The sequence below is a fragment of the Neobacillus vireti genome, from assembly GCF_001026695.1.
GTDB classification, from domain to species: domain Bacteria; phylum Bacillota; class Bacilli; order Bacillales; family Cytobacillaceae; genus Neobacillus; species Neobacillus vireti.
Window position 1 is genome coordinate 230,687 of sequence record NZ_LDNB01000014.1, and the last position, 115,343, is coordinate 346,029.

At 41.0% G+C, this 115,343-nt stretch carries 101 protein-coding genes, 1 pseudogene, 1 riboswitch and 4 other annotated features (1 of these 107 cut by a window edge); of the genes and pseudogenes, 66 read left to right on the top strand and 36 right to left on the bottom strand.

Annotation, left to right across the window (positions count from 1 at the left end; translation table 11 throughout):
• Positions 1-47: 47 nt before the first annotated feature.
• The 7 genes from AA980_RS18510 to AA980_RS18540 all read left to right on the top strand — a co-directional run bounded on the left by AA980_RS18510 (position 48) and on the right by AA980_RS18540 (position 6,994).
• Complete coding sequence (locus AA980_RS18510) at positions 48-1,073, top strand: LacI family DNA-binding transcriptional regulator (RefSeq protein ID WP_024026961.1); 1,026 nt, start codon at positions 48-50, stop codon at positions 1,071-1,073.
• Between the two features lie 26 nt (positions 1,074-1,099).
• Positions 1,100-2,038, top strand: coding sequence for a dihydrodipicolinate synthase family protein (locus tag AA980_RS18515; protein WP_024026960.1), 939 nt, complete (start codon positions 1,100-1,102; stop codon positions 2,036-2,038).
• Positions 2,039-2,182: 144 nt separating this feature from the next.
• Positions 2,183-3,241 carry a sialidase family protein gene (locus AA980_RS18520; protein WP_024026959.1) on the top strand — a complete coding sequence of 353 codons (1,059 nt, stop codon included), beginning with the start codon at positions 2,183-2,185 and terminating at the stop codon, positions 3,239-3,241.
• A 196-nt stretch (positions 3,242-3,437) separates the two neighbouring features.
• Positions 3,438-4,769, top strand: a complete 1,332-nt coding sequence (locus tag AA980_RS18525; protein WP_024026958.1) for an ABC transporter substrate-binding protein — start codon at positions 3,438-3,440, stop codon at positions 4,767-4,769.
• 54 nt (positions 4,770-4,823) lie between these two features.
• Positions 4,824-5,738, top strand: coding sequence for a carbohydrate ABC transporter permease (locus AA980_RS18530; protein ID WP_024026957.1), 915 nt, complete (start codon positions 4,824-4,826; stop codon positions 5,736-5,738).
• A gap of 7 nt (positions 5,739-5,745) precedes the next feature.
• Positions 5,746-6,588, top strand: coding sequence for a carbohydrate ABC transporter permease (locus tag AA980_RS18535; RefSeq protein WP_024026956.1), 843 nt, complete (start codon positions 5,746-5,748; stop codon positions 6,586-6,588).
• Between the two features lie 37 nt (positions 6,589-6,625).
• Positions 6,626-6,994: a RidA family protein gene (locus AA980_RS18540; RefSeq protein WP_024026955.1), complete on the top strand. Its 369-nt coding sequence runs from the start codon at positions 6,626-6,628 to the stop codon at positions 6,992-6,994.
• 36 nt (positions 6,995-7,030) lie between these two features.
• Here AA980_RS18540 and AA980_RS18545 read toward each other — a convergent pair whose 3' ends face one another.
• Complete coding sequence (locus AA980_RS18545) at positions 7,031-7,363, bottom strand: hypothetical protein (protein ID WP_024026954.1); 333 nt, start codon at positions 7,361-7,363, stop codon at positions 7,031-7,033.
• Positions 7,364-7,570: 207 nt separating this feature from the next.
• Between AA980_RS18545 and AA980_RS18550 the strand changes: the two genes are divergently transcribed.
• The 8 genes from AA980_RS18550 (at position 7,571) to AA980_RS18585 (ending at position 17,446) form a co-directional block, all read left to right on the top strand.
• Positions 7,571-9,355, top strand: a complete 1,785-nt coding sequence (locus tag AA980_RS18550) for a cache domain-containing sensor histidine kinase (protein ID WP_024026953.1) — start codon at positions 7,571-7,573, stop codon at positions 9,353-9,355.
• A 5-nt stretch (positions 9,356-9,360) separates the two neighbouring features.
• The gene (locus AA980_RS18555; RefSeq protein ID WP_235815110.1) at positions 9,361-10,485 is read left to right on the top strand and encodes a response regulator; all 1,125 of its coding nucleotides are present in this window, start codon (positions 9,361-9,363) and stop codon (positions 10,483-10,485) included.
• 138 nt (positions 10,486-10,623) lie between these two features.
• Positions 10,624-11,664 carry an ABC transporter substrate-binding protein gene (locus AA980_RS18560; protein ID WP_024026951.1) on the top strand — a complete coding sequence of 347 codons (1,041 nt, stop codon included), beginning with the start codon at positions 10,624-10,626 and terminating at the stop codon, positions 11,662-11,664.
• A 60-nt stretch (positions 11,665-11,724) separates the two neighbouring features.
• The gene (locus AA980_RS18565) at positions 11,725-12,846 is read left to right on the top strand and encodes an ABC transporter ATP-binding protein (RefSeq protein WP_152681178.1); all 1,122 of its coding nucleotides are present in this window, start codon (positions 11,725-11,727) and stop codon (positions 12,844-12,846) included.
• Positions 12,815-14,482 (top strand): ABC transporter permease, encoded by a 1,668-nt coding sequence (locus tag AA980_RS18570; RefSeq protein WP_024026949.1) that lies wholly within the window; start codon positions 12,815-12,817, stop codon positions 14,480-14,482. The genes AA980_RS18565 and AA980_RS18570 overlap by 32 nt, the downstream gene beginning before the upstream one ends.
• Positions 14,483-14,541: 59 nt before the next feature.
• Positions 14,542-15,684: an ABC transporter substrate-binding protein gene (locus tag AA980_RS18575; RefSeq protein ID WP_024026948.1), complete on the top strand. Its 1,143-nt coding sequence runs from the start codon at positions 14,542-14,544 to the stop codon at positions 15,682-15,684.
• An 8-nt stretch (positions 15,685-15,692) separates the two neighbouring features.
• On the top strand, positions 15,693-16,559 hold the full coding sequence (locus AA980_RS18580) for a hypothetical protein (RefSeq protein WP_024026947.1): 867 nt from the start codon (positions 15,693-15,695) through the stop codon (positions 16,557-16,559).
• An 83-nt stretch (positions 16,560-16,642) separates the two neighbouring features.
• Positions 16,643-17,446, top strand: a complete 804-nt coding sequence (locus AA980_RS18585) for a prohibitin family protein (RefSeq protein WP_024026946.1) — start codon at positions 16,643-16,645, stop codon at positions 17,444-17,446.
• A gap of 47 nt (positions 17,447-17,493) precedes the next feature.
• Here AA980_RS18585 and AA980_RS27300 read toward each other — a convergent pair whose 3' ends face one another.
• Both AA980_RS27300 and AA980_RS18595 read right to left on the bottom strand, forming a co-directional pair.
• Positions 17,494-17,634, bottom strand: a complete 141-nt coding sequence (locus AA980_RS27300) for a hypothetical protein (RefSeq protein WP_156351160.1) — start codon at positions 17,632-17,634, stop codon at positions 17,494-17,496.
• Between the two features lie 23 nt (positions 17,635-17,657).
• Positions 17,658-17,743: riboswitch (cyclic di-GMP riboswitch) on the bottom strand.
• A gap of 80 nt (positions 17,744-17,823) precedes the next feature.
• Positions 17,824-18,327: a sigma-70 family RNA polymerase sigma factor gene (locus tag AA980_RS18595; protein WP_024026944.1), complete on the bottom strand. Its 504-nt coding sequence runs from the start codon at positions 18,325-18,327 to the stop codon at positions 17,824-17,826.
• Between the two features lie 302 nt (positions 18,328-18,629).
• Between AA980_RS18595 and AA980_RS18600 the strand changes: the two genes are divergently transcribed.
• Positions 18,630-19,163 (top strand): VanZ family protein, encoded by a 534-nt coding sequence (locus tag AA980_RS18600; RefSeq protein ID WP_024026943.1) that lies wholly within the window; start codon positions 18,630-18,632, stop codon positions 19,161-19,163.
• Positions 19,164-19,275: 112 nt separating this feature from the next.
• The gene (locus AA980_RS18605) at positions 19,276-20,085 is read left to right on the top strand and encodes a protein phosphatase 2C domain-containing protein (RefSeq protein ID WP_024026942.1); all 810 of its coding nucleotides are present in this window, start codon (positions 19,276-19,278) and stop codon (positions 20,083-20,085) included.
• A 219-nt stretch (positions 20,086-20,304) separates the two neighbouring features.
• Here AA980_RS18605 and AA980_RS18610 read toward each other — a convergent pair whose 3' ends face one another.
• From AA980_RS18610 to AA980_RS18630, 5 genes are all read right to left on the bottom strand, one after another.
• Positions 20,305-20,781: a hypothetical protein gene (locus tag AA980_RS18610; RefSeq protein WP_024026941.1), complete on the bottom strand. Its 477-nt coding sequence runs from the start codon at positions 20,779-20,781 to the stop codon at positions 20,305-20,307.
• 446 nt (positions 20,782-21,227) lie between these two features.
• A complete protein-coding gene (gene tatC, locus AA980_RS18615) occupies positions 21,228-21,968 on the bottom strand; it encodes a twin-arginine translocase subunit TatC (RefSeq protein WP_024026940.1) in 741 nt (246 codons plus the stop codon).
• A gap of 158 nt (positions 21,969-22,126) precedes the next feature.
• Positions 22,127-23,134 carry an NAD-dependent epimerase gene (locus AA980_RS18620; RefSeq protein WP_024026939.1) on the bottom strand — a complete coding sequence of 336 codons (1,008 nt, stop codon included), beginning with the start codon at positions 23,132-23,134 and terminating at the stop codon, positions 22,127-22,129.
• Positions 23,135-23,139: 5 nt separating this feature from the next.
• Positions 23,140-23,733 carry a protein kinase family protein gene (locus AA980_RS18625; RefSeq protein WP_024026938.1) on the bottom strand — a complete coding sequence of 198 codons (594 nt, stop codon included), beginning with the start codon at positions 23,731-23,733 and terminating at the stop codon, positions 23,140-23,142.
• Between the two features lie 127 nt (positions 23,734-23,860).
• Positions 23,861-24,091: a hypothetical protein gene (locus AA980_RS18630; RefSeq protein WP_024026937.1), complete on the bottom strand. Its 231-nt coding sequence runs from the start codon at positions 24,089-24,091 to the stop codon at positions 23,861-23,863.
• Between the two features lie 375 nt (positions 24,092-24,466).
• On the opposite strand from AA980_RS18630, the gene AA980_RS18635 reads away from it, so the two are divergent.
• From AA980_RS18635 to AA980_RS26545, 4 genes and pseudogenes are all read left to right on the top strand, one after another.
• Positions 24,467-25,015 (top strand): signal peptidase I, encoded by a 549-nt coding sequence (locus AA980_RS18635; RefSeq protein ID WP_024026936.1) that lies wholly within the window; start codon positions 24,467-24,469, stop codon positions 25,013-25,015.
• 127 nt (positions 25,016-25,142) lie between these two features.
• Complete coding sequence (locus AA980_RS18640) at positions 25,143-26,216, top strand: hypothetical protein (protein WP_024026935.1); 1,074 nt, start codon at positions 25,143-25,145, stop codon at positions 26,214-26,216.
• Between the two features lie 693 nt (positions 26,217-26,909).
• Positions 26,910-27,446, top strand: a pseudogene (locus AA980_RS18645) (FMN-dependent NADH-azoreductase).
• A gap of 157 nt (positions 27,447-27,603) precedes the next feature.
• Positions 27,604-27,903, top strand: a complete 300-nt coding sequence (locus tag AA980_RS26545; protein ID WP_407937471.1) for a S8 family serine peptidase — start codon at positions 27,604-27,606, stop codon at positions 27,901-27,903.
• Between the two features lie 43 nt (positions 27,904-27,946).
• Here the strand turns inward: AA980_RS26545 and AA980_RS18650 are convergent, their stop codons facing one another.
• Positions 27,947-28,786, bottom strand: a complete 840-nt coding sequence (locus tag AA980_RS18650; RefSeq protein ID WP_024026931.1) for a S8 family serine peptidase — start codon at positions 28,784-28,786, stop codon at positions 27,947-27,949.
• A 626-nt stretch (positions 28,787-29,412) separates the two neighbouring features.
• Positions 29,413-30,882 (bottom strand): sensor domain-containing diguanylate cyclase, encoded by a 1,470-nt coding sequence (locus AA980_RS25880; protein WP_051427095.1) that lies wholly within the window; start codon positions 30,880-30,882, stop codon positions 29,413-29,415.
• Between the two features lie 92 nt (positions 30,883-30,974).
• On the opposite strand from AA980_RS25880, the gene AA980_RS27305 reads away from it, so the two are divergent.
• The 3 genes from AA980_RS27305 to AA980_RS18665 all read left to right on the top strand — a co-directional run bounded on the left by AA980_RS27305 (position 30,975) and on the right by AA980_RS18665 (position 34,076).
• Positions 30,975-31,202, top strand: coding sequence for a hypothetical protein (locus AA980_RS27305; protein WP_156351159.1), 228 nt, complete (start codon positions 30,975-30,977; stop codon positions 31,200-31,202).
• A 111-nt stretch (positions 31,203-31,313) separates the two neighbouring features.
• Positions 31,314-32,402, top strand: coding sequence for a CotS family spore coat protein (locus AA980_RS18660; RefSeq protein ID WP_024026929.1), 1,089 nt, complete (start codon positions 31,314-31,316; stop codon positions 32,400-32,402).
• Between the two features lie 6 nt (positions 32,403-32,408).
• Positions 32,409-34,076, top strand: coding sequence for a glycosyltransferase family 4 protein (locus AA980_RS18665; protein ID WP_024026928.1), 1,668 nt, complete (start codon positions 32,409-32,411; stop codon positions 34,074-34,076).
• 83 nt (positions 34,077-34,159) lie between these two features.
• Here the strand turns inward: AA980_RS18665 and AA980_RS18670 are convergent, their stop codons facing one another.
• The 8 genes from AA980_RS18670 to AA980_RS18705 all read right to left on the bottom strand — a co-directional run bounded on the left by AA980_RS18670 (position 34,160) and on the right by AA980_RS18705 (position 41,310).
• Positions 34,160-36,106, bottom strand: a complete 1,947-nt coding sequence (locus AA980_RS18670) for an FtsX-like permease family protein (protein ID WP_024026927.1) — start codon at positions 36,104-36,106, stop codon at positions 34,160-34,162.
• The gene (locus tag AA980_RS18675) at positions 36,096-36,863 is read right to left on the bottom strand and encodes an ABC transporter ATP-binding protein (protein WP_024026926.1); all 768 of its coding nucleotides are present in this window, start codon (positions 36,861-36,863) and stop codon (positions 36,096-36,098) included. Before AA980_RS18675 ends, AA980_RS18670 begins: the two co-directional genes overlap by 11 nt.
• Before the next feature lie 70 nt (positions 36,864-36,933).
• Positions 36,934-37,944 carry a sensor histidine kinase gene (locus AA980_RS18680; RefSeq protein ID WP_024026925.1) on the bottom strand — a complete coding sequence of 337 codons (1,011 nt, stop codon included), beginning with the start codon at positions 37,942-37,944 and terminating at the stop codon, positions 36,934-36,936.
• Entirely contained in the window at positions 37,937-38,647 is a 711-nt protein-coding gene (locus AA980_RS18685) for a response regulator transcription factor (RefSeq protein WP_024026924.1), read from the bottom strand. The genes AA980_RS18680 and AA980_RS18685 overlap by 8 nt, the downstream gene beginning before the upstream one ends.
• 275 nt (positions 38,648-38,922) lie before the next feature.
• Positions 38,923-39,465, bottom strand: a complete 543-nt coding sequence (gene lepB / locus AA980_RS18690) for a signal peptidase I (protein ID WP_024026923.1) — start codon at positions 39,463-39,465, stop codon at positions 38,923-38,925.
• 41 nt (positions 39,466-39,506) lie between these two features.
• Positions 39,507-39,962, bottom strand: coding sequence for a hypothetical protein (locus AA980_RS18695; RefSeq protein ID WP_024026922.1), 456 nt, complete (start codon positions 39,960-39,962; stop codon positions 39,507-39,509).
• Positions 39,963-40,027: 65 nt separating this feature from the next.
• A complete protein-coding gene (locus AA980_RS25885; protein WP_024026921.1) occupies positions 40,028-40,801 on the bottom strand; it encodes a hypothetical protein in 774 nt (257 codons plus the stop codon).
• A 65-nt stretch (positions 40,802-40,866) separates the two neighbouring features.
• Positions 40,867-41,310, bottom strand: coding sequence for a hypothetical protein (locus tag AA980_RS18705; protein ID WP_024026920.1), 444 nt, complete (start codon positions 41,308-41,310; stop codon positions 40,867-40,869).
• A gap of 358 nt (positions 41,311-41,668) precedes the next feature.
• Positions 41,669-41,945 (top strand) — a binding site (T-box leader).
• Between the two features lie 92 nt (positions 41,946-42,037).
• On the opposite strand from AA980_RS18705, the gene AA980_RS18710 reads away from it, so the two are divergent.
• The 6 genes from AA980_RS18710 to AA980_RS18735 all read left to right on the top strand — a co-directional run bounded on the left by AA980_RS18710 (position 42,038) and on the right by AA980_RS18735 (position 49,372).
• The gene (locus AA980_RS18710; protein ID WP_024026919.1) at positions 42,038-42,895 is read left to right on the top strand and encodes an SAM hydrolase/SAM-dependent halogenase family protein; all 858 of its coding nucleotides are present in this window, start codon (positions 42,038-42,040) and stop codon (positions 42,893-42,895) included.
• 30 nt (positions 42,896-42,925) lie between these two features.
• Positions 42,926-43,483 carry an ECF-type riboflavin transporter substrate-binding protein gene (locus AA980_RS18715; protein ID WP_024026918.1) on the top strand — a complete coding sequence of 186 codons (558 nt, stop codon included), beginning with the start codon at positions 42,926-42,928 and terminating at the stop codon, positions 43,481-43,483.
• A 26-nt stretch (positions 43,484-43,509) separates the two neighbouring features.
• On the top strand, positions 43,510-45,222 hold the full coding sequence (locus tag AA980_RS18720) for an ABC transporter ATP-binding protein (protein WP_024026917.1): 1,713 nt from the start codon (positions 43,510-43,512) through the stop codon (positions 45,220-45,222).
• Positions 45,213-46,046 carry an energy-coupling factor transporter transmembrane component T family protein gene (locus tag AA980_RS18725; RefSeq protein ID WP_024026916.1) on the top strand — a complete coding sequence of 278 codons (834 nt, stop codon included), beginning with the start codon at positions 45,213-45,215 and terminating at the stop codon, positions 46,044-46,046. Before AA980_RS18720 ends, AA980_RS18725 begins: the two co-directional genes overlap by 10 nt.
• Before the next feature lie 155 nt (positions 46,047-46,201).
• Positions 46,202-46,428, top strand: a binding site (T-box leader).
• Positions 46,429-46,475: 47 nt separating this feature from the next.
• Positions 46,476-46,707 (top strand) — a binding site (T-box leader).
• A 240-nt stretch (positions 46,708-46,947) separates the two neighbouring features.
• Positions 46,948-47,180: a binding site (T-box leader), on the top strand.
• Between the two features lie 120 nt (positions 47,181-47,300).
• Positions 47,301-49,061: an aromatic amino acid hydroxylase gene (locus AA980_RS18730; RefSeq protein WP_024030778.1), complete on the top strand. Its 1,761-nt coding sequence runs from the start codon at positions 47,301-47,303 to the stop codon at positions 49,059-49,061.
• Complete coding sequence (locus tag AA980_RS18735) at positions 49,055-49,372, top strand: 4a-hydroxytetrahydrobiopterin dehydratase (RefSeq protein WP_024030779.1); 318 nt, start codon at positions 49,055-49,057, stop codon at positions 49,370-49,372. Before AA980_RS18730 ends, AA980_RS18735 begins: the two co-directional genes overlap by 7 nt.
• Before the next feature lie 155 nt (positions 49,373-49,527).
• Here AA980_RS18735 and AA980_RS18740 read toward each other — a convergent pair whose 3' ends face one another.
• The 3 genes from AA980_RS18740 to AA980_RS18750 are packed head-to-tail and all read right to left on the bottom strand — an operon-like array spanning position 49,528 to position 53,298.
• Positions 49,528-50,694, bottom strand: coding sequence for a Ger(x)C family spore germination protein (locus AA980_RS18740; RefSeq protein ID WP_024030780.1), 1,167 nt, complete (start codon positions 50,692-50,694; stop codon positions 49,528-49,530).
• Complete coding sequence (locus AA980_RS18745) at positions 50,694-52,208, bottom strand: spore germination protein (RefSeq protein ID WP_024030781.1); 1,515 nt, start codon at positions 52,206-52,208, stop codon at positions 50,694-50,696. The genes AA980_RS18740 and AA980_RS18745 overlap by 1 nt, the downstream gene beginning before the upstream one ends.
• Positions 52,198-53,298: a GerAB/ArcD/ProY family transporter gene (locus AA980_RS18750; protein WP_156351213.1), complete on the bottom strand. Its 1,101-nt coding sequence runs from the start codon at positions 53,296-53,298 to the stop codon at positions 52,198-52,200. Before AA980_RS18750 ends, AA980_RS18745 begins: the two co-directional genes overlap by 11 nt.
• A gap of 341 nt (positions 53,299-53,639) precedes the next feature.
• Between AA980_RS18750 and AA980_RS18755 the strand changes: the two genes are divergently transcribed.
• On the top strand, positions 53,640-54,353 hold the full coding sequence (locus AA980_RS18755; RefSeq protein ID WP_024030783.1) for a YwaF family protein: 714 nt from the start codon (positions 53,640-53,642) through the stop codon (positions 54,351-54,353).
• Between the two features lie 91 nt (positions 54,354-54,444).
• On the opposite strand, the gene AA980_RS18760 is transcribed toward AA980_RS18755, so the two are convergent.
• Positions 54,445-55,098, bottom strand: a complete 654-nt coding sequence (locus AA980_RS18760) for a carboxymuconolactone decarboxylase family protein (RefSeq protein WP_024030784.1) — start codon at positions 55,096-55,098, stop codon at positions 54,445-54,447.
• A gap of 194 nt (positions 55,099-55,292) precedes the next feature.
• Complete coding sequence (locus AA980_RS18765) at positions 55,293-57,509, bottom strand: glycerophosphodiester phosphodiesterase family protein (RefSeq protein ID WP_024030785.1); 2,217 nt, start codon at positions 57,507-57,509, stop codon at positions 55,293-55,295.
• A 434-nt stretch (positions 57,510-57,943) separates the two neighbouring features.
• Here AA980_RS18765 and AA980_RS18770 point away from each other — a divergent pair, with 434 nt between their 5' ends.
• The 16 genes from AA980_RS18770 to AA980_RS18845 all read left to right on the top strand — a co-directional run bounded on the left by AA980_RS18770 (position 57,944) and on the right by AA980_RS18845 (position 72,594).
• Entirely contained in the window at positions 57,944-59,077 is a 1,134-nt protein-coding gene (locus tag AA980_RS18770) for an MGDG synthase family glycosyltransferase (RefSeq protein ID WP_024030786.1), read from the top strand.
• 80 nt (positions 59,078-59,157) lie between these two features.
• The gene (locus AA980_RS18775; RefSeq protein ID WP_024030787.1) at positions 59,158-60,561 is read left to right on the top strand and encodes an MFS transporter; all 1,404 of its coding nucleotides are present in this window, start codon (positions 59,158-59,160) and stop codon (positions 60,559-60,561) included.
• Between the two features lie 74 nt (positions 60,562-60,635).
• The gene (locus tag AA980_RS18780; protein ID WP_024030788.1) at positions 60,636-62,567 is read left to right on the top strand and encodes an LTA synthase family protein; all 1,932 of its coding nucleotides are present in this window, start codon (positions 60,636-60,638) and stop codon (positions 62,565-62,567) included.
• 321 nt (positions 62,568-62,888) lie between these two features.
• Positions 62,889-63,773, top strand: a complete 885-nt coding sequence (locus tag AA980_RS18785) for a metal ABC transporter solute-binding protein, Zn/Mn family (RefSeq protein ID WP_235815192.1) — start codon at positions 62,889-62,891, stop codon at positions 63,771-63,773.
• A gap of 16 nt (positions 63,774-63,789) precedes the next feature.
• Positions 63,790-64,548 (top strand): metal ABC transporter ATP-binding protein, encoded by a 759-nt coding sequence (locus AA980_RS18790; protein ID WP_024030790.1) that lies wholly within the window; start codon positions 63,790-63,792, stop codon positions 64,546-64,548.
• A 5-nt stretch (positions 64,549-64,553) separates the two neighbouring features.
• Positions 64,554-65,477 (top strand): metal ABC transporter permease, encoded by a 924-nt coding sequence (locus AA980_RS18795; protein ID WP_024030791.1) that lies wholly within the window; start codon positions 64,554-64,556, stop codon positions 65,475-65,477.
• The gene (locus AA980_RS18800; protein ID WP_024030792.1) at positions 65,474-66,352 is read left to right on the top strand and encodes a metal ABC transporter permease; all 879 of its coding nucleotides are present in this window, start codon (positions 65,474-65,476) and stop codon (positions 66,350-66,352) included. The genes AA980_RS18795 and AA980_RS18800 overlap by 4 nt, the downstream gene beginning before the upstream one ends.
• Before the next feature lie 202 nt (positions 66,353-66,554).
• A complete protein-coding gene (locus tag AA980_RS18805) occupies positions 66,555-66,869 on the top strand; it encodes an HMA2 domain-containing protein (RefSeq protein WP_024030793.1) in 315 nt (104 codons plus the stop codon).
• Positions 66,866-67,405 (top strand): HMA2 domain-containing protein, encoded by a 540-nt coding sequence (locus AA980_RS18810; RefSeq protein WP_024030794.1) that lies wholly within the window; start codon positions 66,866-66,868, stop codon positions 67,403-67,405. Before AA980_RS18805 ends, AA980_RS18810 begins: the two co-directional genes overlap by 4 nt.
• Entirely contained in the window at positions 67,395-69,509 is a 2,115-nt protein-coding gene (locus tag AA980_RS18815) for a heavy metal translocating P-type ATPase (protein ID WP_024030795.1), read from the top strand. Before AA980_RS18810 ends, AA980_RS18815 begins: the two co-directional genes overlap by 11 nt.
• Positions 69,499-70,077 carry an HMA2 domain-containing protein gene (locus AA980_RS18820; protein WP_024030796.1) on the top strand — a complete coding sequence of 193 codons (579 nt, stop codon included), beginning with the start codon at positions 69,499-69,501 and terminating at the stop codon, positions 70,075-70,077. Before AA980_RS18815 ends, AA980_RS18820 begins: the two co-directional genes overlap by 11 nt.
• A gap of 24 nt (positions 70,078-70,101) precedes the next feature.
• A complete protein-coding gene (locus tag AA980_RS18825; RefSeq protein WP_024030797.1) occupies positions 70,102-70,335 on the top strand; it encodes a hypothetical protein in 234 nt (77 codons plus the stop codon).
• A 272-nt stretch (positions 70,336-70,607) separates the two neighbouring features.
• Positions 70,608-70,892 (top strand): AbrB/MazE/SpoVT family DNA-binding domain-containing protein, encoded by a 285-nt coding sequence (locus tag AA980_RS18830; RefSeq protein ID WP_024030798.1) that lies wholly within the window; start codon positions 70,608-70,610, stop codon positions 70,890-70,892.
• Positions 70,893-70,994: 102 nt separating this feature from the next.
• On the top strand, positions 70,995-71,441 hold the full coding sequence (locus tag AA980_RS18835; protein ID WP_024030799.1) for a VanZ family protein: 447 nt from the start codon (positions 70,995-70,997) through the stop codon (positions 71,439-71,441).
• Between the two features lie 182 nt (positions 71,442-71,623).
• On the top strand, positions 71,624-71,896 hold the full coding sequence (locus AA980_RS18840) for a hypothetical protein (RefSeq protein ID WP_024030800.1): 273 nt from the start codon (positions 71,624-71,626) through the stop codon (positions 71,894-71,896).
• A 14-nt stretch (positions 71,897-71,910) separates the two neighbouring features.
• Positions 71,911-72,594 carry a restriction endonuclease gene (locus tag AA980_RS18845; RefSeq protein WP_024030801.1) on the top strand — a complete coding sequence of 228 codons (684 nt, stop codon included), beginning with the start codon at positions 71,911-71,913 and terminating at the stop codon, positions 72,592-72,594.
• Between the two features lie 81 nt (positions 72,595-72,675).
• Here AA980_RS18845 and AA980_RS18850 read toward each other — a convergent pair whose 3' ends face one another.
• Positions 72,676-73,167, bottom strand: a complete 492-nt coding sequence (locus AA980_RS18850) for a glutathione peroxidase (protein ID WP_024030802.1) — start codon at positions 73,165-73,167, stop codon at positions 72,676-72,678.
• A gap of 523 nt (positions 73,168-73,690) precedes the next feature.
• On the opposite strand from AA980_RS18850, the gene AA980_RS18855 reads away from it, so the two are divergent.
• Positions 73,691-78,001: a S8 family serine peptidase gene (locus AA980_RS18855; RefSeq protein ID WP_024030803.1), complete on the top strand. Its 4,311-nt coding sequence runs from the start codon at positions 73,691-73,693 to the stop codon at positions 77,999-78,001.
• A 269-nt stretch (positions 78,002-78,270) separates the two neighbouring features.
• Here the strand turns inward: AA980_RS18855 and AA980_RS18860 are convergent, their stop codons facing one another.
• Positions 78,271-79,251 (bottom strand): LCP family protein, encoded by a 981-nt coding sequence (locus AA980_RS18860; RefSeq protein WP_024031000.1) that lies wholly within the window; start codon positions 79,249-79,251, stop codon positions 78,271-78,273.
• A gap of 304 nt (positions 79,252-79,555) precedes the next feature.
• Here AA980_RS18860 and AA980_RS18865 point away from each other — a divergent pair, with 304 nt between their 5' ends.
• Positions 79,556-80,272 (top strand): polysaccharide deacetylase family protein, encoded by a 717-nt coding sequence (locus tag AA980_RS18865; RefSeq protein WP_235815195.1) that lies wholly within the window; start codon positions 79,556-79,558, stop codon positions 80,270-80,272.
• Between the two features lie 267 nt (positions 80,273-80,539).
• Here the strand turns inward: AA980_RS18865 and AA980_RS18870 are convergent, their stop codons facing one another.
• Together AA980_RS18870 and glcD are read right to left on the bottom strand one after the other, a co-directional pair.
• Positions 80,540-81,868, bottom strand: a complete 1,329-nt coding sequence (locus AA980_RS18870) for a (Fe-S)-binding protein (RefSeq protein ID WP_047771825.1) — start codon at positions 81,866-81,868, stop codon at positions 80,540-80,542.
• Positions 81,865-83,277, bottom strand: a complete 1,413-nt coding sequence (glcD, locus tag AA980_RS18875) for a glycolate oxidase subunit GlcD (protein WP_024031003.1) — start codon at positions 83,275-83,277, stop codon at positions 81,865-81,867. Before glcD ends, AA980_RS18870 begins: the two co-directional genes overlap by 4 nt.
• Before the next feature lie 292 nt (positions 83,278-83,569).
• Here glcD and AA980_RS18880 point away from each other — a divergent pair, with 292 nt between their 5' ends.
• From AA980_RS18880 to AA980_RS18900, 5 genes are all read left to right on the top strand, one after another.
• Positions 83,570-84,433 (top strand): Cof-type HAD-IIB family hydrolase, encoded by an 864-nt coding sequence (locus tag AA980_RS18880; protein ID WP_024031004.1) that lies wholly within the window; start codon positions 83,570-83,572, stop codon positions 84,431-84,433.
• Positions 84,434-84,609: 176 nt separating this feature from the next.
• Positions 84,610-85,518 carry an N-acetylmuramic acid 6-phosphate etherase gene (gene murQ, locus AA980_RS18885; protein WP_024031005.1) on the top strand — a complete coding sequence of 303 codons (909 nt, stop codon included), beginning with the start codon at positions 84,610-84,612 and terminating at the stop codon, positions 85,516-85,518.
• A gap of 24 nt (positions 85,519-85,542) precedes the next feature.
• The gene (locus tag AA980_RS18890) at positions 85,543-86,397 is read left to right on the top strand and encodes a MurR/RpiR family transcriptional regulator (protein ID WP_024031006.1); all 855 of its coding nucleotides are present in this window, start codon (positions 85,543-85,545) and stop codon (positions 86,395-86,397) included.
• Between the two features lie 76 nt (positions 86,398-86,473).
• Positions 86,474-87,835 (top strand): PTS transporter subunit EIIC, encoded by a 1,362-nt coding sequence (locus AA980_RS18895; protein ID WP_024031007.1) that lies wholly within the window; start codon positions 86,474-86,476, stop codon positions 87,833-87,835.
• Positions 87,832-88,833 carry a MupG family TIM beta-alpha barrel fold protein gene (locus tag AA980_RS18900; protein ID WP_024031008.1) on the top strand — a complete coding sequence of 334 codons (1,002 nt, stop codon included), beginning with the start codon at positions 87,832-87,834 and terminating at the stop codon, positions 88,831-88,833. Before AA980_RS18895 ends, AA980_RS18900 begins: the two co-directional genes overlap by 4 nt.
• Positions 88,834-89,121: 288 nt before the next feature.
• On the opposite strand, the gene AA980_RS18910 is transcribed toward AA980_RS18900, so the two are convergent.
• Positions 89,122-90,714 (bottom strand): M2 family metallopeptidase, encoded by a 1,593-nt coding sequence (locus AA980_RS18910; protein WP_024030576.1) that lies wholly within the window; start codon positions 90,712-90,714, stop codon positions 89,122-89,124.
• 107 nt (positions 90,715-90,821) lie between these two features.
• Complete coding sequence (locus AA980_RS18915) at positions 90,822-91,538, bottom strand: DUF421 domain-containing protein (RefSeq protein ID WP_024030577.1); 717 nt, start codon at positions 91,536-91,538, stop codon at positions 90,822-90,824.
• A gap of 314 nt (positions 91,539-91,852) precedes the next feature.
• Here AA980_RS18915 and AA980_RS18920 point away from each other — a divergent pair, with 314 nt between their 5' ends.
• The 5 genes from AA980_RS18920 to AA980_RS18940 all read left to right on the top strand — a co-directional run bounded on the left by AA980_RS18920 (position 91,853) and on the right by AA980_RS18940 (position 96,375).
• Complete coding sequence (locus AA980_RS18920) at positions 91,853-92,884, top strand: ATP-binding cassette domain-containing protein (protein ID WP_024030578.1); 1,032 nt, start codon at positions 91,853-91,855, stop codon at positions 92,882-92,884.
• A complete protein-coding gene (locus tag AA980_RS18925; RefSeq protein WP_024030579.1) occupies positions 92,881-93,696 on the top strand; it encodes an ABC transporter permease in 816 nt (271 codons plus the stop codon). The genes AA980_RS18920 and AA980_RS18925 overlap by 4 nt, the downstream gene beginning before the upstream one ends.
• A gap of 80 nt (positions 93,697-93,776) precedes the next feature.
• Positions 93,777-94,457 (top strand): response regulator transcription factor, encoded by a 681-nt coding sequence (locus AA980_RS18930; protein WP_024030580.1) that lies wholly within the window; start codon positions 93,777-93,779, stop codon positions 94,455-94,457.
• Positions 94,454-95,539 carry a sensor histidine kinase gene (locus AA980_RS18935; RefSeq protein ID WP_024030581.1) on the top strand — a complete coding sequence of 362 codons (1,086 nt, stop codon included), beginning with the start codon at positions 94,454-94,456 and terminating at the stop codon, positions 95,537-95,539. Before AA980_RS18930 ends, AA980_RS18935 begins: the two co-directional genes overlap by 4 nt.
• Before the next feature lie 170 nt (positions 95,540-95,709).
• Entirely contained in the window at positions 95,710-96,375 is a 666-nt protein-coding gene (locus tag AA980_RS18940) for a YdeI/OmpD-associated family protein (RefSeq protein ID WP_024030582.1), read from the top strand.
• A gap of 66 nt (positions 96,376-96,441) precedes the next feature.
• On the opposite strand, the gene AA980_RS18945 is transcribed toward AA980_RS18940, so the two are convergent.
• Positions 96,442-97,716, bottom strand: coding sequence for a globin-coupled sensor protein (locus tag AA980_RS18945; protein ID WP_024030583.1), 1,275 nt, complete (start codon positions 97,714-97,716; stop codon positions 96,442-96,444).
• 307 nt (positions 97,717-98,023) lie between these two features.
• Between AA980_RS18945 and AA980_RS18950 the strand changes: the two genes are divergently transcribed.
• On the top strand, positions 98,024-100,018 hold the full coding sequence (locus tag AA980_RS18950; RefSeq protein ID WP_024030584.1) for a S9 family peptidase: 1,995 nt from the start codon (positions 98,024-98,026) through the stop codon (positions 100,016-100,018).
• Positions 100,019-100,072: 54 nt separating this feature from the next.
• Here AA980_RS18950 and AA980_RS18955 read toward each other — a convergent pair whose 3' ends face one another.
• From AA980_RS18955 to AA980_RS18970, 4 genes are all read right to left on the bottom strand, one after another.
• Positions 100,073-101,485 (bottom strand): LysM peptidoglycan-binding domain-containing protein, encoded by a 1,413-nt coding sequence (locus AA980_RS18955; protein WP_024030585.1) that lies wholly within the window; start codon positions 101,483-101,485, stop codon positions 100,073-100,075.
• A 398-nt stretch (positions 101,486-101,883) separates the two neighbouring features.
• Positions 101,884-103,425, bottom strand: a complete 1,542-nt coding sequence (locus AA980_RS27905; RefSeq protein ID WP_024028556.1) for an N-acetylmuramoyl-L-alanine amidase — start codon at positions 103,423-103,425, stop codon at positions 101,884-101,886.
• Between the two features lie 146 nt (positions 103,426-103,571).
• A complete protein-coding gene (locus AA980_RS18965; protein WP_024028555.1) occupies positions 103,572-104,783 on the bottom strand; it encodes an aminotransferase in 1,212 nt (403 codons plus the stop codon).
• Complete coding sequence (locus AA980_RS18970; RefSeq protein ID WP_024028554.1) at positions 104,780-105,286, bottom strand: Lrp/AsnC family transcriptional regulator; 507 nt, start codon at positions 105,284-105,286, stop codon at positions 104,780-104,782. Before AA980_RS18970 ends, AA980_RS18965 begins: the two co-directional genes overlap by 4 nt.
• Positions 105,287-105,456: 170 nt before the next feature.
• Between AA980_RS18970 and AA980_RS18975 the strand changes: the two genes are divergently transcribed.
• From AA980_RS18975 to AA980_RS18990, 4 genes are all read left to right on the top strand, one after another.
• Positions 105,457-105,918: a hypothetical protein gene (locus tag AA980_RS18975; protein ID WP_024028553.1), complete on the top strand. Its 462-nt coding sequence runs from the start codon at positions 105,457-105,459 to the stop codon at positions 105,916-105,918.
• 589 nt (positions 105,919-106,507) lie between these two features.
• Positions 106,508-107,479, top strand: coding sequence for a UDP-glucose 4-epimerase GalE (gene galE, locus AA980_RS18980; RefSeq protein WP_024028551.1), 972 nt, complete (start codon positions 106,508-106,510; stop codon positions 107,477-107,479).
• Positions 107,480-107,713: 234 nt separating this feature from the next.
• On the top strand, positions 107,714-108,982 hold the full coding sequence (locus tag AA980_RS18985) for a dicarboxylate/amino acid:cation symporter (RefSeq protein ID WP_024028550.1): 1,269 nt from the start codon (positions 107,714-107,716) through the stop codon (positions 108,980-108,982).
• A gap of 237 nt (positions 108,983-109,219) precedes the next feature.
• Entirely contained in the window at positions 109,220-110,524 is a 1,305-nt protein-coding gene (locus tag AA980_RS18990) for a putative bifunctional diguanylate cyclase/phosphodiesterase (RefSeq protein WP_024028549.1), read from the top strand.
• Positions 110,525-110,656: 132 nt separating this feature from the next.
• Here the strand turns inward: AA980_RS18990 and AA980_RS18995 are convergent, their stop codons facing one another.
• Both AA980_RS18995 and AA980_RS19000 read right to left on the bottom strand, forming a co-directional pair.
• Positions 110,657-112,585, bottom strand: coding sequence for an N-acetylmuramoyl-L-alanine amidase (locus AA980_RS18995; protein ID WP_024028548.1), 1,929 nt, complete (start codon positions 112,583-112,585; stop codon positions 110,657-110,659).
• A gap of 353 nt (positions 112,586-112,938) precedes the next feature.
• Positions 112,939-113,211, bottom strand: coding sequence for a hypothetical protein (locus AA980_RS19000; protein ID WP_024028547.1), 273 nt, complete (start codon positions 113,209-113,211; stop codon positions 112,939-112,941).
• 312 nt (positions 113,212-113,523) lie between these two features.
• Here AA980_RS19000 and AA980_RS19005 point away from each other — a divergent pair, with 312 nt between their 5' ends.
• Both AA980_RS19005 and AA980_RS19010 read left to right on the top strand, forming a co-directional pair.
• A complete protein-coding gene (locus AA980_RS19005; protein ID WP_024028546.1) occupies positions 113,524-114,138 on the top strand; it encodes a transposase in 615 nt (204 codons plus the stop codon).
• A 20-nt stretch (positions 114,139-114,158) separates the two neighbouring features.
• Positions 114,159-115,343 carry the 5' portion of a YifB family Mg chelatase-like AAA ATPase gene (locus AA980_RS19010; RefSeq protein ID WP_047771872.1) on the top strand. It continues 234 nt past the right edge of the window, so only the first 1,185 of its 1,419 coding nucleotides appear in the window; it begins with the start codon at positions 114,159-114,161; its stop codon lies off the right edge, out of view.

Consider the following 115,343-nt stretch of genomic DNA (forward strand, 5'->3'; position numbering starts at 1 on the left):
TTAATGTTAGCTATAACGTTATAGCAAATTATTGAGGGAGTAGTAAAATGGCCAGTATAAAGGAAATTGCAAAGCTAGCAGGCATATCGATGGGGACAGCTTCCTTTGTGCTTAATGGCAAAGGTGATCAAATGAGAATTTCTAAGGCTACACAAGAGAAAGTGTTGGCTGCAGCGAAAGAATTAGGTTATCGGCCCAATATTTCTGCCAGACGACTTCGAAGTGAAGGGGAAAAGGTAGTTCCAGTCATTGCGATTCTTTGGACTTTGGATACCCGTGTATCACTAATCAGTCGGTTTTTAGAAGGAATTCAAGGGACGTTTGCAGGGCAAGGTGATGGGTTTGAGCTTATGGTTCAGCCTTATGAAAACTCGAAATTAGATAAATTGAATAGCCTAATCACTGGAACACGTTTTAACGGTGCCATTGTTGCGAACGCTTCAGATGAAGATATTGCCTATCTGGAAAATAACGAAATAAATGTACCAATTGTTTTGTATCAGCGGAAATCTGATAAATACAGTACAGTATCTGTTGATAGCTATCAATCGGGTGTAATGGTTGCTGATTTATTCGCAAATAGAGGACATAAAACGTCAGGGATTATTTTACCTAATGTATCTTCTCAAGCTGTTCGTCTTCGAAAAGAAGGGTTTATGGACAGGGCTCATTCTTACGGCTTACAGGTTCCATCCAATCACATAGTTTCAGGAAGCTTCTCTGAAGAGGGGGGGTATCAATGTGTGAAAGAGTTGATTTCAAAAGGAGAATTGCCTTCCTCTTTGTTTACTTTGAGTGATCAAATGGCGGTAGGTGCATTAACTGCGCTTTATGAGGAAGGGATTCGTGTTCCTCAAGATGTTGAAATAATGGGTCATGATAATAATGAAAATACAAAGTTCACCATACCGTCCCTTTCGACTATTCATTTACCTGTTGAGGAGATGGCAGCTGCATGCGTAAATATGCTGATGGATCTTATTGAACAAAAAGTAAAAGCACCTGTTTCTAAACTATTTAATAGCAGCTTTGTTATTCGCCAAAGCTGCGGAGGAGTTTGTGAAGATAATTAGTACATATGGTATGAGGAGAGGTTTTTATGAACTTTGCGTTAAAAGATGGCAATTGGCCAGTGATGATTACGTTCTATACTGAGGATAATCAGATTGATTATTATGCGATGGAACGCCTGATTAATTGGTATAAATCAAATGGGATGGATGGATTATTTGCAGTTTCTCAATCTAGTGAAATGTTCCATCTTTCTCTTCCGGAAAGAGTCGAATTAGCCCGCTTTGTAAAGGCCAAAGCAGGAACGAATGTACAGGTAATCGCTTCAGGACATATATCAGATACAATAGAAAATCAAATTGAAGAAATAAAGCAAATTTCAGCGACTGGAATTGATGCTTTTGTGCTGGTCAGCAATCGATTAGCAACTGCTGAAGAATCAGACGAGGTATTTAAGCAAAATATAAAGATGATTTTACATAAAATCCCAGGTGTTAACTTTGGTATTTATGAATGTCCTTATCCGTATAAGCGATTGGTTTCACCCAATTTACTAAAATGGCTGGCAGACACAGAGAGATTTTTCTTTTTGAAAGACACTTGTTGTGACCTTAAGCAAATAAATGAAAGAGTTGGCGCAGTTAAGGGAACGAATTTAAAAATATTTAATGCGAATACTGCGACGCTTCTTGAATCTTATCGCCTTGGTGTAAGCGGTTTCAGTGGAGTGATGGCCAATTTTCATCCCGAATTGTATGATTGGCTCTCCAAGGTTTGGAAGGCAAATCCAGAGCAGGCCCAGGAAATTCAAGCATTTTTAGGAATGGCATCTATCTATGAATTACAACAATATCCAGTGAATGCAAAATATAATCTTCTGTTAGAAGGAATTGGTCATGGTCTTCAATGTCGTTCAAAAAACGCTGCTGAATTCGATATGTTACAAAAAATAGCGATTGAACAGTTGCGAACTGTAACAAAACTGTTCAAGGACACGATTCTTAGCAAAGGGTCCAATCCTTTCTGATAAAACTCCTTAATTACCAATCTAGCTTTTATAAAGAGGAGGTAGAATTAATGAAATATAAGCTTATTTACTTAAAGAAAACGGAATCGATAAAGATTGAGAACTCCCAGTGATCACAAAAATATATAGGAGTAGCGATTTCAAATGCTGAAAATGAAAAATTGGAAAAAAGAAATCCTTCTAGAAGAGGGGCACCGGTATTTTAAAAATTGTCATGCTTCGACGATTGTAAAGCTCCCAAATGGTGATCTATTAGTGGCTTATTTTGCTGGTATGAAAGAAGGTTCCGGTGATACGGCAATCTGGGTTTCGCGAAAAACAGCTGGTAAATGGCAAACACCAGTAAGAACTATTTCTAAGGAAGGAACGGCTCATTGGAATCCTGTCCTACATCAAGAAGAAAATAAGCTTTGGTTATTTTACAAAGTTGGTGCTACCGTACATACGTGGAAAACAAGGGTTGCCGTTTCGGAAGATGATGGGCAAACATGGATAAAGGACAAGGAGCTGGTGGATGGGGACCCATTACCGAGAGGGCCAGTTAAAAATAAACTACTCTCGTTATCAAACGGCCATTGGTTGGCGCCAGGCTCCACTGAGGATGAGATTTTTTGGGATGCATTTGTTGATGATTCCGCAAACAAGGGGCTGACTTGGGAAAAGTATGATGTTCCATTTGAACATAAAGCAATAAATAATTTGAACGATGCGGTAATATGGGAAGGCTTACAGAACGAAGCGCTTTGGGAAAATGATCTAAACAAAGTTTTTAAATGGGATGGCATCATACAGCCTACTTTATGGGAATCAAAAGCTGGGTATGTTCACATGCTTTTACGAAGCACAAGGGGAACGGTCTATAGAAGTGATTCTTCTGATTATGGAAAATCATGGTGCCCTGCTTACCCTACAATGCTGCCAAATAATAATAGCGGTCTTGATGTCGTGAAATTGGCAAATGGATATTTAGTCCTGATCTACAATCCTATTTCAGGAAACTGGTCAGAACGATCGCCAATCTCCATTAGCTTTTCGAAAGATAACGGAAACTTGTGGACAGATCCCTATCACTTTGAAATCGAAAAGGGAGAATTCTCATACCCAGCTATTATCAGCTGTCAAGATGAAATCCATGTTACTTATACATGGAACAGAAAAAATATCGTTTATCAGTTTATCAACATTCCAGCATCGATTTTTTAATCAAAAATTATGCAGATTTCTCCAATATATTACTATGACCAAAAGTATCTGAATCTTCCGAATAAAATTAGGGAGGTGATCTTTTTATAGATTAAAAGACTTTGAAATTAGTGGGGGTTCTTCATAAGTAAGGCTTCGTGTTGCTTTGTTTTCAAAAAAAACATACTTATATTTTGTTAATAAGGGGGGCATTTAAGTGAAGAAAAAATTGGTTGGTTTTGTATTTATGTTAGTGCTGGCTTTAGGAACAGTTTTGGCAGGTTGTTCTCAACCAAAGGAATCGAGTTCAGACAATCCAAAGCAAGAAGGAAAAAATGGCGAAAAAACTGTAACAAATATTAACTTTTGGGGTGGCTGGACAGGTCCCGATGGAGATGTCATGAGGACACTTGTTGAGCAATTCAATCAAGAAAATGCTGATATTAAAGTGAATTTAGAAACATTGCAATGGACTCCGCTCTTTGAAAAATTAATTACGCAAACTAAAGTCGGTAATCCGCCAGCACTAATGGCCATGCACCCCCAAGATATTGCGCAATTTGCTTCGCTGGGAGTTCTTGACCCAGATGCTGCTAAAGGAGCTGGTGTAGAAAAAGACCAGTTTAATGCCAATGCCTGGGACGGAACCTTTTATGACGGAAAGCAATATGCCATTCCATTAGATATGCATATGCATGCCTTATACCTTAACAACGAAATGTATGAAAAAGCAGGATTGGATCCAGCGAATCCGCCAAAAACTGGTGAAGAATTAATAGATTATGCAACAAAGCTGACAATTGATGCGAATGGGAAACATCCAAATGAAACCGGGTTTGATATCAATAATGTTAAACAATGGGGCTTAGGAATGCCGAATAACCATCACGGTTTCTACCTTTGGTTTGCTTTGCTAAATCAACAAAATGAAAAACTGCTTGATGATTCTGGAAAGAAAACCGCGTTTAAAGATGACGCAGGAGAGAAGGCGTGGAAGTGGTTAGGTGAGCTTGTCTATAAACATCATGTCGTTCCGGCCGGACAAAAGGCACCGATGGATGATTTTAAATCGGGACTTACGGCAATGGTTATTGATGGACCATGGCAACTGCCAGGTTTAGAGGGCCAAGATGCACTTAAATGGTCAACGGCTGCATTTCCACGTATTTTTGCAACGGATGCTGTATGGGGCAGTGCACACGTATTAACTTTTCCTAAGGTAAAGGATGCAAAGGAAAGGGAAGCCGCAGTAAAGCTGGCCAAATGGATTGCAGAACATTCCGAGGCATGGGCAAAATCCGGGAATATCCCTTCCAATTTAACTGCACAGAAGGGGCTAGATGATCTTCCGGGAAGAAAAGCATTTATTGAAATGATGCCATACACCAAGGTTTTACCGAACATTCCAAAAACAGCACAGGCCTTTTCTGCCAGTTCGCCGAGTCCAATCATGAATGCCTCCCAAGGAATCTTGTTAGAAAATAAAGATCCGTCTGCTATAACCAAGGAGATGAGGGACGGACTAGAGGCAATAATAAGTCAACCCTAACGCATAAAGGGGTCGTTATTTTGGCCCCTTTTCTTAACAAAGGAGTGCATTTTAATGGCGGTACCTGATGTGTCCGTAAGTCCTGAGATTAAGCAAAAATATGATCGAATTTATCAAAAGCAGTGGCAGACAGCCTTATTATTTCTCCTTCCTTATCTCATCGTTTTTATATTGTTCCGATTGGGGCCAGGAATTGCCGGATTATTGACTTCATTTACATCCTGGCAAATTATCGGGACGCCAGAGTGGGTAGGGACAGCGAATTTTGAAGCCTTAATGAATGATAAGATGTTTTGGATTGCCTTTAAAAATACTTTGTTTTTTCTAAGTATTTCTGCGCCCGTTATGGTTATCGGTGCATTAGCGTTAGCGATCTTAATTAATCAACCGCTAGCCGGAAAGGTTTTTGCACGAACCGTAATATTCGCACCATACGTTGTTATGGCGACAGTGGTGGGTATTATTTGGAACTGGATTTATGATAAGAATTTAGGGTTATTAAATTACTATTTAAAGTTTCTTGGGGTAGGCAATGTCGAATGGCTTACTAGTTCAGATGTGGCAATGTTCGCCATTGCGATTACCACTGTCTGGTGGTTAATGGGATATAACATGATCCTTTTTCTTGCAGGGCTTCAAGGGATACCAGAAGATTTGTATGAAGCGGCGGTAATTGATGGTGCCACAGCATGGAAGAAGTTCATATATGTTACTCTCCCATTATTAAAACCAACCTTTTTTCTGGTTGTAATGCTTACAGTGATTAACTGCTTCCAAGTTTTTGACCAAGTTTATGTTATGACAGGCGGGGGACCGGGTACTTCCACCCTTACCATCGTTCAGTACCTATACTTTCAAGCATTTCAAAACTTTAATCTAGGTTATGGCTCTGCCATCGGATTTGTCATATTTATTGTGCTAGTTATCTTTGCACTCATTCAAAAACGTATCATGAGAGAGGAGGCATAAAGGGATAATGAAGAAAAAAAGAATGTCCCAAGGTGTCCTGTATGTTCTCCTGATGCTTGTTACTGCTGCTTTTGCGATGCCATTGGTGTGGACACTAACATCTTCCTTAAAATCAGAAAAGGATATCCTCCACTATCCACCAAAGTGGATTCCTGAATCGTTAACATTTGAAAACTATGCAGTTGTTTTGGAAAAGTTTAGTTTCTTACACTGGATGGTGAACAGTTTAATCATTGCGATTATTTCTACCTTCTTTGTCTTGATTTTCAATTCTTTGGCGGCTTACGCACTGGCACGGCTGGATTTTAAAGGAAGGGGTTTGCTGTTTGCGCTAATCGTCTCGATGCTGTTCATACCTATCCAAATTGATATCATTCCTTTGTTTTTATTCTTTTCCTATATTCATTTGACTGACACTTATTGGGCGTTAATTTTACCAACTATGGCCAATGTAACAGGTGTTTACTTATTAAGGCAATTCTTTGCATCGATTCCAAAGGAAATAGAGGAATCAGCTCGAATTGATGGATGTAATGATTTTCGAATTTGGCTGCAAATCATTCTCCCATTATCTAAGCCTGTTCTTTCTGCTGTTGCGATTATTACCTTTGTTTCAAGTTGGAACAATTTTCTATGGCCTCTGATAGCTACCAATACTGATAACTCCAAAACCCTGCCGGTCGGAATGGCCCAATTTATGAGCGCCCATGCGGGAGCAAGTGGATCGGCACCGGAGTACGGAATGACACTAGCTGCCTCGGTTATGGCTATTTTACCGACATTAATCGTCTTTTTTATCCTACAAAAACATTTTGTACGAGCGATTACTTCTTCGGGGGTAAAAGGATAGGACTAAAGCAAAAATAATAGAAAAGGGGTTTTTGAGAATGAAAGAAGAAATCAGAACTAGTTTAGCACCACTTCCAGTTGCCTGTTATTCACAGGGGATTTTGGTAAAGGGTACTTTGTATGTCGCTGGGCAAGGTCCGGTAAATGCGGTCACAGGTGAGATACCTGAAGGGATAGAAGCACAGACAAAACAAGTACTTGAAAATATTGGCCATATTTTAAAAGCGGCAGGTGCGGATTTCTCAGATGTAGTAAAAGTATCGGCATATTTGCAGAATTTGTCTGACTTCGAATCATACAACAAAGTCTATCAAGAATTCTTCCCAGCCCCATACCCCGTACGAACAACAGTTCAAAGCGGACTAGCAAACATCCTAGTCGAAATCGACGTAATAGCCGAATTATAAAAACAATGGGACGAGGGGACAGGCACCTCGTCCCATTTATAGACACAAAAAAGTAAACAAGAATACCAAAACAGATCCCAGGCTTATCGGATGCTTGAGATAGGATAGAAAAAACCGGGGAAGTGTTTGAACTTCCCCGTTATCTTTCTCTTTAAACACACCTCCAGTCACCGCGGAAAAAAGTGCGGAACAAAATAGCAAAATAATTTTGTACGACATATAATCCGTACTAACAGCGACACGAAACGTATAAACAAATCCTCTCTGAATTAAAAACCAATAGATGATGTAAGCAATCAATGCTTCCACTGTAATAGTAAGAAAAACCCTTAGTAAAAAAACAACTCCTCGATTACTAATCATATTCATGAGGAACACCTCCAATATCATGGGACATGGAGCCTGTCCCTATTATGCTTATATATGATAAAATATAAAATTATGAGAATTGTATAAGATTACATAGGGATTTTTGAGATGCTATGATTATCTCAAACTATCAGAATATTGTAAAATGTTTAGGGCATGGGGACCTCTAGGACAAGGAGCCTGTCCCCACGTCCCAGAGGTGAAACGATGAGTAAGCATTTTATGAATTTATCTCTTCAGAAGAAGTTGATGATTTTTTTTACGATTATTGTCATGATTCCGATGATTTTATTAGGAAATTTTATGTATCAGAAGACTTCGGAAATTGTTACGGTTCAGGTGAGTGAGCGGGTGCTTGAACGGTTAATTCAAATTAATAAGAATTTGACGTTTTTCACGAAGGACATTGAGCAGGTAAGCAATTATATCTATCGTAATGATGCGGTTCAAGGGGTTTTAATGAAACCCTCAGTTCGCAGTGATTTTGAGAAATATGAGGATTTTAATGAGGTAACATCACTTTTTGAAATGGTAAGAGGTTCAAAAAATTGGCGTCTGAACCTTTATATCATTGGATTGAATGGGGACCGTTATTTCACTGGCGAGTATCTTCCTCCTCAATACGACCAATATCTCGAAAATTGGGGTATTTTTCGGAAAGCCAGTGCAGCGAAGGGTGCCTTAGTTTGGGATACCCACTACACTATTCGGAAGGTTGATAATCAGGATATCGTATTAAGTGCCAGTAGACTATTAAAAAATACGAAGACAGGGGAACCAATTGGTTATTTGCTTATCGATGTACCGGAATCTACGATTGCAGATATTTATCAACAAAAAAAGGCAGACACGTCGCAATTATTTTTGCTCGATAAGGATGGGTATGTAATTTCGGGAAGTCCAAGTAAGACAACAATTGGGATGAAATTAGAGCATCCGGTCCTTGACAATATCTTGAATAGTCAGCGCGGTTATTTAAGGAAATCTTGGAATGGCCAGCCTGCGATTGTCACCTATGATACAAGTGAGGATGCGCATTATAAAATTGCCACCTTTATCCCAGAAAAAGAAGTAACAAAACGAAATATTCTCATCGGCTATATTACATTAATATTAGTTATCATTAGTTTTATCGTGGCCATTTGGCTTTCCTACTTTTTTTCAAAAACGTTAACAAATCCAATCCAGCGGCTGAACAGACTGATCAAAAAGGTTGAAAAGGGCAATTTAGAGGTAAGTTACCAGCCACGATATAAAGATGAAATCGGTTCACTTGGCCAGAGCTTTAACAACATGATCCTTCAGCTTAAAAAGCTGATTAATGAGAGTATCGAAAAACAAACGCTGCTGCAAGAGGCGGAAATAAAAACGCTTCGAGCGCAAATTAACCCGCATTTTTTATATAATACACTGGAGACGATTAGTGCAATCGCAAAGCTCAAGGATGTGAAAGTAGTAAGTGAGATGTCGATTGCACTGGGTGAAATGATGCGGTATTCCATCCATAAAGAGAAACAATTTGTCAAATTGGAGGAGGACCTCCGTTTACTGAATCATTATTTATTTATCCAGATGGTCAGATTTCAGGATAAATTTACGGTTGCCATCCATGTGGAAGAGCCTGCTAAAGAGCTCTATCTTCCACCGCTTTTAATCCAGCCCATTATCGAAAACGCGATTAATCATGGTCTTGAGATGAAACTTGGGGAAGGGGAACTGATTATTGATATTTTCATAGAACAGGATTTTCTTGTGATCAAGGTCAAGGATGATGGGCTCGGAATGGATGAGGCAACCTTAGCAAACATTTGTAACTTGACTCACGACACCAAGGATGCCAACCATACCGGGATTGGCATGGAAAATGTAATTAGGAGAATAGAGCTCTTTTTTGGCAGCAAGTATGGCGTCTTGATTGAAAGTAAGATCGATTGTGGCACAACGGTTACGATAAGGCTTCCAGTTATTCGCGAGAGGGGGGAGCATTTTTGATAAAGATGGTTATTGCAGATGATGAATGGCTTATTCGTGAAAGTCTTGTAAAAAGTATCGACTGGGATGCGCTTGGAATCAATATTACGGGAACTGCCTCCAATGGAATAGAGGCTTTGGAATTAGTGAAAACAGAGGCGCCACAATTGTTGCTTACGGATATACGGATGCCGGGAATTAGCGGCTTAGAGCTAATCGAAGCCTTAAAAAATGAACATAGTCATATGAAGATTATCATTTTAACCGGCTTTAGCGAATTTTCTTATGCACAGAAGGCAATTAAATTAGGTGTAAATGACTTTATCTTAAAACCGATTAACGAAAATGAACTGATAACGATCGTTAATCGGCTTGTTGAAGAGATTCAAACAGAAGAAAAGGAAATAGATGAACGGAAAAAATGGTATGTAATAAATTATCTAAAAGGTCTTCGGGAGTATCAGCCAGCCTTTTTCGAACAATCTGCACCGCTTTGGAAGCAGTTTGCGGTTTTATCATTTGAGGAAGCTACAAACGGTCAAGCCATCGCTGCAAAAATTAACCATAGATTTCCAAATAGCTGGAATATTCACGATGATCACTCGGAGGGGATACTGATTATTTATGAGATTGCCGATAAAAAGGAAACTTTTGAGGAGCTGACAAAGATTTTTTCAGACTTTGACGGCTATGTTGGCTGCAGTGAAATAGCGGCCGATCCTGAACAGTTACCAGCCCTTTATAAGCAGTCGTTGATTGCAAGGGGGCAAATCAAAATTGCAGGCAAAACCGGTTGTTTATTCTTCGAGCAGCTAGATTCCTATTTTAAAATTCAAGAGCTCCTGGAATATATTAACAGTCACTATCACGAACAAATTTCTTTGCAGAACTTTTCGGCCGCTTTTTATATTTCCGATAGTTACCTCAGCAGGATCTTCAAACAGTATACGGGCCAAAACTTTATTGACTATGTTACCAAACTGCGGATTGAAAAGGCGAAAGAGTTATTACTCTATTCATCTTTAAAAACCAATGAAATTAGCCATTCCATTGGTTATGCCGATTCAAGGTATTTTAGTCAAATCTTTAAAAAACTAACCGGTTATACACCTTCTGAATTTAAACAAACTGCTAAAAGGAAGACACCGTAAACATTCACGGTGTTTTTTTATCGTCTAGGAAAAGATATGAAATAATTTAAACATTTTCGAAAATGCGCCACGTTGTAATCGTTTTCAGCAAAAAATATACTTAGAGTATTCAAAATATCAAACTAAGGGGGAAAATTTGTGAAGAAACTATTATTATCCGTTTTTATGCTAATTTTGATTATTTCAACAGCAGCGTGCAGCAGTACTGACAGCAGTGGAGGAGAGAAAAAGAAGGAAGCCGATGTTAAGAAATCAACGAAAGTGACCGTCTATTCTCCGCACCAAGCTGAGATCATTAATCCAATCATTAAAGAATTCCAGGATAAAACGGGAATAACAGTAGACTTAGTTTCAAGTGGAACGGGTGAATTATTAAACCGTTTGAAGGCGGAATCAGCTAATCCGCTTGGTGATGTATTCTGGGGCGGCGGGGCTGAATCATTAGAAGCCTTTAAAGCCGATTTCGAAAAGTATGTGGTAGCAGATGACGCAAAAATTCCAGCAGAATATAAGAGTACGGATGGCCTTTGGGTTGGATTCTCCGCATTACCAATGGTGATTATGTATAACAAAGATATGGTAGCGGGTGCTGATGCACCTAAATCTTGGAAGGATCTTTTGAATTCCAAATGGAAAGGGAAAATCGCTTTTGCTGATCCGGCTAAATCTGGTTCTTCCTATACACAACTGGTAACAATGCTGGAAGCAAATAAAGATGATGGTAAAGATGGCTGGGATTTCGTTCGTAAATTTGTGAAAAACCTGGATGGAAAAGTCCTAAGCGGTTCAAGTATGGTTTACAAGGGTGTAGCTGATGGCGAATTCCCAATCGGTATTACGTTAGAAGAGGCGGCGTACAGATATATTGCCGGCGGGGCCAATATCGACGTTGTCTACCCAAGTGAAGGAACTTCAGCAGTTCCAGATGGAATGGCCTTAATTAAAGGGGCAAAAAATAAAGAAAACGCAAAGAAGTTCCTCGACTTTTTAGCTAGTAAAGAAGTTCAAGAATTAATCGTAAAAGAATTTAATCGCCGTTCTGTCAGAGATGATGTTGAGGCGCCAAAAGGGTTAACGGCTACAAAGGATATTCCATTAGTAGATTACGATTTTAATTGGGCGTCAACAAACCAAGCGGATGTCATGAAGAAATTCCAAGACATCGTTATCGGAAAATAATTGGCTAGAGAGAATAGTTTACTTTAACTATTCTCTCTTTAATAGGAAGGATGTATGACCGTGACACAAGTCAAGATTAATCAAGTATCAAAATATTTTGGGGATGTTTTGGGAGTCGACAATGCAACAATCCATATTCAAGAAGGCGAATTCTTTACACTTTTAGGTCCAAGCGGCTGTGGAAAAACGACGTTATTACGGACATTAGCGGGCTTTTATCGTCAAGAAGAAGGGGATATTTTCTTCAATGATGTATGTATCAATGATTTGCCAACACATAACCGGAATATCGGTATGGTGTTTCAAAGCTATGCGATTTTTCCACATATGACCGTTTTTGAAAATGTTGCTTATGGATTAAAAGCACGAAAGGTGAAAAAACAGGATATTCAAACGCGGGTAATGGAAGCGTTGGAAATGGTGGAATTGGCCCATTTAAAAGACCGCCAGCCTTCTAATATGAGTGGCGGACAGCAGCAGCGGATTGCGCTTGCACGAGCGATTGTGATTCATCCGGGGTTATTGTTAATGGATGAGCCGCTTTCTAACCTGGATGCAAAACTGCGTTTGAAGATGCGATCAGATATTCGTGAGCTCCAAAAGAGATTGAATATCACTACGATTTATGTCACCCATGATCAGGAAGAGGCATTAGCTGTTTCGGACCGAATAGCGGTGTTAAAGAACGGAAAAATTCAACAAATCGGCAAGCCGCATGAAATTTATTTAACTCCTAAAAATCAATTTGTTTCAAACTTTATTGGTTCAACCAACTTTTTGAGTGGGAAAACGAGTTCTTCAAGTGCTGGCAGCATGACGGATGTTGAAGTCCAGGGGATCCGATTCGCAACAAAGCTCGTCAAGCAATATGAAGGAAACATTATCTACTCCGTTCGGCCGGAACAAATTAAGGTCAAACGGGAGCATAACCGATATCCAGGACCGTTTATCAAGGGAAGAATAAGAGAAGCTGTATTTTTAGGTGAAAAGGTCGAATATAAGGTGGAGCTAGCCCATTCTGGAGATCTGATTCAAGTTCATGAACACGCTGTACCATATCATTTGCTTATGTCTGAGGGGGAACAGGTTGAACTCTATTTAAATCCTGAAGAATCCGTTATTTACTCAGAGGGTGGAGAGGAGGCGCTTAATGATTATGGAAACAGCAGCAAAACGAACTAAACGTATCAAATGGGATTTTTGGACAATCGTTACGGTTGCTGCGTTTGCCTTAATCCTGCTGTTTCTCGTCTATCCGTTGTTTAATATTTTTGCCGCAAGTTTTTATTACGATGGAAAGTTCAGTTTGGAAACGTATAAGGACTTTTTCACGCTTAAATATTATTATGGGTCACTGATTAACAGCTTGATTGTCTGTGTCTCCGCCACTTTTTTTGCGATCTGTATCGGGGTTCCGGTTGCCTATATTATGACAAGATTTGATATACCGTTTAAAGGTGTTTTTCATATCTTAATTATTCTTACGTTATTATCGCCGCCGTTTATTGGTGCCTACTCATGGATTTTAATGCTTGGTAATAATGGATATATAACCAACCTGTTGCATGATTTAGGGATAAACGTAAAGTCGATTTATGGACTGCATGGCATGATTTGGGTGTTTACAATCCAATTTTATCCGCACATCTATTTATATGTCTCCGGCGCCCTTAAAACGATTAATAGTTCACTTGAAGAAGCAGCTGAAAGTTTAGGAAGTACAAGGTGGAGAAAGTTTCGGACAGTGACCATGCCGCTGATTTTTCCAACATTGTCAACAGGGGCATTGATGGTTTTTATGGCGTCGTTCGCAGACTTTGGGACCCCTATGCTTCTAGGGCAGGGAATCAAGGTGTTACCTATTTTGGCGTACGAGCAATTCATTAACGAAATGGGTTCGAACCCGGCCATGGCAAGCACGCTTAGTATGATTTTATTAGTGGTAAGTACAAGTATTTTGTTTCTGCAAAGATATCTCGTGACGAAAAAGTCCTTTTCGATGAGTTCGATGCGGCCGCCAAAGGTCATCAAACTAAAGCCGCTTCAAAAGTTTTTTGCTATTGCTTTTATGCTCGTTGTGATAGGGGTCTCGATGATTCCTCAAGCAACGGTGATTACGACCTCCTTCTTAAAAACCAATGGACCGGTTTTTACAAATCAGTTCAGTTTAGATAGTTATCGGGAAATTCTATTTAAGGTACCGCAGGCCATTATTCATACCTTTACCTATTCATCGATAGCGATTGTGTTTATGGTTATTTCCGGTTTGCTTTTATCCTATGTAATTGTCCGAAGAAGCTCGAAATTAAGCTCTTTATTAGATGCCCTTATTATGATTCCGTATGTTATTCCTGGTACGGTATTAGGGATCTCGTTAATCATCGCTTTCAACAAGCCGCCGTTGTTCTTAACAGGAACATGGATTATCTTAGTCATTGCCTACTGTGTTCGAAAGCTGCCTTATACGATGCGGTCAAGTACAGCCATCCTTTATCAAATTGATAAAAGTGTGGAAGAGGCCTCGATTAGTTTAGGTGTTCCGCCAATGAAAACCTTTTTTAAAACTACGGCTGTATTGATGCTGCCAGGTGTATTATCCGGGGCAATCCTAAGCTGGGTGACAACGATTAACGAATTAAGTTCAACAATCGTTCTTTACGCTGGAAGTACAGCGACAATTACCGTTACCATTTACCGTGAAGTATTCACAGCAAACTTTGGTACAGCCGCTGCATTAGCGTCGATTCTATCACTTTGTACGATCCTATCTTTAATTATTGTGAATCTGATATCAGGGAAAAAGGGGATTCCTGTGTAATCATGAAGTTGCTCTCTGCTGTATAATAGTCATAGCACTCTTTGATAGGGGACTTTGATATGAAAAAATTACTGCTATTATCCAGCATACTTGTCGTGATTCTATTAAGCGTCCTTCTTTATTCACTCAAACCGGTGGATGAACTGAATCATCAAGCAGGTGTTAATCAAAAGCTGGTTATCTGGGCCTACTCACCTGCTTTTATCGAGCTTGCAAAAGAATACCAAAAAGAGCATGACAATATTGAAATTGTCACAAGGCTTGTAGAAAACCCGCAAACATTATTAGAGGAATTAAATGTTGCAGCATCAGCGGGAAATCCGCCGCAGCTAGCGGAAATCCCTTCGTATTACGGAATCTATCCTTTCATTCAGTCCGATTCAATCAAGAATGTAGACGAATATTTCTCAGCCGAAATGAAAGAGGATAGTGTGGGTTCCATTATCAAACGGTTTATGTATCATGATCAGCTGTGGGCGATTCCATTAGGGTATCAAATTCCGTTACTTTATATGAATGATACAATTCTTTCTCCCTATCATGAACAATCCACAAGCATAAGTTTTGACGAATTATTAAACGTAAGTAGGAAAATGAAAAATAAAGGGGTGTGGGGGCTTCGTGCAGATCCATTATATCCATGGTATATTTCTAACTTTTTAAAAGATGAATCCTTAGATTTACCTCAATTAAGAGAATCTGTTTGGGGAAAAGCAAGAATAGAAGACGGCTTGTTTCCCCCATATACCTCTCATTTGGCCATCACAGAGTTTGTGAACGGCAAAGGGGGCATGTTGCTGAGCACATCAAAAAATCTATTTTTAATAGAAAAACAGATAGGCAGTAAATTCAAATGGAGTACATCACAGCTGCCGATTGATAACAAGAATTTGATTCCAAATGGAAGTGGAATCGCCGTATTTAAACAGACGCCAGCACTTGATGGCATCGAGAAACCATTTTTGGCATATTTACTGGCTGATGAGAATCTGAAATCCCTGGCCATTAAGGAAACCTTTATTCCTGCATATCAACATTTAATTCATAACAACGATTATGTTAAATATTACCGGCAATTCCCAGGTTACCAACAGGCCATTATGAATAGTTTACAGGCAGCGGGTCAGGAAATATCTCCAGATGATGAACAAGTTTGGAAGACTCTTGAGGAAACGGATAAAAAACTAACTGAAAATAGGTGATGGCAAAGATGGGTATGTCAATAATTGAATCACTATCAATCGGGAAATTGGGGAATCCGGAATTATCTGAAGACTTATTTGTCTTCACGGCAGACTTTGTTGCCGTTGTTGATGGGGCAACAAACATTACCGGTAAAAAATTGAACAATAAAACGCCGGGAAGATTAATAGCTGAAATTGTAAAAAGTACGATTGAAACGTTGCCAAGCGATACAACACTACAAAATATGGTTGCGATAATTAATAGACATTTACAGGAAACCTACAAGGAACTAGGAATTTTGGAGGAAATAGAGGAACACGCCTGGATGGCCCCAACGGCCAGCCTCATTGTCTATAGCAGGTTTTATCATGAGGTTTGGCAAATAGGTGATTGCCAGTGCATCGTTGATGGCAGGCTTTATATGAATGAAAAGAAAATTGACGAGATTACGGCAAACGCCCGGTCCTTATTTCTAGAAGCGGAAATTAAAAAAGGAAAAACGATAGATGAACTATTATTGGATGATCCGGGTTGGGAATTTATCCAAGAATTGATCCAGCAGCAATATTACTTACAGAACGACAGAGAGAATCAATATGGATTCGAAATTATTAACGGCTTCCCTGTTGATTTTTCAAAGGTACGTGTGATAAAGGTACCGGACGATGCTGGATACATTGTGCTAGCTTCTGACGGTTATCCATTTTTAAAAAATAGTCTGGAAGAATCAGAGGCAATATTACAGTCCGTTTTAAAACAAGACCCACTATGCTTCAGAACATTTAAATCAGCCAAAGGTCTAAAAAAAGGGCAACAATCTTTCGACGACCGAACCTACCTCAAATTTACTGGGACATGGGGTAGGCATCTCGACCTGATTACTGAAAGATGAATATTCCCAATGCGGGGTAAGAAGCCTATCCCCGGCATAAAGGCCGATCCATTTTCATAATGTTTAAGGGGAGGGGATTCTGAATGAAATATATGAAATCGATTATAAGCGTACTCATTGCCATTGTTATATTAGTTGTACTCTTTGCTTCTGTTACAACTGTAGCTTCTGGAAATAGAGGAGTGCTTTTGCAATTAGGGGCCGTAAAGCCGACCATTTTAACGGAAGGGTTTCATTTTAAGATTCCGTTTATCCAAACCGTTCAACTTATTGAAGTTCGGGTACAAAAGGAAGAAAGTTCCCAGACGGCAGCTTCAAAGGATCTCCAAACAGTTACAACAAATGTGGCAGTAAATTTTTCTGTCGATCCGGGAGTGGTGAATAAGCTCTATCAAGAAATTGGATTGGACTATCGTTCCCGAATTGTTGAACCCGCGATTGCCGAATCACTAAAAGCGATAACAGCACAGTACACGGCAGAAGAATTAATTTCCAAGCGTCCGGAAGTATCTGCGAAAGTGAAAGAAATGCTCGGAAAAAAATTAACAAAATATTATATGATTCTAGAAGATATTAATATTAAAGAATTTGCTTTTAGTGAAGAATTCAATAAAGCGATTGAATCCAAACAAACTGCGGAACAAAATGCGTTACGAGCGCAAAGAGACCTAGAAAGAATTAAAATCGAGGCTGAGCAGAAAATCGCTCAAGCAGGTGCAGAAGCAGAAGCATTAAGATTGAAAAAGCAAGAAGTAACACCGGAATTAATCCAATTAAAACAAATTGAGGTCCAAGAAAAAGCATTGGAAAAATGGGATGGCCGCTTGCCAAGCGTCACAGGCGGAGCTACACCATTTATTGATTTGAATGGGCTTACGACAAAGTAAAGGGACTAGGGCCCTCTCCCGGTAAGGGAATAGGGGCCAGTCCCTCTTTAAGATATTTTGTTAGCTAGAAATGTCACAAGGGTGCTAAGGATGATGGTGGCAATCATGATCGATCCATATAGAATGCCTTTTTTCCTCTTTTTTTGATAAATTACTTCTTCTGGTGTTAGCCACATTTTTTTTGACATCAATGATTCTCCTTTTTCAAATTGATGGTAGCTGGCTGGCTTTGTCAAAATAACAGAAGCCCCTATAGCTTTGCGTCATCACTTTTCAGTGACTTTGCCCTTTAATTAGTGCCACGAAATATTATACTCTAAGATCAAGTGCCTGTCATCGTCTAATGGACAAGTTTACAGCCTCCTCGTCCCATATCCTTATAAATGAATATCCTCAAGCGGGACAAGGAGCCTCTCCCCAATTTTCCTTTTGGCGCTGCTTCGCCATTGTTTTACAGCGGAGACGGAGACGTGTTCTTTTTCGGCAATTTCTTTGATCGTTAAGGTGTGCAGGCATGAGGCGAGTACCCATTTTGTTTCTTTTTCCGTTAGGTCTGTGCAATAGGAGAGGAGCAGCTCGGCCTCTAGGTGCCGGGGCAAATCTTGATCCTCGATGGTACCCCAATACTCTTCCTGTGGATGAAATGTTCTCTCCTTCTGCTTAGCGGCAGCTGCCAAGTCTGTTAACAGCCGGCCTTTAATATACGAATAGGCATAGTTGCTGAATTTCCCCTTTCCTACATCAAAGCCCTTACTAGCTTCCCAAAGTGCTATTAAACCAGTTTGGTAGAACTCCTCCTGGTCATGAAAAATATTTAGTGAGAGAATGATCCGGTGAATCATTGGTTTATACTGCTCGGCTAATTGTTCAAAGCTTTCCACTTGCGAATCCTTTTGGGACAGCGCGCTTCCGGTTATTCCTAGGTAGCTCTACCATACTGCGAAAAGTGAGTTTCATCGAATTCGTTAAATTCACTTTTGAACCGAAAAAAGCGGGATACATTCATGTTTTAGGCACTTAAAAATTGCTTTTAAATGTAATTTTGGCTGTTTTGTGAGATTATTATAGGAATTTTGTAAAAAAAGTTATGACGTAATGCCTTGGCGCATTTAACCATTTGGTCCTGTTCATCGGTATGATAGAATAAAGTAAAATTAGTCCCAATTCAGGAAGGATTTTAACGATGTCTTACTATAGAAAAATTAAGTTCTGCTTACCATGGATTATCGTATTACTTTGGATGCTGCTAATCTTCAAGTTATCGGCGCAGCCGGCCTCCCATTCCGATCAGCTTAGCAGGGGAGTTACAGCAGTAGTGGTGGAAACCGTTAAGCAGATTACCCCTGTAACCGATGTAACCGTCGATAGATTAGATCATATTGTAAGAAAAAATGCGCATTTCTTTATTTACCTAATGCTGGCAATTTGGGTGTTTAATGCGCTGTTAAGAAGTAGAATAACTGGAATAAAGGGCTTTTTCCTAACAATGGCTATCTGCGTCCTTTACGCCATGTCCGATGAATTTCATCAGGTATTTGTTCCAGGAAGAGGTCCTGCGGTTAAAGATGTGCTCATTGATAGCGCTGGAGCCCTTGTCGGGATTGGGATCTATAAATTAACTGCGCTAGCGATAAAAATCCGAAAGCGTGAAAGAACGAGCTGGTGTCGTAATGCCAGAAAAAAAGGCACGCGCCCGATTACAAAGAGCGGGTCTTAGTAACCTTGGGTGCCTGACACCATTAAGGTCAAATATGTTTCGAGGCGCATATAAATAAAACAGCTGCATTTAAACATTTGCGATTTTCTTTTAAAAAGGAAGCTTGATAACGATGAGGGTTGAGTCATTTTTAAGGAGAGCCCCTTCAAAAAGTGTTAGCGAAGATGCCATTGTATTAAATGAAAAAATAAATGTTTATGGGGTTTTTGATGGAGCGACACCGTTAACCTCCTTCCAAGATGAGCAGGGGATGAATGGTGCCTATTTAGCAGCCAATATTTTTAAAGATTATTTCACAACACGCTACCCGGAAAACCTTCCCTTGATTGAGGGGGTTGCGGTGGCTAATCGGTTGTTGAAGGCTCACATGGAGAAATACAAGATTAATCAAGAAAAGTATGTACACCTTTGGTCAACATGTGCGGCCATCATCAAGTTTGAAAAGGATGGCATGGTATCTTTTGCCCAGCTTGGAGATTGTATGATCGTTGCCGAGTATCAAAACGGAATGATAAAAGTCCTGACAAGGGATACCGTAAAGGATATCGGTTACCGAGCGAGGGTTTGGCGTGAAGAGCTGCGTAAGCAGGGAGTTCATATTCCTGATGAGGAGTATTTTCAAGATCGTAAAAGGCAACTTTGCTTTAATCGTACACTCGCGAATAAACCGTTTGGCTACAGTGTGGCGAATGGATCAGAAGAGGTTGCCCATTTTATTCAGCATGGTCAAGTGCGGGGCAGCGAACTGAAAGCGATTTTGCTGCTTTCCGATGGCCTGTTTCACCCCAATTTTTCATTGGTTGAAACTTTTAAAAAGATACGGAATGCCAATGTTTCTGATTATGTGCTTGATTTAGAAGGACATGAGATAAAGAATCAGCTTCGTTCAGATGATAAGGCTGGTATCATGATTAGAATTTGAGGCTGAAGAAACCTAAAATAATACCCCCGTAATGAAAAAAACGGAATACTAGGATTGTTTTAAATTGCCATTTCGGCAAAAAAACCGGCTAAGCCTAGATTGGCTTGCCGGTTTTTTAGGTTGAGCAATTATTGAAGAGCTTGGATTAACTAGTCTCTTACTATTTCTGTTTGTTCGAGGCGGATTGCCGCCAATCCATTAGGCGTGTCACGACGAATGTTAATTCCTCGATTCATACTGGATTGGGTCTGGGATCCATCCACTTTCATCCAGTTCGGAGTTTGTTGGCATCGATTCCATTTCCTTGCCGAGGCGTTTCATCTCATCTACATCCCGTGCCATCGAACCATTTTGTGGTTTATGGGCAGGGGGAGGAGCGACCTTTCTTTCGAAAATATTTCGCAAATAATCGGCAATTTCATAAAGCTTGCTTTCCGCAGCCTCCATGACAGGCAGTGGAATTCTCTTCTCACCATATAGAGAAGGTACTCCAAGTTTAGCATCATTCGGTCCGCTGGCATTTTGATCAATAGGAATTTCTAACCAATAGATTGATTCAGTGGAGGAGTCTCGCAATGGGGCTCTATACTTTACTGATTCGTCAATGCCGGTCATTGTAAATCCCTGACTGGTCAACATGGAGTGTACCTTAGCAAGTGGCTTCTTTTCAAAAACGAGCGCTTTCGTTTGCATCATGCATTTCATCTCCTTGAATCGATTTTTTTTGGGCGGCAACATTTCCGCTTATCGCTGTTTACCCCGAAAATCTGGGGGGTAAACATTTTTTTTGGAAGTTATGTGGGACGAGGGGACAGGCACCATCCGGTTACCGTAAATTTAATTAGTGTCATAAGTCTATGATTTCCAGTAATTATCCAGCAAATGTCGTAAGTTTCGTAAAATAGGTAGTAAGTGGCTGGGAAAATGTCATAATTCGCTAAAAATATGTCGTAAGTTTCACAGGATTACGTGAATTTCCAATTAATAACCAGCAAATGTCGTAAGTTTCGTAAAATAGGTAGTAAGTGGCTAAAAATATGTAATAAGTCGCTAAAGATATGTCGTAAGTGCTCAAATATATGTCGTAAGCCTCGTAAAAGAAAAAAAGGCTGGATTCATCATCTGAATCCAGCCTCCGCAAATTAACCTATTTCCACCGAATCTAGTAGATCCTGGCGCTTTTGCTTCTTTTTATAGACAATTTTCGCTAAGAAGATACTAATTTCAAATAAGAGTATCAGCGGTACTGCTACTGATAGATGCGACATGATTTCTGGGGGTGAAATCATCGATGCGATAATGACGAGTATGAAATAGGCATACTTTCGCAGTTTCACCACTTTATAGGGATTTACGATGCCCAGGGTGGTTAAAAACATTAATACCAGAGGCATTTCAAAGGCGATGCCGAACGGCAGTGTCATGTTAATTAAGAAACCAATGTATTTTTCTGCAGTAAACGAAGGGACCATTAGTCCGTCGCCCATTTTCAGCAGAAACGTCATAATGTTTGGAAAGATAAAAAAGTATCCGAATGCAAGCCCCGCCAGAAAAAGAAAAAACATCGCCGGTATATAGGATAATGCCGCCTTTCTTTCAAACGATTTCAAGGCTGGCTTTACAAAAAGCCAAATTTGCCAGGCTAACACAGGGATGGTTCCGGCAACGGCGATGATGGTGGCCAAGTGGAAGAAAATCCAGATGATATCACTGGGTCCCAATACCATGAGCTTATAGCCAAGATTCCCCATAAAAAAGTTATAAATATCTTTTGCAAAGAAAAGTCCAAGAGCAAGAAAAAGAATAAAAGCAACAGCGGTAATGATCAATCTTTTTCGTAATTCATCCAAATGATCCATTATTTGAAGCTCGGTATTTTTCATAGAGGTGCTCCTCAATTCTAGGATAATATGTATTATACCATCCGAATGTTGCATCCTTCCACGCAAAATTTGTCGAATAAAGAAACCTTCGCAATTCACCAAATGCAGTGGGACGAGGGGGACAGGCTCCTCGTCCCATAGGTTCAAGGAGCTTGTCCCTATGTCCCATAGTATTTTTTGTACCAGTCGACAAATTGTTTTAAGCCTGTATCTATTGTAGTTGTGGGGACAAAGCCGATGTCTGCCTGCAGGTCGGAGATGTCGGCGTAGGTTTGCTTGACGTCGCCGGGCTGCATGGGTAGAAATTCAATTTTAGCTTGTTTCCCGATTATCTTCTCCAACGTATGAATGAAATCAATGATATTTACGGGGTTATTGTTGCCGATATTATAAATTTTGTATGGGGCCATGCTAGAGCTCGGGTCAGGGCTGACGCTGTCCCAGTTAAGGTTGGCCAGCGGTGGCCGATCAATTAATTGAATGATGGCCGCGACAATATCATCAATATAAGTAAAGTCCCGTCCCATGTTCCCATGATTAAAAACCTTAATGGGCTTGTCAGCGATAATATTTTTTGTGAAAGAATAATAAGCCATATCTGGTCGCCCCCAAGGACCGTAGACCGTAAAGAACCGAAGGCCTGTCGTTGGAATCTGAAATAAATGGCTATACGTATGGGCCATTAATTCATTCGCCTTTTTCGTGGCGGCATATAGACTGACGGGGTGATCAACGGTATCTTTAGTGGAAAAGGGAATGTTCGTATTTGCCCCGTAAACAGAACTCGATGAGGCATATATCAGGTGCTCTACATTAAAGTGCCGGCACGCCTCTAAAATATTGATAAAGCCAACTACGTTTGAGTGCACATAGGTATGTGGGTGGTCAATACTATAACGGACCCCTGCTTGAGCGGCTAAATTTATCACGACCCCAATCGATTTCTCTTTAAAAAGTTGTGTTAACTTGTCCTTATCGGCTAAATCTATTTGATAAAAATCAAAGTGCGTGTGCCCTTCTAATATCTTAAGACGGTCTTTTTTTAAACGAACATCATAATAGTCATTGAGATTATCTACCCCGATAACATGATGATTTTGCGCTAACAAATGATGTGCTAAGTGGAAACCAATAAAACCTGCCGCACCTGTCACTAAAATGTTCATGATCCTCATTTCCATCCTTTATCAGGCAGCGGAATCGGTTTTTTTGTCCAAGCAGCATAGGTTTTGCGATCAATCGCTTTCACTTGTTTGAGAAAGGAATCTAAAAATCCTCTTTCCCGAAGGTCTTTAAATAATTCGAGAGGCCTGTCCTGTTCACGAGAAAACGAGTACACGTGATCGACTAGTTTAAATCCCTTGCTCGTGATATTAATATGCCGCAGCGGAGCATCAATTAGCGTGAAACCTGATTTTTTCATAGTGGTTAACATAAATAATAGTCTACTTGTAATCTCTTCGGTAAGCTTAGTTTGTTTTTTTAAATACGTATTTATATCGGGTCCTGATAAATATTCCATGACAACATAATTGGGGCCAGTTTCATAAACTTTTAGGATAAAAGGCAGCCCCTGGGATGATAACAGCACCTTTTGCTCTCGTTTTGCATGTTTGAGATTCCCATAAAGTTTGACGCATTGCTCTTCTGAGATGCGGTAAACAGCGCCTTGAGCACCAATTCCAATCAGCGAGTAGTTGGTCGGATTATCAATCACGACCGTTCTTTTTCCCTTGGTTACAATAATCGATTTAAAATCCTTCATCCGTATCCCCCCTCTCCTCTCTTTCCTATCCTTATCAAATATCGTATGCAGCATGGCAGCGATTAGTGTGGGACACTGGGACAGGCATATTGTCCCGATTTCTCTAAAATGGGACATTGTGCTGTCCCTAGCGATTGGTCACTTTTCTAAAGAGATTATACTCCTCTTGTAATCTAGGTAGGAAAGGTTCCGGAAAGGGTACTCCAAAGATGGTGCCGCTGACAGTAAGGGTAAATTCGCTAGAACCGATAAATATCCCCTCTGCGACAATCAATCCTTTTATAAGTAAAATAGCAATAATAATATCATTGACATCAATTAATAGAGTTGCGTTTTTGTTCCCATGCATGCCTTCCAATCTTTGGGTACCCCCCTGTGCATATAGCATTTCCTCTTGGCAGTGGTTGACATTCACCTGATTACAGAAAAACCGTCATTTAAAACATTAAGGTTGTTCCCTTTGATGAGTTGTACCAGTAAAAATACCTTCCAAAACCAGGGTGTTTTTTTTATAACAATAAAATGTTCTTTATAATGAATTTGTTCTTGATATATTACATAAAACCAACTATAATCAAATTAAGCGTTCTTGAATAAGAACGAAACAAATGAAAACTGCTTAAAAACGAAGTGAATATATCTCCAATGAAATAACACTAGAATGATTGGAATAAACCTACTATTAGTAAAGTTTTGGACAGGCATCTTGATTAGCTAAGGAGGAGTAGTGAAAATGGTAAAAAGAACGTTCAAGTGGATAGGAAATATTATCTTTGCTTTATTAATAATCATGAGCATTTCCGCGCTTTTTTCTATATTACAGTCAAAAAAAGAACCAGGACAGATGCCTTCAATATTAGGGTATAAGGTCATGACAGTGCTATCGGGCAGCATGGAACCACTCCTCAAACCAGGTGACATTGTCGTAGCCAGGCCAATTGATTTGGAAAAAGTTAAGGTAAATGATGTTATTACATTTAGAAATAACCAGCACACATTGGTGACTCATAGAATCATAGATTTAGTTACTAACGATGGAGAAGTATTTTTTCAAACGAAAGGTGATGCAAATAATGTGGAGGATGAGGGCTTAATTTCATCGGAGCAGTTAGAAGGATCGCTATTTTTTTACATCCCAAAGGCTGGGTATATAGCGAATTTTTTACAAAGTTCGATGGGTATCATTCTTTTGGTTACAGTTCCATTACTTATTTTAACAATTGGGTTAGTGAAGAAGATCTTTACGGTCAACAGGCAAGAAAAACGAGACCTTAAAGTATAAACACGAATCCCAATGTTAATATAAAAAAGTTTGTAAGGAGGGTGCAGATAAAAATTATCCAATAAAAAGAAGTAAAGAACAATATGAATACAGAAAAAGAAGAATGTAACTATGGAGGGAATATTCTATGAAAAAGAAGTCTATTATTAGTTTGTTTTCGGTAATGGTTCTAGTAATTGCTATGTTAGGTACTGTGGCGTACTTTTCTAAAAGCTTCACCAGTGATAAGAACATAGCAACTGCTGCAAAGTTTAATGTTATCGCCGTGGATTCAAAAGGAAATGCAATTGGGGATGGTCAATTTAACCTAGGTGATGAATTAACTCCAGGAATGGATGCACTTGAAGCTTATAGTTTCAAAATAGACAAAAATGGAACGAAAGTACCGGTTGAATATAAGGTAAATTTCACTATGACAGGCGATTTATTCCCAGGAGATAACAGTTCACCTGTAGAGCTAACGTTACAAAGTAAGGATGGGGATAATTGGGTCGATGTTGATTATTCTAAACCAATTACACCACAAAATGAAGTTGAAAACTTTAGAGTAATGGCAGCTTGGCCACATGGCGATAATGATGCTGATTTCGCAGGTAAAACTGGGAATATTAAATTAGAGGTTATTGCTACCCAAGTAGATGGGAATACCGTAAAAGAAGCTAAAAAAATGTATGACGAAGCGAATAATGCGTTAAATGCATTGGACGCAGTTGGTTCTGGGTTTAATGTGGGCAACTTCTCAAAAGCTCAATCAAATGCAGTTCAAGCACAAATCGATGCTTTAATAGCATATGTTAATGGATTACCAAGTAGTAAAGGAAAAACTGATTTACTAGCAGATGTTGCTAGCTTGCAAAGTGCGCTTACTAAAAAAGTAGAATCTCGGTATGTTTCTTATGAAATAGATACAAAATACACGAATTTAACTCAACTAGGATTGAAATTGTCAGCTGATCATTCGGGTCAAGTTATTCGAAATGAAGAAGCTAGGGCAATGATGGTTTCTGCCCAATATCAAGATTATGGAAAAATGTTTAGCATGGAATACCATCCTGCTACTAAAAAAGATGCAGCAATTGGAGATCAGTTTAAATATGGATTACGATTTAATGGTGGCGTTAAAACAATTGACGTAACCTTCACAAATTTAGGCGCAGGAAAATGGAAGATTGATAGTGATTGGTTAGTAGAAAAAAAATAAGATACTACATAGATGGGATTTGACCCCATTTATCAGGGAGGGTCATTAACACTGTGAATACGGTAAAGAATGACCCTTTTTGCTGTGAAAGCTAGATGACTCTACTCAATTAAAATCAAACAATTAATGGAGCAGCTGAAGTTCCTGGCCAATCTAAAATTGTCAACTTTGAATTTGCGGAAGGTCTCCCAGGTGGTGGTAATGCAAGTTGGCTTTTTAATTTTGATGATGGAGAAGGGGCTAAATTTACTTTATTACAAACTGTATTTGACTACTCTCCACCAGAAGCTAATAGATTTGATGGTAAACGCCTCGCTCAAAACTTAGTAAGCGACCTAAATACTTTAAACACTGATCCAGTTAAAAGGTTTAGAGATAGCTGGCAAGTGACAAACAAAGGAACACAAGTTATCTTCACTTCAAAAGAGCAAAAGGATTTTAAGAATATAACAATTACGGCAACAAAACAAAGAGAGCTTAGTGTTGAAGTTAAAGCTACAAATACATATTCATCGTATTTTCTGAGCCATAATAAGGTCCCTTGGTAACTCGAGGGATTTTCTTTATTCTAGGTAGAATAAAGTACCTTAATTTCCCGCTATAGGAAAGGTATTTCGCTTGACGTATATTTGCGTTTGGATATTACTAATTCAAGATATTCACAACAATGATAACTAAAGGAGAATTCATATTATGAACGTATTAGTAGTAAAAGCAAACAATCGTCCAGCTTCACAAGCTGTTTCAAGTAAAATGTATGAAACTTTCATCCAGAACTTAGAAGGTGTAAATGTAACAACTTACGATGTTTTCGATGAGGATATGCCTTACTTCGGTCAAGAGTTATTCAACGCATTTGGAAAAATGCAAGCAAAGGAAGAGTTGACTGATGTAGAACAACGTATTGTAGAGGCAAAACAAAAAGCAATGGATGCCTTACAGTCAGCAGATGTCGTTGGATTTGCTTTCCCACTATGGAACCTAACAATCCCAGCTAAATTACAAACGTTCATCGACTACGTATATGCAGCTGGTTTCACATTCAAATATAATGAAAATGGCTTCAAGCTATATTAAAAAGGTAGTGGCGGCGTATTCGGTATGGAAATCGTTGACGAAGTGATTATCGAGGGTCATAAAGCAGCACCAGAACAAGCTGAAATGATTATTGCGGAAGGCTTAGCAAAAGTGGCCGAGGCTGCAAAACGTTTATCACCAATATTGGTTTAGGAATTTCAGAATGTTGGTAAAGAGTAGGTAACCAAAAATATCTACTCTTCACCGTTACCCTGTAGTATTGCTTATTGGTCAATAATTTATCTATCTTCCCTGATTCCCTTTCGGTACAGTAACAGTTCCATATGGCATTAAAGGCCTGGCTCCAAAAATAGACTTATATGCTTACCGGGTTCTTGGTGCCTATGGAAGTGGAGCGAATTCCGGAATCATTGCCGCAATTGATAAAGCGGTCCAAGAGAAAATGGATGTGATTAACCTATCACTTGGCAGCACTAGCAATAGCCAAACTTCATCTGATGCGATTGCGATCAACAATGCAGTCCTTAACGGAGTAACTGCCGTTGTCGCAACAGGTAACAGCGGTCCAAATAGAGGTACTATTGGCTCACCTTCAACAGCGCCTTTGCGATTTCAGTCGGGAACTCCACGATTCCGGAAAAGACGATGAAAGGCGATGTCAATGTTCAAGTAGAAGGTCCCTCCCCTGCAAGTTATAACCTAAATGTAATGGGCTGGATATTACCCTGTGCCGCAATGATCCCGGCAACGTGGGTGCCATGTTCGGTGTAAAAAGAACTGCCGTTAGAGTCGAATTCCGCTTTATTTGCCGGTCGATCTAATGGTGTCGTTTCATATGGGTCATCGCTAGCTCGATCTCGAGTGTAATTAGTTCGGCTGGATTGATCAATGAAATTATAGCCGCCTTTGTAAATACCTTGGAATTCAGGGTGGTAGTAGTCAATTCCTGTATCAAGAACTGCAACCTTTACGTTTTGTCCTTGATAGCCTAAATCCCAGACGTTTGGAACATTAAGAAATTGTCCAGCGGTATTTGGATCAGGTGAAATAGCGTCGTTAGCGACCGGATTGCCTAATGCCTTCATTTCAACGTCAGGCTCAACTAATTTTACGCCATCCATTTTTAATAGATTTTTCACTTGGCTGGCCTTTAATTTGAGAGACACGCCGTTGAAAGTATAATTATAGGCAAAATGAATTTTCCCTTTAATCCCTTTTGAATTTAGTTGGTTCTCAAATTTTTTCTGTTGTGCTTTTACTTTTTCTTGGACATTTTGTTCGTCCGTTTTTGTGAATTTTTTCCCGGAGATTTTATTAATTCCTTTTTTCAAGGCAACAGGCATTTCTGATAATTCCACAATGACTGCAACCTCTTCATCTCCGGAAAGATTTTGTAAATCTGAATGTAGAACCGGGCCCTTATTTAAAGCCGTCTTTTGTTCAGAAATAATTGCTCTCATTTGAGATAGTGTTTCCCGGCTCAATTGCTCATTTGCTGCTTGCATCTCTTCCGTTTCAGCAGACCCGACCATTGGGAAAATTATACTAAAAATTTGGAAATAAATGATACAAGTAGTATTTTGGGGAATCGTGTCTAATTTTGCTGTCGATAAATGCGGAAAAGGAGAATAATTCTCCATCACAGAGGGATGAAGGACAAATCGGTTGAGTAATCGGAGAGATAAGTCCCTCATGAGGGCGATGAAGGACAAATCGGTTGGTAAAACAGAGAGATAAGTCCTTCATGAGGACGATGAAGAAAAAAATAGTGTTGTTCTCCTCCATAAAAAAACTACTTAGACAAAGTATCTAAGGAGTGGATGTTCCTTCTTCTATTGTTGTGTTGGAATCGGCTTTCGCTGCTGACTCAAAAAGAAAATGACGCCTTGTCCCTGTTTATTAAAAAAAATAAAAATTCTCCTATTTTAAAAGAGAGTTTAAGGTTTTTTCTAATGATAAGGGAACGAACAACCAAAAGAAGTTATGATTTTATCAAAAATGTTTGTTGGCTGAAGGTAAGGAGCTGTTGCTTTGGCACAATAAGCCACTATTTGTGACCATTTTTCGAACGAACGGTAACAATCCGCTTCAAAGTCGAAGTAGAAGAGGTTCTATTCAGGAAACTCCATCAATTCTGTAGATAAGGAAATGATATTTTCTAAGTGGGACAAGTGCGTGTCCCCATGGTTTTTCCCTGCTTATTTTTATACATTTCCTGGTCAGCCAATTCCAGAATTTCTTCTAGTGAAATTACTGTTCCAGGTTTGTGATGGTAATATCCGTGGCTGGCAGAGATTTGGTAGGGCTTTTGACCTGTTTCGTTCATGAACTGGAAGTCCATACTGATGTTGCTCCACACCTGATGCACGGCCGCCATTTGCTTTTGGAAAAATAGAATGATAAATTCATCTCCGCCGAGGCGGAAGAGGACATCTTTTTCATCAATATGCTTGTTTATTGTTTTACAACACGTTTTAATCAGGTCGTCACCGGTGGAATGACCATAATTATCGTTTGCTTTTTTTAAATCGTTAATGTCGATATAGCAGAGAATAAATTCCTCCGCAGCGGGTGCGTCGCTTAATCGCTTCTGTAGCAGCTCGATGCCGCTTCTTCGATTCCTAACCCCTGTAAGCATATCAATCGAAGCGTATTTTGAAAGCTCTTCTTCCTTTTCTTTCATGGCTGTAATATCCGTCGTCCCAATTAAAATGCAGTTCTCATCTAAGTAATCGACCATTTCAAATTGAAGCATCGACCATTTTCTTGTGTCAGCGGTGATTTGTTGTTCGGTCACATAGCTTTTGATAACTTTTTGCTCCTCCAGCCTTGTTAATATGTCTATTTTTTCCTGAAGATTTTGGAAAAGGAAATTAGCATCTGTCTGGCTAGGATCCAGATGGTAGTATGTGATGGCCTGATGGTTCATAAGTAATATTTCACCATTCGACCGTTTTGCCAGGATTAACGGGCTCGGATTCATATGAAATAATCGGCGGAAGCTTTCCTCATTCTTTCGCAATTTCAGTCTGTTTAGAAAATCATTTTTTCGAAAGGCATAGAAGGTTAGGACAATCATGTACGAAACGACAACGGCGCCAGTTGAGTTAATAAGTTTCATTAATAACGAATAATTATTTGGTGCAATCAGGATTAAACCGATTACAAACAATCCATGTATCGCAGAATATGAGAGTACTAGATGTTTCGGCGGAACAGGAAAAATGACTGCTACCCCAAAAATGATAATGAGATAGGCGTAAATATTACCAGTTAATAATTGACTATTAATCGAAGAAATTGCCCCGATCAATAAATAGAGCAAGATATAGCTATTCACCGTCCGTGTTTTGAAGACCTTTTTGCCGCTGCAGTAAATCATCAGGAAAATAACGGAGATAACAAGACCTGATAGGTGCACACCTGCAAGGACAACTTTGTAAGTAGGATTTGCAAGGTTGGTTAATAGAAAAAAGTCGACAATGAAAAAAATAGGGTAGGTGAAAATAAGCATATACGAAACGAGTTTCAGTCGCTCATAGAGAATATCATAGTTATAAATAGTAAACTCTTTCGTGGTGGTATTGGTGGTGGAGTTCTTTAGTTTGCCAGTTAGAAGATTTATCATGAAGGACCTCAAAATGTATCATCCTTTTATCCGTTTATTTACAGTAGTTTAGCATAGAATTGAGTGGCTGTCATGGTGGGGAAATAAGGAAGATGCTTTGGTCTTGGAAGAAGAAGACACCGAGCATTAATTCACTGGATGTCCTTCCTCCATTGTGTGTGGATTCGGTTTTCGCTGCTGACGAGAATGGCCCTTTTCGTTTAAGAAGAGCCAATTCCTATTCGAAGCAATCCAGTCCATATACGGTGCCAAGGAAGCATGCTTTTCTAAAGAATCCGCACCTAACCTCTCACCATGCTTGGACAATCACATATGATTAAGTATGACCATTTGATTATTACTAAGCAGAATAGGACGATTTCTAGAGGATTTCATTCCTAGTTAGAAATGTTTTGCACTTTTTGAGTGCTCAAAAGGGTAGGAGGGATATATTGGATAATATTGTTATCATTCCATGGGAAGTGGATGAGCTTACGCATGAATTCTTTGTTCCGGATTATATTAATACACTGGCAGCTGAGGTTTTGAAACATTATAGTTTTCAAGTTAAGAGCGTGCAGGTTGTGACAACGAAGCCCGACAAAGGTGGGGCCATATGGAAACTTGAAACGAATGCAGGGCCAAAAAGTTTAAAATTGTTACATCGTAGACCGACAAGAAGTATGTTTAGCCTTGGAGCTCAAAAATACTTAGTCGAAGTTCAGAAAGCAAGAGTTCCAGGAATCGTCCAAACAAATAATGGACAAGAGTACATTGAGGCAGGCGGGAAATTATGGTTTGTTGCCGAGTGGATTGAACCATTGGCACCGGTAACAAAAGATTTGGAAGGAGCAAAACAGCTTTGTTATGCGCTTGGTGAATTCCACCAGTTAAGCAAGGGGTATATTCCACCAAGTCAAGCGGAAATTGCTTCAAGATTGGCCAAATGGCCAAAAAGCTATGGAAAAGTCATCACGAAAATGGATTGGTTCCGAAACATTGCTAGGGCTTATAAGGAGATGCCGGCAAGTCAATCGATATTGAATGTTGTAGATACATTTCAAGAACAAGCGCGAAAAAGTCTAGCAGACCTTAATCAATCGAGTTATTTGTCGTTAGTAGAACAAGGGAATAAGAGTTGGGGACTCGTACATCAGGACTATGGTTGGTCAAACGGCCAAATGGGACCGAATGGTATGTGGATTATTGATCTGGATGGTGTCGCCTACGACCTGCCAATTCGTGATTTAAGGAAACTAATTTCGGGTACGATGGCCGATTTATATAATTGGGATGTAACATGGATACGAGAAATGATAAGGGCTTATCATGAGGCAAGTCCACTAACACCTGAACTTTATGAACTATTAATGATCGATTTCTCCCTTCCTAATGAATTTTACAAAAATATTAAAGAAGTCGTATATGAACCGGAACTTTTTTTAAATGAAACAACAACTCAATTAATTCAAACGATCGTCGACACGGATCAATCAAAATGGCCTGCTTTAAATGAAATTCAACATGATTGGAGGAAGTAGGGAAATATGAAGATATTAATGGTTTGTACAGAAAAACTTCCGGTGCCTCCCGTTTTAGGAGGAGCCATACAAACGTATATATCCGGAACTCTCCCAATCTTAAGCAAATTTCATGATGTTACAGTGATCGGGATTAGTCATCCGTCTCTCCCTGATAAAGAAATAATGAACGGCATTCAATTTGTCCGTGTTCCGGGCAACGTATTGGAAATATATCGTGAAGAGGTCGTACAATTTATCCAGAACAATTCATTTGATCTTATCCACATTTTTAATCGGCCCCGACTGGTCATGCCCATCCGGGGTGCAGCACCCAATGCAAAAATTACCTTAAGCATGCACAATGATATGTTCAATATCGAAAAAATTGACCCAACTGAAGCAACATCAGTTTTGAAAGAGGTTTCCAATATTGTAACGGTAAGTGATTATGTAGGAAATGTCATCCGTACTCTTTATCCTGAATCTGCTCCAAATATTCGCACCATTTATTCAGGTGTAGATACCGAGCGTTTCCTGCCTGGAAACCATCCAAAAATGCGCGAAATTCGAAATTCCATTCGAAAACAACACGGTTTAGAGAATAAAACCGTTTTATTATTTGCCGGAAGGCTTTCGGTAAATAAAGGGGTAGATAGGTTAATCCAAGCATTACCGCAGCTTTCAACAAAATTCAAAGATTTAGCGTTGGTCGTTATGGGGAGTAAGTGGTTTAGCCAAGATGAAGTAACGGATTATGTAGCGTATATTAAAGCATTGGCAAAAAGACAATCAATCCCGGTTGTAGCAACAGGTTTCGTTTCTCCGAGTGAGATTCAAAAATGGTTTGCAGCAGCTGATTTATTTGTCTGTACTTCCCTTTGGCAAGAACCGCTGGCACGCGTTCATTATGAAGCAATGGCAGCAGGCCTTCCGATTGTTACAACTGCAAGGGGAGGAAACGCGGAAGTAATTATCCAAAATGAGAACGGGCTGGTCGTAGAAAATCCGGAAGATCCAAGCTGCTTTGCTGAAAAAATTACAACCATCTTATCGGATAAATCTCTGATGAAAAGAATGGGGATTAGAGGAAGAGAACTGGCAGTTGCGAATTATGAATGGAATCGGGTAGCAAACGAGATTTTAGAAGTTTGGCACCAAGCGATAGAAGCACCGTCTACGAATATTCATAATGAGTTAGAGTCTATACAAACTCAACTCACGAATGAAACGCATAGTGAGACACTCGAAGTCTATCAGAAAGTGGAGCTCGACAACGAATTTTCAAAGCAAGATATGTTGGACAAGGAAGACATGGTGGACAAGAAAAACAAGAAAGATAAGAAGGACAAGAATGACAAGGTGGATAAGAAAGATAAGAAGGACAAGAATGACAAGGTGGATAAGGAAGATAAGAAGGACAAGAATGACAAGGTGGATAAGGAAGATAAGAAGGACAAGAAAGACAAGAAAGACAAGGTGGATAAGGAAGATAAGAAGGACAAGAAAGACAGGGTGGATATGAAAGATAAGAAGGACGAGAAAGACAGGGTGGATAAAAAAGATAAGAAGGACAAGAAAGACAAGAAAGACAAGGTGGATATGAAAGATAAGAAGAGCAAGAAAGACAGTGTGGATAAGAAAGACAAGAAAGACAAAAAGGAAAAGAAAGAAAAGAACAATAAGCAAAAGTAAAACGAATATAGGGACGGGGGGACAGCACCACGTCCCTATTACTATAGATGGTAGATTCCCTTAGGGGGACGAGGAACTGTCCTCTAGTCCCCGATAATTTGATTGGCATATTTTCGTTTTACGATAAAATAATAAATCAATTGGAAAAGTAAATAAACACTGCTTATTGAGAGGCTGCTGCGATATATTTCAAGGTCCATTCCTGATTCTTTAAAAAAAGTACTTGTGTATACGAGTGAGATCACGATTCCCAAAATAGGAGCGGCGAAAAAGAGAATTTTTAATTCCCCAGCGATAATTTTGCGAATTTCTTTTTCGGTAATCCCAATTTTAAATAGTTTTTTGTAATTTTTCCTTTCGTCCTCCAATTCGGAAAAGAGGCGTAATAGCAAGATTATTACGGTCGCAATAAAGAATAGGACACTGATAAAGGTTACCAGGTAGAGGATGAGACCGCCGCCTTGCTTATTATAATCATAGAGACCTATTTTTGATCCGGGTTGGAAAAATTCCTGTTCCGTCATTAATCTGCGTTGAATCAGCTGCTCAAATTCAGGTGTTACTTTATTAGCAGCACTTAATTTCTCCTCCAGCTTAATGACAGCATCCTTCGAATTTTTCCAGTCCTTCATATTTAAAAACTGAATTTCCGCTGTTTGTACTTCAGAAGTATTACTTTTTAACTGTTGATAATCTGCTGAATTAAGGACAATTAAGCTATTATCAATGTATTTTAGGTCATTAATCAGCCTTTCAAACATCGCTGACTGCAGCTTATCAATACCGATATTGGGAAGATCTTGTTGGATATCTGCAATCATTCTATTTTGCTCTGCTTTTCCCTGCAAGTTTAATTGAACAAGAATCAGATAGCTGCCTTTTTCAACCTGAATCGGTTTGTTCGCAACTGCTGAAAGTTGATCATCGGCGACAATAACGGTTCGGAAATTGTAGTTTGCCGAATCAAAGTAATTGCTCACTTCGAGCGTTTTATGCTCGGTAATCGGATTTTCCTTTGTAGCCACCACGGCAGACAGCTTATCAAAGGAAACTCCCGTCTGAACAAACGCAATATCGTACGGGTGGAGATCAGTCGCTGCTTTTTCAGCACCTAAAAAAATATAAAGAACAAAGCCAATGTAAAAAATCGTCACAATGACCATAACGGTGATGAGGTAGATAATTTTTTTAACTTGTTTAAACTTATAATCTAGATTCGTTAGCAATAGCAGATGACGGTAATAGCTTGAAGGCCGTCTTTTTATGATGTTCAGACAGAAGCTCCCTAACTGTGAGATCGTTATATATAAGGTAATCATGATGGATATCGTACAAAACAGCAGCAGTTGTCCATCATTTTCAGGGACTGTCCCGAAATAAGCATAGAGAATATATAAGGATGCAAGCAGTGCAATAAACGCAATCGCTGCCAATACTGGATTCGCACGTTTATTTTTCTTAGAGGTGCGCTCCTCCTTTAACAGTTTAACAATCTCAAACTTACTTGTGACGACCATCGTGACCGCGACAGCGATGGCAAAAATAACACTGAAGAGGCCAATGGAGTACAAATAACTGTTTACATTTAATTCAAACGAAACGCTCTTTACGCCAATCAGGCTCATAATGATTAGGAAAAAAAATCGTGAAAATAGCGTTCCTGCTATTATTCCCAAACAAATCGAGGCGCTGGCAATGATGCTATTTTCTACTAGAATGATTTTACGAATGTCCCGGGTTGACATCCCCAAGGTCATAAACAGTCCAAACTCTTTCTTTCTCCCTTTAATAAAGGTAGAGTGAGCATAGCTGATAAAGAAAATTGAAAAAATCAGTAAGGCTACCGTCGGAATCATCACCGCCTCATTGATACCTTCTTCGATTTCTTTTGATCTATGCAGACTTTCATTAAAGAGGAGCGTTGAAAACATGAAGAACACCATGACGGCAAAACTGTTGCACAGAAAATAAAATAGGTATCTTTTCAGATTACTTTTGAAAATCTTTACGGCGATTTGCTTAATCGTCATGCGTCCCACCCCCTAGAACGGCAAGGCAGTCGATAATCTGGTCTAAAAAGTCCTTTCGATTCCCCTTTTTAACAATTTGTGAATCGAGGATACCATCTTTAATAAATATTACTTTGTTGCAATAGCTTGCTGCAAAGACGTCATGGGTCACAACAACAATCGTCGTTTCCATCTCTTTATTAATTTTTTCAAAGCATTCCATTATCGTTTTCGAAGACTTCGAATCTAGGTTTCCCGTCGGCTCATCGGCAAAGATGATGCTAGGATCATTGGCTAACGCCCTGCTTACGGCGGCGCGCTGCTGCTGACCACCTGAAATCGAATAGGGATATTTATCGGCAATGTCATAAATACCAAACGTAGACATGATTTCTTTCGTCTTGGTTTCCATATATACCGCGTCACGTTTTTCTAAAATCATCGGTAACATCACATTTTCTTTTAACGATAAACTATCAAGTAAATTAAACTCTTGAAATACAAAGCCGAGATGCTGTCTTCGGAATAAGGCTAACTCCTCCTTATTCATCGTACTGAGTTCTTTATTTGCAATATGAATCGTCCCGGATGTAGGGGAATCAATTCCGCTTAAAAGATTTAGCAGTGTTGTTTTGCCGCTTCCCGATGGACCCATAATCGCCACTAATTCTCCTTTTTCAATCTTCAAATTAATGCGATTAAGCGCTTTTGTGGCAAATTGGTCTTTTTCATCATCATAAATTTTCACGATATTTTTTACCTCTAAAACTGATGTCATTGTTCATCCCTCCTTCCTCTATGGTAGATTTTTCGTTTGTTTAGAACCATCGAATATCCTTACGGGAATCTTACATTTTTGCAAGGTATTTAATCGTTACCTCCGTACCTTTGCCGACCTCTGAGGTGATTTCCAGTTGATGTCCTAAGCGGTCGGCGATTTTTTTACAAATGTATAGGCCAATGCCGGTGGAGTTACGGAATTTTCGACCATTTTCCCCTGTAAAGAAAGGGTCAAAGACTCGAGGAAGATCATAGACAGGGATTCCTACACCTTCATCCTTAATGGAAAGGTAGGTATATTCATTTTCTTGAAAAATAGTAAACACTAGTTTTTTATTGCCTGCGCCCGTGTCAGAATACTTAATTGCATTTGAAATTAACTGGTCAAGCAGAAATTGGTTCCATTTCTGATCCGTTATCACCGAGCACTCTAGGTCAGCGTGTACGACCGGATACACGTGGTTATAAATGAATTGGCTTTTCTTTTCATTGATAACGGTTTTGATGGAAGCAACGAGCGCAACAGCACGAGGTTCAAAATCCATGGCGATGTTCTCAAACCGAATCATATTCAGCACCTGCTCAATACTAGTGAACAGGCTATCATTCTCCGCTTTAATATTTTTCAAGACTACAACCGGGAGCGTTTGCTCGGCTGAATACTTTTGAATAATGAGTTCAATGACAGATATCGGCGTTTTTAAATTGTGCATCCATTGATAAAGAAACTGGACATTTTCTTCATGGCTGCTTTTTAACTCATTGATCTCACGGACGTATTGCTTATTTAAGGTGTGAATGAGTTTGAATACTTCTGCTTGTTCATTTGTTACTGGTTTCAAATCTAAACGGTCATGATTCGATTGGAGTAAATGATGGTTAAATTTATAGTATTTACTCCATTCCATCACAATCAAGATGGCTAATAGGAATAAGGAAATACTAATAGGATAGAGGATTTCCAGATTGCTAGGATGGATCATATTAAAAAAAATGATTAATATCGCTGTATTGACTAGGTAGATTAGAATAATCGACTTCTTGTCTTTAAAAAAATTCCCCAGCAGCATTTTACTCATCTCCGTCAACCTCTGCTAATAGTTGATGGTTAAATAGGTACCCAACACTCCTTTTTGTTTGAATCAAGCCTTTGATTCCCAGCTGCAAAAATTTGTTTTTTATCCGTGAAATGTTAACCGTTAACGTATTATCATCGACAAAAGCGATGTCATCCCATAACTGTTCAATCAGTTCCTCTCTCGTAATAATCCGATCTTTATTCTCAATGAAATATTTGACTAATTTATATTCATTTTTACTAAGTTCGACGATTTTTTCGTTAAAGGTCATTTTGAAGCTATCCTCATAAAGGGTTAATTGCTGGACTGTTAAATGACTAGTGTTGTTGGTGGAGTATTCACCATATGCCCTTCGAAGTGCGGCTTTTACCTTCGCTAGTAAAACTTCAAAGGTAAACGGTTTTGTGAGATAATCATCGGCACCAAGCTCAATCGCCATCACTTGATCCAATTCTCCGCTTCTTGCAGAGGTGATGATAATCGGTACTTTTGATTTTTTCCGCATCGCTCTGCAAAGATAAAACCCATCAAAATAAGGTAAGTTAATATCTAAAAGGACCAAATCTGGTTGAACCTGTTCAAATTGTTCCAAAATAGAATTAAAATCCGTTGGCTCATAAACCATGTATTTATATTTTTCAAGATATTCCTTTACAAGCGAACAAAGCTCACGATCATCTTCAATAAGCATAATTTTATACATTCATAACCCTCCAATCATTGGGACACGGGGACAGGCACCCTGTCTCATTTATTTTAATAGAGAAGAAATTATTTTGGAAATAAGAGGATTAAATAATTTACAATTATACAATTATGGGACAAGGATCCTGTCCCCCTGGTTTTATTTAATAGGCTCGATTATTATCAGAGAAATAAGGAAAGGCTGACTCACAAGGTCATTGTATAACGACCTTGTGAGTCAGCCTCTATGGTGTCGGAAATAAATTTATCAGCTTTTGAAACTCAAAATAAAAATTAGGGTAATCGATGTAGAGGGAATATAGAAAACTCCGCCCGTCCAATGATAGATTTTATAGGAAATGTTCGAACGTTAGGGTCGCGGCTATCTAAGCTTTCTCCTGTTGTTCGGTTATCTCCAACAACGAAAACTTCACCTTCTGGTACTATTACTTCAGCCATATCCACGGATTTTCCGTTTGTGTAGGTTTCCTTTAAGGGTTCACCATTAACATAAATAATCTCGTTGTTAATGAGGACTTTGTCGTGTGGCATCCCGATTATTCTTTTGATTATGCTGTAGCCATGAGGGTCTTGAATAACAACGATGTCACCCCTATCCGGAGTATAAAAGATTTTATTTGTAAATAATACGCTTTTGTCTTCTATAGTAGGATTCATAGAATTTCCGTTAATGATTTCGATGCCGATTGCATAACGAAAGACAAAAAATAATAGGGCAATCAAAATGGAGAAGCGAATCCAACCATGAATGAACTTACGTCTTACCGGGGCTTCTAAATTCGTACTTTCTTTTCCTTCCGCTAGATATATTCTCATCTGAATTTAACCTCACTTTAAATATTTACCAAAAAATGGTGCTATTTACCTTTTAGTCTAATTTTCTCCAACTCCTTTATTGCCTTTTGAATTTCTTTGTCCATGTCGGCAGCAATTCTTTGTTTTTCTGCTTGGTTGTTTTCTAGCTTCATATCTTCAATGAGTTTGTCGGCGTATTGTTGTAAGGCAAGGATTCGCTTTTGCTTTTCCTCTTTGGTATACTTTTCCAACAGTTGGGCAGAGTTCTTTAATTCCGATTGCAGTTCTTCTTTTAAACGAATCTTTTGCTGCTCTTTTTCGGTAGCTATGGCATTTTCGATTGCGCTAATGGATTCTTGTCCCTTTTTGGTAAACCAATTGGTCAAAAGAGAGTTAATATCTTGGTCGGCAAAGGCGACCCCGATATTGCCAACAATCGTGCCGCTTAAAAGCAGAACTCCAATTAGAAGCTTAAGGCGAAAATGGTTCTTTTTTTTATACATATCTTTCTTGGTCATAATAAACGCCCTCCATGTTTTAAAATTAGGGCCTCATAGGAAGGAGGCCCTAATGATGGTTTTGATTATAGGTTGATATTATCTACAACAGTAGCATCTAGGTCAGCTTTTGCCTTGATTACACGATCTTGCGCCTCTTTAGAAATAAACGCCTGTTGAACTGCTACTAATTCATCTTTCTTTTTAGTAATCAGAGTTCGCAGTTCGCTAATTTTTGCATCGATTGCATCTTTAATTTTTGTGGTCGTTGCGGAAGTTTCCGCATTTAATTGATCTTGTAAATCTTTTTTTACATAATAAATAGCATCTTCCAATTCCCTAATAGCATCATTTTCCGCCGTAGCTAGTTGTGAATTCATATCTACGTAAGCATCCCATCCTTTAGCTTCTGTATGATTTTTTAAGTCGCTGTTTGCATCTGTCAATGTCTGGCTGCCAGCACTGTTAATGGCATTTTGAGCAGCGATTGAAATGGCTTCAAATTGCTTATCCATATACCCTGAGATCTCAGCTTTTTTAGCATTTAATGCCTGAAGATGTCCTTTTTTGGCATTTGTGATTTCGTCTTTTGCACCTTTCTCTTCACTTGTTTTAGTTCCATTAATGCTGTTGGTAGCATCTGTTTTTAAATTATTGTATTCTTGGGACCAAGCTAGGTTTTGGTCTGTTCCGTACTTTGTTGTTTCTGATTGAACAGAAGCAATAGATTTTCCAAATTGCCCATCATACCAATTCTTTAAAACAGCACCTACATCCGTATTAGCAAACGCTGCTCCGACACCAGATAATAATCCTACTGTTACGACACCTGTTACGATTTTTGTTTTGAGTGATTTCATGATAAAAATTCCATCCTTCCAATTTTGGGTTTTGTTTTTTTAAAGAACACGATCAGTTCCGTTAATCAATTTTGTTCTTTCAATAGCTCTGCTAGAATGGCTTCGGCATCCTTAGAGATTTGTGCTGCTTCTCTAGCTTCTGCTTGTTCTTTATAGAGCTGCATTTTTTGTTCATTTTGCTTTTTGAGATTTTCTTTTGCCGCTTGAAGCTGCTGGATATAATGATTTTTATGATTTTCAATCGTTCTTTCAGACTCGCTCGTTATTTTCAATTGAGAATCCGTTAATTGCTCTTCAGCATTTTGTGCAGAGTTTTGAATGTCTGTTGCAATCCTTTTTAATGAAGCATTCATTTCGTTCGCTGCTGAAGCTTCTATTTCGCAGCTGCGGTCTAAAAAGGATTGATGAAACCAATTAGAAATTGCCTCTCCTGCATCTGAAGAAGCATATGTAGTTCCAACCCCTAACATCATGATTGCAAATAAAACACCCGCCGCGATTCCCTTCATTTACACCGTCCTCCCTGTATATTCTATTACCGGTTGTTCGTTATATTGAACCGATGTGTTCATTATAATTTAACAAAAAACAGAAATAAAACCGCAAATTCCCCTGAATATTGGCGAAATGTCAGAAAAATGGTATTAAATCGCCGTATTTCTCCCGTTTTCTCATTATTTTGTTCAATATAAAATACATAATAAATATTATAACGAACAATCAGAAAGGGACAAGGGCGACAGGCAGCCCGTCCCGAGTATTTATAAAAGAAAGATTACCTTTAGTAGGACAAGAAGCCAGTCCTCATGGTTGACAATTCCAATTATCCAGAATATAATTGAGTAAATTTTCAAATTAAATACATGATTTAAAGCGTTGAAGAGGGAAAGTACGATTTAGCTATTTTTCACAGAGAGCTTCGGAAGCTGAAAAGAAGCAAAAATACAAATCCGAACAATGGCCTCCGAGCTTCGTGCTGAAACAATCTGCCAAGGTTGGAGTAGGTTCCGACGAGATTTGGTACTCGTTACCCAAACCACAGTATAAGGAGCATCAATTGCGCTCACGTACTTGCAGAGGCTGTTTTGCGCAAGCATTCAGTAAATTAAGGTGGTACCACGTGGATCTAAACCACGTCCTTATCTATTTTCATGAAATAGATAGGGGCGTGGTTTTTTTAATTTTTTTCAATAAGACTAGGGACAGCAAACATATTAAAGGATGGAGGAAAATAGAATGAATAACAATCTCGTTTTACAAACTGATTTTGGGACAAGTGACGGTGCTGTTAGCGCTATGTATGGTGTGGCGATTTCTGTAAATCCAGCCATTCGAATTTTTGACCTAACGCATGACATTCCTCAGTATCATATTTGGGAAGGCTCCTACCGGTTATATCAGACGGTTTCCTATTGGCCGGAAGGGACGGTGTTTGTCTCGGTTGTTGACCCGGGTGTTGGCTCCGAGCGCAGGAGTATTGTTGCGAAAACGGCATTAAATCAATATATCATTACTCCGGATAATGGCACGCTTACTCATATTAAAAACAGTATTGGAATTGTCGAAGTGAGAATCATTGATGAAAGCGTCAATCGCTTACCGCATTCAGGTGAATCTTATACGTTCCATGGCCGTGATGTCTATGCCTATACCGGGGCGCGCCTCGCTTCTAATTTGATAGCCTTTGAGGAAGTGGGGCCAGAGGTACCGGTTGAATCCGTCATCGAATTGCCGAAAGCGGAGGCGAGGATTAGCAATCATATTCTCACAGGGAATATCGACATTCTTGATATTCGCTTCGGTAACTTATGGACCAATATTGATCGCGTGCTCTTCAAAGACTTATCAGCGGGGTACGGTGATTCCTTTGAGGTGACGATTGAAAATGATACCCGCCAAGTTTATAAAAATATTATGACATACGGGCGGACATTTGCTGATATCCATTTAGGTGAGCCATTGCTTTATGTGAATTCGCTCGATAAAATTGGCGTGGCGATTAACCAAGGTTCGTTTGCTAAGGCGTATCATATTGAAACGGGGGCATCGTGGAAAATTTCTATTCGCAAGGTTCCGAAGATTATATATAATTGAATTTTAAAAAGTATTTAGGGGGTTGAGGGAATGAAAAGAAAGAATTTATCAATAAAAACGATTGTGGCAATTGGGATTGGGTCAGCTGTATTCGCGATATTAGGGAGATTCGCTGCTATTCCAACAGGGGTCCCAAATACCAATTTTGACACCTCATACGGCTTTTTAGCATTAATGGCTGTGGTTTTCGGACCGATTGCAGGCGGCTTAATCGGCTTAATCGGCCATGCTTTAAAGGATGCCATCTTCTACGGAACCCCGTGGTGGAGCTGGGTCATCGTCTCCGGAATCGTTGGTTTCTTAATTGGTTTAGTATCGAAGAAAATTAATATTGAAGCAGGCAGTTTTACAGTCAAACAAATTATTTTGTTTAATGTTGTACAAATCATTGTTCAAGCGATTGGCTGGTTCGGGATTGCTCCAACATTGGATGTTCTCATTTATGCCGAACCAGTAAATAAGGTCTATATACAAGGTCTTGTCGCCGGCGGGTTAAACATGGTGACAGTCGCTGTCCTTGGTACACTGCTGCTCAGTATCTATGCAAAAAGCCGAAGTCAAAGTGGCAGTTTGACGAAGGATGTTTAAGTAGAAGATTCACTAGGAGAATTTGTATGAAAAAACCGGTTATTCAGTTTGAAAATTTTAGCTTTCAATATCGCAGCCAGACGGCACCGACATTGCATGAGATAAATCTAACCATTTATGAAGGGGAAAAGGTTCTCATTGTCGGCCCTTCAGGGTCGGGAAAAAGCACACTTGGCCATTGTCTCAATGGCCTTGTTCCCTTTTCATATAAAGGGGAAGTGTCAGGAAGTTTGAAAATCAGCGGTGAGGATGTAAAGGATTTAGACATTTTTTCCTTGTCGAAAAAAGTCGGTACCGTTCTCCAAGATCCAGATGGTCAATTTATTGGACTTACGGTGGCTGAGGATATCGCCTTTGCACTTGAAAATGATGGCGCACCGCAAACACACATGTTTGATAAAGTGGCTGAGGTATCGAAAATGGTCGAAATGAACGAGTATCTGGACTCTTCACTGCACCAGCTTTCTGGAGGGCAGAAGCAGCGTGTCTCACTTGCCGGAGTCATGGTCGACGATGTGGAGATTCTGTTATTTGATGAGCCGCTGGCCAATCTCGATCCCGCGACAGGAAAATATGCGATTGAGCTCATTGACCGAATACAAAATGAAACAAACAAAACTGTTGTAATCATTGAGCATCGGCTGGAGGATGTCTTGCACTGCCATGTTGACCGCATCATTGTCGTGGATGATGGCAGGATTATCGCTGACATGACTCCGGACGAACTATTAGCTTCACCCGTTTTGGAGCAGTGCTCCATCCGCGAGCCGTTATATGTGAAAGCGGCGAAGTATGCTGGCTGTGAGTTAACGCCGGAAATGCAGCCTGCTCATATCGAATCCTTTCAAGTGGATAGGTGCAAAGCTCAGTTAGTAGATTGGTTTAGAAAAGTTGATTCCCCGCAGCCCAAAGCGAAAACAGAAGCGATTTTGGAATTAAAGGATATTACATTTGGTTATAAACCTGGACGAACAACAATTCAAGGTGTTTCTTTTTCAATTGAAAAAGGAGAAATGGTTAGTATTGTAGGAAAAAATGGTGCCGGAAAGTCGACGCTATCGAAATTGATTTGTGGCTTTGAGAAGCCGAACGCGGGCCAGATTTATTATCGCGGTCAGGATATTAGCGGTGATACGATTAAGGAGCGCGCAGCAAGGATTGGGATGGTGATGCAAAACCCGAATCAGATGATTTCGAAGCAGATGATTTATGATGAAGTGGCGCTAGGGCTCGTCATTCGCGGAGTACCAGACGCCGAAATAAAAGAGCGCGTTTTGAAGACGCTGAAAATATGCGGCTTATATCCATTCCGTAACTGGCCGATATCAGCGTTAAGTTTCGGTCAGAAAAAGCGGGTCACTATCGCCTCAATTTTAGTGTTAGAACCAGAGGTGCTGATTCTTGACGAGCCAACCGCAGGCCAGGATTTCCGCCATTATACCGAGATAATGGAGTTTTTGGTCGAACTGGGACGGCAAGGTGTGATAATCATCATGATTACCCATGATATGCACTTGATGCTCGAATATACGCCGAGGGCGATTGTGATTGCCGGCGGGGAAAAAATAGCCGATGATACGGCCGTCAATGTACTGGCCGATTCTACTATTATTGAAGCGGCTAACCTTAAGGAAACCTCTTTATTTGATTTGGCACAGCGGGCAGGAATTGGCGAACCTAAGCAGTTTGTCGATCGGTTTATCGCGTATGATCGTGAGGTGAGACAAAAATGGCAGTAGAAATGCTTTCCTACATTGAGCGGCACTCGCCGGTCCATCGGCTTACAGGTGTAACAAAGCTGATTTGCTTCATGATCTGGTCGTCCATTGCGATGCTCACTTATGATACGCGCGTTTTGACCTTTCTCTTCCTAGTTAGTATCGGTGTTTTTATCATTTCCAAGGTAAAACTAAGGGAAGTTGCCTTTGTACTCCTATTTATTTTGTTTTTCCTAATGATTAATAATCTCGCAATCTATGTGTTTTCGCCGCAAGAGGGTGTGAGGATTTATGGGACAAGCCATGTGCTGGTTGACATCGGCGGCGGGCGCTATTCTCTTACGCTTGAGCAATTGTTTTATCAATTTAATGTGACGCTTAAATATTTCACCGTCATTCCTGCAGCGATTCTGTTTATCGTCACGACCAATCCGAGTGAATTTGCGGCATCATTAAACCGCATCGGAGTCAGCTACCGCATCTCCTATGCTGTCGCACTTGCTTTACGCTATATTCCTGATATTCAACGTGATTTTCGTAATATCTCGATGTCCCAGCAAGCAAGGGGAATTGATATGTCGCGCAAAGAAAAGCTGCCAAAGCGAATTAAGAATGCCGCCTCCATCATCATCCCGCTCATCCTGTCGAGTCTCGATAAAATCGAGATAATCAGCAATGCGATGGAACTGCGCGGCTTTGGAAAAAATAAAAAGCGGACCTGGTACCGAGCCCGTCCCTTTCAAAAAATTGATATCATTACCATCATCCTTTTTGTCTTGATTCTAATAGTATCTCTTTATGTGACCTTTCATGATGGTAATCGGTTCTATAATCCGTTTTCTTGAGAGGATTAGGCGTAAAGTTTAATATAGTAACTAGTCAAAATACACTTTAAACAAAGGGATTTTCGGTCTGAAATAATATATATTTATACTATTTAATCCTTGACAACTTGGCGAATCTCATTTTATAATTCGTTATACTAAAAAAATGTTATATATGTAGAGCGTTGAAAGGAATTTAGTAGTGCTTAGCATTTTGTCTAAAGAGAGCTGATGGTTGGTGCGAATCAGTACAAACGTAAGCATGAATTACACTCCCGGAGTTTCTTTTTCGTAGTAAAGGCAGCAGTCTTTATGAAGGGGAAGACGGTAGCCGTTATTAGAATGAAGTGGTGAGCGTAAGCTCGCAACTAGGGTGGTACCGCGAAGTCTATTCGTCCCTACTGGAATTTTTCCAGTAGGGACTTTTTATTTTTATAATACTTTCATAGGATACAAGCATGGAAGGGAATACAGTAGTGTTTAGCAATTTGTCTTCAGAGAGCTGATGGTCGGTGAGAATCAGTACAAATATAAGCATGAATTACACTCCCGGAGTTTCTTTTTCGTAGTAAAGGCAGCAGTCTTTATGAAGGGGAAGACGGCATCATAGCCGTTATTAGAATGAAGTGGTGAGCGTAAGCTCGCAACTAGGGTGGTACCGCGAAGTCTATTCGTCCCTACTGGAATTTTTCCAGTAGGGACTTTTTATTTTTTGGTTGTGTAAAAGCACATTAGTGATTTTGAGCACAATGTTGATTGAAGTGGAAGGCGCGAGACTCCTGCGGGAGCAGCGGGACAGGTGAGACCCCGCAGGCGCTTTAGCGCCGAGGAGGCTCACCGCCCGCCCCGCGGAAAGATCGCGCCTGGAACGGAAATCAGCATTCACTTTTAACCCAGCCTATTATTAAAAAAATTTCATAGGATACAAGCATGGAAGGGAATACAGTAGTGCTTAGCAATTTGTTTTCAGAGAGCTGATGGCCGGTGTGAATCAGTACAAATGTAAGCATGAATTACACTCCTGGAGTTTCTTTTTCGTAGTAAAGGCAGCAGTCTTTATGAAGGGGAAGACGGCCAACAAAGTCGTTATTAAAATGAAGTGGTGAGCGTATGCTCGCAACTAGGGTGGTACCGCGAAGTCTATTCGTCCCTACTGGTTTATTCCAGTAGGGACTTTTTTTATAGAAGGAGGAACAATGATGAACTGCAGAATTCGTTTACCTTGTTAAAAGAATTCACAACTATATTGAAAAAATAGAAAGGATGTAATTTAGTATGAACCAACAATCAAAATCCAGAAAACAGATTCCCGCTCATTTACGCCAATTTGTCTCAGAGCAGCACTACGAAGAGTACACACCGATTGATCATGCGGTATGGCGATATGTGATGAGACAAAATCATCATGCCCTAAAGGATACGGCACATCCGGCATATGTGGAAGGTCTCCGCGCATCTGGGATCGACACCGAGGCTATTCCAAATGTATCAGACATGAACGAGCATCTTTCAAAAATTGGCTGGGGCGCTGCGATTGTGGATGGATTAATTCCAGGTGTTGCCTTTTATGATTTCCAAGCGCATGGTATTTTGCCAATTGCAGTGGCAATAAGAAAAGTAGAAAACATCGAATATACACCGGCACCGGATATTATTCACGAATCCGTCGGTCATGCTCCAATATTATTTGATTCTAAATATGCTTCATACGTCAAACGATTTGGAGAAATTGGTTCAAAGGCATTTGCGACAAAAGCAAAACATGAAGTATTTGAGGCTGTAAGAAATCTTTCGATTGTCATGGAAGATCGCCATTCCACACCTCAACAAATCGAAGAAGCAAAACGATTGTTAAGCGAAAGGAAAAGAGCCGTAAAGGGTATGTCAGAAGCAGATCAAATCTCGCGGATTTTCTGGTGGACAGTGGAGTACGGCTTAATTGGAACGTTGGAAAACCCGCAAATATACGGTGCCGGACTGTTATCTTCTGTCGGAGAAAGCAAGCATTGCCTGTCTGATAAGGTAGTAAAACTTCCTTTTTCTATTGAGTCTTGTATTCAGACAAGCTACGATGTAACAACGATGCAGCCGCAATTATTTGTTTGTGAGAGCTTTGATCAATTGACAGAGGCTATCGAAGAGTTCGCCAATTCAATGGCATTCCGGAAAGGGGGAACGGAGAGCTTAGATAAGGCGCTTCTATCAGGTAGTACCTCGACATTTGTTCTGAACTCCGGATTACAAATTACAGGAACGATCGAAAAGATGCTTAAAGATTCAGATGGCGAGGCCATTTATGTGAAAACGATAGGACCTACAACTTTGGCTATTAATAATAAGGAACTTCCTGGACATTCGAAAACGACTCATTACAGCGGTTTTGGCACTCCAATTGGTTTATTAGAAGGGGACATCTCTCTTGAAGAATGTACCGAGGAAGACCTTCAGACTTTAGGAATTGAAAAAGGTCGTAAATCGACTTTGGCTTTTAAGAGCGGCATTCAAGTAACGGGGAGGGTCTCTACAATAATCCGAAACAACAACAAACTAAATCTCATTTCCTTCGATAGCTGCAAAGTAACATTAGGAGATCAAGTGTTATTTGAGGAAAAGTGGGGAACGTTCGACATGGCGGTAGGATCAGCCGTTACGTCTGCATTTCCAGGCGCTGCCGATGCAGAAGCATTCTTTGGTGTAGAAGAAATACCTAAAAAGGCTTCAACAGAACCAAGACTGTTAACAGAAATAGAAATTCTGTACCAAACAATCAGGGAAATTCGTGAAAAAGAGTCACTGGATGAAAATAGTATGGTGACTGTTCAAAACGTTCTTCAAGTGTTGAGAAGCACTTATCCAAAAGAATGGCTGCTTCGCTTGGAAATTCTGGAATGGTTCTGTGACCATTGTGTGCAAACGTTGGAAACAGAACAGGTCCATCAAGAATTACTCCACCTTAGCAAAACAAAAGAGCTTCAACGTCTGATCAAAAATGGAATATCGTTACTTCCGCTTCAAAAGGAAAGTCAAAGATGTTAACAGCATTGACTCCTTTAGAAATTCAATTGGAAGGTAAAAAACTTCAAAACTGGAAGATAAAAAACGATAAATGGATCGAAAGGAAATATATGTTTAAAGATTACATGCAAGGTATTCAATTTGTTTCAGCAATCGGTCAAATTGCTGAAAAAAACCAACATCATCCATTTATCAACGTCCAATATAAAGCCGTTATTGTTTCGCTTAGCTCCTGGGCTGCAAAAGGTGTAACAGCTTTAGATATTGATCTAGCAGTCGAATTTGAAAAAGCGTATGAACAAGTAAATCATACTATTTCATCCATAAGGTGATTAGTATATCGAAAAAATGATTTTATGTACAGATGAATGAAAGAAGCAAGAGGGAGGTTCTCTTGCTTCTTTTCGCTTTTCCGATCCTGTCACAACCTGATGAAAAGATTCATTACAGTTCTACTTGCCTGAATTGAAAGCAATATTGAAATTAGTTATTCTAAGGTAGGCTCTTCCCGTTGTTTAGCTCCATGAACTATTTTCACTTTTATATCAAGCTTAATGGAATCTTTCGTTAACGGAATTTTTCCATTATGTTCTGCTTGTTTCCAGGCTTTTATGTTTTTCCTATAAAGAACTTCAGATAACCGATACACATCGGCATCAAAGTTAAGTCCTTTTTGATACGTTTCCATAATTTGTTCTTTTATTTCCTTTTCTGCTTCAGATGCTAAACTAGCAAGATTGACTTTTTTCACTAAGACAAGCATTGTAGCATTTGCTTTGATCTGCACATTAAAATGAATGTCCGAATTTTTTACGACTGGTTGTACCTTTAACTTTACCTTTTCAAATATTAGATCAACCATTGTTCCTTCTTTACTTCTTACTTGTAGCCCGTCGCGAACAAATTCTTTATTCATCCATCTAAAACCTAAGGCGTGATTGTTCGTAATTATTCCCTTAAGAGCATCCTCTTTAGTCACAGCAATCCCATCTGTTTTAATGGCATCATGTCCTCCTCTATTTGTTACCCAGTTTTTTTCGGAAATGCTTATGAAAGGGATACTAGCTTCGTGTCCAGGCTCGTTTAGGGCGATAAGCAGTTCTCTCATATCGATCGGACGAATAAACGAACTTTGATGGAATGTGGCTTTAGGATCACTTAGCCTTGATAGGGCGGTAGACATATCAAGAATTGGAGTTGTAACGAATACTTTTGAAAGTGGTTCCTTTGTTGCGTATAACCAAATGCGATAACGCGTCTCACGATAGCGATCCAACATATCAATCGTTGCTTTGACACCCACTTGTTTTAGCGCCTTTTCTGTGAAAACAACATAGGAAAGATGGCCCCAGAAAATGCGTCTTTGGGTACTTTTATAGAGGTTGAAAACTGCTTTATCAAACGTTTTTGCCGAGGCATGACCGACTTCAACATTTATTTGTGGCCCTCCGGCTCCACTGGATTCAGATTTCGCTAATAAGCGTAAATTTATCACTTGTAAATAAATGGTGTAATGGCCATCCTTATAATCCACACCAAGCCCTTGAGCATATACCATGCGCTCGGATTCATTTGAATCCCAGCAGCCGGCTATCGGGAAAACACTGAGCACGGTCAAAGTAAGAAACAAGTGTTTTATCAGTTTTCTCCTCATTAGGATTCCTCTTCTTTTCGAGTAGGGTCGTTAGGGTTTAGAGAGTTTACTCTGTTGCCTTTTTTGGAATCGGGTAAACGAAAAAAAGTTTTTAATGTATTCATCATGTCAAGACGGGTGGCTAAACTTAAATAAGGAACCCCAAAAATCCGAATTCGAGCAATGTAAATTAAAATAATAAAGATTGAGATAAAAAAACCAAAAAAACCAAATAGAGAAACACAAAAGATGACAAAAAACCGTATTATAGAAATTGTTCCGATTAACCACTGGTTCACCAGTGTAAAGGTTGCAATAGTCGAGCCTGAAATGACAACAAGCATGGCAGGATTTGTTAAGCCTGCTCTAATTGCCGCATCTCCAATAATAAGTCCGCCTATTACGCTGAGTGTTTGACCTACTGCAGTTGGCAGGCGCAGACCAGCTTCTCTAAATAATTCAAAAATAAGCAGCATTAATAAGGCTTCGAGAGCAGTGGGCAGAGGAACTCCCCTTCTCGATTCTACAATTGTTGCTAAAAGAGTAAGCGGAAGCTGATTCTGATGGAAAGCAGAGAGGGCAACCCAGAAACCCGGAAGGAAAGTGGCCACAAGAATTCCGATAATCCGCATCAATCGCTCAAAGGAGTTAAATGCATAGTTCTGTTCCTTATCCTCGGTGCTCTTTAACAGAAAGAACAGATTTACAGGTGTTATATAAGCATAAGCAATCCCATCGATTAATATAATGATTCTGCCGTTAAGGAGAGATTGAACAGCAAAGTCAGGGCGTCCCGAATAGGCATGACGCGGAAACAAACCGAATGGGTTTTTATCTAGTAATTCTTCTAATTGTGTACCGCTGAAGAGTCCATCAATATCAATAGCAGACAACTTTTCCAAGACTTTTTGTAAAATTTCCTTATCAACAATATCATCTATATATAGAACAGAAACTTTCGTTCGCGTTCGCCTGCCAATTTCAAGTGATTTACTTGCAAGCGATGTTGTTCGAAGTCGTTTTCGAATTAAAGCGGTGTTGATTGAAATGTCTTCGATAAAATTGTCACGTGGACCTAAGATACTTATTTCTGTTTTTGTTTCCTCTGGGTTTCGCTGGGGCCGTTCCGAAACGTCAACTAGAAAAATGCTTCCCGGTATATTGAAATCCATCAGTAATTTTCCGGAAAAAATCTCTGAAACTGCTTCATCATCATTTTCTACCAATTTAAGAGAAGGGAGGCGAAGGAGGTCGAGAATCTTTTCCTTGCTAGGTTCCGCATGTAATTGCGAAAAAAAAGCTTCCAGACGTTCGGGAATCATTTGATAAAGCATATCGTTCTTAACTAATCCCTTACAGTAAATAAACATCACTTTGTGCTGATTGAATTTAAACGGTTCAAATATAACATCTTCGTTTTTTTTGAATAACTCCCGAAGAGTTTGTTCGTTTAGTGACTTTGATACTGTTGAAATCTCCTTTTCATCAGGACTTCTAGCTGTAATCTGAGTCTTTTTCTTTTTCTTAAATATCATTGTTCGGCCTCCATACTTTTCTTTCAAAAATCACTGCCAATAGACCGAAGAAAACTGATAAGCCTAAGAAGAACCAAAGTGTAAATGGTAAAATAATCGCAGATAACATTCGCAAGTATTGAAAATCACTGATCGGCAGTAATGGTATAGCAGTAATTGCAGTTAAAATAATTAGTAAAAACCATTTTTGTTTCTGTTTAAATGGAAGATACTCTCTTATTAGTAGCAATAATAGTGAAATTCGGATAAATGCTCCTGATAACCATTGATAGATGGATAAAAAGTCGACGTGTTCAATAAAATTTCCTAGAGAGGCCAGTCCCCATTCCTCATAAGGAGGAAACCGCTGTTTTGATGCTTCAACGGGTCCAAATTCAATCACAGCTCCAATCAGTGGGCCAACTGTTAACATTGTTAAGATGACTGCAGTTATGACTAAATCACGAAACCGAATGGATGTTTCAGTTTTATGTTGTAGAAACAGTAGGAATATTAATTCCACCATCCCTGAACATTGGTATACTGTCCCTTTTATAACAGGAGAAAATCCATGTTCGAGAAAGGGCATAAGAAGTGAAAAATTTTTGTATTGAATATTAGTAATCGCCACAAAAAAGCCAAGAAGAATAATAAAGAATAAAAGAAAGATATTAACGATACTCAAGGTACGCAGACCCGTTCCTGCCAGCATCCAACAAATCAAAGCAAAACAAGCTGTCAACAAAAAAAAGGGGGTCTTCGGCAAGAAAGTAATATTGACCCAAGTAATTGTCTCCCTTAATGTCACTCCCGCAATAATGGTCAGATAAAGAATAACAATGAAAAAAATAAAATTACCTAGCCATTTTCCAGTATATTTTTGCATCCATGTAATCAAGTGCTGCTGCTTAGTTTTTTTATGAATAAAAATGAGAAGAGGAACCCAGAGAAGTACAAAAAAAAGTGAAACAATCACACTTAACCAAGAATCTCTTCCTGCGGTTTGTATCAATGGTGAAATAATAATGACATGATTCTTTAAGCCAATCGCAGTTATAGATAATAGGATTAATTGAAATACGGTAATTGAATCTGACTTTTTTATAGCTATACCTCCCTAAAAGTATAATAATGGTAAATATTATTTGTATTTCACTATTATTTATTCTTGTTAAGAGAAATCTTGATCAGACACAATCCTATAAAATGAAAAAAATCCTCGGGGTGGATATTAAAAGATAATTGTTCCGGTGGAAGCGAGGGGACTGACGGTTCTCTTGCCTCTTTTTCGTTCTGCTTGAAGTTTTGCCGTTTGCAGATAAACAGCATTAGTTTTAAAGCATAAGAACCGTCCCTTTGCTTCCCTGTCCAACAGAGGTATAGTCTTGGTTAAAATTGCCCTAAACTAAGACATCATCCAAAAAAATCTGCACAGCTAATGGGGTAGTTAAGATGCAAGCGTACTTTCAATTTCATTCAAAACTTGATTCATTCCGTCTCTTTTCAGTGGAACACCTCATAACGATCGGGATTATTTTTATTCTATGTCTTCTCCTATTTTTATTTAGGAATGAGCTTAGAATAGAGGAAAAGGGAAGGCTTATTCGTTACTTTCTTGCGGTTTTTTTAGTGGCTTCTGATGTATTGGAACATCTTTGGCTTGTGGTTGAAAATGCCTGGTCTATAAGGAGAGATTTGCCACTGCACCTTAGTGATCTGGTTGTCATACTGGCCATAGTCATGTTGCTTACGAGAAGTGAAAAACTTTTTCAATTTATGTATTTTGCGGGACTGGGCAGCTCTATTCAAGCCATCCTGACACCAGATCTTGGCAGGTTCTCGTTTCCACATTTTCAATATATCGAATTTTTTGTTTCACATGGAGGAGTAGTGCTAGCATGTTTGTTTATGGTGGCGGCCTTCCACTATCGGCCCACGTTTCGTTCCATGTGGGTGACCATTCTACTAGTGAATCTATATGCAGTTTGTGTCTTTTTCCTAAATAAGCTACTGGGCGCAAATTACCTGTATATCATGAAAAAACCAAAAAGCACCTCCCTGTTAGATTATCTCGGTCCGTGGCCATGGTACCTCTTATCACTAGAACTAGTGATGGTCCTGAGCTTTTTCATCCTCTACATTCCATTTTGGAACAAAAGAAAATAGGGGAGGAAGCGAGGGGACGGTTCTCGTGCTTCTTTTCCGTTCTGTCCCTATTTTTGAAGCATAAGAACCGTCCCTTTGCTTCCCAACAACTTCAATCTTGGTAACTTTGAATCATATTAGCCATATGAGCGTAGGAAGCACCTGCACGAACTGCGGAAGTTACTAGGATAGCTTCAGCAAGCTCTTCGCTGGTTGCCCCTTGTTTTTCTGCGTTTTTAGTATGAACGTCAATACAATATGGGCATTGGGTAGCGTTTGCAACAGCTACAGCAATAATTTCTTTAAATTTTGTACTTAGTTTACCTGCTTTTGTTGCTGCGGTACTGAATGCTTGATAACCTTTAAAACCATCTGGTGCAAATTTACCTAATTGACCTAAATTTTTTAAGTTGGAACGAGCATAAAGTACATCTGATGCATCGTGAGCCTTTGCATTATGGACATGGGTACTGTGTGTAATGGTGCCGCCAGCTTCAACTGCTGCTGTTACAAATACAGCTTCCGCTAATTCTTCCAAAGTAGCACCAGCTTTTTTCGCATTTTTTGAATGAGCATCAATACAATAAGGATATTGCGTTACATGAGTAATGGCCACCGCAATCAGTTCTTTTTCTTTTTTCGATAGGGCCCCCTCTTTGAAAGCAGCAACATTAAAATCATTAAAAGCCTTTAATTGTTCTGGTGCAAGCTTGTTTAAGTGAGTTAAATTTTGTGTATTTTCTTTTGAATATAGATTTGATGTCATTCTTCAATCTCCTTTTAATTTTTAGTTTATCCCTCATTTAGTGAATGTCATGCACTAATTTAATCGAAATGAGGTTATGTGTATAATGGAAAATAACAGCAGCACCATGTGAATTTTTCACATGGTGCCTGACACCCTATAATGTGCAGATAAACAGCACTATTTTTCAAGCATAAGAACCGTCCCTTTGCTTCCTACTCTTCAAGTTGGAAAGCATGGCTGTAATGGATTTTTCCGTTCTCATCACGGATTTCCACGGTAGCTTGTTTATTTGCCGGATCTACTTGGAATACACCGAAGTTGAAGAAATCCCCTTCTGCATACATGCTCTCTGGGCCAAAGGTGGGATCCAACGTACCAGGATTAATTTTTACTGCCCCAATCGGACCGCTGATCAGCTCGTGATAATCGGTTTTGCCGTCTTGATTGGCATCATATTTGATGACTTGAGCAAAATGGACATCGGTAGTGACGAAAAATACGTTCTTAATTTCTTTTTCCACGATAAAATTTGAGATTTTTTTGAACTCGTTCTCATACCCGGTAGGATCATTTGGGTCAACTTGATCTCCATTTGCCCATCCATCCCTGGCATTTGCTTTTCCGGTCGGAACAGAGATTGGAACAGAAGTAGCTACAAGTTTAACCTTAGCATCTGAATCGAGAAGCTGCTGCTGAAGCCATTTCAACTGTTCTTCTCCTAGCATTGTTTTATCCGGACCATCCGTTTTGGTGTTCGGATCACGGTAACCCCGGTTGTTAAGTATCATCATATCAAGTGTATTTCCCCATGAATACGTATGGTAAAGCTTGTCCGCTGAACTGCGTTCCCCCGAAATTGGCCAATAATCCTTGAATGCACGTAAACCGGTCGGAGTTAACGATTCAGATGGACCTGAAAAGTCATTGGTTACTTCATGGTCATCCCAGATAGAAAAGGTAGCCGTTTTTTGTAAAAGACTGCGTAATCCCGCATCTGTTCGATTTTCCTTATATTTTGACCAAAAATCCTGTACGGTTTCGGATGGAGGATTGGGAACAGCCGGTGTCTTATTATCAGCATAAATGGTATCGCCGCTGAACAGGAAGAAGTCCGGATTTAAGGCAGACATTGCCTGAAAAGTATTATATGGTGGAATCTCTCCCTGACCGCCAGTATCTCCGCCCCAAACCATTGTCATTGGTTTTAGACTGTTTTGTTCTGGTGCTGTTTTGAAAGAACCGTTCACGGTGTATTTGCTTGAAACAGTATGTGCGCGGTAATAATAGGTAGTATCAGGCTTTAATCCGTTGACTGGAACGTTGACTGTAAAATCATGCTTTGCATCTGCATGACTGGTTGTGACGATGGAACGGTGTTTAAAGCTGGGGTCCGAGGAAACCTCAAATTGAATATTGGCAGGTCCGTTTGCACGTGCCCATAATACGGCTGAAGAGTCGGTTACATCCCCGCTCGCTGCACCATGTGAAATATACGGCTTATTCAGTAAATCTGCTAATAGGTCAGGGTTATTCGTGAATTCTCCATCAACACCAAGTGAAAGAAGGGCTGCCAAATCGTCCTGTGAATTGACCGTCCATGGATGGACAAGAAGTTGATTCTGATGTGCGGCTTCCATAAATGTTGGAACAACAAGTTCTTTACTAGGGCCTACTCCGGCCGCGTATTCAGCGATGCGCTTGAATTCCTGATAGACATCCTTCCCTTTCAGCATATCGGCCGTGTAAAGTTGAATCAGCTTCACATTTGGCGCCATGGTTTTCAATTTGCGAAGGCTTTCCTCACTGAATGATTCGAGAATAAGATGCTTGTCCTTCAGCACATTCGTTTTTTTCAGGATATCAATCAACTTTTCTTCCATTCCAGGGTAGACATTTGGTGCTTTTGTTTCCATATAAAGGCCAACTTTTCCATTTCCTTTTTGCTTAACAAATTTAATCGCTTCCTCAAGTGTTGGTACGCGCTGTCCGACATATTCTTTTTTCGCCATGTTCGGAAATGCAGCATTAAACCATGAACCTGCATCCAGACGTTTAATTTCATCAAGTGTAAAATCTTTCACTTGCCATGGTGCCCGGTCTGGATAGAGTTCCTTTGCATTTGTCGTTCTTTCAAGCGTTTCATCGTGCAAGGCGATCAAGTGGCCATCCTTCGTCATTTGTAGATCGAATTCCATATAATCTGCTTTCATTTGCATTGCCTGTTTATAGGCTGCCAGAGTATGCTCCGGGCCGTATGCAGAGGCACCGCGATGGGCAATGACTGCCACATCAGACGTAATTGGACGTAAGGTAGATTGTCCATTGTCAGTAACTATACCCTTTTTCGGGGCAGCTAAAACGGCCCAAGGAACAGCAGAAGTCACCGTAAGGGATAGACAAGCAAGACCAGCGATCAAACTTTTTTTCATTTTCAATCAGCTCCTATATGGTTTGTGTCTGTCATAAATAAAGTTATAGGAGAATTGTAAAGATAATTTTGATATAATATTAATATTTCGTAAAAACAGAAAAAATAGTAAAAAATTATTATAAAATAATACGTTAATAGTAGTTTTATGTGATAAATTCCCTACTCACAATGAAACAAAGGACAGTGTTATTGCTTTTAGGTGGTTTTGGATTGTGAGAACCACCAGTTTCCTCCCATAAAATAAACCATTAATATCGTATTAAGAATTTATTAATAAGGGAGGAATTGACAAAGTAAGTGGTACAATGGAATAAGGGTACCTGTCACGTTCAGAATGGGCAGAGGTCTAAGAAAGATGTGAGTTCGTATCCCCTGTTTATTTTATTACAGCAGTTTGACAAGGATTAACAATGTTAAGAGAGGGTCTTTTATATGACTAAAAAAATATTAATTATTTCTTCTGATAACACCGGTCATGGCCATAAAAGCATCACAGAATCCTTGTGTGAAAAGATTGGAATGGATCATGATAGTAAAGTGCATGTAGTAGATGGCTTTTCATTGGGTGGACATCCACTAATGAATATTGGCAAGACCTACGGGCCGATAACCAGAAGGTCTGAAAATTTATGGGAGAAGGTATTTAACTATTCAGCAGAAAACCCAGAATTAATTGACAAATTTATCGAAATGCTTATAAGAAAAAATTTCTTGAAATTACTTGATGAAAAAAAACCCGATTTGATTTTATCTGTTCATCCAAATTTTAATGGGTCCGTTTTAAATATTTTGGAAAAGGAATTTATAAAAATTCCATTTATTACGCTTATTGCCGACCTTGTGAACATATCTCCGCTATGGGCGGATAAGAGAGCTGATGTAATCATTTGCCCCACTTTTGAAGCTCGTGATAAGTGTATCGAGCATGGGGTGCCGGCTGAGAATATTAAAGTTGTAGGGTTCCCCGTTCGTTCAAGATTTTTTAGAAATAGCACAAATAAAAAAATGAATTATCAAGTTGGCACACCATTAAACTTCTTAATCATGAGCGGTGGTGAGGGTGTAGGGAATATGAAGAGTATTGCTGAGATTCTCTTTGATCATTTTGATTGTACCGTGAAAATTGTCGCGGGTAGAAATGCAAAGTTAAAGGCAGAGTTAGAGCAATCGCTTAAGGACAAGTATGGAAATAAAGTGGATATTTACGGTTTTACTAAAGATATTCAAGATCTCATGTTTCAGGCAGATATCGCTTTTACCAGAGGAAGTCCAAATGTTATGTTTGAGGCCTTCGCTTCCAATACGCCGATTATGATCACAGGTGCGTTACCTGGTCAAGAACAGGACAATCCAACCTTTGCTGAGAAATTAAATTTGGGTGTAATCTGTAAAGATCCAAGCCAGATCGAAACCCAAATTAACCAATTACTTGAAAATGATGCGGAAAAGCTGAATCATATTATCCATTGCCAAAGAAAGTTTATTAACTCTCGAGCTGCAGAAGAAATCATCGAATTTATGTTAGAAGTGGAAAATCGTTTTGAGTGGAAGCTGCAGCTTGCTTAATCCGGTAAAAATGTATTTATTTTGACTATATAATAAACTAGTACTAGTTCATCTTACTAGAAAAAGGTGTGTTCCTGTTTTTGAAAAGTACGAATCCTCAATTGGTATTCACCATATTTGTATTTATTGCCTTGGCTGCTTTTGATAATATCATCGTCGGATTATTTCCGCCGCTATTTCAGTATATTGCAGACGATTTGCATGTGAAAATTGCTAAATTGGGGACGATTTCAGCTGTGAACATTTTAGTTACAGCTGTTTCTTCCGTTTTTTGGGGATATCTATCAGGAAAATTCAAACGTAAAAAGCTGATTATCATCGGAACGTTGTTTTGGGTTGTCTCCGTATTTTTGACATCAATTAGCCAGAGTTATGGAGAGCTTCTCTTTTATCAAATATTAACGGGAGTAGGTTTGGGGTGTATTGCCTCTATTGGCTTTAGTGTATTAACTGATTCTATTCCATATCAGAAACGCGGGATGATTTTGAGCCTTTGGGGCATGGCCCAAGGTTTGGGAGGAATTGCAGGAGCCCTATTGGCTTCTTTAACTGCAACTAATACAAGTTGGAGATGGCCTTTTGAAATCGTCGGATTTATAGGCCTATTTCTCATTATTTTATACCTTTTCGTAAAAGAACCTGCAAGGGGAGGAGCAGATCCTGAACTGAAAGGTCTCATGGAAAATAATCAGTCGTATCATTATGTTATTGAAGCAAAGCAAATTGTACCGATTTTATTAAAAGGAAGCAATGTGTATCTTTTCTTGCAGGCACTTTTTATGAATATTGCAACAGGCAGTCTCATATGGCTTCCAACCTTATATATTTTCAAAATTCAACAAATAGGATACAGTGTAGAGACAGCGATGATTGCTTCAGGATACCTATATGCCATATTTCAAATTGGAGGAATGGCATCGGTTTACTTTGGCCACCTTGGCGACAGATTTCAAAAGAGAACGTATAAAGGAAGGGCAATGTTAACCTCATTCTTTGTATTTCTTACGATGCCCCTATACATACTAATGTTTATGATTCCTATGAACAATCTGCAGCTGCCTGATGACAATAATGCTTTAAGTATTTTCGTTAGTTTAATGGGTCAGCTATTCATGAACCCATGGATGGCTTTATTGTTTATTTTGTCTTTTTTTGCTTCTGCTGCTCAATCTGCAAACACACCAAACTGGCTCGCCCTTATTACTGATGTGAATTTACCAGAGCATCGAGGGACAGCTTTTAGCATCGCCAATCTTTTCAATAGTTTAGGCAGAACCATTGGAAACGTAGGAGTCGGGATTGTCCTCGGCATGATTTCGACTCGTTATCATGGTCCAACTTCATATATCATAACATTATCGGTCCTTCAAATTTTTCTCATTCCTTCAGCCATTTGTTATCTTTTAATGGCAAAAAAAAATATGTTGGATATACAGAAGGTGAAAGAAACACTGACGTTGCGATCAGAACCGGATAGGGGCTAATAGTATTTGTGGGGTTGGAGACACATTTGAAAGTAGAAAAATAGTATATTACCTGGCTGGTGGAGGGAAGAAACGTGAATAACCTATTACAAAAGGGTAAAAGTATGTTTACGAGATATTTTGCCTTTTTCTATTTGGCTGTATTCTTGATTTGGATGAAAACATACATAGCACAAATAACGCAGTTTAGATTAGGCGTGGAAGGACCATTTCAGCACTTTCTCTTATTTATCAATCCTTTGGGATCTTCCTTTCTTTTTTTAGGAATTGCGCTCTTTTTTAAAGGACGAAAAAAGTATAGTTGGCTAATGGTCATTTATTTTCTTTTATCTGTTCTCTTGTATAGTAATATTTTGTATTATCGCTTTTTTAATGACTTCATTACGTTACCGACGCTGACTCAAACACAAAATGCTGGAGAAATTGGCGGCAGTGTCGTTTCCTTATTAAAACCTTATGACTTTTTATTCTTCATTGATTTCTTTCTGTTGCTGGCGTTACTCGCATCTCGCTTTATAACAATCGAAGTTAGAGATGTGCATCGCCGAAAGGTAGGCGCGTTATTTTCACTTTCATTAGCGATTTCTTGTTTCAATTTAGGTTTAGCGGAAATAGATCGGCCTGAATTACTAACAAGAGGATTTGACCGGAATTATATTGTCAAATATTTAGGGTTCTACAATTACACCATTTATGATGCAGTTCAAAGTACGCAAGCATCCGCACAAAGGGTAATGGCAAATAGCGACGATATTTCAGAAATCAATAATTATACGAAATCAAATTATGCTGCACCCAATCCTGATTACTTTGGTGTCGGGAAGGGAATGAACGTCGTTTATTTCCATCTTGAGTCGTTCCAAAATTTCCTTATTGATTACAAATTACACGGAGAAGAAGTAACCCCATTTTTAAATTCAATGACGAAGGATAAAAATACCGTTTATTTTGATAATTTCTTCCATCAGACGGCACATGGGAAAACGTCTGATGCGGAATTTATGTTGGAAAATTCATTATATGGATTACCCCAAGGTTCTGCTTTTATGACAAAAAGTTTAAACACATACCAATCGGCTCCTGCTATTTTAGGAACCCATGGCTATACGTCTGCTGTCTTCCATGGGAATTCCGGGAGTTTCTGGAATCGTGATGAAATTTATAAATCGTTTGGATATGATAAGTTCTTTGATTCAAGTTACTACCAAATGGACCCTGAGGACTTGGCACAATATGGGCTTATGGATAAGCCGTTTTTAAAGGAATCGATGCCGCTTTTAAAATCATTGCCACAGCCATTTTATACTAAGCTCATAACAGTAACGAATCATTTTCCGTTCCCAATTGATAAAAAAGAGGCGTCGATAGAGCCGCATACCACTGGTGTCTCATCTGTCGACTCGTACTTTCAGACTGCCCGCTATGCCGACGAAGCGTTAAAGCAGTTTTTTGCATCACTTGAGAAAGCTGGATTATTAGATCATACGATTATTATTATGTACGGTGACCATTATGGAATTTCAAAAGATAATAATAAGCAAATGGAGCAAGTTCTTGGGAAAGAAATTACCCCTTTTGAAAGCACTGGCTTGCAGCGAGTACCGTTATTGATTCGCGTGCCAGGATTAGTTGGCGGAGTGAACCATGAATACGGCGGGCAAATTGATCTTCTGCCAACACTGCTTCACTTGTTAGGAATTGATACGAAAGAATATGTCCAATTTGGTACAGACTTGTTTTCTAAACAGCATGATGATCTAATTCCTTTCCGAAATGGTGATTTTGTCAGTTCAACCATCACATCCATTGATGGAAAATTCTATGATTCAACGACGGGATTGGAATTGGGCATTGACAAGTTAGCAAAGGCTGAGAAAGCTCGGGAAATGGCCGAGGAAAAATTATCATTATCAGATCGCGTCGTAAATGGAGATTTATTACGGTTCTACAATCCAGAAGGTTTTGTTTCGGTTGATCGTTCTAAATACAACTATCATCAGAAATAAAGAAGCAAGAGGATCCTTTCCTCTTGCTTCTTTTTATTTCTGTCACATTGCTCGAAGGGGGACTGGTGGATTCAATGTGCTGGCACCTAGAGATGCATCATGGTGCTTGCGTTATTAATGTCGAAATATTATGTATGTTTTCTGTTGACCTTATCTTAAATTTAGGTTACCATAAAAGTTGCGTTAGGGAAAAATATTTTGTGTTGTTTAAAAAAAATGACATAGGATAAAAGTATTGCGTTGATGATAGAATAGGAGGGTTTAATTTTGATGAAGACGATAAAAAAGTGGGCAATCGTTGGGTTTGTTCTAGTGTTTTCAATGGTAGGCTGTTCCGCTGCAGGCGTATCAAAGGAAGGGAAAGAAAACGGGAAAATCCGTGTGACCACAACCATTGGAATGATTAATGACATCGTGAATAATGTCGGTGGGGAGCACGTAGAGACAATAGGCTTAATGAAATCTGGCGTGGATCCGCATCTTTATAAAGCCTCACAAGGTGACATTAAGAAGTTGGATACTGCCGATATGATTTTTTACAATGGGCTTCATTTAGAAGGGAAAATGGTGGATATTTTTGAAAAAATGGCCAAGAAAAAGCCCACCATTGCTGTCTCGAAAAATATTCCCGAAGAAATGCTTCATACGACAAAGGACGGATCCAAAAGCGTTGATCCCCACATTTGGTTTAATGTGAAGCATTGGATTTCCGCAACCGAAACAGTCGGGGAGGAACTGTCCAAATTTGATCCCAAACACGCTGACGACTATAAACAAAACGCTGAAAAGTATATGGAGAAATTGAGAGAGCTTGATAAATATGTAACCGAACAAATTGCCACGATTCCAGAACAGACTCGTGTCCTAGTGACAGCTCATGATGCCTTCGGTTATTTTGGTGAAGCCTACGATATTAAAGTAATGGGACTTCAGGGAATTAGTACGGCATCCGAATATGGATCAAAGGATGTTAGTGAACTACGAGACTATCTCGTGAAAAATAAAATTAAAGCCGTTTTTGTTGAATCAAGTGTTCCGAAAAAAGCGATCGAAGCGGTAATCGAAGGGGCAAAAGAAAAAGGTCACGAAGTGAAAATTGGCGGCGAACTCTATTCGGATGCAATGGGAGCGGAAGGAACGGAGGAAGGGACCTATATTGGCATGGTTAAACATAATGTCGACACGATTGTTAATGCATTGAAATAAAAGGAGATGATGATAGATGGCGTTCCCTCTTACAGTAAACAATTTAACTGTTGCCTATCAGAAAAAACCGGTATTAGAGGATATTTCCTTTCGTGTTCCAGAAGGGAAACTGATTGGGATTATCGGACCGAACGGGGCCGGAAAATCGACACTGATTAAAGCGATTTTAGAATTAATCCCGTCCATTACTGGAGACGTGGCGATTTTTGGTGAATCCTATAAAAAAACACGGAAACGAGTAGGCTATGTTCCGCAGCGGGAATCGGTCGATTGGGATTTTCCTACGGATGCTCTCGATGTAGTGATGATGGGAAGATATGGGCATTTAGGGTGGTTTAAGCGTCCGGATAAGAAAGATAAAGCCCATGCTATGGAATGTCTAGATCAAGTTGGCATGAGTCAGTATGCCCATCGCCAAATTAGCCAGCTCTCCGGCGGACAGCAGCAGCGTGTCTTTTTAGCAAGAGCACTTGCGCAGGACGCAGAAATTTATTTTATGGATGAGCCGTTTGTTGGAGTGGATGCGGCGACAGAAAAGGCGATTATTGCGCTGCTAATGAAGTTAAAAAGCCAAGGGAAAACCGTTCTCGTTGTCCATCACGATTTAAATACGGTCAAAGAATATTTTGATTGGATTATGCTGTTAAATGTCAAACTTATTGGCATCGGTCCTACGGAAAAGTTGTTTACGAAGGATTATTTACAGAAGACATATGGTGGGAGCTTAACCATGCTTGATTCGAACACATCGCCCATCATTGTCAGCCCGAGGTGATCAATATGAATTGGTTTTCGCTATTTTTAGACCCCAATACACAGTGGATTTTAATGGGATCGATGCTGTTAGGATTAAGCAGCGGTGTGATTGGAAGTTTTGCCTATTTACGAAAACAATCCTTAATGGGCGATGCCTTATCCCATGCGGCTCTTCCTGGGGTTTGTCTTGCCTATATGCTAACGGGGACAAAATCAATCTTTTTCTTTCTCATCGGTGCCATCATTGCCGGAATTTTGGCAACGGCAGCGATTGGTTATATTACGAGAAATTCGCGCATTAAACAAGACTCGGCATTAGGGATTATTTTAACCGTGTTTTTTGGAGTTGGTATTGTCCTCTTAACACAAATCCAACATAGTAATAGCGGTAATCAAAGCGGATTAGATAAATTTCTGTTTGGTCATGCTGCCTCGATGGTTAAACTGGATGTTTACACGATTGCCGGGATTAGTGCGGTTCTTGTCGTCCTCTGTTTCTTGTTTTTTAAAGAATTTAAACTCCTCTCCTTTGATCCTGGTTTTGCAAAAGGAATCGGGCTGCCGACTATTCTTTTAGATCAATTTATGATGCTGCTGATTGTGACCGCTGTTGTCATTGGGATTCAGGCAGTGGGTGTCGTCTTAATGGCGGCTTTATTGATCACACCGGCGGTTGCGGCAAGGTATTGGACCGAAAAGCTGCATGTAATGGTTATCCTTGCGGGATTGTTTGGAGCTTTCAGCGGCTTTGTTGGTACGGTGGTTAGTTCCATGGTGAATAATCTGCCTACAGGTCCACTGATCGTCTTATCAGCAACGGTCCTATTTATTATTTCGGTCCTCGCCGCCCCAAATCGCGGCGTCTTAGCCAAAACTAGATTACGAGTGTCGGCCAAGAGTGAATATCAGCCACTCACTAACCAGAGAGTAAAGGAGAAATCCTTATGAATCACTTTTGGATCATCTTAATTGGGGCGTTAGTTGGGTCATCCTGCAGTATTTTAGGCTGTTTTCTCGTATTAAGAAAAATGTCGATGATTGGCGATGCCATCAGCCATTCCGTCTTACCGGGGATTGTGATTGCCTTTTTAATCAGCGGCTCAAGGGAATCGCTGGTGATGATGTTTGGAGCTGCCGCCATCGGACTAGTCACCGTCTTTCTGATCCAGATGTTTCAAAACAGCGGGGTCCAGGCAGATGCCTCGATTGGCGTCGTCTTTACCGCATTATTTGCGGTTGGCGTTGTGTTAATTAGTTTGTACACAAGGCAGGTAGATTTAGATTTAGACTGTGTCTTGTATGGAGAAATCGCTTATGCACCGTGGGATATGCTGCATTTTGGCGGGACTAGTATTGGACCAAAAGCCGTGTGGGGCGTAGGAGCAAGCTTTCTCCTAAATATTCTCGTCATTAGTCTGTTTTATAAACAGTTTAAAATCAGCACGTTTGACCCGGCACTTGCCGCTTCATTAGGAATTCCGGTTGTGTTTTTCCATTATTTATTAATGAGTTTAGTTTCGATTTCAACTGTTGCCTCTTTTGAAAGTGTAGGAGCCATCCTAGTGGTAGGGATGATCATTGTTCCGGCTGCCACCGCCTATTTATTAACCGATAAATTGAGCAGGATGATCATGATAAGTATCATCTTAAGTATTGTCAGTTCGCTGCTTGGGTATTACGTTGCCTACCTTCTTGATGCATCGATAAGTGGAACGATGGTGGCGGTTACAGGCGTGCTATTTCTTGTAGCCTTGTTCTTCTCGCCAAAGCACGGGGTACTAATTAAAAAATGGAGCAGGAGAAAATTGCTTCAGCAAAATTAAGTTTACAAGGAGGTTAAGCCTGCTAATTGGCTTAATCTCCTTTTTGCATGCAAAAATACCTATTCTTGGAATATTATATTTACTTTTTTGAATATTCATATTATAATTACGGTAATTAATTTGCGCTAGGGAAACAAAATAAGCAAATGTCAACATTTTTAAGCGTTACCAAGCATATACAAGTTTATGGGAGTATGAATCTATGTTACATAAAGTAAAGGAATTTCAATTAGCAAATCGAATGAAAAAAGTCCTGAAAAGGCATGCGATTGAAATTGCCCATCAGATTCCTGGGAGAATTCGATTAAAGTCGCCTCACTGGAAAAATAACCCTCATTCGGTGAATCAATTAATCGATAAATTTAAGCATGAAAAAAGAATTTTCTCGATCGATTATACCGCAGAAACAGGCAGTTTATTAATTACCTATGATTATAGTCCCGTTGATCATATAAAGCAGCTGGAAGCATGGGTAGAACAGATTGAAAGTGTGTCTTTAGAAGGAGAGAGGCAATGATATCTTCATTAATAGGTCTAGGAGCGTCACTAGTTGCCCCTAAATTATTATCTTCCTTAACTGATCAAAAAATAGAAGTCGTTCACGCAATGCCTGGAAGAGTTAGATTAAAATGTGAACGATGGAAAGATGGGATTGTGATACATCATCTCGAACAGACGTTTAGCCAACTGACCATTGTTAAATCAGTGAGCGGATCTCCGATTACCGGAAGTCTGTTAATTGAATTTAATGTACAGACACTTTCCCCAGAACAATTTGACGAACTCCTTAAACTTGCTGTTGACACCTCAGTGAACGCTTACCCATACGTTGAAGCACAACTTATGAAAACAATGAAGAAAACCGTGTCCATTACGGATGGACTCATTAAAAAGAGAACTTCTGGAAAAGCGGATGTTGATTCGTTACTTTCCTTATTTTTATTAATCTATGGGGTTACTAAAATTCCAGTGAATCCCGCTTTTTCGAGTAGTCTACTGTACTGGGCATACACGATTATTACGAAAGAGAAAGGGCCGAACAATGGTACATAATGTGACTCTAATCCATTCGATACCAGGAAGAACCAGATTAAGCCTAGGCGTTACCTATGCAAATGGGAAGGAAATTGAAGCTGTGTTTCGTTCTTTTCCATATGTGTACTCGGCTTCCTATACAAATGAAACGGGTTCATTGCTTCTCTATCATGATGATTGCTTGACATGGAATGATCTTTTTTTATTACTAGGACAACTTTTTCCGGAGCCAGAGGTAGTTGAAAAAAAGGAGCCTATGAATGCGAAGATTCCTTTTATTGAAATTCTCGTCTGTTTTAGCGCTTTTATGTATGAAACGTTGAAAGCAGCTTCCATCCCTTCGCAAGGACTGAGAAACGTGACAAAAGCATCTTCTCTTGCCGTCCTGCTTTCTTCTTACAATATTTTTAAAAATGGATTTTTATCGGTGATGACGACAGGAAAGCCGAATGCAGACACGCTAACTTCTGCAGCGTTACTTGCATCGATCGTAAAAGGCAATCCAAAATCAGCACTCATCATTTATTTAATGTCGACAATTAGTGAGTGGTTAACCGACTTTACTGCCTATAAAACAAGAAATTATGTTAGAGATATGTTAAGTGTCAAGGCCGACTATGTTTGGAAAGTCGACCATGCTGGAAAAGAAGTAAAGGTTTCGATTGATGAAATTACTGCTGGTGATCAGATAGTTGTTTTTCAAGGTGAGAAAGTAGTCGTAGATGGAACGATTCTGGAAGGAACGGCAGTTGTGGATGAATCTTCGATAACGGGTGAATATATCCCACGGGAGCTAACAACAGGGGAAAAGGTCTTTGCAGGGTCAATAGTAGTGGAAGGGAGCGTTAACATTCGCGTCGAAAAAGCTGGGGATGATACAGCCATATCAAGGATGATTCATCTTATTGAAGAAGCGCAAACAAAACAAGCTCCGATCCAATCTGTCGCCAACCGGTTGTCGGAAAAATTAGTTCCAGTTTCGTTTGTTCTCGCCGGCTTAATCTTTGTGGTCACAAGGGATTGGAATAAAGTATTGAACATGTTAGTCATTGATTATGTATGCGGTCTAAAGCTTTCAACCGCCACCGCCATCTCATCGTCCATTGGTTTAGCGGCGAAAAGCGGAATTTTAATCAAAGGCGGTCAAACCATCGAAAAGCTAGCCCAAATTGATACGGTTATTTTGGATAAGACGGGAACGATCACCGAGGGCAGGCCGATTGTAACAAAGATTATTACAGCAGAGAGCATGTCAGAAAATCAGGTGTTGAGTATAGCAGCGTCGGCTGAAGAACATTCCTCGCATCCGATTGCTGAAGCAATTTGTAATAAAGCGAAGGAGCATAATCTCGACGTACCTGAGCATCAAGAAATTGACATGATTGTCGGAAAGGGTATCAAGGCAATCATCAACGAAAAATTAGTACTCGTGGGCAGCAAATTATTTTTAGCGGATTGGAATATCCCACTGGAGCCATTAAAAAAGCTGAACAGTGAGGTTAACCCGGAAGAAAATATAGTTTATGTCGCTTATGATCAGCAATTAATCGGCATTATTATTTTACAAGACAAGATCAGAGAAGGAATGAAGCGATCGATTAATCAGATGAGGCGCCATGGTGTCGATGAGTTCATTATGTTAACTGGTGACCGTTACCATCCCGCGAAGAAGATCGTCGACGAGTTGGGAATGGATGCCTTTATTGCTGAAGCACTTCCTGAAGATAAAGCAAATTTTGTCATGAATTATAAACAAAAAACTGATGCTTTAATGATGGTTGGCGATGGAGTCAATGATGCTCCTGCACTTGCCTATGCAAATGTTGGGATCACGCTCGGAACGAAACGAACAGATATCGCCGTCGAAACAGCGGATGTCATTGTGACGACTGATGATCCATTAGCGTTGGCCGAAGTCATTAAAATGGCGCAAAAGACGATGAGGCTCATTTATCAAAATATTGTCGTGACGATTTTAGTTAATAGCGGAGCGATATTATTAGGAACACTAGGGATGATCTCACCTGTCCTTGGTGCTGCGATTCATAATGCGGCAACCATTGCTGTCGTTTTGAACAGTGGAAAAATCATTTTTTTAGGGGGAAAAGCGAGTGGAAATTAATTATCGGATCGCTCACAGTATTCCCGGCAGGCTGCGAGTCATTATTCCTGCTCTTAAAAACAACACTGCATATATAACGATTGAACGGATGTTTTCTAGTTTAAAAGGAATACACAAGGTTCGAATTGAACCAATCATTCAATCGATGGTCATTGAATATGAACCTGCTGTAGTAGGAAGAAACATGATTCTTCGCTATATTTCGTTATATTTTAGACAGTCCAGGTTCGAATCACTTGACAGCTTTATGGTCCAAGCCGGCCCCGACTTAAGGAAGGATATTTTCCGTTCCCTCAGTACTGGTGCACTTATTTTGGTGGCGTATTTAAGAAAAGGTTTTAGTCCTAGACCTGATCTATTTGTATATGCTGCTGTCATTTCGACTGCCTATATGGTCCTCACGCATGGGGAAAACAAATTCAGACACCCTGACGTGATCACAGGGATTGCGAGCATGTTCTCGTTGGGAGTAAGCAATATGTTACAAGTAGCCATGATCACTTGGGCTGTTAATGCACTTGAAATTTTTCAAGATATGAGGAGAAGTCATCGACTTCTTTACATATAAAAATTATTCTTAGGGGGAAACAAAATGGCTTTAAATCGTGATTTCTTAATGGGATTTCTTTCAGGAACAGTAGTTGGCGCGGTAGGATACCGTTTGTATGAACAAAACAGCGGCCAGCTGAAAAGCTTGGTCCAAAGCAATGTACCAACACTAAGCTTTCAATCACCCAGAGGAGAGCTGACCGTAGAGGAACTAGTCAGCCAAAAAGAAAGATTAGAAGATTTAATCGCAGAAAAAAAGGCCGTAGTAACTATATAAAGCGAAGGGACGAGGAGGCAAGCTTCTCGTCCCATTTTCTTTAATAGAGATGCTATTATTTTGAAACTAATGATGGTGAACGGCGTTAAAGATAGATAATTTCCAATAATAACAAATAAATCAAAAAGTGTTATTAATACCAAGACATTTAGTGGGACGAGGAGCCTGTCCCATGGTCTTACATAGTTCACAATAATGTCATTAGTAAAAATTACAATTAATTGTATTTTATGTTATACTCAATTTAAAATAATAGGAAAGCTGGTAGATTTATGAAAAGTACTGGGATTGTCCGTAAGGTTGATGAGCTAGGCAGGATTGTGATACCAAAGGAATTAAGAAATACGCTCGATATTCAAATTAAAGATCCATTAGAGATATTTGTCGAAGAAGAGCGCATCATTTTACAAAAATATACGCCTTCTAATGTTTGTGCTGTTACTGGGGAAGTTACAAGCAAGAATAAACTCTATCCTGGAGATATTATTCTAAGTCCAAAAGGGGCAGAAATTCTGTTTGAGCAATTAAAAGCAAATCTTCATGTAATAGGTTCATAGAGTTATAAGAAAAGAGAGACAAGGGCAAACTGCTCTTTCTCTCTTTCTTTATGTTAAGCTGTAGTATATAATTCAAGGTTGGTAAATTATGAGGTGGTTTGAATGGCGAAGTCAAAAAAATTCTGGGTGCTTGCGTTAATTATTTGGATGGCGGTAATCTTTTTGTTCACCCAGCTTCCATATTTTACTGGGGAAAATACGTCCAAAGCCATTTTTAAGTTGTTTGCTGTGGAACATGATATCACTCAATCATCAGATGCAGGATCGGTTCTAATAACGGCTGTTAATATTATTCTTAGAAAGGCGTCACATCTAACGGGATTTGGTATAATTGCCTTTTTGTTGTTTCAAGTATTCAGGAACTTTCGATTTCCCTATCTCCTTTCGTGGGTTCTTACGTTCCTGTATGCGATAACAGATGAATGGCATCAATCATTTGTGCCGGGCAGAACTGCCTCATTTCAAGATGTATTAATTGATGGCTTAGGGGCATTCATCGCCTTACTGCTTACCTATTTATTTTCCTCGCGAAAAAGAAAAATTCGTTAGCAAAAGTAGGAAGGAATATTCCAGTTCTTGTGTGTAGCGCTCCAGCGTGTTCTTATTAAGCCTGAACATATTCGGAAAATTAATGCCTCTTTTTCGATACTTTTTATATGAATATTTAATGCTGCAGGAATTTCCTCCTTTTTTGTCGAATTCCCTTTTATTATGGTGAAAGGCTTATTGAGATGAAAAAAATCCTATTTTTCCAAGAAAATGATAGAAAAAAACTCCTCTTTGAGGTGAATGAGAGGCTAATAACAAAAAACAGATTGTTGAGGTTAATCATTTCAAATCCAGATAAAAAGACCAGTGTCATGCTAAGCCGACAGAAGAAAATTCGATACGAGGAACAAATCATGCTCCTTGAGGCAATAAGAAATAAGGTTATTTCTTGTGATAGTAGGGAACAGCTGAGGGAGATTAATAATTTGATTGATTCTTATAATTCCCTGAGCTAAGAGAGGTGAAATTTTTGAGTAAAAGAAGAACAAAGAAACAGCAGCGGGAATTAGAAGAAGGTTTAAAAGGCTTAATCTTTTTAGTCGCGGGGGCTTCTTATTTATACACTAAGAGTTTATTAATGACGAGTATTTTTGTAGGTACCGCCCTCCTATTAATTATAGCGATAGCAATTTTTCAAAGTAAAAAGCGAAAAGAGCGGTTAAGAAATTCGGGGATTGTAGATATTGACTCAATGGATGGGATTCAGTTTGAGCATTATCTGAAGGAAGTGTATCTATCTAAAGGCTATGGGGCGGAAGTAACGAGTGCGAGTGGTGATTATGGGGCTGATTTAGTGCTCACTAAGGCTGGAAAAAAGATTGTCGTTCAAGCAAAACGCCATTCCAAGGATGTGGGCATAAAGGCGGTTCAAGAAGTGATTGGAGCAAGGTCCTATTATGCGGCAACGGAGGCATGGGTCGTAACCAACAGCTATTTTACAAAAGCCGCAAAAGATTTGGCGCAGAAAAGCAATGTTATCCTAGTTGACCGTGATGAGCTAATCGATTTAATCCTCGGATTAAACGCAGCTGCTGTGGACAAGCCAAGCTCTACTAAAATTTTAAATTCTGTTTCTAGTTTGCCAAATTCTACATGCGGCAGATGCGGAAGTCCAATGGTCTTAAGAACAGGCAAAACCGGGAACTTTCTATGATGCAGCAATTTTCCAAAATGCCGTTATACAAGGAAAGAATCCCATCACAAAAGTGACTGGGATTCTTTAGGTTTCTATGAGCTAAACGTTGGATAACGACAATAATTTTTTTATGTCATCCTCCATTTTGCTTGGTTCGGTAGTCGGTGCATAGCGTTCAACGACCTGGCCGTTTTGGTCGATAAGGAATTTGGTGAAATTCCATTTGATATTTTTAGTGAGGAGGCCTCTTTTCTGTTCTTTTAAAAAAGTGAATAAAGGATCAGCATGATCGCCATTTACATCGACTTTTGCGAAGATTGGAAAGGTTACACCGTAGTTCCGCTGACAAAACTGAGTCGTTTCTTCAATAGCAGCAAACTCCTGATTGTTGAATTGTGCACATGGGAAGCCTAAAATCATTAACCCATGTTCGTTGTATTTCTCATATAATTCTTGAAGTCCTTTAAATTGGGGAGTAAAACCGCATTTGCTGGCGGTGTTTACAACTAGTAAGGGCTTGCCCTCGTATTCCTTTAATGCTTTCTCCTCACCATTGGTCTTCTTCACCTGAAAATCATAGACCGTTTTCACGGCGCGCCGCCTCCTCATTTTAATCCTAGATTAATTCGAATTCCTTTTTGTGGTAAGTTATCGCTTGTTTAATCTTAAGATATTTATTCAATCAATACAAAACTAATGCTTGGTGTCTCCTGTGTATCGGAGGCATTTTGTTCTTTGTGGGAAAATAAAACTATTTCATCATTAAATCCTAAAATTTAGTAACTCTAATCAATCAAATTAACTAGGAATAATGAATCTTTTTTTAAAATAATAGAAATTTATTGCGCTAGAAAGACCAAGAAAATGGTCCTATGGATTTATTTTTGATAGGAAACAAGCACTGTCGATGTTAATTTGGTCTTATTTTCCAATTTTCCCAACAGCAACGAAACTACCAATTTCTAATAACTGGAATTTATACGACGAAATTCGACACAAATACAAGCCTTAAAGGGCTATTTTTAAAGTAGCACCTAGAAATTGACATATAGTAGGCGCCAGGAAGGAGGGTAGTAGATTCATTGATTAGGAAAATACTTAGGGGGGTAAGAGGATGAGAAGAAAGCAACGCCAGTGGTTATCGATTCTGCTCACCGCAATTCTAGTGTTGCCACTAATGATGCAGCAGCAAATGAATGTTGACGCGGCAACAAAAGGGGCCAGTGTTTCAGCAAAAGATGAGCTTACACCAAAACAAAAAGTAACCAATAAGTTGTACAAACAATTTGCTGATCAGGATAAAGTCACCTTTCTGATTAAAATGAAAGAGCAGGTTGATGCTGAAAAGGTGGCCAAGGCAGCGGAGCAAAAAGCCACGCAGCAAAAGGCAACTCCTGCAAAAGCAAAATCATTGAAGCGAAACACGCTTGTCTCTGAATTAAAAGCAAAGGCACAGGAAACACAGACTGACGTGTTAGCGTTTCTTCAGGAACAAGTAAAAGCTGGGAAGGCGAAGGATGTTCATTCCTACTTTATCGTGAATGCGATTGCGGTAACAGCAACACAAGAGGTCATGGAAAAAGCGGCTGCTTTCGCTGAGGTAGAAAAAATCCTTCCGAACGAAACAAGACAATTATTCGTTCCGGAAAAATCTTCTGTAACAGCTGTCCAAGAACCTGCAGCTGCAACAACAGCGGTTGAATGGAATATTGACCGTGTTGGAGCTCCGGCTGTTTGGGAAATGGGGATTGATGGCAGCGGAGTTATCATCGGATCAATTGATACCGGGGTTCAATGGGATCACCCGGCATTAAAAGAAAAATATCGCGGCTATAATCCGGCTACAGGTCAAGCGGATAATACGTATAGCTGGTTAGACGCAACTCGTGGTCAAACTTCACCATATGATGATCTTGGTCATGGAACACATACAATGGGAACAATGGTTGGTTCAGAGCCGAACGGCTCCAATGCGATTGGTGTCGCACCGGGTGCAAAGTGGATTGCGGTAAAAGCATTCACAGCAGCTGGCGGTACGGATGCAGATTTGCTAAGAGCGGGTGACTGGATGATTTCCCCAGGCGGAAACCCTGACAAGGCACCAGATGTCATCAATAATTCATGGGGCGGAGGTCCTGGGATTGATGAATGGTACCGTCCGATGGTTCAGGCCTGGAGAGCAGCAGAAATCTTCCCTGAATTCTCTGCAGGAAATACAACCTTAAGTAATCCTGGCGGGCCTGGATCTGTTGCCAATCCGGCTAACTACCCGGAATCCTTCGCAACAGGGGCAACCGATATAAACAACAAACTTGGCAGCTTTTCCTTACTAGGACCATCTCCGTATGGAGAAATCAAACCTGAAATTGCTGCACCAGGTGTTAATATTCGTTCTTCCGTCCCTGGCGGCAGCTATGAAGGCGGCTGGAACGGGACATCGATGGCTGGTCCGCATGTTTCAGCAGCGATTGCCTTACTGAAGCAAGCAAATGCAAGTTTAACGGTGGATGATTTAGAAAGAATTTTACAAACATCAGCGATTCCTTTAACAGACAGCAAATATCCGGAATCACCGAATAACGGTTATGGCTCAGGCTTATTGAATGTCTACGATGCTGTTTCGTCTGTTATGACCGGTTTAGGAAAACTTAAAGGCCAGGTAACAAAAGAAGGAGACGACAGTGAAGCACCGGTGTTAACGCATTCCCAACCTGCCACGGTTTTCGCAGGAATGCCGCTAACGTTACAAGCTTCAGCTGCCGACAATATTAGTGTAACAGAAGTATCGTTCCAATATCAAAAGCAAGATGGTTCGTGGACGACCGTTGCCACAAAGCGGATTGGCGGCGACTATAAAAATGGAACGTACGAAGTGACGATTCCAGGTGAAGAGATTTCCGGCACGACATTCATCTATAAGTGGAAAGCACGTGATTTCGGCGGCAACGAAACCGTAAGTGAGCATACGATTACCGTTCTTCCAGGAATTACTGTCGGCTATGTGCAAGATTTTGAAAGTAATCCTGATGGCTGGACTTCCTACGGTACCAATGATCCATGGCAGTGGGGTAAGCCGACAAGCGGTCCTAATAAAGCCTTCTCTGGTGAAAAAGTCTATGCGACCAATTTAAGCGGAGCATACGCGAACAGCACAGACGCATCACTGCGGATGCCGCCAATTGATTTACCAGCAGGAAGCAGCTACCTGCAATTCAAGCAATGGTACGAACTTGAAAGAAACTATGATTTCGGCCATGTGTATGTATCAACAGATGCGGTGAACTGGGTTCAAAAGCTTCGCGTCAATGATCTGTCGAATGGCTGGATTGACGGTCAGGTAGATTTAAGTGAATATGCAGGCCAAAGAGTTTACATTGCCTTCAATCTAAAAACAGATGGCAGTGTAGCGAAGCTTGGCTGGTATTTAGATGATGTCCGTTTAACCAATACACCACTCCCTGCTTCTCAAAAGGCAAGTTTAGGTGTTGAGCCAACAAAAGAAGAGCCATCGTCCAAAGTTGGAATGAAGGAAACAGTCAACCCGGATAAATTCACGTTGATGATGCCTGAGGTGAAAAAAGAGGCAACTGCAGAAAAGGCAGCCGCCCCAACGTTGTTGCCAATGCAGGCACAAGTGACGGTTGTGGAATCCGGCCGTTCGGTCAACACCAATCCAGCAAACGGAAGCTATGAGCTGACACATGCGACAGGAACGTTTACGGTTATCGCTGAATCCTATGGCTTTCAATCACAAACAAAAACAGTAACGATTGATCGTGACGGAGAAACGGCAGCAAACTTTACGCTTCAGGAATTAGCGAAGGGTACTGTATCGGGAACGATTAAGAATCAAGCTTCAGGAACTCCGGTTGCCGGGGCGACTGTATATGTCGTCGAAGATGCAGCCGTTCAACCAGTGCAAACAGATGCAAATGGACACTTTACGATCACTGCCTATGAAGGAGATTATACGTTAAAGGTGATTGCACCACGCTTCTATAGTCAAGAAGCAGCGATTAAACTAAAAGGTAATATGGTGCAGAATTTCGATATTAAGCCTTTCATTGGTTTCCCGAGTGAAATCGGCTATGATGACGGCACAGCTGAAAACGCACGAGCATTTTATGATGCCGGAAATGGCTGGGCAGTCAAAATGTCATTAGCTAATGGTCACAAAAAGGCCTTAGTGACAGGCGGATTGTTCCGCTTCTGGACTTCAGAATGGCCAGTTCCAGGCGGTACGGCCTTCAAAGTTGCCGTCTATGATGCTACTGGTCCTGACGGAGCACCTGGTAAAAAACTTGCTGGCCCAATTGATGCGACCGCACTTCGAAATGGTCAGTGGACGCTGGTAGATTTAAGCAGCCAGGGAATCCTGGTTGAAGGAGATTTCTATTTGGTCTACATCCAAGCAGATATCAATACAAAGTCACCTGGTCTGGCAACAGATGAGAATGGTCCAAATGCAAAGCGAAGCTGGCAGCTTGTTAGCGGCGCTTGGTCACCATCACCAGCAGATGAGGGCAACTATATGATTCGTGCCGTCGTTGATTATGAAGTAACGGCACCATCGATTACCTCACCTGTTGACGGAACATTTACTAACGTTGATACGGTAACTGTGAAAGGGCAAGCAGCCCCGACGACAAAGGTTCATATTTTTAATAAAGGCGCAGAAGTCGCTTCCGTTGATGCAAACGGTGATGGCAGCTATGCGGTTAATGTGAAACTCAATAAGGGTGAGAACGAATTGACGGCAAAGGCTTCGACATCGCAAGGGATGACGGATGCATCCGCACCTGTAACAGTAACCTTTGATGCTGATGCGCCGGAGCTAACGATTGACTCACCGTCAAACGGAACGAAAATGAACACGGAAACGGTCACGGTTAAAGGAAAAGTGAAGGATGATCATTTGAATTTCGTCCTCGTTAATGGCACTACCGCTAAAGTTGAAAATGGCACCTATTCGGCCAGAATCATGCTCGATGAAGGAATCAACAAAATCAACGTTACCGCCAAAGATAAGGCCGGAAACACGACGGAAAAATCAGTCAAAGTGGATGTGAAGTACACAGCTCCACAAATCAAAAATCTAAAGCCAACGGCAGATATGGAATTGAAGAAAGGCGAAAGTGTCAAGATTGAGTTCACAAGTGAACCGGGCTTGAAAACTTCTTTCTTCATTCATATGCCGCTGACACAAACGAATTCAGTGCAAGCGCAAGTGGCGAATGCGACAGAGCTTCCGATGATGGAAGTTTCAGCTGGATATTATGTCGGCTATTACACAGCTACGAAGGACATGAAAGCGGCAGGTGCCGTTATTGAGGTGAAGGCTGTAGATTCCTATGGCAATGAATCAAGACAAACAGCTGACGGAAAATTGTACATTAATGAGAAGATTAAAAAGGCGAATAAATAAGGATCGTTAGCATCATTTTTACGGTTCTTGGCTAAAAAAACAGACCAATCGGAGGCGGACTCCCATTGGTCTGTTTTATGCTACAAGATAAGAAAGGATAGGATTTTTGACTTTGAGAATTGTCCAGCTCCAGCGCCCAGCGGCTAGTGGACTTCGCTCTTCTCCCTACGATAAGTCAACATCGAATCGCTACGCTCTTCGTGTTTCCTTTATCTCAGTCGAAGCGCTCCAGTCCATACGCCGCTAAACGGGCGCTTCCGCTTTTCTAATTAAAAATATTTAGAGGTTAGTTCTTCAATTTTCTGCGGATCAATCACTAATTGATAGTTATTGGCTTTAAGGATGTCATCATACATTCTTTTTCCTTCGCCTTCGATTTGATGATAGTCCAACTGGGTGTCAGGGTTGAAATTCTTAGCCGCTAATCCCAGGCTTAACATATCAGACGTTGACATATTTGTTGCAATGACAAAGTCGGGAACTGATTTCACTAATGAAGGCAGGTTGCCGATGCTGCTTGGGCTCAACGCCTTCTTGGCAAGACCTTTTAAGGCTTCCTCCTGCATGCGCTGGCGGCTATATTCTCCATCCGCAAGGGAATAGCGCTCATGAACAACCTCGGCTACCATTTTTCCATCGAAGAAATGAGAACCTGCGGTAATCATTTTATCCTTATTTTCGCTGTACCATGGATGGGTTAATTTCACATCATAGGGTACATTCATATCAATGCCGCCGACAGTGTCGACCAATGCTTGAAAGCCCCAATAATTGGTTTCTACATAATAGTTAATCGGAACGCCTACTAAATCGCTGACCGCACCTACTGCCGCTTCCACCCCAGCTTGTGTCCCTTTTTCAGATTGCATAATATACTGAACACTTGTAAGTTTCGTATAGCCATAGCCATCTAAATGAACGCGTGTATCACGAGGGATACTAACAGCTTCAAACTTCTGCTGTTTTAAATCAACATGGACGAGGATCATGGAGTCAGAGTGACCAACTTTTTCACCTTTTCGTTGGTCGGAGCCAAGTAACAGCAGGTTAAAAACCGGCTCTTTTATTTCAGTGGTTGCTACTGGGTCTGCCGAATTTGATGTGCTTGAACTGACGACTGGCACTGTTTTAAAATGATTCTTCGGTTGTAACTGATAATATTCATATCCGAAAACAGCCATTCCTATAATAAAAATTCCCAAAACGCTAAAACCGACTATCTTCCATTTGCGTTTACGCTTATTTTTCATTCTGTCCCCCGCCCGAAACTGTATTATACTGAATTTCATTGTAATGGATTAATTTTATGAAAAATAGACTATGGATGCAACAGATTTCTCTTGGAAAGCCGACAAAAATTGTGACAAATTTCCCATCCCGAAACAATTAACATGGAAGTGAATTTGTCTCTTCAGATAATCCACTTTTGCACCTTAAGCTTCATCCCTGTAGCTTAGAAAATGTCGAACTTCTAACATAGTTAAGGGGGTTATGGTGCAAAGTATTAAGACTTACATCTTCGTAAGAAAATTTTTAAAAGGGGCTTTTATTGTTATGAAATGGGTCCGTTTCGTTATTGTCATTATCTGTTTTTATTCCAACGTTCAAACGATTGCGACTGCAGAGATGATAAAGCGAAATAAGGTGGAGCCAACCGGTCAGGTTGTCTGGGATGTTGCTACCCAGAAAAAGGTTATCGCTTTAACGTTTGACGATGGACCAAGCCCGGTCTTTACCCCACAGGTGCTTAGGGTCCTGGAGCAGTATGGTGCGAACGCCACATTTTTCCAGATTGGCAGCCGCATGGAGCGGTATCCGGAGGTTGTCCAGGATGTGGTAGAGGCCGGCCATGAAATAGGCAATCATTCGATGACACATCCGTATGAAAATAAGGTGGGGTTCAGGCAGATGCGTCTCGAAATTATTCGCGCTGAGCAGATTATCCAAAAGTACCAGCCCAACCATGCTAAGCTGTTCCGGCCGCCGGGAGGATATTTAGACAATGCATTACTGCAGGAGGCAAAAAAGCAAGGGTACAAAGTTGTGCTTTGGTCGTATCATCAGGAATTAAAGGACTGGTCTAAGCCAGGAGCACAAGTCATAGCGGATCATGTGATACGCCATGCAAGAAATGGTGACATTTTACTCCTTCACGATGGCGGCGGCGACCGAAGTCAAACCATAGAGGCTCTAAAAATTTTCCTCCCTGCCCTCAAGCAAAAAGGCTACCAATTTGTCAGTGTATCGGAGTTGCTTTCGAATAAGGAATAGGAATTAGCCGTGGGTCTGACCGTGAAAGGTATCCCAACGATTAAATTTCAATAATTATATTTATCTACTTAATCCGTCAATGGGCGAATTAAAGTGTTCTATGGGCGAATTTGCATTTTCTATGGGCGAATTTCGGTGTTCAATGGGCGAATTTTGCCATTCAATGGGCGAATTTAAGAAAGCAGCTATCTTTTGAAAATAAAAAGGAACCAGAGAAAACAACCAATTATTTGTTTTCTTTGGTTCAAATATGGAGAGAATACATCATCAATATTGCCTAACAGCCTCCATCAATAAATCAACAATATGAACCCCTCGCATTTTGACAGAGAGTCCTTCTCGTTCAATTCCTAGCTGCATTTGTAACAGGCAGCCGGGGTTGGCGGTGACAATGGTTGCTGCATGGGTCTCTTTCGCTTGCTTCATTTTGTAGTCGAGCATTACCATCGACATTTCCGACTCGACGATATTATAAATTCCGGCAGAGCCGCAGCAGCGGTCGGCATCGACCATTTCTTTATATTTCACACCCGCAATTGCTTGAAGCAGAACCCTTGGCGCGGCAGCCGTTTTCATCACATTGCGCAGGTGGCAGGAATCTTGATAGGTAATCACCTGCAGCGGGAGCTCCATTTTGACTTTTTTATGAAAATTAACAGCAACTAGGACTTCGGAAATATCCTTAATTTTTTCCGCGAAATTCTTTGCCCGGTCTTTCCATTCGGGTTCGTCCTGCAGCAAGTGATCATAATCGACTAAAAAGGCCCCGCAGCCGCCGGCATTGGTAATGATAAAGTCGACGTCCAATTCCTCGAAGGCAGTGATATTTTTTTTCGCCAGTTCCTTGGCCGTATGTTTTTCGCCGCTATGACCATGCAAGGCTCCGCAGCATACCTGGCTCTCAGGAATCACGACCTCACAGCCTGCTAATTGCAGCAGCTTCATCGTGGCATCATTTGTCTTCATGAACATTGTGTCCATTAAACAGCCGCTGAAAAAAGCAACCCGGTGAACCTTTTCAGCGATTGCCGGCAGAAAGTCGGGCCGATTCTTCATTTCTTTCATCGTCGGCACCTTGGGCAGTATTTTTTCCATAGTAGCTAAACTTTCAGGAAGCAGGCCCAAAAAGCCAATTTTCCGCGCTAGCGTTTGGATTCCGGAGCGCTGATAGAAGCCTAGTAAGCCTACCGCTCCGCGCATCCGTTTAGGGTGCGGAAATAATTCTTGAAAAACCGTTTTTCTAACGACACGGGCCGGTAAGGAATGTTTCTTGTTTTGATTAATAATGTCCCTTGCATCTTCTAATAAATGACCATAATTCACACCTGAGGGGCAGACCGGTTCACAGGCCCGGCAGCCGAGGCAGAGTTCAAGCGAGCGCTCAAACTCCGCATCCGGTTCATTCAGCCCGTCCACGACCGCCTTCATTAAGGCAATTCTTCCACGCGGTGACTGCGATTCTTTGAAGCCTGATTCAATATAAGTCGGGCATGTTGGCAGGCAAAAACCGCAGCGCATACAGTTTAGCAATTCATCTTCGTCCATCCGTGCTTTAAATTGTTCTTGAATCATTTCTTGCTCTTTCATTGTTGTCATCTTGTGATCACCACACGTTTCTTGCTGTCTTTAGCAAAAACTTTTCCCGGATTCATGATATTATGAGGATCAAATGCTAGTTTAATAGCTTTCATCGCGGCAATACCTTCTGCTTTCAACTTCCATTCAAGGTAGGGTGCCTTCATCGCGCCGACTCCATGCTCTCCGGTAATCGTGCCGCCCAAGTCAATCGCTTTTTCAAAAATTTCCGCAAAGGCCTGTTCGACTCGTTCCATTTCCTCATGATTTCTTGCATCCGTGGCACAAGTAGGGTGGAGGTTACCGTCCCCGGCATGGCCAAACGTACAAATCTCGAGCTGATATTTTTCGGCAATTTCATTAATCGCCTGCACCATTTTCGCAATTTCTGACCTTGGAACGGTCGCATCCTCTAAGATGGTCGTCGGTTTTAACCGGGCAATCGCCGATAGTGCTGCTCGCCGAGCGGTTCGCAATGCTTCGGCTTCCACTTCAGACGCGGCGATTTGAATTGAGACTGCCTGTTCCTGTTTGCATATTTCCGCCATGCTAGTTAAATCCCGTTCGACCACTTCAGATGCTCCGTCCTGCTCGATTAATAGAACAGCCTGCACATCGGTAGGCAAGCCGATTTGTGCAAATTCCTCAACCACCTTTAATGTTGGCTGGTCAAGAAACTCAAGCGTTGCCGGAATGATTTTATTAGCGATAATCGCCGAAACAGATTTGGCAGCGGCGTTTAAGTCTTGGTACAGGGCAAGCATTGTTTTCTTCGTTTCCGGCATGGGAATCAGCTTTAGGGTCGCCTCAGTGATAACGCCAAGTGTTCCTTCAGAGCCGACAAACAGGCGGGTTAAATCATAACCGGCGACATCCTTCGCCAGCTTTCCGCCCGTCCGGATGACGTCGCCATTCGGCATAACAACTTCAAGCGCTATCACATAATCACGTGTTACTCCATATTTAAGACCGCGCAAACCGCCGGAGTTTTCATTAATGTTTCCGCCAATTGTCGAGATTTTCATCGAGCTTGGATCGGGCGGATAGAACAGCCCGCGCGCTTCCACGGCATGAATCATATCAAGGGTAATCACCCCAGGTTGGACGGTGACAGTTAAATTCTCCTCGTCGATTTCAAGGATGCGGTTCATCTGTTTAAAAAGCAGGACAATCCCGCCCTCGGTCGGACATGTCCCGGCACAAAGGTTCGTTCCAGAGCCGCGCGGAACAATCGGAACTTGATGCTGATTACAAATCTTAAGGATTTCCGCAACTTCAGCCTTATTCCGCGGGCTAACCACAGCATCCGGCATCGATTGGAAGTTGGGTGTAGCATCATAAGAATAAACCAATCGTTCCGTTTTAGAATCTTCGAAATTAGCCTTCGTCACAATCGCAATCAGCTTTTCTTTCACTTCATTCGCCAGCATTCTAATTCCCCCATCTCAACCTCTAAATTCGATTATTTAATGTAAAGTATAGACCATATTCCTTGCTAATGGCGAAAATTGAAACAATATTCGCGCATATCCAGGGAAAGCGGTGTCATAAAGTGGTGTCAGGCAACTTTTTCCAATAATAGTAAAATGGTGCCTGACACCACTTTCCATTAATAGTAAAATAATGTCGTGAAACGGTGTCAGGCACCAAAACATTTTGAAATTAAATTTCAATAAAATTATAATAAATATAAAAATAAATTACAAAGGGAGTTTATTTTCAGTGAGATATTCTTTATTAGCGACTGACCTGGATGGGACTTTGTTGAATGATGAGAAGGAGATTGATGTTGAAACGAGGCAGGCAATTCAAGAATACCGTCGAAGAGGCGGGAGGGTTGTGATTTGCAGCGGGCGTTCTCCGCTTTCGACTCGATGGATTGCCAGTACCATTGGCTTAGCGGGAGAGCCAATTATTGCTTACAATGGAGGGATTTTGCTTGATGAGAATGGAGAGGTCAAGGAGCAGGCGGTTTTTCAACATGAAGCACTATTAAATTTCTGGGAATTATGCGAGACAGAAGGAATTTATGCCCATTTTTATGAAGGCGATACACTTCTGGTCCCTAAGGTCAATAAATGGAACGAGAACTGGATTGAAAATAATATTCCTACACTTGGGAAATCAGGCGGCGAACTTATAAGCTGTGAAAGTTTTCGGGAAAAATGCCAGGTCAAGGTCATGGAGGATTTCTACCGATACCTGAAGGAAAAGCAGCCGCAAATTGCCAAAATCGCTGTATTTGATGATGGTGATAGGCTTAATGATTTTTCAAAACGAATTGGCGAATTTATCAAGGAGATGGAAATTAGCAGCAGTTTTAATTTCGTTAATTTAGAGATTTCTCCTAGCGGGGTGACGAAGGCGTCGGCACTATTAAGACTGGCGGAGGAGCTTTCAATCCCTATCACGCAAACTGCTGCCATTGGCGATAACTATAATGATTCCCTGATGCTCTCTGCAGCAGGACTAGGAATCGCAATGGGAAATGCGCCGGAAAAGGTCAAACAAATGGCAGATCAGGTAACGGGTAATAATAATGAGGCAGGAGTAGCAAACGCCATCCGCCGCTATTTACTTGATTAGGTTCCGGCCGCATGCTCCAAGATCAATCTATTCCAGTTCATTTTGGTAAAATACTTTTTCGAAATATCATTTCACCAATTTTAAAAATATATTGAATTATTATTTCAGTAATAATATAATTAATGTATAGGTAAACGCTTACAGCCGAGAAAAGACCACAGGAGGTCAATGATACTATGGAAGAAAATCTTGAATTATTAACAACAGAATCACGTAACCAACTATCGATAACGATTGATACGGCCGAGCCAAAGGATATATTGCGTATCATGAATGACCAGGATCAATTAGTGGCATTAGCCGTCAAAGATGTTTTACCGGAAATAGAGGAAGCCGTTAAATTTGTCTTTGAATCCTTTCAAAAAGGCGGACGGCTGATTTATGTAGGTGCAGGCACGAGCGGCCGTTTAGGGGTGCTGGATGCAGTCGAATGTCCGCCTACCTTCAGCACTGACCCGGAAATGGTCCAAGGGATTATCGCCGGTGGAGAAGGTGCGTTCTTGAAAGCGGTGGAAGGAGCGGAGGATCAGCCGGACCTTGGTGCTGCTGACCTGAAGGAAGTGGGGCTGACAGAAAACGATACCGTTATAGGCATTGCCGCCAGCGGACGGACGCCATACGTGATTGGAGCCCTTCGCTATGCCCGCAGCATCGGGGCGAAAACAGTCGCACTTTCATGCAATAAAGATGCTGCCATTAGCAAGGAAGCCGACCAAAGCATTGAGGTGATTGTCGGTCCGGAGGTTCTAACGGGTTCGACTCGCTTGAAAGCCGGGACAGCGCACAAAATGATTTTGAATATGATCTCCACCTCCTCGATGATTCTTTTAGGAAAAGCCTATGAAAATTTAATGGTCGATGTTCATGTGAGCAATCAAAAATTGAAGGAACGGGCAATTGGCATCATTCGAAAAATTACCGGGGTTTCCTATGAAATCGCAGCGGAAACCTTAGAAAAAGCAGATCTGCAGGTGAAGACGGCGATCGTCATGATTAAGACAGAGACAACAAAGAAGGAAACAGAACAATTGCTAACAAAAGCGAATGGCTATGTAAAAAAGGCCATCGAAAATGAAGAAAAATGATAGGAATGAAAGTGGGTTTATCAGATGGCAGCAGGCGGTCTAAAAATGATTCAAAACATGCTTGAACAGCTTCCAGCTTCCGAGCGGAAAATTGCTGAATATATTCTTGAAAATCCGCAAAGTGTGTTAAACAGCACGGTCAATGATATCGGAATTCAAGCAAATACAAGTGGCGCTGCCGTAATTAGGCTTTGCAAGTCACTCGGCATAAATGGGTTTCAAGATTTAAAAGTAAGAATTGCCGGCGATTTAGTGAAGCCTGTCGAACAAGGGTATCGTGACATTGAGCCCGGTGAATCCTTTTTCACCATCGTTCAGAAGACAACCAGCAATAGTATCCAAAGCATTCGCGATACCGAAGAGATGATCAATTATGAAGAATTGGAACGAGCAGTTCACACCTTGTTACCGGCGCAAAATGTCCATTTTTTTGGCATTGGCGCTTCCGGTATTATCGCCAAGGATGCCCAGCAGAAATTCCTGCGGATTCATAAAAATGCAACCGCTTTTACCGATACCCATCTTGTCGCCACCTTAATTGCAAATGCCAATAAGGATGATGTGTTGTTTGGGATTTCTCATTCCGGGGAGACACCGGAGGTCATTAAAGTGATGGCGCTGGCGAAAGAGCGTGGTATTAAAACAATTAGTTTAACGAAATACGGGCAATCGCAGGTCGCTTCGCTTGCAGATATTAAACTGTTTACCGCTTATTCCGGGGAAGCGCCGTTTCGTAGTGCGGCCACTTCATCAAGGCTGTCGCAGTTATATTTAATCGATATTTTGTTTATGGCGATGGCGACAGTTCAGTACGAGGAAACAATTCAGACGATTGATAAGACAAGAGAAGCCATCCGGTTTATTAAACAAGGGAAATAGACTTTCAGGGAGGTGATGTGCACACCATTCTGTTTCTTATTTTTAAAAAATTTCAACAGAGAGAAGGGGAATTAGCATGGCTGGAGAGAATAAAATTTTAGCCGAAAAGATTCTTGAACAATTAGGCGGACCAGCGAATATTGGCAATTACACACATTGTATGACAAGGCTCCGCGTGACACCAAATGATGAGTCGAAGGTCAACAAGGCGGCAATTAAGAAAATTGATGGGGTACTTGGGGTAGTCGAAGAAGAGACACTCCAAATTATTCTCGGTCCTGGAAAAGTTAATAGAGTGACAGAAGAGTTTGGTAAGTTAGTAGATGCAGCAGGCGGGATTGACTTAAAAGCAAAGGCAGCGAGCAACAAGGCTGAAATTAACAAAAAAAATGCGACACCATTTAAGCTGTTTTTACGAAAAATCTCAAGTATCTTCATTCCATTAATCCCGGCACTTGTCGCCTCCGGATTAATTACAGGGATTACAAAGGCAATCATTCAAGCTGGATGGCTGGCAGGGGATTCCCAGCTTGCGACCATCTTAACGGTCATTGGCGGCGGATTATTTGGTTACCTTGGAATTTTGGTAGGTATTAATGCGGCAAAGGAATTTGGCGGATCACCAGCACTTGGGGCACTTGCCGGTATTTTAATTATTAACCCAGCTGTAGCGGGAATTAAATTGTTCGGAGCGGATTTGCTTCCTGGACGCGGCGGTTTGATTGGCGTTCTGTTTGCGGCGATTTTTATTGCCCTTGTCGAAAAACGAGTTCGCAAGTTTGTTCCACAATCTCTTGATCTATTTATCACACCAACGGTTGCTTTATTGGTTACTGGTATTGTTACTTATCTTGTATTTATGCCGCTTGGTGGTTTGGTTTCAGATGCTATCACAAAAGGATTAACCTCTCTCCTTGATATGGGTGGTGTAGTAGCAGGCTTTGTCCTTGGGGCAACCTTCCTGCCGCTCGTCGTTACTGGTTTACATCAGGGCTTAACACCTATACATCTTGAGTTAATTAATTCTACAGGCATTGACCCGCTTCTTCCTATCTTAGCAATGGGTGGTGCCGGGCAAGTCGGAGCTGCGTTTGCGATTTACTTTAAGACGAAGAAAACTCGCCTAAAAAGAGCGATTGGCGGTGGTCTGCCTGCAGGAATTCTCGGTATCGGGGAGCCGCTTATTTTCGGGGTAACGTTACCATTAGGCCGTCCATTCTTAACTGCTTGTCTTGGAGCCGGTGTCGGCGGAGCCTTCCAAGCAGCGTTCAAAATCGCAACGACCGCAATCGGCGTATCTGGATTACCACTTGCGTTCCTTGTTGTAACAGGTCAAGTTCTCCTTTATTTACTAGGGGTATTGATTGCTTATGCAGCCGGTTTCTTGTTTACGTACCTATTCGGTTTCAAAGACGACATGGCTGGTGAATTTGAGTGATTGGCATTTCCTTTTATTTAAATGATCCGTTAGCTGCGGCTCGGATCGAACTTGCTGGAAAAAAAGGTGTGAAGCGAGCGTTTACCTCGCTTCACATTCCTGAAGAGTCCGGGGACTTAGCGGGCCGTGCTCGACATTTGCTACAAACGGCAAAGGAAGCTGGAATCGAGGTTTATGCAGATGTATCGGCGCGGACACCTGCCCATTTGGGATTGGAGAGTTTGGATGAGTTAAAATCTTTAGGGGTAATCGGTCTGCGCTTAGATGATTTTTTTGAGCACGAAACGATTTTGAGCCTGGCGAAGGATTTTAAGCTTGCGCTTAACTCTAGTATATTGTTTGAGGAGGATTTGCAGGCTCTGATTGCAGGCGGGTTAACGGCTAGTCAGCTGCTCGCCTGGCATAATTTCTATCCGAGGCGTGAAACTGGATTAGCTGAATCCTTTTTCAATAAGCAAAATGAGCTATTTAAACGGTATGGGATTCCTGTCAGTGCTTATATACCAGGGGACGGGGAGAAACGCGGTCCGTTGTTTGAAGGGCTGCCCACTCTTGAGGACCATCGTGAAATGGATCCATTTATGGCAGCGCTGGAATTGTTCCAGGCCGGTGTCGAAGATGTCTATATCGGTGATCCTGAGGTAAGTGCCGGTCTTTTGGAAAAATTAATCGAGTTTGACCGTCATCGTCAGGTTTCGATTCGAGTCGAAGGGTTTCAAAAGGGAGAGTTCCAGCTTCGCCCGGATTTTTCCCGTGATGTCCTTCGGTTGATGGATACGAGAAGTGCAGATGCAGTCGCCCCTGAAAATACGGGTGCGAGGCCTGTAGGCACTATAACGAGAGACAATGATCGCTACGGACGCTATCGCGGCGAGGTCCAAATCACACTTCACGACCTGCCAGCCGATGAGCGAGTCAACGTAATTGGAAGAGTAATAGAAGAAGACCTGCCAATTCTCAACATCCTCAAACCAGGGCAAAATATTAAATTAATTTAGGACAAGGGGGCAGCTCCTTGTCCCATTTTTTTTAATTTGGACGCAGTGCCTGTTCCAAAAAACGACAGGACCTTTCCAATTGTTTTAGGCGGTAAAAAGGCTATTAAAAGTGAATGTTGATTTCCGTTCCAGGCGCTTCGCTTTCCGCGGGGCGGGCGGTGAGCCTCCTCGGCAAGCGCCTGCGGGGTCTCACCTGTCCCGCTGCTCCCGCAGGAGTCTCGCTGTATCCACGTCCAATCAACATTGCGCTCAAAATCAACAATGTGCTTTAACACAGCCTTTCATAAATTAACTTTTTACCTGGGTTTTGCAATAAACATCAACAAAGTGAGCAGGGTTTAATTTTTCACCCGTTACACGGCTAATTTTTTCATTCCAGTTATAAAGGGCAGCTGGTTTGAAGAATTGATTGATGAGCATTTCTCCCGTTTCTTTTGTGAAAAATTCAGGAGAAATCTTCGTTTCAATATGACGTTGAAGCTGTGCTGCCATTAATTCTCCAAGTAGATAATTTTGGTAGTAAACAGGTGCGAGTGTAAAATGAATTTTTGCAGCCCAATCGGGATTATCAGTTTCATCAGGAGGAGTGACTAGCTGAACTTCCTTTACTGTTTTCCACCATAAAGCGTTTAAATCTTGATCGGGATTTTCGTACAGTTCTTTTTCAAAAAATACAAAGGTTATTATCCATCTTGCTGCAATAAGCATTTGTAACTGTTGGAACTTTTCTAATTCAGGAGCAAGTCCATTTACTGTTGCTTCATCAACTTGTAAGAAGCGCTTTAACCACCGAGGGTCTTTGCCCATTTTTCCAAATAACATCGCGATCGATTCGGTTGTTAAGGTATGACTTGCTGTACGTAATCCGAATGGAAGGCTAGAGTCTACATATTTGAAATAAGCCGCATGGCCAAACTCATGTAGGTTCGTTTCCATCCAATACGCATCTTCCATTAAGTTACAAAGGACACGAACGTCACCTTCGCGGTCAATATCCGTGCAAAAGGCCGTTGGGTTTTTCTTTTCTCTAGGGAACAAATCGCTTTTTGCAAATAGGTCATCAATTTCGATTCCCATTGAGTTAAACGTATCTGTTGTGATTTGGACAAGATCCTTCCCTTGGTAAAAAGGATCTAGATTGGTTGAATTAGATGGTGGTGCCTCTTGGAAAAAGGGATCGACATAATGCCAAGGGCGTATATCCTCTGGATTAATCCCAAATCTAGTTGCTAAACGTTCATCTAGTTCTTTCTTCATCGCGCGGTAGGCTTCATCTGATTGAGCAATAAGTTCGTTGAAAATAGCGAAGACCTCGTCACGGTCAAGTTCTTGAAGAGCAAAGCCCATTTGATGATGGTTATCATACCCGAGTAGTTGTGCAGCTTCATTGCGCTTCTTCACAAGCTCAAGCAGGCCTTTTTCTACGACTTTACCAACTTCCTTGCTTGCAAACCATACTTTTTTGCGTAATTCTTGGTCATCACTATAAATTAATATCTCTCGAATATCATTGGCAGAATACTTCTTGCCATCCACAACAGGAGCGTATGTGTTAAATAATAAATTTAGTTCAGAAGAGCGTTTTGATAAATCAGCAATCACTTCTTCAGGGAGCTGGTTACCTTCCATTTCGCTTAGTAGAAGTTGAAGCTGACGTTTTTCGATCTCCGTTACGTTTTCCGTTGATAGAAATTGTTTTGTTTTCTCGTATAAATCTTTTGAAGAGAATAAAAGATTGTAACGAGTTTCAGCTTCACTTAATTTAGCAGCCCACTCAGGGTCTCCAGTTGTTTGGGCCATCCAGCTTGACCCGGCCCCATCTTTATATAATACTTGCATTTGGTCATTGATATCTTTTAAAAATGTTTGTAGTGTTTCCATATGTATCACAACCTTTCTATATTTAAGTATCACAATAGTAACATTATTAAGTATTCGTTAAAGATATTCTTAAACCTTTTAAAGCTTATAAATTTTTTGTTTTCATTTCATGATAAATTCCCACCGCGTTCTTTATTGGTATTATTTTTTTTAGATATATACAGCTTTTTAGTATTATCTAATCCAGCATAAAAAACCTCTGAACAATCTTTGATGTTTTGCTTATTCAGTTCAGATGTTAGCCATTCTTTATCTAATCCAGCATCTGTTAAGTTTTCCTCCATTATCGTCCCATCAATGATAATATCTTTTTCAAGACCTGTACTTGTTGTGTGAATGTTCATATGAGAGGGGGTTAGCGGCTTTTTATCTGATTTGGGTAATACAGAAAAATTTCCATCTGCTTCCATGATAGCGAATTCGACGTCTGCCACATTGAAGGCATCTTTTTCTCTTAATTTCATCTTTAATTCATTTATGGTCAATTTCATTTTCTTCATATTTTCATCCACTATGGTTCCATTTTCAATTAAAGTTACCGGTTCAGAATTGATTAGCTTCCTAAATGTGAGGTTTTTCATGCTTAAGTATCCGGTGAATATAGTTAAGAAGGAAAATAACAATAAGGCGGTAGTAGCTGATAGTGTGGCAAACTGCTTATCAATGATGGCATTTGCGACGATTGAACCCATTGAAACACCCATAATAAAATCAAAAAAGGTCATTTTTGATATAAGCTTTGTGCCTATTTTTCGGGTTAAAAATAATGCTAAAACATATATTAAAATTCCTTTTACTATTGTAATGAAGAAAATATTTTCCAAATTTGTTCAACCTCTCTTATATTTTATTATCTTCTATAGATAGTAGTATAAGTGGGGTATTAATAGGATATTCATTTGTTCAACCGATATTTTATTAAAAATCAAGGTAAAACAGAGTTAAGAAGGATATCCACGCAAACAGTTAGGAGCAATTAATCCAAGAAGCCCACCTTCGATGGCGGGCTTCATTTCATTTGATTACGGCTTGCTGCTTTTATATTTTCAATCATCTGTCATCGTTGTTCATACTCAGTTCATAAAAGTCATTTATCATTCTTGTATATTCAGTTATATAAGAAAAGGGAGGATTTGCATTGAGTAATAATCAAGGAAAGAAACTATTGGCAGTCAATGGTGATTGGGCCGTTGAAGCGTGTGGATTGGTCAAATCTTTTGGAACGAATCGTGCGGTTGATGGAGTAGATTTAAAAGTTCCAACTGGTTCTATCTACGGTGTGCTTGGTCCCAATGGTGCGGGCAAGACCACTACAATCCGCATGCTGGCAACCTTACTGCGAGCGGACGAAGGGTCTGCACGGATCTTTGGATATGATGTCGTGAAGGAGGCGCAAATCGTGCGCCAATTGATTGGAGTGACCGGTCAGTATGCCTCAGTCGATGAGTCACTCAGCGCTACTGAGAATCTGGTCATCTTCTCACAACTTCTTGGATTAGGCCGTTCAGCGGCAAAGCGAAAGGCGGCAGAACTGTTGGAGGAATTTGGCTTAACGGAAGCTGCGAAGCGTCCCTTAAAAAACTTCTCCGGCGGTATGCGTCGCCGGCTGGATCTAGCGGCCAGCTTAATCGCGCAGCCACCACTAATCTTCCTAGATGAACCGACTACGGGCCTAGATCCGCGAACACGTAATCAGATGTGGGAAACTATCCGCCGATTGGTCAAGGAGGGTTCAACCGTACTGTTAACAACACAATATCTGCAAGAAGCGGATGAATTGGCAGATCGGATTGCGGTTATTGATCATGGTCGAGTTGTTGCGGAAGGTACTGTGAATGAACTGAAAGCATCTGTTGGCACATCATCGTTGTATTTGGGCATCAAAAATTTACAGGACTTACAGGCCGCCCGTCAGATTGTTGAGCGGGTGCTAAATGTTGGGTCATCCGTTTCAACAGAAGACGGGAAGATTATCGCTCCAATGGCAGATGCTGACCGAGTCACTGATCTGCTCATCGCCATCCGCGGTGCGGGAATCCAATTAGCGGAGCTAAGTGTGCAGAAACCGACCCTGGATGAGGTTTTTCTAACCATCACGGGCCATGGTGTTCAGGAGGACGCATCAAAGGCGTCAGATAAATCGCAAAAAGAAGGAGTGGGAAGAGGATGAAAAGTACTTCTAATACACCAGCTACCGACCGTCGACTACGTAACAAAATGAGCTTCAGCCAGACTGTAAGTAACTCGCTAACAATGGCCTATCGCGGCCTTTTAAAGATTCGGCGCACACCTGAGCAATTGTTCGACGTCACGCTTCAGCCTATCATCTTCACCCTGATGTTTACCTACATTTTTGGCGGAGCCATCTCCGGAAACGTGCAAAGCTATTTGCCCGTCATCATTCCCGGTATCCTCGTACAGACGGTAATTACGACCTCTATCGTCACCGGTGTTCAACTGCGTGAGGACATGGATAAGGGTGTATTCGACCGATTCAAGTCACTGCCTATCGCACGTATTGCTCCGCTTTCGGGCGCACTGTTGGCAGACACCATCCGGTATACAATTGCTACCGTGCTCACTTTCACCATGGGGTATATCATGGGCTATCGACCTGATGGAGGTCTAGGGCATGTTGCTATCGCCGCGTTGCTTGTAATTGTTTGTGCCTGGTCCATCAGTTGGATCTTTGCTTTCTTTGGTGTGATTGCGCGTACGGCTTCAAGCGTACAAGGAATCTCCATGATTGTGCTATTTCCGCTTACGTTTCTATCCAATGCTTTTGTACCGGCAGAGACATTGCCCAAATTGCTTCAGTGGTTTGTGAAAATCAACCCAATCTCGCACCTTGTTACAGCCGTCAGAGACCTTTCCAACTCAGGTACCATTGGTTGGGACTTAACCATCTCTCTGATTGGAGCGGCGGTTATTGTGGCGATCTTCGCACCTCTTACGGTACGTGCCTATATGCGCAGGACTTAGTTGAGGGAATAATCATCCGTTGACAACTCACCCTGACCAGATATAGCCTTATTTAAAACGTTTATGAAGGAATGAAAACAGTGACAAAAATATTAATTGTAGATGACGACGATAATATTCGTGAATTGCTTCGTGTTCTTCTTGTTAAAGAAGGCTTTTCGATTGAAGAGGCAGCAGATGGAGAAGAAGCATTATCCAAACTCGAAAAAGATAAAATGGATCTGATTATTCTCGATATTATGATGCCAAATATGGACGGTTGGACATTTTGCCGTGAAATACGATCCTATTATTCCGATGCACTTCCCATCTTAATGTTAACGGCAAAAGGGGAGACCGCCCAAAAAGTAAAAGGGTTTGATCTTGGAACGGATGATTATATGGTAAAACCATTTGCTGCACCTGAGCTTGTTGCCCGAGTAAAGGCGTTACTCAAACGCTATCAAATCAGCGTCTCCAATCGAATTGAGATCGGAAATGTCGTAATTGATCGTGCAGCCTATAAAGTTTATTTAGGGGATCACGATTTAACCTTACCGCTTAAAGAATTTGAACTGTTATTTAAGCTGGCCACTCATCAACAGAAGACCTTTTCAAGGGAACAATTAATTGAAGATATTTGGGGATTTGATTATGAAGGGGATGAACGGACCGTTGACGTCCACATTAAGCGCCTGCGGCAACGATTCTCGCATCACGATTGTCCATTCAAAATTACAACCATTCGCGGACTTGGTTATCGTTTGGAGGTAATCCATTGAGGCTGCCAGAGGTCATGAAACGAATCTTGGGCTTCACAGCTGTCACGCTATCTTTATTATTATGCTGGTCGTTTATCTATTGGCTGACATCTTGGATTTTTGCTGCGATTCATTATAGTCCTCACGAATATGCACGACTGTTAATCAATTCGTTTTTGGGATTTTTCCTGTTCGGCTGTTGCATGTTTCTGATAACAAACATTAAATGGGTAAGAGATCGCCAAAATAAGAACCTGCATCCCATGATCCATGCGATGAAAATGATGGCTGAGGGCAATTTTAACATTGATCTTTCTTATTATAGCAATCAATTTCAAGGGCGGGATCATCCCTATTATAAAATTATTGAAAGCATTAACCATATGGCTGAGAGATTGGGAATAATGGAGGAAATGCGGCAAGAATTTATTTCGAGCGTTTCACATGAAATCCAGTCTCCTCTGACGTCGATTAGCGGGTTTGCCCATGCGCTGAAAAACGAAGATTTGAGCCCGAAGGAACGTAAGCATTACTTAGAAATTATCGAAATGGAATGTATTAGGCTCTCAAAATTGAGTGAAAATCTACTTCGACTCACTTCTTTAGAGTCGGATCAAATTCCATTTGACCAAAAGGACTATCGATTAGACCGTCAGCTTCGTCGCATCATCCTTGCTAACGAACCACAATGGGCTGAGAAGAACATTCATATGGATATTTCCCTAGAACCCTTGACGATCACAGCAAATGAGGACCTGATGGATCAAGTTTGGATTAACCTCCTTCATAATAGCATTAAATTCACGCCGCGGGCAGGCACCATCAAGGTGGAGGCACTGAAAACCGCGGATAATCATCTCCTTGTGAAAATAACGGACACGGGGATTGGTATGAATAAAGAAACATTAATGCATATATTTGAGCGGTTCTATAAAGCTGATCCATCAAGAAATCGTAATTTTGGGGGCAATGGCCTTGGTTTGCCCATTGTCAAAAAAATAATTGATTTGCACAAGTGGGAAATTCAGATCCAAAGTGAACTCGAGAAAGGAACGGAAATAACCGTGATGATGAGCCAAACCTCTGAGGAAAAAAGAATGTAAAGGAGAGCATTGTGTCGGAAACTATTACTTACTTTGGATGGGATTTTGATTGTGAATGAAATTAGCTAGTGCCATGGAAATTGTTGTATCTACTAAAATACAAAAGGTTGTTAACTTCTACGGAAATTCGTACTCTTAGGAAGAAAGAGAATAAGGCGGGGTGGATAAGGATGACGAAAACAGTAGTAGATAAACTAAACTTACAAAAGTATAAAAAAATAGCAGTATTGAATTTGCCAGACGGTGCGAATTATTTAGCAGGATTAGCAGATTATGATACGGAGCTTGCAGACAGTAAATATGATCTTATTTTTGCTTTTGTGCTTGATATGGATTCCTTAAAAGAACTCGTAAATAAGGTGATCCAAAAGGATCATCTAAATAAAAACGGCCATCTCTATTTGGCTTATCCTAAAAAAGGGAATAAAGTCTATTCAACGTTTATTCATCGCGATGAATTATTAGGTGGCATGGGTGCTGATGAAGAAGGTTATGTTGGACCAAGTACCATCAAATTTTCGCGGATGGTAGGATTAGATACGGTCTTTACGATTGTCGGTCTAAAAGAAGATTCTCGAGGCAAAAATCAAGCATCTACAAAAGCAAGTCAATGTGTCGATGATTATTTTGAAATGATTCCAGATGTAGAAAGAGATTTGCGAGATACTCCCGATCTACTTGCTTTCTATCAGTCACTTACTCCAGGGTACCAGAAAGATTGGGCGCGTTATGTGTACAGCGCTAAACAGGAAGCGACCAAAGAAAAACGACGGGAAGAAATGAAACTAATCTTGGGTCAGGGATACAAGAGCCGGGACTTATATTCAAGAAGATAGGGACATGGGGACAGGCTCCTGATCCCTTTGTGCGCTTGAGACGCTGTGCCTGACCCCGTGTCCCACTTATAAATCTTGAACAATTTGAGCTAATTCCTTTGATGTATTGGCAAGGTTACCAACCGTGCTGTTGATTTCTTCAAAATAATCTGCAAAGGATTCTAGTTCGTTCTCAATTTGGTTATTTTGTTGTTTACTTTGATTTACTTCAACTAAAATTTGGTTAAAGAACTCAGCAATTTCATTCATCTTTTGGAACCCATCTTCAACTAATTCATTAACTTGTCCAGTCTTAGTTATGGCGCTTAATACTTGTGTATTTGTTTTTTGAATTAACTCTGTAACATTATAAACAGAAACCCTGGTTTGGTCAGCTAATTTTCGAATCTCATTTGCAACAACCGCAAATCCGCGACCATATTCCCCAGCTCGAGCTGATTCGATGGCAGCATTAAAAGATAGAAGGTTTGTTTGATTAGCAATTCCCTTTACGAAACTTAAAACCTCTTTTATTTCATCTGAAATTTCCTCTAAGTGACTAATTTCCGATGTAATAGCATGCATTTGTTCCAAAATCTTATCCATTTGTGCCTGTTGTTCATCAATCCTGACTTTTCCTTGAATAGAGCGGTTTTGAACATGCTCTGCTGAACGAACACCCGCAGTAGCTAAATCCACCAATGATTCAGTCTTTTGAGTTAGTTGGAATACAGAATTACTTGTTTGATCAGAAATGATCGACAACTCTTCAGCTGTATGTGCAACTCGTTCTCGATGTTGTTTTTGTTGTTGTTCCTCTAATTTTATTCGCTCCATTTCTTCTTCGTAAGCGTCTAGTACAAGCTGTTGTTCAAGGTTTAAAAGTTTCGCTACGACATTAATCGCTTCTACTAGTTTGGTTGAATCCTCTATATACTGTTGTAATACTGAAACGATGGTGGTAAAGAAACTTTGAAAAGCCGCCATATACCATTTTGTTTTTAACCCAATCCGGACATGAACATGGGCAACCTTATTTCTTTGCATGATAAAATTATGGTCAATTCTTCCCTCAAATAACTCAAATATATGTTTCTTTAACGTGACTTTTAACCTTTCAACTGTTGAATTGTCGTTAATTATTTTTTTAAGAGAAGGCTCTAACTGAATACTATTGTAGTAGTTTGTTACAATTAAATCTAAATGTTCTTTAATAAATGGTTGTATGGTTTTTGCGATAGCCAAGTCCCGTGTAGTTAATTGAATAATTTTAAGTTGTTTTTGGAGTTCGTTTTGGTTACTATCTAAAACAATTTCCTCTTCATCTTGATCTAAGTCGTCAAACTGTAATTTTTTCATCATCGTTTTTTCCCCCATTGTTTCAAATTAATGATATGAGATTTAGTTAGGTATCTAATGGAGAATATCACCATTTTATCGAACTAAAGACCTATTTAATATATAGAATAATCATATATTATCTGGGGGGCGTCTAGAGATAAAATTGTGACAAAGAGGTGACAATGCAGTAATTTAGGTTTGTACACATTGAGTCAAGCATCAATAATTTTTATTGCTCCCCTTCTTTAGAGGAAACTGAAGCAGGGGAAATTATTTCTAGTGTCGAAATAATTTGAGTGCGATTTTTTAGAAATTGGAGGTAGAGGCGATGGGAGAATTAAGAGGAATTCAGTCGGAGGATTTATATCAGTTAAAATCGGTGGCGAACCCACAGTTTGCTCCTGATGGGAAGTCCTGCGTGTATGTGCAAACGACGATAGACGAGGAAACGGATGAATATCAGGCACATTTATTTTTCCATACACTTGAACAGGAAAGCGAAGCGGTCCAATGGACATTTGGTAAAGGGCGGAATCACTCGCCGTGCTGGTCGCCTGATGGAACGAATATTGCATTTGTATCCAATCGGAGCGGGAAAAATCAACTTTATCTATTAAGTGTGAATGGCGGGGAAGCGCGGCAATTAACTTCATTTCCTAGCGGGGCGAGCAATCCAGTTTGGTCTCCGGATGGAACAAAGCTTGCCTTCAACACATCGCTCAAAACGGATAAAACTATTTTTGATGAAGAAGATGAAAAAGAAGAAAAAAAGACTGTGCCTCTTGAAGTGACGAAGATGAAATATAAATCAGATGACGGGGGCTTTTGGCAGGGGGATGTCAAACAAGTAGCGCTCGTGGATGTGAAAAGCGGCGACTTAACACAGCTCACGGAAGGCGCTCAGGATGTAAGTCTCTATTGCTGGTCACCAGACGGAAACTACCTCGCAGTTGGCGCTGATTTTTCGAAAGAAACGGATTCATCGTTTATCCATGATGTGTATTTGTTGGACATTGCTCAAAAGGAATTCATTCCCGTGACAAATGGGATCGGCTATTTTGGAAGCGTGACTTGGTCGCCGGACGGGAACTACCTTGGGATGCTTGGACACAAACGGGAGTTTGAAAATGCGACCCATCCAAAGGTCTGGCTTTACGAAGTCCATTCGAAAAAATTCTCTTGTTTGACCCGTAATTGGGATGTGCCTGTCGGCGATTTTACCGTCGGCGATTTCCAGCAAGGAGCGGTATCCCCCGGTTTATTGTGGTCGAATGACAGCAAGGGATTCTATTTTATAGCTTCAGAACATGGCAATACGAATATTTATTTCAGTGATGTGAGCGGCGGTGAGATTCAGCCGGTTTATACGGACGGCGGCCATGTCTATGGCTTGTCAATCAATAGCGCAACGCAAAAAGCAGTCATCGCGTTAAGCAAACCGACGGCAATCAGTGATCTGTATCTTCTGTCCCGTAGCGGTGGTAAACCGTCTTCACTTGAAAAATTGACCGATGTAAATGGGGCGATTTTACAAGATATTTTGCTGTCAAAACCGGAGCCGGTGGAATTTTCAGGAGCAGATGGCAAGGAAGTTCATGGCTGGATGATGAAGCCGATTGGCTTTGAAGAAGGGAAAAAGTACCCGTTAATCCTCGAAATTCACGGCGGTCCGCATGCGATGTATGGAAATACATATATGAATGAGTTTCAACTATTGGCGGCCAAAGGCTTCGCGGTATTGTATGTGAATCCGCGCGGCAGCCACGGATATGGGCAGGAATTTGTCAATGCGGTGCGCGGCGATTATGGCGGCGGCGACTATGAGGATTTAATGCTTGCAGTTGATTTTGCGTTGGAGCACTATGACTTCATTGATGAAAATCGCCTCGGTGTGACGGGCGGAAGCTACGGCGGCTTTATGACGAACTGGATCGTCGGTCATACGAACCGCTTTAAAGCAGCAGTGACACAGCGTTCAATTTCAAACTGGATCAGCTTTTACGGTGTCAGCGATATCGGCTATTATTTCACCGAGTGGCAAATCAAAGCGGACTTCCGCGATATTCAAACACTATGGAAGCATTCGCCGCTTGCTTATGTGGAGAACGTGAAGACACCTTTATTAATTCTCCATAGTGAGAAGGATTACCGCTGTCCAATCGAGCAGGCAGAGCAATTGTTTATTGCCTTAAAACGCTTAGGCCAGAACACAAAATTGGTCCGCTTTCCAGAAGAAAACCACGAACTTTCCAGAAGCGGGAAGCCAAGCCTGCGCAAAAGCCGCTTGGATTACATTGTGAACTGGTTTGAGGAGAATTTATAATTTTTTGAAGGGGGTAAAAACGGCCGGATTCGAGACGAATCCGGCCTGATTTTTTCAACTAAGTTTTTTAATCGAAAAATTATCCTTCAACAATGCCCAATTCTGCGGGTAAGGATAGCCTAAGGCCCAGTAGCTGACACCGCGAAGATTATATTGTTTGGCCAGGTCAAACTTCGCTTGGGCACTCCGGGCATCTTCAAACCAAACTTCGTGACCCCGGCCTTGCTCATCTGTGTAGCGGAAAAATGGTGATTGCGTTGTTGGATCATACTGGATGGCAGCACCGAATTTTACCGCACGTCTCACCGCTTCCTGTGGGCTGAACGTTTCGGCTTCCTGCCCTTTAACATGGGGGAGAAGCCAATCTCTGGCGTAAATTTGGAAGCCTAAAAATATTTTTTCAGCTGGCATAACGGTAAGGGCATATTCGACTACTTTTCTCATTTCGGTAATCGGTGAGATGGCCTGCGGTGGTCCAAGCCTGTATCCCCATTCATAGGTCATTAACACGACAAAGTCGGCAATTCGTCCATGTGCCGCATAATCGTGGGCTTCATATAACAGACCGGATTGGGTCGCACTCGTTTTTGGGGCAAGGGCAGTTGAGACAAAATATCCTTTCGGGTGTAAGGCATTAACCACTTGCTGGAGGAACTGATTATATAATTCACGGTCACCAGGCAGCACATTTTCGAAATCAATATTTATCCCCTTATACCCTTTGCTATCCATCACTTGAGCAATATTTGTGATGATTTTTTCTCTGATGTCCGGACTTGATAAAATGACATGAGCCTCATTTGATCCGGCATGTGTAGCTGTAAAGTTAGTCAGCGACATCATCGGTACAGCTTTTTTAGCCCGGGCAGCCTCAATCATTAAAGTATCTTTAATCGGACTTAATGAACCATCTTCCAAAATCTTATAGGCAAATGGACTGAAATAAGTTAATAACTGGCCCAGTTCATTAACGGTTTGAGCCCCTGCATCATCTGATTGATACGTATAGGCGTTGACTTCAATGATTGGCTTTTTCCTTGGTATAACCAACTGCATGCCGATGGTGATCAGATTGGGGTTAGTAATTTGATTTTCCCTGCTGATGGCTTGAATGCTTGTGCCGTAACGCCTGGCAATATACGCTAAGGTTTCTCCGGATTGGACCACATGTGTAATGGCCGGAATAAATAGGGAGGTGCCGGGATATAAGAGGTTCGGGTTTGTTAACTGGTTTGCCTGGATTATCGCATTGATTGTTACCCAATATTGCTGCGCGATTGACCAGAGTGTTTCTCCGGATTTGATGACGTGTGATGTACCGGGCTTAGGAATGACTACTGATTGTCCGACTGCTAACTGTTTGGCGTTTGGCAATTCATTGAGCTGTCCAATGGAATTCATATTCACTTTATAACGACTTGCAAGCTGCCACAATGTTTCGCCCCTGCTCACGACATGAATGATCACAAGATTCACCTCCTAGGCGTTTTCAGTAATGTACTATATGTACTCGTTATTAAAAGGTGCCAATTAAGTTTAATCGCAAGCGTTCGGTGATAAACATTCACAAGTGAAAAGCAAAAAGCCGAATCATGAACGATTGCGGCTTTTCATAAAAGATAAGAATGTATAAAATTTTGACTTTGAGAATTGTCCAGCTCCAGCGCCCTAGCGGCTAGTGTCCTTCGCTCTCCGCCCTACGATAAGTCAACATCGGTTCACTCCGTTCACCGTGTTTCCTTTATCTCAGTTGGAGCGCTCCAGGACATACGCCGCTGAACAGGGCGCTTGCGCTTTTCTTATTGTATATTTATTCAGAATGTGCATAAATGGTGCCTGACACCATTTTACAAATATTGGATTCGCTAGGCTGAATTGATCATTTTTTCATATAAATTTAAAATGGATTGGCCGTAGTTGTTGCCGGGAACGGCCCAATGGCCGTTTAAGGAGGTCCAGGTGGGCGCAGAGCCCCTGTCCACTAGATGAAAACGGGGGTCAACTAATGGATATTGACCTGGCAGTGCTTTTGGCGTTGCGTAGGCATACAAATGCTGAAGCTGGGCGAGTACTCCTGTTTCTTGTGTTTCAAAGCTTGCCCCGCGTTTTCCTGAACCTGTTGCTCCGATTCCGGCAAAATTGTTCTGCTCACGACCGACATCCCCAGTAAAGCGGAAATAGTTGGTCTCGAGGATTGCTTGAGCGAACGCGACGTCTCCTCTAATGCCGTAAGCTGCGCCGAATTTTTGATAAAAGCTACCTAATTCGGGGGCGCTCGGGTTAACCTTTTTAACAAATTGATTCATTTGTTCAGGAGACAGGTAGGTTGGACCAAAAATAGTAATATTTGGTGTGACTTTTGGGGGAGGAGTGTTATTGTTTTTGTCATTCCCGCTATTTGCTGGTACATCATTCCCGGCGTTGTCACCGCTTTTGGCCGGCTCACCATTTCCGTCGTTGTTCCCTTGCGTTCCAGGGCTGTCATTTCCGGAACTCCCTCCGCTCTTGGGAGGAGCATTCTCGCTTTTGCCAGGGGCGGTATTTCCGTCTGCTGCATTCCCTGCACTTGCACTGTCATTTTCCACAACTATAAAGGCATCTGTTATTCCTGCATTCTTGACTTCAGCCAAGCGAATTTCGGCATTTTCCCGGGTCGTAAACGCCCCAGCTTGGACGCGGTACCAGGTTTCACCGGAGATGGTGGTGGTTTTGACAAATGATTCGATGCCCCCCCCTTGCAGGAATGCGACGCGCTCTTCGGCATTTTCCTTTAATTTAAAAGAACTGGCAATAACTTTAAAAAGGGTTCCTGGAACAGGATTAATTGGGGTTGATGGTACTGACACCGGGTTCGATTTAAGTTTTAGATTGAAGGCTTTGGCGAGTCCATTTACATGGCCCTGTGCGACTTTTTCCAGCCATGAGGCCTGTTTCATGAGGGTTGCGTCGTGTGCATTTGTGATAAACCCATTCTCCGATAGGAGTGCGCTCATAGATGATTCACGCAATACATGGAAATCGGCCTTTTTTTGTCCACGGTCGATTAAACCGTTAACTTTCGTCACTTCCTGATGAATGATATCTTGATAGGATGCTGATCTGGAAGTGGTTGACAGGCCGCTATAAATATAGTCCTCGTAACCTTGTGCAGTAGTACTGTCTGCCGCATTAATGTGGATGGATAGGTAAAAGTCGGCCCCCCACGCATTTGCTTCATTTGTCCGCTGACTTAAGGATTTAGAAATATCGCTTGTACGGCTCATCTTTATTATGATATTTTCATATTTTTTTGTGAAAATTTCCTGGATTTTCAGTGAGATTTTTAAAGTAACATCTTTTTCATTTAGTCCATTTCCCTGTGCGCCTGAGTCTGTGCCGCCGTGACCTGGATCTAAATAAAGCTTCATCACATCTCCTCCATTTCTTATTTACCTTTCATTGTATGTTTCGATTCGGAGGCAGACACAAAATAGGTAGAACATTTAAAAAAGCCCAGCTTCTCTAGACGCTGGGCTTTTCAGGGACAAGCACAGGCGCACTTGTCTCATTTTCATTACAATTGGGACAAGGCGCCTGCCTCTCGGTCCCGCATAATGCCTTTCGTTTCAAGAAACCGCTGCATCCGTTTCAGTGCTTCTTGGAGCTGCGGCATCGAGGTGGCGTAGGAGCAGCGAATATAGCCTTCGCCGGATTCGCCAAACACGTTGCCGGGAACGACCGCAACTTTTTCCTGCATGAGCAGTTCTTCAGCAAATTGTTCGGAAGTGAGCCCGGTTGCGCGGATTGATGGGAACACATAGAAGGCGCCGCCAGGGGTGTGGCAGTCCAAGCCAATGTTGTTCAGTGTTTGGACAACATAATTTCGCCGTCTTCGGTAGCTTCGCTGCATCGATTCGACTTCATGATAGGTGTTGCGAAGCGCTTCAATCGCCCCGTATTGCAGCATCGTCGGAGCACATAATGTCGTGTATTGAAAAATTTTCAACATCGCTTCGACGAATTCCTTAGGAGCGGCCAGCATTCCTAAGCGCCAGCCCGTCATCGCAAAGCCTTTGGAAAAGCCGTTTATTAAAATCGTTCTTTCATACATGCCCGGGATGGCGGCAAAGCTTGTAAAGGTTTCATCATAGGTCAATTCAGCGTAAATTTCGTCAGAAACGACAAGTAAATCGTGCTTTTCAATGATGTTGGCAATCTCCATCAATTCTGCTTTGTTTAACGAAGTGCCGGTTGGATTATTAGGGAAACAGAGTAACAGTGCCCTCGTTTTTTCGCTAATCGCCTGTTCTATTTGCTCCGGAGTCACTTTAAAACCGTTTTCCGCTGAGGTAGAAACGGCAATTGGTTTTCCACCGGCTAATGAAACGAGGGGCGCATAGGATACAAACGCCGGTTCGACAATCAACACCTCATCGCCTTGGTTTAAAATCGCGCGAAAGGCTAAATCTAGCGCCTGGCTTGCGCCAACCGTAACAATGATTTGATTTTTTGGATTGTAGGCAACGCCAAATCTCCTCCCAAGGTAGGCTGAGATTTCCTCCCGCAATTCCAGCAAGCCGGCATTTGCCGTATAGGAGGTGGAGCCTTGCTCCAGCGATAAAATGGCGGCTTCGCGAATATTCCAGGGGGTAACGAAGTCTGGTTCGCCAACTCCTAAAGAAATCACGTCTTTCATCCCGGCAGCGAGGTCGAAAAATTTCCTTATGCCGGAGGGCTGGAGATCCTTAGCTGTTTGTGAAATATAGTAGGCAACGTCGTGTTTCATGGTGTAACCACCATCCGCCGGTCTTTATCGTCAGCCCCGCCGTCAAAGATGACACCGTCATGTTTATATTTTTTCAACATGAAATGAGTCGTTGTCGAAACGACATTATCAATTGTTGATAATTTCTCCGATACGAAGGCGGCGATTTGGTTCATCGTTTTTCCTTCGATGGTGATCGATAAATCATAAGCGCCGGACATGAGATACAAGGAGGATACTTCCGGAAAACGGTAGATTCTTTCGGCGACATCATCAAAGCCCACGCCCCGCTTCGGGGTTACCTTCACATCAATCATGGCAATGATGCTTTCCTGCCCATCCACTTTGGTCCAATCGATTAATGTCGGATAACTCATGATAATTTTCTCGTCTTCTAACTTTTTGATCGTGTTTTTGACCGTTTCCTCGCTTGTCAACGCCATTAGGGCAATCGTTTCTGCAGATGCCTTATGGTTTTCTTCGATTATTTTTAAAATCTCGAGCTCTTCACTGTTTAGTTTCATCTCATGCTTCCTCCTTATAAAATCAACAAATCCTATTGTTTGATTTTATAAGGAGGGCTATGAAAACTCAATTAAAATCGGATTAAAAAATACTATTTGGACATGGCGGTGCATATTTTTTATATACAAGCTTTTGAAGATACACGAGCATGTGAAAAAAGGAGATTACAATGGCAAAAAGGTCTGTTCCATTCAAAAGGTTAATCATTGGAATTCTATTGGCTGCCGGCATTTTTATTGTCTTTCAAATTGTGAGAGTTTCTCCTGATAAACAGGCAGGGTCGGTTGTCGATGAGTTTTATCAATATGAACAGCAGGGGGATTTTGCGAAATCGTGGGCGTTATTTCATTCTGCGATGAAGGAAAAGTTCCCGAAAGGCGGGTACATCCAGGACCGGGCCCATGTGTTTATGTCTCATTTCGGGGTAGAAACCTTTGCTTATACAGCCGATAAGCCGGAAAAATTAGCAAAGTGGAAAATGGCCAAAACAGGACCAGCACTAGAGAATGTCTATAAAATCCTAGTTACACAAACCTACAAAGGAAAATATGGAAACTTTGACTTGAAACAGGAAGTTTTTGTCGTGAAGGAAAAGGACGAATGGCGGATCATGTGGGATTACAACCAATGATGGGTGTCAGGCACCGTAGTTTGGAACGGGGGGTCATCTTCTATTGAGGAGCCCTTTTTTTGTGGAAAAGGGGCGGAACGGAGCAAAAACGAATCAGTTTAGCCAATTTGCGAGATGGTGGCGTATAGCGCCATTTACCTTTTTGCGAGATTATACAATTTTAAAAAGATGAAGGATGATTTTTACCCAGCCGAAAAACGCCATCCATAACGGGATACTAAGAGTTGTCCCCCATAATAATCCCGTGAAAAAATTCCCCTGCTCTTTCATCCCATTCACCCCTATGAAAGTCATATCAACATCGTCCAAATGAAGGAAATTTACCGGCCTGTTTTTTTGCAAAGTGGAATGTGCCCTACGCGGTATAAGGCTGTTTTGTTAATAATATCAAATGGACGTTGGGTAAATTGGGGTATTTTGTCATGAACGACAAAATACTTTCGACATATGCTTGCTGTCGAAATTTCACAAAAGAACTTCGATATGGTAAATAGGGAAATTATTATTAAGGCATGATAGTAAACTGTCTTTTTTCAAAAATGCTATAATAGTAAAAGTAAATGAAATTTCTAGCTAAGGGGAAATGGATATGATTCTCGTTGTTGGCGGAGCTGGCTACATTGGCAGCCATCTCGTTAAGGAATTAGTTGAAAAAGAAGAAGTCGTTGTGCTCGATAACCTGTCGACCGGGCACCGTGCGGCCGTTGACAGCCGTGCTATCTTTGTCAAGGGTGACCTCGGTAATGAGGAAGATTTACACATGGTCTTTAGAAGTTATCCTATCAAGGCCGTTATGCACTTTGCTGCTTGCAGCTTGGTCGGGGAGTCTGTTGTAGACCCTTTGAAATATTACCAAAATAATGTAGCTTCGACTTTAACTCTGTTAAAAGTTATGTTGAAATTTAAGGTGAAGAACTTTATTTTCTCCTCCACTGCTGCAACCTATGGAATTCCTGATGTGGAGGTTATTGACGAAACAAGTGCAACAACACCGATTAATCCTTATGGCCACTCAAAATTGATGGTTGAGCAGATACTTGCTGATTTTTCAAAATCCTATGATTTGCATTATGTTGTACTGCGTTACTTCAATGCAGCCGGCGCCCATCAATCAGCGGCGATTGGCGAAAGTCATGATCCGGAAACACATTTAATCCCAATTATCCTGCAGCAGCTGTTAGGTCAGCGGGAAAAGGTGTCCGTGTTTGGCGCTGATTATGATACGGCGGATGGCACGTGTATTCGTGATTATATTCATGTAACTGATTTAGCGGCCGCCCATATTCTTGCCCTTGAAGCGCTGTTAACAGGGAAGAAATCGGCTGCGGTCTACAATCTTGGCAATGGACTTGGCTATTCTGTAAAGGAAGTTATCGAGACATGTGAAAAAGTCACCGGTGTGAAGGCGAATGTTGAAATAGCCGACCGCCGCGCTGGGGATCCGGCAAGGCTCGTTGCCTCATCGGCGAAAATCCTATCAGAACTTGGCTGGAAAGCAGAACGAAACTTAGAACAAATTATCGCCGACGCCTGGAAATGGCACCAGCAGCAACAATATTAATATCCTTCTAAAATCCCTCTTGCATTGCGCAAGAGGGGTTTTTTACTTATTTTTATATAGGAAAAAGCCCTAAGGTGTCAGGCACTATTAAATGCAGCTGCTAGCATAAAGTGCCGAGGAGATTTATTATTTGACTATTTTGCAAATAATAAAGTCATTTACCTGATGCGCAAACTTGAGTATGATTTTTAGGGGAATAATATATTTTTATAAATTGAAAGGCAGTTGGACCCAATGAAATTATTTTTTAAAAATTATCGCTTTACCCTTATCCTGCTTTCTGCCATCGTAATCGGCGGTGCAGCAGGCTTGATTTTTGGACCCAAAACAGCGGTTGTTAAGCCGTTTGGAGACCTATTTCTGAACTTGATGTTCATGATCATCGTTCCGTTGGTATTTTTCAGCATTGCCTCGGCGATAGCCAACATGAACGGCATGAAACGGCTTGGAAAAATAATGGGCAGCATCCTGGTGGTTTTCCTGGTGACAGCTTTTGTCGCGGCAATTCTCGGGGTTGCCGGTGCCTCCATCATTCAACCCCTTGAAAATGCCGACATCGCCTCGCTTAAAGAGGTGATGAACCATTCTGCAGCCCAGACGGATGCAGAGAAATTATCGTTTCTTGACCATCTGGTCGCTACATTTACGGTTTCAGATTTTCATCTATTATTATCAAGAAGCAATATGCTCCAGCTGATTGTCTTCGCGCTTCTGTTTGGACTTTCTACTGCTGCGGTTGGAGAAAAGGCGAAACCGGTCGCGGACTTTTTATCGGCTGCGGCGGCTGTCATCATGAAGATGGTCAGCATCGTCATGTATTACGCTCCGATTGGGCTTGGCTGTTATTTTGCCGCGGTCATCGGTGAGCTCGGACCGCAAATTTTAGAGGGTTATGCCCGCTCATTTGTTTTGTATTTGATTCTGACCGTGATTTATTATTTTGTTTTCTTCACCCTGTATGCCTTCATCGCCGGCGGCAAGGATGGGGTCAAGATCTTTTGGAAAAACGCGATCACTCCTTCTGTCACGGCGCTTGCAACCTGTTCAAGTGCAGCCTGTATTCCTGTGAACCTGGCAACAGTTAGAAGGATGGGTGTGCCAAAGGATATCGCCGAAACAATTATTCCGCTTGGTGCGAATACGCATAAAGATGGTTCTGTGTTTGGCGGCGTGCTGAAAATCGTGTTCCTGTTTGCGCTATTTGGCAAGGATTTAACAAGTATCTCTAGTATATTAAGTGTGCTGGCTGTCGCCTTTTTAGTTGGTGCAGTTATGGGCGCGATTCCTGGGGGCGGGATGATTGGCGAGATGCTAATTATCAGCGTCTACGGCTTCCCGCCGGAAACACTTCCAATCATAGCTGTCATCAGCACCATCATTGACGCACCTGCAACACTCCTAAACTCAACCGGAAACACCGTCTGCGCCATGCTCGTAACCCGGCTTGTTGAAGGGAAAAACTGGCTCAGCAAAACCTTCAAAACCGGTGAAGAAATTGCTTAGAAGATGTGACTAGTATGGTGTCAGGCACTAATTTCCATTTTGAGGAATTTGGTGCCTGACACCATTTTCCAGTTTAAGGGAAACGGTGCCTGACACCACACACTGACACTATACACTGTGACACCACACACTCACGCACCACACCATGCAGCCCTTTTGGAATTTGCTGATTTTAAGGTATTGCGTTACACTTTAATTATCGGAAGAGTTTGTTAATTTGGATGGAGTGGTTCTTTGATGGGTAGAATGGATAATGAACCGGAATTGCCAAAGGTCGAATTGCTGAATGACCGCCTTAATTTAACTTTGGCTTTTAGTAAAAGGTATAAGATGTCGACGGCTGTTTGTTACCTGAGATTGCATTTTCCACCAGAACTATCACAAACTAATGATGAAGAAATTGAAATCGCTCTTGCTAATAACATTCTAGCAAGGTTAAAACGATCTATTAGAAATATTGATACCGTGATAAAAATAAATAGAACAGATTTTGCTTTTTTAATAGTGGATATAACGGAGCATGATTGCAAGCTGATTTGCGAGCGAATTATTAGCTCGATATCTGATACGTATACGATTGATTTTCGCCATTTTTCCATCAGTAGTAATATTGGAATTTGCATGTTTCCTTATGGCGCTGAAGGGCCGGAAGAACTGCAGCTGATTGCCAAAGCACAAATGTATGTGGCGGAAGCGCGCGGTGAAAATCAATTTTCACTTTATATAGGAGAGTTAGATCAAACGGCAAGCCGAAAGGTGTTAATTGAAAATGACTTCCCATATGCTTTGAAAAAGGGCCAGCTGCATGTCCAATTCCAGCCGCAGTATAACTTGGAGAAAAAGGCAATTGATGGCGCTGAGGCCTTAATCCGTTGGAATCATCCAAGTTTGGGCGAAGTTTCACCAGCTGAATTTATCAGCTACGCTGAGGAAGCTGGGATGTCAAATCAACTGTTTTTCTGGGTATTCGAAGAGGTTTGCAGGCATATTGCCAGCGAGAAAACTAGGATCATGAAGTATTCCATCAATTTATCCGTTAACCAGCTTTTACTGGATTCTTTTTTACAAGACGTTACAGAAATACTTAACTTATATTCGGTTTCAGCCAAGCAACTCACGTTGGAAATTACCGAAAATATTGAGATTTACTCAGTGAAAACAGTCAATGACAAATTAAATGTCTTGAAAGAGGCTGGTTTTACGATTGCCTTAGATGATTTTGGAAATGGCTATTTCTCATTTTCCGACTTTATTAAGCTCCCGATCGACTATATTAAGCTCGACCGCGATTTTGTTTTTAGTTTATGGAAAAATAAGAAACACAAAGGCGTCGTATTGCCGATCATAAATATGGCCCATAACCTGGGTTTACAGGTAATTATTGAAGGAATCGAAGACCAGACTCAGTTTGTGGAATGGGATCAACTGGGCTGTGACATTATTCAAGGATATTTTATAAGCAAACCCATCTCCTTTGAAGCAATGATGGCTTCAATCGCTGGGATTGAGGAGAGAGCGGGAGATGTTCGGAATCAAGGCTAATGGCTTTGGTTCTTTTTTTGTTTTAATTAAAAACGCACGCACAATCAGGGCATGGCCCCATCTTGTGCGTGCGTTTTGTGCGTTTAAGTATTGTTTTGTTCCATACAATCTTTTTGAACGAAAGAAGCCCCATTAATCGAAGAACTTCTGTAATCCATTCAGCAGTCCTGTGCAGATTTTGTTCTGATAGCTGCTGTTCACTAGGTTAGCCCGTTCTTTGTCATTGCTGATGAAGCCAATTTCCACCAAAACGGCTGGTGCTTGATTACCTCTGATTACCCGGAAGCTTTCATCCTTCACGCCACGCGTGACAGCGCCGGTAGATTTGATTATTTCATCCTGAAGCAATGCCGCAAGCCGTTTACTTTCTGCCGGCATGACCCCATCTTTAGAATTATGATAGGTCTCAATTCCCTGTGCACTCGTAGCAGTCGCCGAATTCACGTGGATACTAATAAACGCATCAGGTTTTATTGAATTAGAAAATTCAACCCTGCCATCCAATGAAACAAATTCATCCGTGTTTCTGGTCAAATAAACAGTGACCCCTTTGCTTTTGAGAAGTTCAGCAAATTTCAAGCTGACCTGCAGGGTGATAGTCTTTTCAAAAACCCCTGCCGCACTTGCTCCGCCATCATAACCGCCATGTCCGGGATCTAATACAATCGTTTTTCCCGCTAACCCCTTTGTTGTAGAAGGAGAAGGAGTAGGTACCCAGGCTCCGCTATCCGCCAAAAAGTATTCCTTGCCATCCACGGTAATCAAGCCTGTCTGCATGACACCGTTTGAATCAGAATAGTACCAAATTCCCTTGTCCTGGTACCAGCCTGTAAGCAGTGCCCCAGACAGATTAAAGTAGTACCACTTACCGCCGTCCTGAAGCCAGCCTGTTTTCATCGCACCGCTGGCAGTTAAATAGTAGCGAATATTCTTGTCCACAAGCCAGCCTGTCTGCATTTCTCCTTGATCATTTAAAAAGTACCATTTGCCGCCATCTAGCAGCCAGTTCGTTTTTATCGAATAATCATTGTTAAAAAAATACCAGATGTTATTCGATTTCAGCCAGCCCTTTTGAAGCACACCTGCATCATTCGCAAAATATTTTTTGCTGTCGACCGGAAACCAGCCCCCGCAATATAGAACCCCATCATTATCGAAGAGGTAACCCTTGCCCTCAACCGTGGCCACACCTGTTGTCAGAGCGCCGCTGCCATCGAAGAAGAATCTTTTGCCCTGCTCATCATACCAACCCGTTATCATGACACCGGTTTGATTGAGAAAGTATTTTTTCCCTTTGTCAGTCAGCCAGCCAGTTTGTACGATGCCTTCTATATCAGAAAAATACCATTTTCCATTGATTTTCCCCCAGCCGGAGACTAAAGTGCCATCAGTGTTAAATAGATACTTTTTTTCCAAAATATTTGTTATACCTGATGCGGCAGATCCATCACTTTTTAAATAATATTTCTTCCCGCCTTGCTCAAGCCATTGGTTTTCCTGCATGACTCCTAAACTATCAAAATAGTATTTTTTCGAAGCCACTGTTTCGAAACCAATACTTCTTTCTCCGCTGGTTTTTAGAAAGTACCATTTTGAATCAAGCAGGAGCCAGCCGGTTTTCATATCACCATCGGGCTGAAGGTAGTACCATTTGTTGCTTGTATTCAGCCAGCCGGTTTGCATGGCACCGTCAGCTTGGAGGAAGTACCATTTGTTTTTTGTGCTAAGCCAGCCCGTTTTCATTGAGCCATCAGTCTGGAGGAAGTACCATTTGTTATTTAAGCTAAGCCAGCCGGTTTTCATCGCGCCGTCCGCTTGCAGATAGTACCATTTTCCGCTGAGCTTGAGCCAGCCGGTTTGCATGACACCCTTGGCATCCATGTAATACCATTTGTTCCCGACGTAGAGCCAGCCTTTTGCCGGTGCATCTTTTTGGAAATAATACCACTTGCCATTTTCTAGCTTCCATCCTGTGGTGGCCGCATTGGAATGCGTAGCACCAAGTCCTATGCCTAATAGTAAAACAGTAAAAATTGATAATAGTAAAATCTTCTTTTTCAACTCTATATTCCTTTCATGCCTAAATATTTACTTTAAAGAGTCGGTCCAACCAAATAAGTTGTAGTGCTTCCTCTAATAGAACTTCTTCACACTCCTTTTTAATAATTTTCCTGAAATTTTCAGGTGCATCCTTAATTTGCTAAATTAATATTAAACTGTATTTTCCGTAATGTGAAGCGAAAATCGACAATCTTTTTGTTGAAAAGTGGGGGAGAGCTTAAAAATGAGTCGAAATATCTATATTTGGCGAATATAAAAATGCCCCCAACCTAATTGGAGACATTTCATAAAATGTAGATCTTGGGGAAAGGAAACGATGTTTTGTACGTATTGGGGATGGACCAAATAGTAGGTTAGTCCCCGCCGTCACCGCTCGAGACACTTCTCTTGTCAGTATCCTTGCCCCGGGAGGAATGATCAGCCTCACTCAATTCTGAATCACTATAAAATTGATGATGATCATCTTGCAAGAAAGTTTTTTTATCCTTCTTTTCAAGTCTAGGAAAAATAAAAAAGGCAGCAATAATGGCCAAAGTACCGAAGAATTCCTGGATTCCGAAAATAAGATAAAGACCAAACAAGAAAAGGACAACACCAGCCAACCACTGAAAAACCCTAACAAGCATCAGAGACACCCCCCTAAACATAAAATAAAAACACAAACCCCTATAAAATAAATATTACCACCACGATGGTTTTATACATTTTTTAGGAAATGGGTGTCAGGCACCGCTCGTGGACATTTGTCCTCCTGGGGTGGACACTTCTTTTTTGGAGTATGGTACCGGACAAAGGGGTAAGTTTAATTTTTCTTTTGTGGTTTTGTGAAGGATTTTTGGGGATGGTGTCGAATGGTAGTAGTGGATTAGGTTATTTTTTTCCATAATCTAATAATCCACTAATCTACTATCTAATAATTCAGTAAGGAGTGTTAGCTAATGGCCCGCAAGGTTCGTACTTGGTTTCAAGGTGCGAAGTATCATGTTACCAGCCGAGGAATTAGGAAAAGCCCACTTTTTTTCGAAGATGAAGATTATCAGAAGTACCTCAAATTGTTGGAAGAAACAAGAGACCGTTACCCATTTATTCTCCACACCTACTGCTTAATGAGCAATCACACCCATCTGCAGCTTGAAACACCGGAAACCCCACTCAGTATCATCATGAAAAACCTCAACACGAAATATGCCAAGTATATCAACAAAAAATACAATTTCTCGGGCCATGTGTTTGAAAAACGCTATGGGGCCGAGCTCCTTAATTCAGCGGAATATGAGATTGATGTCAGCAAATATATTCATTTAAACCCGGTTGCGGCCGGTTTGGCGGCGGCACCTGAGGATTACCGTTGGAGCAGCTACCGCGCCTATGTCGCCGGAGACGGCGAAAAAATCCCGATATTAAACACCGAGTCACTGCTGGCCTATTTTCCCCATCCCCCACAGCAACACTACGAACTCTATATGAAAACAATCATAACGGATAAATCCTATTGGAAGGATGGAAAAATTTATATCATGGACAGGGAGGGACAACCATGTAGGCAAAGGTGATCAGTATCGGTTTAAAGGGAATGGAAGGTTATCGAGTGAATGTCGAAGTGGGCTCCTATGTAGGAAACGATTTTTTTAAAATTGTCGGGCTTCCGGATGCGGCTGTGAAGGAATCGAAGGAGCGGATTATCACGGCACTTCGTTCATTAGGCTACACCCTGTCTGGTCAAAAAATAACCATCAATCTGTCGCCTGCGGATCAAAAAAAGATGGGTCCGATGTTTGACCTACCGATGGCAATCGCGGTGCTGCTAAGCCTGCATGAACTGGAGGCAGTTATCCCGGAAGACACGGCTTTTGTCGGGGCCTTATCTTTGGATGGCTCCATCCAGCCTGTCGAAGGGCTTCTGCCTGCGGTGCTGGCGGCCAAAAAGCTGGGAATCAAAAAGCTCTACATGCCAATGGATGAAAAATTACCGGCGCTCGAACTTGATCCGCTGGAGATTATCTATGTAGCTTCATTGCAGGATGTTATCGGGCATCTATCGGGTCAGGGGCAGTGGCGTCCTCCTTTTTTTAAAAAGCAAGAAGAGGACGAGAATCAGGATAACTTAGATTATATCGATTTTCGGCAGATTATTGGTCATTGCGATGCTAAACATGCCTTAGAAATTGCAGCGGCAGGGGAGCATCATGTTTTACTGACAGGACCGCCTGGCTGCGGTAAAAGTTTGTTAGCAGGAAGTTTCCCTTCCATTTTGCCCGCGCTGAAGAAAGAAGCCCATCTTGAGGTGCTTAGCTTGTACCAATTGAGCCGGAACGCATGTCCCCGGTCAAAAACGCCTCCCTACCGGAATCCCCACCATTCCGCTTCCGGAGTGTCAATCATCGGCGGCGGCCAATACCCGAAACCAGGCGAAATATCATTAGCCCATCACGGCGTTTTATTTCTTGATGAAATTGGGGAGTTTTCGAAAAAGACGTTAGACATGCTCCGGCAGCCATTAGAAGACGGGTTAATCACCATCAGCCGCACAAACGCGACGGTTACTTGTCCCGCTACCTTTATTCTTCTGGCAGCAATGAATCCATGCCCTTGCGGCTATTCGGGCTCAAATTCTCATTATTGTACTTGTACATCCAAACAGATTACCGCCTATCAAAACCTTTCGCTCACCCCCATTGATTTTAATGTGGCTGCAGCAACGGACAATTCTGAAATGGTGCAGGGAAGAGTGGAGGAAGCCAGGAATAGACAATATGAA

What these genes read in the sequence shown, in the direction of transcription:
- AA980_RS18510 (WP_024026961.1), top strand. Translation starts at nt 48, where the DNA reads ATGGCCAGTATAAAGGAAATTGCAAAGCTAGCAGGCATATCGATGGGG.
- AA980_RS18515 (WP_024026960.1), top strand. Translation starts at nt 1,100, where the DNA reads ATGAACTTTGCGTTAAAAGATGGCAATTGGCCAGTGATGATTACGTTC.
- AA980_RS18520 (WP_024026959.1), top strand. Translation starts at nt 2,183, where the DNA reads ATGCTGAAAATGAAAAATTGGAAAAAAGAAATCCTTCTAGAAGAGGGG.
- AA980_RS18530 (WP_024026957.1), top strand. Translation starts at nt 4,824, where the DNA reads ATGGCGGTACCTGATGTGTCCGTAAGTCCTGAGATTAAGCAAAAATAT.
- AA980_RS18535 (WP_024026956.1), top strand. Translation starts at nt 5,746, where the DNA reads ATGAAGAAAAAAAGAATGTCCCAAGGTGTCCTGTATGTTCTCCTGATG.
- AA980_RS18540 (WP_024026955.1), top strand. Translation starts at nt 6,626, where the DNA reads ATGAAAGAAGAAATCAGAACTAGTTTAGCACCACTTCCAGTTGCCTGT.
- AA980_RS18545 (WP_024026954.1), bottom strand. Translation starts at nt 7,363, where the DNA reads ATGAATATGATTAGTAATCGAGGAGTTGTTTTTTTACTAAGGGTTTTT.
- AA980_RS18550 (WP_024026953.1), top strand. Translation starts at nt 7,571, where the DNA reads ATGAGTAAGCATTTTATGAATTTATCTCTTCAGAAGAAGTTGATGATT.
- AA980_RS18555 (WP_235815110.1), top strand. Translation starts at nt 9,361, where the DNA reads ATGGTTATTGCAGATGATGAATGGCTTATTCGTGAAAGTCTTGTAAAA.
- AA980_RS18570 (WP_024026949.1), top strand. Translation starts at nt 12,815, where the DNA reads ATGATTATGGAAACAGCAGCAAAACGAACTAAACGTATCAAATGGGAT.
- AA980_RS18575 (WP_024026948.1), top strand. Translation starts at nt 14,542, where the DNA reads ATGAAAAAATTACTGCTATTATCCAGCATACTTGTCGTGATTCTATTA.
- AA980_RS18580 (WP_024026947.1), top strand. Translation starts at nt 15,693, where the DNA reads ATGGGTATGTCAATAATTGAATCACTATCAATCGGGAAATTGGGGAAT.
- AA980_RS18585 (WP_024026946.1), top strand. Translation starts at nt 16,643, where the DNA reads ATGAAATATATGAAATCGATTATAAGCGTACTCATTGCCATTGTTATA.
- AA980_RS27300 (WP_156351160.1), bottom strand. Translation starts at nt 17,634, where the DNA reads ATGTCAAAAAAAATGTGGCTAACACCAGAAGAAGTAATTTATCAAAAA.
- AA980_RS18600 (WP_024026943.1), top strand. Translation starts at nt 18,630, where the DNA reads ATGTCTTACTATAGAAAAATTAAGTTCTGCTTACCATGGATTATCGTA.
- AA980_RS18605 (WP_024026942.1), top strand. Translation starts at nt 19,276, where the DNA reads ATGAGGGTTGAGTCATTTTTAAGGAGAGCCCCTTCAAAAAGTGTTAGC.
- AA980_RS18610 (WP_024026941.1), bottom strand. Translation starts at nt 20,781, where the DNA reads ATGATGCAAACGAAAGCGCTCGTTTTTGAAAAGAAGCCACTTGCTAAG.
- tatC (WP_024026940.1), bottom strand. Translation starts at nt 21,968, where the DNA reads ATGAAAAATACCGAGCTTCAAATAATGGATCATTTGGATGAATTACGA.
- AA980_RS18620 (WP_024026939.1), bottom strand. Translation starts at nt 23,134, where the DNA reads ATGAACATTTTAGTGACAGGTGCGGCAGGTTTTATTGGTTTCCACTTA.
- AA980_RS18625 (WP_024026938.1), bottom strand. Translation starts at nt 23,733, where the DNA reads ATGAAGGATTTTAAATCGATTATTGTAACCAAGGGAAAAAGAACGGTC.
- AA980_RS18635 (WP_024026936.1), top strand. Translation starts at nt 24,467, where the DNA reads ATGGTAAAAAGAACGTTCAAGTGGATAGGAAATATTATCTTTGCTTTA.
- AA980_RS18640 (WP_024026935.1), top strand. Translation starts at nt 25,143, where the DNA reads ATGAAAAAGAAGTCTATTATTAGTTTGTTTTCGGTAATGGTTCTAGTA.
- AA980_RS18650 (WP_024026931.1), bottom strand. Translation starts at nt 28,786, where the DNA reads ATGGTCGGGTCTGCTGAAACGGAAGAGATGCAAGCAGCAAATGAGCAA.
- AA980_RS25880 (WP_051427095.1), bottom strand. Translation starts at nt 30,882, where the DNA reads ATGATAAATCTTCTAACTGGCAAACTAAAGAACTCCACCACCAATACC.
- AA980_RS27305 (WP_156351159.1), top strand. Translation starts at nt 30,975, where the DNA reads ATGCTTTGGTCTTGGAAGAAGAAGACACCGAGCATTAATTCACTGGAT.
- AA980_RS18665 (WP_024026928.1), top strand. Translation starts at nt 32,409, where the DNA reads ATGAAGATATTAATGGTTTGTACAGAAAAACTTCCGGTGCCTCCCGTT.
- AA980_RS18670 (WP_024026927.1), bottom strand. Translation starts at nt 36,106, where the DNA reads ATGACGATTAAGCAAATCGCCGTAAAGATTTTCAAAAGTAATCTGAAA.
- AA980_RS18675 (WP_024026926.1), bottom strand. Translation starts at nt 36,863, where the DNA reads ATGACATCAGTTTTAGAGGTAAAAAATATCGTGAAAATTTATGATGAT.
- AA980_RS18680 (WP_024026925.1), bottom strand. Translation starts at nt 37,944, where the DNA reads ATGAGTAAAATGCTGCTGGGGAATTTTTTTAAAGACAAGAAGTCGATT.
- AA980_RS18685 (WP_024026924.1), bottom strand. Translation starts at nt 38,647, where the DNA reads ATGTATAAAATTATGCTTATTGAAGATGATCGTGAGCTTTGTTCGCTT.
- lepB (WP_024026923.1), bottom strand. Translation starts at nt 39,465, where the DNA reads ATGAGAATATATCTAGCGGAAGGAAAAGAAAGTACGAATTTAGAAGCC.
- AA980_RS18695 (WP_024026922.1), bottom strand. Translation starts at nt 39,962, where the DNA reads ATGACCAAGAAAGATATGTATAAAAAAAAGAACCATTTTCGCCTTAAG.
- AA980_RS25885 (WP_024026921.1), bottom strand. Translation starts at nt 40,801, where the DNA reads ATGAAATCACTCAAAACAAAAATCGTAACAGGTGTCGTAACAGTAGGA.
- AA980_RS18705 (WP_024026920.1), bottom strand. Translation starts at nt 41,310, where the DNA reads ATGAAGGGAATCGCGGCGGGTGTTTTATTTGCAATCATGATGTTAGGG.
- AA980_RS18710 (WP_024026919.1), top strand. Translation starts at nt 42,038, where the DNA reads ATGAATAACAATCTCGTTTTACAAACTGATTTTGGGACAAGTGACGGT.
- AA980_RS18715 (WP_024026918.1), top strand. Translation starts at nt 42,926, where the DNA reads ATGAAAAGAAAGAATTTATCAATAAAAACGATTGTGGCAATTGGGATT.
- AA980_RS18720 (WP_024026917.1), top strand. Translation starts at nt 43,510, where the DNA reads ATGAAAAAACCGGTTATTCAGTTTGAAAATTTTAGCTTTCAATATCGC.
- AA980_RS18725 (WP_024026916.1), top strand. Translation starts at nt 45,213, where the DNA reads ATGGCAGTAGAAATGCTTTCCTACATTGAGCGGCACTCGCCGGTCCAT.
- AA980_RS18730 (WP_024030778.1), top strand. Translation starts at nt 47,301, where the DNA reads ATGAACCAACAATCAAAATCCAGAAAACAGATTCCCGCTCATTTACGC.
- AA980_RS18735 (WP_024030779.1), top strand. Translation starts at nt 49,055, where the DNA reads ATGTTAACAGCATTGACTCCTTTAGAAATTCAATTGGAAGGTAAAAAA.
- AA980_RS18740 (WP_024030780.1), bottom strand. Translation starts at nt 50,694, where the DNA reads ATGAGGAGAAAACTGATAAAACACTTGTTTCTTACTTTGACCGTGCTC.
- AA980_RS18745 (WP_024030781.1), bottom strand. Translation starts at nt 52,208, where the DNA reads ATGATATTTAAGAAAAAGAAAAAGACTCAGATTACAGCTAGAAGTCCT.
- AA980_RS18755 (WP_024030783.1), top strand. Translation starts at nt 53,640, where the DNA reads ATGCAAGCGTACTTTCAATTTCATTCAAAACTTGATTCATTCCGTCTC.
- AA980_RS18760 (WP_024030784.1), bottom strand. Translation starts at nt 55,098, where the DNA reads ATGACATCAAATCTATATTCAAAAGAAAATACACAAAATTTAACTCAC.
- AA980_RS18765 (WP_024030785.1), bottom strand. Translation starts at nt 57,509, where the DNA reads ATGAAAAAAAGTTTGATCGCTGGTCTTGCTTGTCTATCCCTTACGGTG.
- AA980_RS18770 (WP_024030786.1), top strand. Translation starts at nt 57,944, where the DNA reads ATGACTAAAAAAATATTAATTATTTCTTCTGATAACACCGGTCATGGC.
- AA980_RS18785 (WP_235815192.1), top strand. Translation starts at nt 62,889, where the DNA reads ATGGTAGGCTGTTCCGCTGCAGGCGTATCAAAGGAAGGGAAAGAAAAC.
- AA980_RS18790 (WP_024030790.1), top strand. Translation starts at nt 63,790, where the DNA reads ATGGCGTTCCCTCTTACAGTAAACAATTTAACTGTTGCCTATCAGAAA.
- AA980_RS18795 (WP_024030791.1), top strand. Translation starts at nt 64,554, where the DNA reads ATGAATTGGTTTTCGCTATTTTTAGACCCCAATACACAGTGGATTTTA.
- AA980_RS18800 (WP_024030792.1), top strand. Translation starts at nt 65,474, where the DNA reads ATGAATCACTTTTGGATCATCTTAATTGGGGCGTTAGTTGGGTCATCC.
- AA980_RS18805 (WP_024030793.1), top strand. Translation starts at nt 66,555, where the DNA reads ATGTTACATAAAGTAAAGGAATTTCAATTAGCAAATCGAATGAAAAAA.
- AA980_RS18810 (WP_024030794.1), top strand. Translation starts at nt 66,866, where the DNA reads ATGATATCTTCATTAATAGGTCTAGGAGCGTCACTAGTTGCCCCTAAA.
- AA980_RS18815 (WP_024030795.1), top strand. Translation starts at nt 67,395, where the DNA reads ATGGTACATAATGTGACTCTAATCCATTCGATACCAGGAAGAACCAGA.
- AA980_RS18825 (WP_024030797.1), top strand. Translation starts at nt 70,102, where the DNA reads ATGGCTTTAAATCGTGATTTCTTAATGGGATTTCTTTCAGGAACAGTA.
- AA980_RS18830 (WP_024030798.1), top strand. Translation starts at nt 70,608, where the DNA reads ATGAAAAGTACTGGGATTGTCCGTAAGGTTGATGAGCTAGGCAGGATT.
- AA980_RS18835 (WP_024030799.1), top strand. Translation starts at nt 70,995, where the DNA reads ATGGCGAAGTCAAAAAAATTCTGGGTGCTTGCGTTAATTATTTGGATG.
- AA980_RS18840 (WP_024030800.1), top strand. Translation starts at nt 71,624, where the DNA reads ATGAAAAAAATCCTATTTTTCCAAGAAAATGATAGAAAAAAACTCCTC.
- AA980_RS18855 (WP_024030803.1), top strand. Translation starts at nt 73,691, where the DNA reads ATGAGAAGAAAGCAACGCCAGTGGTTATCGATTCTGCTCACCGCAATT.
- AA980_RS18860 (WP_024031000.1), bottom strand. Translation starts at nt 79,251, where the DNA reads ATGAAAAATAAGCGTAAACGCAAATGGAAGATAGTCGGTTTTAGCGTT.
- AA980_RS18865 (WP_235815195.1), top strand. Translation starts at nt 79,556, where the DNA reads ATGAAATGGGTCCGTTTCGTTATTGTCATTATCTGTTTTTATTCCAAC.
- AA980_RS18870 (WP_047771825.1), bottom strand. Translation starts at nt 81,868, where the DNA reads ATGACAACAATGAAAGAGCAAGAAATGATTCAAGAACAATTTAAAGCA.
- glcD (WP_024031003.1), bottom strand. Translation starts at nt 83,277, where the DNA reads ATGCTGGCGAATGAAGTGAAAGAAAAGCTGATTGCGATTGTGACGAAG.
- murQ (WP_024031005.1), top strand. Translation starts at nt 84,610, where the DNA reads ATGGAAGAAAATCTTGAATTATTAACAACAGAATCACGTAACCAACTA.
- AA980_RS18890 (WP_024031006.1), top strand. Translation starts at nt 85,543, where the DNA reads ATGGCAGCAGGCGGTCTAAAAATGATTCAAAACATGCTTGAACAGCTT.
- AA980_RS18895 (WP_024031007.1), top strand. Translation starts at nt 86,474, where the DNA reads ATGGCTGGAGAGAATAAAATTTTAGCCGAAAAGATTCTTGAACAATTA.
- AA980_RS18910 (WP_024030576.1), bottom strand. Translation starts at nt 90,714, where the DNA reads ATGGAAACACTACAAACATTTTTAAAAGATATCAATGACCAAATGCAA.
- AA980_RS18925 (WP_024030579.1), top strand. Translation starts at nt 92,881, where the DNA reads ATGAAAAGTACTTCTAATACACCAGCTACCGACCGTCGACTACGTAAC.
- AA980_RS18940 (WP_024030582.1), top strand. Translation starts at nt 95,710, where the DNA reads ATGACGAAAACAGTAGTAGATAAACTAAACTTACAAAAGTATAAAAAA.
- AA980_RS18945 (WP_024030583.1), bottom strand. Translation starts at nt 97,716, where the DNA reads ATGATGAAAAAATTACAGTTTGACGACTTAGATCAAGATGAAGAGGAA.
- AA980_RS18950 (WP_024030584.1), top strand. Translation starts at nt 98,024, where the DNA reads ATGGGAGAATTAAGAGGAATTCAGTCGGAGGATTTATATCAGTTAAAA.
- AA980_RS27905 (WP_024028556.1), bottom strand. Translation starts at nt 103,425, where the DNA reads ATGAAGCTTTATTTAGATCCAGGTCACGGCGGCACAGACTCAGGCGCA.
- AA980_RS18965 (WP_024028555.1), bottom strand. Translation starts at nt 104,783, where the DNA reads ATGAAACACGACGTTGCCTACTATATTTCACAAACAGCTAAGGATCTC.
- AA980_RS18970 (WP_024028554.1), bottom strand. Translation starts at nt 105,286, where the DNA reads ATGAAACTAAACAGTGAAGAGCTCGAGATTTTAAAAATAATCGAAGAA.
- AA980_RS18975 (WP_024028553.1), top strand. Translation starts at nt 105,457, where the DNA reads ATGGCAAAAAGGTCTGTTCCATTCAAAAGGTTAATCATTGGAATTCTA.
- galE (WP_024028551.1), top strand. Translation starts at nt 106,508, where the DNA reads ATGATTCTCGTTGTTGGCGGAGCTGGCTACATTGGCAGCCATCTCGTT.
- AA980_RS18985 (WP_024028550.1), top strand. Translation starts at nt 107,714, where the DNA reads ATGAAATTATTTTTTAAAAATTATCGCTTTACCCTTATCCTGCTTTCT.
- AA980_RS18990 (WP_024028549.1), top strand. Translation starts at nt 109,220, where the DNA reads ATGGGTAGAATGGATAATGAACCGGAATTGCCAAAGGTCGAATTGCTG.
- AA980_RS19000 (WP_024028547.1), bottom strand. Translation starts at nt 113,211, where the DNA reads ATGCTTGTTAGGGTTTTTCAGTGGTTGGCTGGTGTTGTCCTTTTCTTG.
- AA980_RS19005 (WP_024028546.1), top strand. Translation starts at nt 113,524, where the DNA reads ATGGCCCGCAAGGTTCGTACTTGGTTTCAAGGTGCGAAGTATCATGTT.